The 110,239-nt window shown below is 63.1% G+C and carries 112 protein-coding genes, 1 tRNA gene and 1 pseudogene (1 of these 114 running past the window's edge); 71 read left to right on the top strand and 43 right to left on the bottom strand.

What is annotated here, in order from left to right:
* The first annotated feature begins 259 nt into the window (after positions 1 to 259).
* From ACSQ3S_RS31820 to ACSQ3S_RS31800, 5 genes are read left to right on the top strand one after another with little or no spacing between them, the layout of a single operon-like run.
* Complete coding sequence (locus tag ACSQ3S_RS31820; protein WP_176655715.1) at positions 260 to 901, top strand: outer membrane protein assembly factor BamE; 642 nt, start codon at positions 260 to 262, stop codon at positions 899 to 901.
* 30 nt (positions 902 to 931) lie between these two features.
* Complete coding sequence (gene dapB, locus ACSQ3S_RS31815; protein WP_436144891.1) at positions 932 to 1,738, top strand: 4-hydroxy-tetrahydrodipicolinate reductase; 807 nt, start codon at positions 932 to 934, stop codon at positions 1,736 to 1,738.
* Positions 1,738 to 2,397 carry a MotA/TolQ/ExbB proton channel family protein gene (locus tag ACSQ3S_RS31810; RefSeq protein ID WP_436144890.1) on the top strand — a complete coding sequence of 220 codons (660 nt, stop codon included), beginning with the start codon at positions 1,738 to 1,740 and terminating at the stop codon, positions 2,395 to 2,397. The genes dapB and ACSQ3S_RS31810 overlap by 1 nt, the downstream gene beginning before the upstream one ends.
* Positions 2,398 to 2,424: 27 nt before the next feature.
* Positions 2,425 to 2,850, top strand: a complete 426-nt coding sequence (locus ACSQ3S_RS31805; RefSeq protein WP_353404351.1) for an ExbD/TolR family protein — start codon at positions 2,425 to 2,427, stop codon at positions 2,848 to 2,850.
* Entirely contained in the window at positions 2,850 to 3,176 is a 327-nt protein-coding gene (locus ACSQ3S_RS31800) for a barstar family protein (protein ID WP_436144889.1), read from the top strand. The genes ACSQ3S_RS31805 and ACSQ3S_RS31800 overlap by 1 nt, the downstream gene beginning before the upstream one ends.
* On the opposite strand, the gene map is transcribed toward ACSQ3S_RS31800, so the two are convergent.
* The 3 genes from map to ACSQ3S_RS31785 form a co-directional block, all read right to left on the bottom strand.
* Positions 3,177 to 3,986, bottom strand: coding sequence for a type I methionyl aminopeptidase (gene map, locus ACSQ3S_RS31795; protein WP_353404349.1), 810 nt, complete (start codon positions 3,984 to 3,986; stop codon positions 3,177 to 3,179).
* A 45-nt stretch (positions 3,987 to 4,031) separates the two neighbouring features.
* A complete protein-coding gene (locus ACSQ3S_RS31790) occupies positions 4,032 to 4,397 on the bottom strand; it encodes a VOC family protein (protein ID WP_436144888.1) in 366 nt (121 codons plus the stop codon).
* 75 nt (positions 4,398 to 4,472) lie between these two features.
* Entirely contained in the window at positions 4,473 to 5,240 is a 768-nt protein-coding gene (locus ACSQ3S_RS31785) for a helix-turn-helix domain-containing protein (RefSeq protein WP_176655708.1), read from the bottom strand.
* Between the two features lie 107 nt (positions 5,241 to 5,347).
* On the opposite strand from ACSQ3S_RS31785, the gene leuS reads away from it, so the two are divergent.
* The 12 genes from leuS (at position 5,348) to ACSQ3S_RS31725 (ending at position 22,214) form a co-directional block, all read left to right on the top strand.
* Complete coding sequence (gene leuS / locus ACSQ3S_RS31780; RefSeq protein WP_436144887.1) at positions 5,348 to 7,975, top strand: leucine--tRNA ligase; 2,628 nt, start codon at positions 5,348 to 5,350, stop codon at positions 7,973 to 7,975.
* An 11-nt stretch (positions 7,976 to 7,986) separates the two neighbouring features.
* Positions 7,987 to 8,544: an LPS-assembly lipoprotein LptE gene (locus ACSQ3S_RS31775; RefSeq protein WP_176655706.1), complete on the top strand. Its 558-nt coding sequence runs from the start codon at positions 7,987 to 7,989 to the stop codon at positions 8,542 to 8,544.
* Between the two features lie 9 nt (positions 8,545 to 8,553).
* A complete protein-coding gene (gene holA / locus ACSQ3S_RS31770; RefSeq protein WP_436144886.1) occupies positions 8,554 to 9,570 on the top strand; it encodes a DNA polymerase III subunit delta in 1,017 nt (338 codons plus the stop codon).
* Positions 9,571 to 9,581: 11 nt separating this feature from the next.
* Positions 9,582 to 10,847, top strand: coding sequence for a glutamate-5-semialdehyde dehydrogenase (locus tag ACSQ3S_RS31765; RefSeq protein ID WP_436144885.1), 1,266 nt, complete (start codon positions 9,582 to 9,584; stop codon positions 10,845 to 10,847).
* A gap of 8 nt (positions 10,848 to 10,855) precedes the next feature.
* The gene (locus ACSQ3S_RS31760) at positions 10,856 to 11,272 is read left to right on the top strand and encodes a CopD family protein (protein WP_176655703.1); all 417 of its coding nucleotides are present in this window, start codon (positions 10,856 to 10,858) and stop codon (positions 11,270 to 11,272) included.
* Positions 11,273 to 11,282: 10 nt separating this feature from the next.
* Positions 11,283 to 11,885, top strand: coding sequence for a 2-hydroxychromene-2-carboxylate isomerase (locus tag ACSQ3S_RS31755; RefSeq protein ID WP_353404344.1), 603 nt, complete (start codon positions 11,283 to 11,285; stop codon positions 11,883 to 11,885).
* A gap of 54 nt (positions 11,886 to 11,939) precedes the next feature.
* A complete protein-coding gene (locus ACSQ3S_RS31750) occupies positions 11,940 to 13,142 on the top strand; it encodes a THUMP domain-containing class I SAM-dependent RNA methyltransferase (RefSeq protein WP_436144884.1) in 1,203 nt (400 codons plus the stop codon).
* A 92-nt stretch (positions 13,143 to 13,234) separates the two neighbouring features.
* Positions 13,235 to 14,515 (top strand): multidrug effflux MFS transporter, encoded by a 1,281-nt coding sequence (locus ACSQ3S_RS31745; protein ID WP_176655701.1) that lies wholly within the window; start codon positions 13,235 to 13,237, stop codon positions 14,513 to 14,515.
* 183 nt (positions 14,516 to 14,698) lie between these two features.
* Positions 14,699 to 16,792, top strand: a complete 2,094-nt coding sequence (locus tag ACSQ3S_RS31740) for an HDOD domain-containing protein (protein WP_176655700.1) — start codon at positions 14,699 to 14,701, stop codon at positions 16,790 to 16,792.
* A gap of 4 nt (positions 16,793 to 16,796) precedes the next feature.
* Positions 16,797 to 19,073, top strand: coding sequence for a putative bifunctional diguanylate cyclase/phosphodiesterase (locus tag ACSQ3S_RS31735; protein WP_176655699.1), 2,277 nt, complete (start codon positions 16,797 to 16,799; stop codon positions 19,071 to 19,073).
* 6 nt (positions 19,074 to 19,079) lie between these two features.
* Complete coding sequence (locus ACSQ3S_RS31730) at positions 19,080 to 20,675, top strand: SEL1-like repeat protein (RefSeq protein ID WP_176655698.1); 1,596 nt, start codon at positions 19,080 to 19,082, stop codon at positions 20,673 to 20,675.
* An 81-nt stretch (positions 20,676 to 20,756) separates the two neighbouring features.
* On the top strand, positions 20,757 to 22,214 hold the full coding sequence (locus ACSQ3S_RS31725; protein ID WP_353404343.1) for a flagellin: 1,458 nt from the start codon (positions 20,757 to 20,759) through the stop codon (positions 22,212 to 22,214).
* A 9-nt stretch (positions 22,215 to 22,223) separates the two neighbouring features.
* Here the strand turns inward: ACSQ3S_RS31725 and ACSQ3S_RS31720 are convergent, their stop codons facing one another.
* Together ACSQ3S_RS31720 and ACSQ3S_RS31715 are read right to left on the bottom strand one after the other, a co-directional pair.
* Positions 22,224 to 22,790 carry a DUF4865 family protein gene (locus tag ACSQ3S_RS31720; protein WP_436144883.1) on the bottom strand — a complete coding sequence of 189 codons (567 nt, stop codon included), beginning with the start codon at positions 22,788 to 22,790 and terminating at the stop codon, positions 22,224 to 22,226.
* Positions 22,787 to 23,185, bottom strand: a complete 399-nt coding sequence (locus ACSQ3S_RS31715) for a tautomerase family protein (protein ID WP_436144882.1) — start codon at positions 23,183 to 23,185, stop codon at positions 22,787 to 22,789. Before ACSQ3S_RS31715 ends, ACSQ3S_RS31720 begins: the two co-directional genes overlap by 4 nt.
* A 109-nt stretch (positions 23,186 to 23,294) precedes the next feature.
* Between ACSQ3S_RS31715 and ACSQ3S_RS31710 the strand changes: the two genes are divergently transcribed.
* The 5 genes from ACSQ3S_RS31710 (at position 23,295) to ACSQ3S_RS31690 (ending at position 27,103) form a co-directional block, all read left to right on the top strand.
* Entirely contained in the window at positions 23,295 to 24,197 is a 903-nt protein-coding gene (locus ACSQ3S_RS31710; RefSeq protein WP_436144881.1) for a LysR substrate-binding domain-containing protein, read from the top strand.
* A 51-nt stretch (positions 24,198 to 24,248) separates the two neighbouring features.
* Positions 24,249 to 25,265 (top strand): TraB/GumN family protein, encoded by a 1,017-nt coding sequence (locus ACSQ3S_RS31705; protein ID WP_436144880.1) that lies wholly within the window; start codon positions 24,249 to 24,251, stop codon positions 25,263 to 25,265.
* 116 nt (positions 25,266 to 25,381) lie between these two features.
* Complete coding sequence (locus tag ACSQ3S_RS31700; RefSeq protein WP_436144879.1) at positions 25,382 to 26,062, top strand: CsgG/HfaB family protein; 681 nt, start codon at positions 25,382 to 25,384, stop codon at positions 26,060 to 26,062.
* A gap of 8 nt (positions 26,063 to 26,070) precedes the next feature.
* Complete coding sequence (locus tag ACSQ3S_RS31695; RefSeq protein ID WP_353404338.1) at positions 26,071 to 26,439, top strand: DUF4810 domain-containing protein; 369 nt, start codon at positions 26,071 to 26,073, stop codon at positions 26,437 to 26,439.
* A gap of 1 nt (position 26,440) precedes the next feature.
* On the top strand, positions 26,441 to 27,103 hold the full coding sequence (locus ACSQ3S_RS31690; RefSeq protein WP_413448829.1) for a DUF799 domain-containing protein: 663 nt from the start codon (positions 26,441 to 26,443) through the stop codon (positions 27,101 to 27,103).
* 15 nt (positions 27,104 to 27,118) lie between these two features.
* Here ACSQ3S_RS31690 and ACSQ3S_RS31685 read toward each other — a convergent pair whose 3' ends face one another.
* The 4 genes from ACSQ3S_RS31685 to ACSQ3S_RS31670 all read right to left on the bottom strand — a co-directional run bounded on the left by ACSQ3S_RS31685 (position 27,119) and on the right by ACSQ3S_RS31670 (position 33,711).
* Positions 27,119 to 28,372 (bottom strand): M28 family peptidase, encoded by a 1,254-nt coding sequence (locus ACSQ3S_RS31685; protein ID WP_436144878.1) that lies wholly within the window; start codon positions 28,370 to 28,372, stop codon positions 27,119 to 27,121.
* A 73-nt stretch (positions 28,373 to 28,445) separates the two neighbouring features.
* Positions 28,446 to 30,083: a methyl-accepting chemotaxis protein gene (locus ACSQ3S_RS31680; protein WP_436144877.1), complete on the bottom strand. Its 1,638-nt coding sequence runs from the start codon at positions 30,081 to 30,083 to the stop codon at positions 28,446 to 28,448.
* Between the two features lie 191 nt (positions 30,084 to 30,274).
* Positions 30,275 to 32,038, bottom strand: a complete 1,764-nt coding sequence (locus tag ACSQ3S_RS31675) for a glycoside hydrolase family 9 protein (RefSeq protein ID WP_436144876.1) — start codon at positions 32,036 to 32,038, stop codon at positions 30,275 to 30,277.
* Between the two features lie 98 nt (positions 32,039 to 32,136).
* A complete protein-coding gene (locus tag ACSQ3S_RS31670; protein ID WP_436144875.1) occupies positions 32,137 to 33,711 on the bottom strand; it encodes a methyl-accepting chemotaxis protein in 1,575 nt (524 codons plus the stop codon).
* Positions 33,712 to 33,904: 193 nt separating this feature from the next.
* Between ACSQ3S_RS31670 and ACSQ3S_RS31665 the strand changes: the two genes are divergently transcribed.
* Positions 33,905 to 36,214, top strand: coding sequence for a nitric-oxide reductase large subunit (locus ACSQ3S_RS31665; RefSeq protein WP_436144874.1), 2,310 nt, complete (start codon positions 33,905 to 33,907; stop codon positions 36,212 to 36,214).
* 430 nt (positions 36,215 to 36,644) lie between these two features.
* Here the strand turns inward: ACSQ3S_RS31665 and ACSQ3S_RS31660 are convergent, their stop codons facing one another.
* On the bottom strand, positions 36,645 to 37,400 hold the full coding sequence (locus ACSQ3S_RS31660) for an SDR family NAD(P)-dependent oxidoreductase (RefSeq protein WP_436144873.1): 756 nt from the start codon (positions 37,398 to 37,400) through the stop codon (positions 36,645 to 36,647).
* Between the two features lie 176 nt (positions 37,401 to 37,576).
* Here ACSQ3S_RS31660 and ACSQ3S_RS31655 point away from each other — a divergent pair, with 176 nt between their 5' ends.
* The gene (locus tag ACSQ3S_RS31655) at positions 37,577 to 38,470 is read left to right on the top strand and encodes an AraC family transcriptional regulator (protein ID WP_436144872.1); all 894 of its coding nucleotides are present in this window, start codon (positions 37,577 to 37,579) and stop codon (positions 38,468 to 38,470) included.
* A gap of 167 nt (positions 38,471 to 38,637) precedes the next feature.
* A tRNA-Gly gene (locus ACSQ3S_RS31650) sits at positions 38,638 to 38,711 on the top strand.
* 64 nt (positions 38,712 to 38,775) lie between these two features.
* On the opposite strand, the gene ACSQ3S_RS31645 is transcribed toward ACSQ3S_RS31650, so the two are convergent.
* The 15 genes from ACSQ3S_RS31645 to ACSQ3S_RS31575 form a co-directional block, all read right to left on the bottom strand.
* Positions 38,776 to 39,765 (bottom strand): tyrosine-type recombinase/integrase, encoded by a 990-nt coding sequence (locus tag ACSQ3S_RS31645; protein ID WP_436144871.1) that lies wholly within the window; start codon positions 39,763 to 39,765, stop codon positions 38,776 to 38,778.
* 19 nt (positions 39,766 to 39,784) lie between these two features.
* Complete coding sequence (locus ACSQ3S_RS31640; RefSeq protein ID WP_436144870.1) at positions 39,785 to 40,006, bottom strand: DUF4224 domain-containing protein; 222 nt, start codon at positions 40,004 to 40,006, stop codon at positions 39,785 to 39,787.
* The gene (locus tag ACSQ3S_RS31635; RefSeq protein ID WP_436144869.1) at positions 40,003 to 40,782 is read right to left on the bottom strand and encodes a hypothetical protein; all 780 of its coding nucleotides are present in this window, start codon (positions 40,780 to 40,782) and stop codon (positions 40,003 to 40,005) included. Before ACSQ3S_RS31635 ends, ACSQ3S_RS31640 begins: the two co-directional genes overlap by 4 nt.
* A gap of 32 nt (positions 40,783 to 40,814) precedes the next feature.
* The gene (locus ACSQ3S_RS31630; RefSeq protein ID WP_436144868.1) at positions 40,815 to 41,060 is read right to left on the bottom strand and encodes a hypothetical protein; all 246 of its coding nucleotides are present in this window, start codon (positions 41,058 to 41,060) and stop codon (positions 40,815 to 40,817) included.
* Positions 41,047 to 42,228, bottom strand: coding sequence for an RNA-directed DNA polymerase (locus ACSQ3S_RS31625; RefSeq protein WP_436144867.1), 1,182 nt, complete (start codon positions 42,226 to 42,228; stop codon positions 41,047 to 41,049). The genes ACSQ3S_RS31630 and ACSQ3S_RS31625 overlap by 14 nt, the downstream gene beginning before the upstream one ends.
* Before the next feature lie 221 nt (positions 42,229 to 42,449).
* Positions 42,450 to 42,806, bottom strand: a complete 357-nt coding sequence (locus ACSQ3S_RS31620) for a four helix bundle protein (protein WP_436144866.1) — start codon at positions 42,804 to 42,806, stop codon at positions 42,450 to 42,452.
* Positions 42,807 to 42,819: 13 nt separating this feature from the next.
* A complete protein-coding gene (locus ACSQ3S_RS31615; RefSeq protein ID WP_436144865.1) occupies positions 42,820 to 43,191 on the bottom strand; it encodes a DUF1566 domain-containing protein in 372 nt (123 codons plus the stop codon).
* A 29-nt stretch (positions 43,192 to 43,220) separates the two neighbouring features.
* The gene (locus ACSQ3S_RS31610; protein WP_436144864.1) at positions 43,221 to 43,601 is read right to left on the bottom strand and encodes a DUF1566 domain-containing protein; all 381 of its coding nucleotides are present in this window, start codon (positions 43,599 to 43,601) and stop codon (positions 43,221 to 43,223) included.
* 78 nt (positions 43,602 to 43,679) lie between these two features.
* Positions 43,680 to 44,375 (bottom strand): hypothetical protein, encoded by a 696-nt coding sequence (locus ACSQ3S_RS31605; protein ID WP_436144863.1) that lies wholly within the window; start codon positions 44,373 to 44,375, stop codon positions 43,680 to 43,682.
* On the bottom strand, positions 44,372 to 45,268 hold the full coding sequence (locus ACSQ3S_RS31600) for a recombination-associated protein RdgC (protein WP_436144862.1): 897 nt from the start codon (positions 45,266 to 45,268) through the stop codon (positions 44,372 to 44,374). Before ACSQ3S_RS31600 ends, ACSQ3S_RS31605 begins: the two co-directional genes overlap by 4 nt.
* Positions 45,269 to 45,284: 16 nt before the next feature.
* On the bottom strand, positions 45,285 to 45,476 hold the full coding sequence (locus ACSQ3S_RS31595) for a hypothetical protein (RefSeq protein ID WP_436144861.1): 192 nt from the start codon (positions 45,474 to 45,476) through the stop codon (positions 45,285 to 45,287).
* A complete protein-coding gene (locus ACSQ3S_RS31590) occupies positions 45,473 to 45,604 on the bottom strand; it encodes a hypothetical protein (RefSeq protein WP_436144860.1) in 132 nt (43 codons plus the stop codon). Before ACSQ3S_RS31590 ends, ACSQ3S_RS31595 begins: the two co-directional genes overlap by 4 nt.
* A complete protein-coding gene (locus tag ACSQ3S_RS31585) occupies positions 45,601 to 46,338 on the bottom strand; it encodes a hypothetical protein (protein WP_436144859.1) in 738 nt (245 codons plus the stop codon). The genes ACSQ3S_RS31590 and ACSQ3S_RS31585 overlap by 4 nt, the downstream gene beginning before the upstream one ends.
* A 541-nt stretch (positions 46,339 to 46,879) precedes the next feature.
* The gene (locus tag ACSQ3S_RS31580) at positions 46,880 to 47,107 is read right to left on the bottom strand and encodes a toxin-antitoxin system HicB family antitoxin (protein ID WP_436144858.1); all 228 of its coding nucleotides are present in this window, start codon (positions 47,105 to 47,107) and stop codon (positions 46,880 to 46,882) included.
* Between the two features lie 628 nt (positions 47,108 to 47,735).
* On the bottom strand, positions 47,736 to 48,266 hold the full coding sequence (locus tag ACSQ3S_RS31575; protein WP_436144857.1) for a hypothetical protein: 531 nt from the start codon (positions 48,264 to 48,266) through the stop codon (positions 47,736 to 47,738).
* Between the two features lie 93 nt (positions 48,267 to 48,359).
* On the opposite strand from ACSQ3S_RS31575, the gene ACSQ3S_RS31570 reads away from it, so the two are divergent.
* From ACSQ3S_RS31570 to ACSQ3S_RS31475, 20 genes are all read left to right on the top strand, one after another.
* Positions 48,360 to 48,569, top strand: coding sequence for a Cro/CI family transcriptional regulator (locus ACSQ3S_RS31570; protein ID WP_436144856.1), 210 nt, complete (start codon positions 48,360 to 48,362; stop codon positions 48,567 to 48,569).
* A 76-nt stretch (positions 48,570 to 48,645) separates the two neighbouring features.
* A complete protein-coding gene (locus ACSQ3S_RS31565; RefSeq protein WP_436144855.1) occupies positions 48,646 to 49,089 on the top strand; it encodes a phage regulatory CII family protein in 444 nt (147 codons plus the stop codon).
* A 24-nt stretch (positions 49,090 to 49,113) separates the two neighbouring features.
* Complete coding sequence (locus tag ACSQ3S_RS31560) at positions 49,114 to 49,350, top strand: hypothetical protein (RefSeq protein ID WP_436144854.1); 237 nt, start codon at positions 49,114 to 49,116, stop codon at positions 49,348 to 49,350.
* Positions 49,347 to 49,478, top strand: coding sequence for a hypothetical protein (locus ACSQ3S_RS31555; RefSeq protein WP_436144853.1), 132 nt, complete (start codon positions 49,347 to 49,349; stop codon positions 49,476 to 49,478). Before ACSQ3S_RS31560 ends, ACSQ3S_RS31555 begins: the two co-directional genes overlap by 4 nt.
* 50 nt (positions 49,479 to 49,528) lie before the next feature.
* The gene (locus tag ACSQ3S_RS31550) at positions 49,529 to 49,939 is read left to right on the top strand and encodes a hypothetical protein (protein ID WP_436144852.1); all 411 of its coding nucleotides are present in this window, start codon (positions 49,529 to 49,531) and stop codon (positions 49,937 to 49,939) included.
* A gap of 360 nt (positions 49,940 to 50,299) precedes the next feature.
* Positions 50,300 to 51,547, top strand: a complete 1,248-nt coding sequence (locus ACSQ3S_RS31545) for a DNA-methyltransferase (RefSeq protein WP_436144851.1) — start codon at positions 50,300 to 50,302, stop codon at positions 51,545 to 51,547.
* A complete protein-coding gene (locus ACSQ3S_RS31540) occupies positions 51,547 to 52,449 on the top strand; it encodes a hypothetical protein (protein ID WP_436144850.1) in 903 nt (300 codons plus the stop codon). Before ACSQ3S_RS31545 ends, ACSQ3S_RS31540 begins: the two co-directional genes overlap by 1 nt.
* Complete coding sequence (locus ACSQ3S_RS31535; protein WP_436144849.1) at positions 52,446 to 53,204, top strand: ATP-binding protein; 759 nt, start codon at positions 52,446 to 52,448, stop codon at positions 53,202 to 53,204. The genes ACSQ3S_RS31540 and ACSQ3S_RS31535 overlap by 4 nt, the downstream gene beginning before the upstream one ends.
* Positions 53,201 to 53,989: a hypothetical protein gene (locus ACSQ3S_RS31530; protein ID WP_436144848.1), complete on the top strand. Its 789-nt coding sequence runs from the start codon at positions 53,201 to 53,203 to the stop codon at positions 53,987 to 53,989. The genes ACSQ3S_RS31535 and ACSQ3S_RS31530 overlap by 4 nt, the downstream gene beginning before the upstream one ends.
* Positions 53,986 to 55,053 (top strand): tyrosine-type recombinase/integrase, encoded by a 1,068-nt coding sequence (locus ACSQ3S_RS31525; protein ID WP_436144847.1) that lies wholly within the window; start codon positions 53,986 to 53,988, stop codon positions 55,051 to 55,053. The genes ACSQ3S_RS31530 and ACSQ3S_RS31525 overlap by 4 nt, the downstream gene beginning before the upstream one ends.
* A 98-nt stretch (positions 55,054 to 55,151) precedes the next feature.
* Positions 55,152 to 55,547 carry a hypothetical protein gene (locus ACSQ3S_RS31520; RefSeq protein ID WP_436144846.1) on the top strand — a complete coding sequence of 132 codons (396 nt, stop codon included), beginning with the start codon at positions 55,152 to 55,154 and terminating at the stop codon, positions 55,545 to 55,547.
* Positions 55,548 to 55,794: 247 nt separating this feature from the next.
* Positions 55,795 to 55,986: a hypothetical protein gene (locus tag ACSQ3S_RS31515; RefSeq protein WP_436144845.1), complete on the top strand. Its 192-nt coding sequence runs from the start codon at positions 55,795 to 55,797 to the stop codon at positions 55,984 to 55,986.
* Complete coding sequence (locus ACSQ3S_RS31510) at positions 55,986 to 56,375, top strand: HNH endonuclease signature motif containing protein (RefSeq protein ID WP_436144844.1); 390 nt, start codon at positions 55,986 to 55,988, stop codon at positions 56,373 to 56,375. The genes ACSQ3S_RS31515 and ACSQ3S_RS31510 overlap by 1 nt, the downstream gene beginning before the upstream one ends.
* A gap of 286 nt (positions 56,376 to 56,661) precedes the next feature.
* Positions 56,662 to 57,123, top strand: coding sequence for a terminase small subunit (locus ACSQ3S_RS31505; RefSeq protein WP_436144843.1), 462 nt, complete (start codon positions 56,662 to 56,664; stop codon positions 57,121 to 57,123).
* A complete protein-coding gene (locus tag ACSQ3S_RS31500) occupies positions 57,123 to 58,796 on the top strand; it encodes a terminase large subunit (RefSeq protein WP_436144842.1) in 1,674 nt (557 codons plus the stop codon). Before ACSQ3S_RS31505 ends, ACSQ3S_RS31500 begins: the two co-directional genes overlap by 1 nt.
* Entirely contained in the window at positions 58,793 to 60,091 is a 1,299-nt protein-coding gene (locus ACSQ3S_RS31495; RefSeq protein WP_436144841.1) for a phage portal protein, read from the top strand. The genes ACSQ3S_RS31500 and ACSQ3S_RS31495 overlap by 4 nt, the downstream gene beginning before the upstream one ends.
* An 8-nt stretch (positions 60,092 to 60,099) precedes the next feature.
* Positions 60,100 to 60,834: a head maturation protease, ClpP-related gene (locus ACSQ3S_RS31490; protein WP_436144840.1), complete on the top strand. Its 735-nt coding sequence runs from the start codon at positions 60,100 to 60,102 to the stop codon at positions 60,832 to 60,834.
* A gap of 89 nt (positions 60,835 to 60,923) precedes the next feature.
* A complete protein-coding gene (locus ACSQ3S_RS31485) occupies positions 60,924 to 62,183 on the top strand; it encodes a phage major capsid protein (protein WP_436144839.1) in 1,260 nt (419 codons plus the stop codon).
* 55 nt (positions 62,184 to 62,238) lie between these two features.
* Positions 62,239 to 62,457, top strand: a complete 219-nt coding sequence (locus ACSQ3S_RS31480) for a hypothetical protein (RefSeq protein WP_436144838.1) — start codon at positions 62,239 to 62,241, stop codon at positions 62,455 to 62,457.
* Between the two features lie 2 nt (positions 62,458 to 62,459).
* Positions 62,460 to 64,109: a hypothetical protein gene (locus ACSQ3S_RS31475; RefSeq protein WP_436144837.1), complete on the top strand. Its 1,650-nt coding sequence runs from the start codon at positions 62,460 to 62,462 to the stop codon at positions 64,107 to 64,109.
* 49 nt (positions 64,110 to 64,158) lie between these two features.
* Here the strand turns inward: ACSQ3S_RS31475 and ACSQ3S_RS31470 are convergent.
* Positions 64,159 to 64,248 (bottom strand): annotated as a pseudogene (locus ACSQ3S_RS31470) (PEP-CTERM sorting domain-containing protein); the annotation flags it as partial.
* A 639-nt stretch (positions 64,249 to 64,887) separates the two neighbouring features.
* On the opposite strand from ACSQ3S_RS31470, the gene ACSQ3S_RS31465 reads away from it, so the two are divergent.
* The 14 genes from ACSQ3S_RS31465 (at position 64,888) to ACSQ3S_RS31400 (ending at position 78,112) form a co-directional block, all read left to right on the top strand.
* Positions 64,888 to 65,493: a head-tail connector protein gene (locus ACSQ3S_RS31465; protein WP_436144836.1), complete on the top strand. Its 606-nt coding sequence runs from the start codon at positions 64,888 to 64,890 to the stop codon at positions 65,491 to 65,493.
* On the top strand, positions 65,490 to 65,807 hold the full coding sequence (locus ACSQ3S_RS31460; protein WP_436144835.1) for a phage head closure protein: 318 nt from the start codon (positions 65,490 to 65,492) through the stop codon (positions 65,805 to 65,807). Before ACSQ3S_RS31465 ends, ACSQ3S_RS31460 begins: the two co-directional genes overlap by 4 nt.
* Positions 65,804 to 66,265, top strand: coding sequence for an HK97-gp10 family putative phage morphogenesis protein (locus ACSQ3S_RS31455; protein WP_436144834.1), 462 nt, complete (start codon positions 65,804 to 65,806; stop codon positions 66,263 to 66,265). Before ACSQ3S_RS31460 ends, ACSQ3S_RS31455 begins: the two co-directional genes overlap by 4 nt.
* Positions 66,262 to 66,627, top strand: a complete 366-nt coding sequence (gene gp17 / locus ACSQ3S_RS31450) for a tail completion protein gp17 (RefSeq protein ID WP_436144833.1) — start codon at positions 66,262 to 66,264, stop codon at positions 66,625 to 66,627. Before ACSQ3S_RS31455 ends, gp17 begins: the two co-directional genes overlap by 4 nt.
* Before the next feature lie 108 nt (positions 66,628 to 66,735).
* Positions 66,736 to 67,380 carry a phage tail protein gene (locus ACSQ3S_RS31445; RefSeq protein ID WP_436144832.1) on the top strand — a complete coding sequence of 215 codons (645 nt, stop codon included), beginning with the start codon at positions 66,736 to 66,738 and terminating at the stop codon, positions 67,378 to 67,380.
* A 96-nt stretch (positions 67,381 to 67,476) separates the two neighbouring features.
* Entirely contained in the window at positions 67,477 to 67,887 is a 411-nt protein-coding gene (locus ACSQ3S_RS31440; RefSeq protein ID WP_436144831.1) for a phage tail assembly chaperone, read from the top strand.
* A gap of 65 nt (positions 67,888 to 67,952) precedes the next feature.
* Positions 67,953 to 68,201: a DUF1799 domain-containing protein gene (locus ACSQ3S_RS31435; protein ID WP_436144830.1), complete on the top strand. Its 249-nt coding sequence runs from the start codon at positions 67,953 to 67,955 to the stop codon at positions 68,199 to 68,201.
* A gap of 2 nt (positions 68,202 to 68,203) precedes the next feature.
* A complete protein-coding gene (locus ACSQ3S_RS31430; protein WP_436144829.1) occupies positions 68,204 to 73,318 on the top strand; it encodes a phage tail length tape measure family protein in 5,115 nt (1,704 codons plus the stop codon).
* Positions 73,315 to 74,235, top strand: coding sequence for a hypothetical protein (locus ACSQ3S_RS31425; RefSeq protein WP_436144828.1), 921 nt, complete (start codon positions 73,315 to 73,317; stop codon positions 74,233 to 74,235). Before ACSQ3S_RS31430 ends, ACSQ3S_RS31425 begins: the two co-directional genes overlap by 4 nt.
* The gene (locus ACSQ3S_RS31420) at positions 74,235 to 76,148 is read left to right on the top strand and encodes a hypothetical protein (protein ID WP_436144827.1); all 1,914 of its coding nucleotides are present in this window, start codon (positions 74,235 to 74,237) and stop codon (positions 76,146 to 76,148) included. Before ACSQ3S_RS31425 ends, ACSQ3S_RS31420 begins: the two co-directional genes overlap by 1 nt.
* Positions 76,149 to 76,160: 12 nt before the next feature.
* A complete protein-coding gene (locus tag ACSQ3S_RS31415) occupies positions 76,161 to 76,352 on the top strand; it encodes a hypothetical protein (RefSeq protein ID WP_436144826.1) in 192 nt (63 codons plus the stop codon).
* Positions 76,345 to 76,596 carry a hypothetical protein gene (locus ACSQ3S_RS31410; protein ID WP_436144825.1) on the top strand — a complete coding sequence of 84 codons (252 nt, stop codon included), beginning with the start codon at positions 76,345 to 76,347 and terminating at the stop codon, positions 76,594 to 76,596. Before ACSQ3S_RS31415 ends, ACSQ3S_RS31410 begins: the two co-directional genes overlap by 8 nt.
* Entirely contained in the window at positions 76,593 to 77,555 is a 963-nt protein-coding gene (locus tag ACSQ3S_RS31405) for a hypothetical protein (RefSeq protein WP_436144824.1), read from the top strand. The genes ACSQ3S_RS31410 and ACSQ3S_RS31405 overlap by 4 nt, the downstream gene beginning before the upstream one ends.
* A complete protein-coding gene (locus ACSQ3S_RS31400) occupies positions 77,552 to 78,112 on the top strand; it encodes a hypothetical protein (RefSeq protein WP_436144823.1) in 561 nt (186 codons plus the stop codon). Before ACSQ3S_RS31405 ends, ACSQ3S_RS31400 begins: the two co-directional genes overlap by 4 nt.
* A gap of 16 nt (positions 78,113 to 78,128) precedes the next feature.
* Here the strand turns inward: ACSQ3S_RS31400 and ACSQ3S_RS31395 are convergent, their stop codons facing one another.
* Complete coding sequence (locus ACSQ3S_RS31395) at positions 78,129 to 78,338, bottom strand: hypothetical protein (RefSeq protein WP_436144822.1); 210 nt, start codon at positions 78,336 to 78,338, stop codon at positions 78,129 to 78,131.
* A gap of 11 nt (positions 78,339 to 78,349) precedes the next feature.
* Positions 78,350 to 79,012 carry an SOS response-associated peptidase gene (locus ACSQ3S_RS31390; protein ID WP_436144821.1) on the bottom strand — a complete coding sequence of 221 codons (663 nt, stop codon included), beginning with the start codon at positions 79,010 to 79,012 and terminating at the stop codon, positions 78,350 to 78,352.
* 63 nt (positions 79,013 to 79,075) lie between these two features.
* Between ACSQ3S_RS31390 and ACSQ3S_RS31385 the strand changes: the two genes are divergently transcribed.
* Positions 79,076 to 79,507 (top strand): hypothetical protein, encoded by a 432-nt coding sequence (locus tag ACSQ3S_RS31385; protein ID WP_436144820.1) that lies wholly within the window; start codon positions 79,076 to 79,078, stop codon positions 79,505 to 79,507.
* 247 nt (positions 79,508 to 79,754) lie between these two features.
* On the opposite strand, the gene ACSQ3S_RS31380 is transcribed toward ACSQ3S_RS31385, so the two are convergent.
* The gene (locus ACSQ3S_RS31380) at positions 79,755 to 80,039 is read right to left on the bottom strand and encodes a hypothetical protein (protein ID WP_436144819.1); all 285 of its coding nucleotides are present in this window, start codon (positions 80,037 to 80,039) and stop codon (positions 79,755 to 79,757) included.
* A 278-nt stretch (positions 80,040 to 80,317) separates the two neighbouring features.
* The gene (locus tag ACSQ3S_RS31375; RefSeq protein WP_176655687.1) at positions 80,318 to 80,773 is read right to left on the bottom strand and encodes a MarR family winged helix-turn-helix transcriptional regulator; all 456 of its coding nucleotides are present in this window, start codon (positions 80,771 to 80,773) and stop codon (positions 80,318 to 80,320) included.
* Between the two features lie 148 nt (positions 80,774 to 80,921).
* On the opposite strand from ACSQ3S_RS31375, the gene ACSQ3S_RS31370 reads away from it, so the two are divergent.
* Positions 80,922 to 81,293 (top strand): GFA family protein, encoded by a 372-nt coding sequence (locus ACSQ3S_RS31370; protein WP_176655686.1) that lies wholly within the window; start codon positions 80,922 to 80,924, stop codon positions 81,291 to 81,293.
* Positions 81,290 to 82,294, top strand: a complete 1,005-nt coding sequence (locus ACSQ3S_RS31365; RefSeq protein WP_436144818.1) for an alpha/beta fold hydrolase — start codon at positions 81,290 to 81,292, stop codon at positions 82,292 to 82,294. The genes ACSQ3S_RS31370 and ACSQ3S_RS31365 overlap by 4 nt, the downstream gene beginning before the upstream one ends.
* An 83-nt stretch (positions 82,295 to 82,377) precedes the next feature.
* On the opposite strand, the gene ACSQ3S_RS31360 is transcribed toward ACSQ3S_RS31365, so the two are convergent.
* On the bottom strand, positions 82,378 to 83,274 hold the full coding sequence (locus ACSQ3S_RS31360) for a hypothetical protein (RefSeq protein WP_436144817.1): 897 nt from the start codon (positions 83,272 to 83,274) through the stop codon (positions 82,378 to 82,380).
* 157 nt (positions 83,275 to 83,431) lie between these two features.
* Here ACSQ3S_RS31360 and ACSQ3S_RS31355 point away from each other — a divergent pair, with 157 nt between their 5' ends.
* Positions 83,432 to 84,577 carry an MFS transporter gene (locus ACSQ3S_RS31355; RefSeq protein WP_436144816.1) on the top strand — a complete coding sequence of 382 codons (1,146 nt, stop codon included), beginning with the start codon at positions 83,432 to 83,434 and terminating at the stop codon, positions 84,575 to 84,577.
* A 5-nt stretch (positions 84,578 to 84,582) separates the two neighbouring features.
* Here ACSQ3S_RS31355 and ACSQ3S_RS31350 read toward each other — a convergent pair whose 3' ends face one another.
* Positions 84,583 to 86,166, bottom strand: a complete 1,584-nt coding sequence (locus ACSQ3S_RS31350; protein WP_436144815.1) for a tryptophan halogenase family protein — start codon at positions 86,164 to 86,166, stop codon at positions 84,583 to 84,585.
* A 243-nt stretch (positions 86,167 to 86,409) separates the two neighbouring features.
* On the opposite strand from ACSQ3S_RS31350, the gene ACSQ3S_RS31345 reads away from it, so the two are divergent.
* Entirely contained in the window at positions 86,410 to 88,848 is a 2,439-nt protein-coding gene (locus tag ACSQ3S_RS31345) for a TonB-dependent receptor (protein ID WP_436144814.1), read from the top strand.
* 254 nt (positions 88,849 to 89,102) lie between these two features.
* On the opposite strand, the gene ACSQ3S_RS31340 is transcribed toward ACSQ3S_RS31345, so the two are convergent.
* The gene (locus ACSQ3S_RS31340) at positions 89,103 to 90,479 is read right to left on the bottom strand and encodes an MFS transporter (protein WP_218088041.1); all 1,377 of its coding nucleotides are present in this window, start codon (positions 90,477 to 90,479) and stop codon (positions 89,103 to 89,105) included.
* 103 nt (positions 90,480 to 90,582) lie between these two features.
* On the bottom strand, positions 90,583 to 91,923 hold the full coding sequence (locus ACSQ3S_RS31335) for a GH1 family beta-glucosidase (RefSeq protein WP_436144813.1): 1,341 nt from the start codon (positions 91,921 to 91,923) through the stop codon (positions 90,583 to 90,585).
* A 232-nt stretch (positions 91,924 to 92,155) separates the two neighbouring features.
* Here ACSQ3S_RS31335 and trmB point away from each other — a divergent pair, with 232 nt between their 5' ends.
* Positions 92,156 to 92,836 carry a tRNA (guanosine(46)-N7)-methyltransferase TrmB gene (trmB, locus tag ACSQ3S_RS31330; RefSeq protein WP_176656065.1) on the top strand — a complete coding sequence of 227 codons (681 nt, stop codon included), beginning with the start codon at positions 92,156 to 92,158 and terminating at the stop codon, positions 92,834 to 92,836.
* On the opposite strand, the gene ACSQ3S_RS31325 is transcribed toward trmB, so the two are convergent.
* Genes ACSQ3S_RS31325 through ACSQ3S_RS31310 form a run of 4 tightly spaced genes read right to left on the bottom strand, consistent with a single transcriptional unit; the run spans position 92,837 to position 96,785 of the window.
* Positions 92,837 to 93,556 (bottom strand): transporter substrate-binding domain-containing protein, encoded by a 720-nt coding sequence (locus ACSQ3S_RS31325; protein WP_436144812.1) that lies wholly within the window; start codon positions 93,554 to 93,556, stop codon positions 92,837 to 92,839.
* Complete coding sequence (locus ACSQ3S_RS31320) at positions 93,553 to 94,062, bottom strand: hypothetical protein (RefSeq protein WP_176656062.1); 510 nt, start codon at positions 94,060 to 94,062, stop codon at positions 93,553 to 93,555. Before ACSQ3S_RS31320 ends, ACSQ3S_RS31325 begins: the two co-directional genes overlap by 4 nt.
* Before the next feature lie 30 nt (positions 94,063 to 94,092).
* Entirely contained in the window at positions 94,093 to 95,877 is a 1,785-nt protein-coding gene (locus ACSQ3S_RS31315) for an amidohydrolase (RefSeq protein WP_436144811.1), read from the bottom strand.
* Positions 95,878 to 95,888: 11 nt separating this feature from the next.
* The gene (locus ACSQ3S_RS31310) at positions 95,889 to 96,785 is read right to left on the bottom strand and encodes a DMT family transporter (RefSeq protein ID WP_436144810.1); all 897 of its coding nucleotides are present in this window, start codon (positions 96,783 to 96,785) and stop codon (positions 95,889 to 95,891) included.
* Between the two features lie 103 nt (positions 96,786 to 96,888).
* On the opposite strand from ACSQ3S_RS31310, the gene ACSQ3S_RS31305 reads away from it, so the two are divergent.
* Positions 96,889 to 97,812 (top strand): helix-turn-helix domain-containing protein, encoded by a 924-nt coding sequence (locus tag ACSQ3S_RS31305; RefSeq protein ID WP_436144809.1) that lies wholly within the window; start codon positions 96,889 to 96,891, stop codon positions 97,810 to 97,812.
* Here ACSQ3S_RS31305 and ACSQ3S_RS31300 read toward each other — a convergent pair.
* On the bottom strand, positions 97,802 to 98,314 hold the full coding sequence (locus ACSQ3S_RS31300; RefSeq protein WP_176656058.1) for a DUF1993 domain-containing protein: 513 nt from the start codon (positions 98,312 to 98,314) through the stop codon (positions 97,802 to 97,804). The genes ACSQ3S_RS31305 and ACSQ3S_RS31300 overlap by 11 nt on opposite strands.
* Before the next feature lies 1 nt (position 98,315).
* On the bottom strand, positions 98,316 to 99,005 hold the full coding sequence (locus ACSQ3S_RS31295) for a LuxR C-terminal-related transcriptional regulator (protein WP_436144808.1): 690 nt from the start codon (positions 99,003 to 99,005) through the stop codon (positions 98,316 to 98,318).
* Between the two features lie 150 nt (positions 99,006 to 99,155).
* Here ACSQ3S_RS31295 and ACSQ3S_RS31290 point away from each other — a divergent pair, with 150 nt between their 5' ends.
* From ACSQ3S_RS31290 to ACSQ3S_RS31270, 5 genes are all read left to right on the top strand, one after another.
* A complete protein-coding gene (locus tag ACSQ3S_RS31290; protein ID WP_436144807.1) occupies positions 99,156 to 103,934 on the top strand; it encodes an RHS repeat-associated core domain-containing protein in 4,779 nt (1,592 codons plus the stop codon).
* The gene (locus ACSQ3S_RS31285; protein WP_176652164.1) at positions 103,931 to 104,437 is read left to right on the top strand and encodes a hypothetical protein; all 507 of its coding nucleotides are present in this window, start codon (positions 103,931 to 103,933) and stop codon (positions 104,435 to 104,437) included. The genes ACSQ3S_RS31290 and ACSQ3S_RS31285 overlap by 4 nt, the downstream gene beginning before the upstream one ends.
* Positions 104,438 to 104,541: 104 nt before the next feature.
* Positions 104,542 to 104,766: a hypothetical protein gene (locus tag ACSQ3S_RS31280; protein WP_436144806.1), complete on the top strand. Its 225-nt coding sequence runs from the start codon at positions 104,542 to 104,544 to the stop codon at positions 104,764 to 104,766.
* Positions 104,767 to 104,772: 6 nt separating this feature from the next.
* Positions 104,773 to 105,192, top strand: a complete 420-nt coding sequence (locus ACSQ3S_RS31275; RefSeq protein WP_436144805.1) for a hypothetical protein — start codon at positions 104,773 to 104,775, stop codon at positions 105,190 to 105,192.
* Between the two features lie 67 nt (positions 105,193 to 105,259).
* Entirely contained in the window at positions 105,260 to 105,568 is a 309-nt protein-coding gene (locus ACSQ3S_RS31270) for a hypothetical protein (protein ID WP_436144804.1), read from the top strand.
* Positions 105,569 to 105,595: 27 nt separating this feature from the next.
* Here the strand turns inward: ACSQ3S_RS31270 and recQ are convergent, their stop codons facing one another.
* The 3 genes from recQ to ACSQ3S_RS31255 form a co-directional block, all read right to left on the bottom strand.
* Complete coding sequence (recQ, locus tag ACSQ3S_RS31265; protein WP_176652167.1) at positions 105,596 to 107,419, bottom strand: DNA helicase RecQ; 1,824 nt, start codon at positions 107,417 to 107,419, stop codon at positions 105,596 to 105,598.
* Between the two features lie 29 nt (positions 107,420 to 107,448).
* Positions 107,449 to 108,285 carry an undecaprenyl-diphosphate phosphatase gene (locus ACSQ3S_RS31260; RefSeq protein WP_176652168.1) on the bottom strand — a complete coding sequence of 279 codons (837 nt, stop codon included), beginning with the start codon at positions 108,283 to 108,285 and terminating at the stop codon, positions 107,449 to 107,451.
* Positions 108,286 to 108,478: 193 nt separating this feature from the next.
* Positions 108,479 to 110,239: the 3' portion of a hypothetical protein gene (locus ACSQ3S_RS31255; protein ID WP_436144803.1), read on the bottom strand. Its footprint extends 339 nt past the window's final position; only the last 1,761 of its 2,100 coding nucleotides appear in the window; the start codon falls outside the window, past its right edge — the gene reads right to left on this strand; it ends in the stop codon at positions 108,479 to 108,481.

Below are 110,239 nucleotides of genomic sequence, written 5' to 3'. Positions count from 1 at the left end.
GTTGGCGGTGCGAGGTGACGGCGAGGTGACAGTTTAACGCACTCCGGGTGCCGCCGCAGCTAAATCGCCCCCGCGGCGCGCGCCGGGCTGAAATTTACATTTGCAATGTTTTACAATTATTCTTTATAAAACAAGGACATAACATCCGATTTGCTGGATAATGCGATCTCTTCGAGTGCCCACGCAGCCCCATGTCGCGGCTTGTGCTTTATGATATGGCGTTTTTCGGCACTTCCGCTCGATCAGATTGAGGACAACCATGCGCGTCACCCAGGCTTTATCGCAGTCTTTGTTGCACCGTTTCACTCCCCGGCTCGCAGGCGCTGTGTGCGTCGCGCTGGCGCTGGGCGGCTGCGCTTCCAACACCACGCTGGGCGAGAAATCGACCGCAGTGAAAGAAACCGGTGCCACGCTGGACGCCAACAAGGGCGCGCAAACGACCACCATCACCCAGCTGCAGAAGTTCATGTGGTTCTTCTCGCCGTATCGTCCGGACATCCAGCAGGGCAACTTCGTCTCCGAGGAAATGCTGGCGCAGCTGAAGGTCGGCATGACCCAGGACCAGGTGCGCTTCATCTTCGGCACCGCGCTGCTGACCGACCCCTTCCACGCCAGCCGCTGGGACTACGCGTTCCGCATGGCCAAGGGCAACGGCGAAATCACCACCAGCCGCGTGATCGTGTTCTTCGACAAGGACAACAAGGTCGCGCGCTGGGAAGGCGGCAACCTGCCGACCGAAAAAGAATACATCGCCCGCATCGCCGGCCCGGCGCCCAAGGTCAAGAAAAACCTGGACGTGCCGGACGCCCGGCCGGTCGGCAACACCTCGCCGATCCCGGCCGGCAGCGACAACGCCGCCGCGTCGCCGGTCGGCGTCACGGTGACGAACGACAAGAAATAAGCACCAACGAACAAGCACGAGGACAGCAGCATGACTGACATGAACATCGCCATCGCCGGCGCCGGCGGCCGCATGGGCCGCATCCTGATCGAAGCGGTGCTGGACGCGCCGGACGCGCGCCTGTCCGGCGCGCTGGACCGCGCCGGTTCGGCCAACGTCGGCAGCGACGCCGCCGCCTTCCTCGGCAAGCCGGCCGGCGTGCTGGTGGAATCGGAATTCGCCAAGGGCCTGGCCGGCGCCCAGTTCCTGATCGACTTCACCCGTCCGGAAGGCACGCTGGAGCACCTGGCCTATTGCGCCGAGCACGGCATCAAGATGATCATCGGCACCACCGGCTTCGACGCGGCGGGCAAGGCGGCGATCGTCGAGGCGGCCAAGAAAACCGCCATCGTGTTCTCGCCCAATTTCAGCGTCGGCGTCAACGTCACGCTCAAGCTGCTGCAGCAGGCCGCCAAGGCGCTGTCGGTCGGCTACGACATCGAAGTGATCGAAGCGCACCACCGCCACAAGGTCGACGCGCCGTCCGGCACCGCGCTGAAGATGGGCGAAGTGCTGGCCGACGCGCTGGGCCGCGACCTGAAGGACTGCGCCGTCTACGCCCGCGAAGGCGTGACCGGCGAGCGCGATCCGTCGTCGATCGGCTTTGCCACCATCCGCGGCGGCGACATCGTCGGCGACCACACCGTGCTGTTCGCCGGCACCGGCGAGCGCATCGAGATCAGCCACAAGTCGAGCAGCCGCGTGACCTACGCGCACGGCTCGCTGCGCGCCTGCCGCTTCCTGGCCGACAAGGCCACCGGCCTGTACGACATGAACGACGTGCTGGCGCTGAACTGATGACGCCCAACCACTTCACCCTGGCCAGCTACTGGGAGCAGGGCGACACCATCAGCCACATCGTGGCGCTGGTGCTGCTGGCGATGTCGCTGGTGAGCTGGTTCTTCATCCTGGCCAAGGCCTACGCCGCGTGGCGCATCCGCCGCAGCGCGCCGGCCGTGCAGGGGTTCTGGGACGCGCCGACCATGCAGGACGGTGTCGCCACGCTGGCCCTGGCCGATCCCGAGCAGATTTTCCTGCCGCTGGCGCAGCAGGGCGCGGCGCAGCTGGCCGCCTCCGGCCGTGCTTCGCTGGGCGGCGAGATGAACCATGCGGCGCAGGTCACGCGCGTGCTGCGCGTGGCGATCCAGCGCTCCACCAACCGGCTCGAAGGCGGCCTGACCTTGCTCGCATCGATAGGCGCCACCGCGCCCTTCGTCGGCCTGCTGGGCACCGTGTGGGGCATCTATCACGCGCTGGCCAATGTGTCGGCCAGCGGCACGGTGCAGATCGACAAGGTGGCCGGCCCGGTCGGCGAGGCGCTGATCATGACGGCCATCGGCCTGACGGTGGCGATCCCCGCGGTGCTGGCGTATAACGGTTTCAACCGCGTCAACCGGCTGACCCTGGCCGAGCTGGACGCCTTCGCGCACGACCTGCACGCGTATCTGACAAAATAAGCAGGTAATCCACTGCCGGGAGCAAGCATGAGCTTTGGCGCATTCAACCACCACCGCAATCCGGGGCCGATGGCCGACATCAACGTCACGCCGATGGTCGACGTGATGCTGGTGCTGCTGGTGATCTTCATCCTCAGCGCACCGATGTTCACCAACGCCGTCAAGCTGGACCTGCCGAAGGCGCAGGCACAAGCCAGTCCGCAGCAGGCGGCCACGGTGACGCTGTCTATCGACGGCGCCGGCAAGATCTACTGGAACGACGACGCGGTCGAGCAGGATGGGCTGGAAAAGCGCCTGGTCGAAGCGGCCAAACTGGACCCGCAGCCGGAACTGCAGCTGCGTGCCGACAAGGACACCCGCTACGAAGTGGTGGCGCAGGTGATGGCGGCGGCGCAGTCGAACGGATTGACGAAGTTGGGATTCGTGACGGACCCCAGGAAAGAGAAAAAATAATGGCAACCGCAGAATTGAACGGCGCGGCGATCGTCGATGTCGACAGCTTCCACGCGGCCTGTAAGGCGGCGATGGGCTTCCCCGACGGCTACGGCAACACGATGGACGCCTGGGTCGATTGTCTGAGCTATCTGCGCGATGAAGACGGCATGAGCAAGTTCCGCCTGAAGCCGAACGAGGTGCTGGAGATCGTCATCCAGGACGCCGGGGCGATGAAGGCCGCCGTGCCGGATATCCTGGAAGAGGTGGCGTACTGCGTGGCCGGCATCAACGAGCGTTACGAAGATTACGGCGAGAAGCCGGCCTTGAAGCTGACGCTGAAATAATCAGCCGGCGATAGGGATTTGCGCCTTGGCGCCGGTTTCGCCGGGCGCCAGCGTCAGCACCTCGAACCCGGTCTCGGTCACCAGCACCATGTGTTCCCACTGCGCCGACAAGGATTTGTCGCGCGTCTCGACGGTCCAGCCGTCGCTCAATTCCTTCGTTGCCGCGCGGCCGGCGTTGATCATCGGTTCGATCGTGAACAGCATGCCCGGCTTGAGCACCACGCCCTGGCCCGGACGGCCGTAGTGCGTCACCTGCGGTTCCTCGTGGTACACCATGCCGATGCCGTGGCCGCAGTAGTCCAGCACCACGCTGTAGCCGGCCTTCTCGGCGATGGTCTGGATCGCGAAGCCGACGTCGCCCAAGGTGGCGCGCGGCTTGACGGCGCGGATGCCGGCCCACATCGCCGAATACGTCGTCTCGACCAGCTTGCGCGCCGATTTCGACGGCTCGCCGACGTAGTACATGCGGCTGGTGTCGCCGTGCCAGCCATCCTTGATGACGGCGACGTCGATGTTGATGATGTCGCCATCCTTGAGTACCTCGTCGTCGGCCGGAATGCCGTGGCAGACCACGTGGTTGACCGAGCTGCACACGGTGGCCGGGAAGCCGCCGTAGCCGACGTTGGCCGGTATCGCCTGTTGCACGTTGACGATGTAGTCGTTGCACAGCTTGTCGAGGTGGCCGGTGGTCACGCCGGCCTTGACGTGCGGGCCGATCATCGTCAGCACATCGGCCGCCAGCTGGGCGGCGACACGCGCCAGGACGATTTGCTCGGGCGACTTGATCAGGTTGGCGTTACGGCGGGACATGGCACTACCTCTTTATTTTTCAGAGGCAGTAGTGTGCCACATCCGCTAGCGGACTGCTGCCAAATCGAAGTGGGGGTTGTCGATCAGGCAAAGCAGGTTGCCGAACGGGTCGGCCAGTTCGACCGTCCTGATGCCCTCGCCGACGTCCTGGATCGCGCCCGGCAAGGTCGCGCCCAGCGCCACGATGCGCTCGACTTCGGCCTCGATATCGTCCACGCCCCAGTAGACCATGCTGCCGGTGGTGCCCGGCGTGCCGTCCGGTATCAGCCCCAGTTCGAAGCCGCCGATGCTGAAGCCGGCGTAGAAAGGCTGGTCGAAATACGGCTCGGTGCCGAACACCTTGCCGTACCAGGCCTTGGCGGCGGCCAGGTCCGCCACCGGATATGCCGCAGTACGTAATCCCTTGATCATGATGCCTGTCTCCATGAAGATGTTGAAAACATCATCTTGGCACATAGCCAGCGGCGGCGATTGTAAAAATGGAAGCTAGGCCGCCAGCAGGAAGCGCTCCGGGGCGCTGCCGGAAAATTCCTGGAACTCGTGGATCAGGTGGGACTGGTCGAAATAGCCGCAGTCCAGCGCCAGTTGCGCCCAGTCCGGCGCTGCAGCAGCTTTCAGCGCACTGGTGGCGCGGCGGAAGCGGCAGATGCGGGCATAGAGCTTGGGCGACAGGCCGACCCGCTCGCGGAACTGCGCCGCCATGTGCTGGCGCGACACGCCCATCCGCGCCGCCAGGTCCTCGATGCGCAGGCCGCCGCCGCTGGCGTCCAGCGCGGACAGTGCCCGGCGCACCAGCGCATCGGCGCCCGCGCCGCCGTCCGCGCCGCGTTCGGCCAGGCGTTGCAGGAGTTGTTTTTCAATTAATTTTATGCGCTGATGGTCGGATAGCTCTCCGGTCCACAGCCCGTCTGCCAGCCGGTCGGCCTCGCTACGACCCCACAACTGGTCGATATCGGCGCGCTGGTCGGTCAGCACGTGCAGCGGCAAGGCCAGGAAAACCCCGGCGGCGCCCGGTTTGAAGCGTACCGCCACCGTCCGCACGGGCCCGCTGCTGGCCACCTGGATGGCGCTGGTCATCATGCCCACCGCAAAACCGGCCTGGCCGCCGTCCTGCCAGAGGATGTCGATGCAATTGTCCGGCAACACCCGGTGCGTGTGGGTTTGCCCGGACGCGACGCCCGCCACGCAGGCCGTCCACATGCACTCCACATGGGCGGCAAGGGCGGGATGAGGGGGATATTCGCGGTAAAGCATGGGAACTATCTTACCTCAGGGCGCTGCCGGGGCCGACTCTCGTGCGCTATTGGCGCTTCAGCCAGTATAATGTCCGGTTCATATTCACTTATTGGCGCCACACCACCATGCAAGATAAATATAGTCCCGCCGACGTAGAAAAAGCCGCGCAATCCCACTGGAAAGCCATCGACGCCTACAAAGCCGTCGAGCACGACCCGCGTTTCCCGAAAGGCAAGTATTACGCATGCTCGATGCTGCCTTACCCATCGGGCAAGCTGCACATGGGCCACGTCCGCAACTATACGATCAACGATGTGATGTACCGCTATCTGCGCATGAACGGCTACAACGTGCTGATGCCGATGGGCTGGGACGCGTTCGGCATGCCGGCGGAAAACGCGGCGATGGCCAACAACGTGCCGCCCGCGCAATGGACCTATTCCAACATCGCCCACATGCGCGAGCAGATGGAGTCGATGGGCCTGGCCATCGACTGGTCGCGTGAAATGACCGCGTGCAAGCCGGAATACTACAAGTGGAACCAGTGGATGTTCCTGAAGATGCTGGAAAAAGGCATCATCTACAAAAAGACCGGCACCGTGAACTGGGATCCGATCGACCAGACCGTGCTGGCCAACGAGCAGGTGGTCGACGGCCGAGGCTGGCGTTCGGGCGCGCTGATCGAAAAGCGCGAAATTCCGATGTACTACGCCCGCATCACCGACTACGCCGACGAGCTGCTGGCCTATGTCGACGACAAGCTGCCAGGCTGGCCCGAGCGCGTGCGCACCATGCAGACCAACTGGATCGGCAAGTCGACCGGCGTGCGCTTCGCCTTCCCGCACCAGATCAAGGGCGCCGACGGCTCCCTGATCCAGGACGGCAAGATGTACGTCTTCACCACCCGCCCGGACACCATCATGGGCGTGACCTTCGCCGCCGTGGCGGCCGAGCACCCGCTGGCGATCCACGCCGCGCAGACCAATCCGGAACTGGCCGCGTTCAACGCCGAGTGCAAGCTGGGCTCCGTGATCGAAGCGGACTTGGCGACGATGGAGAAGAAGGGCATGCCGACCGGCCTGTTCGTCACCCATCCGCTGACCGGCGAGCAGGTCGAAGTCTGGGTCGGCAACTACGTGCTGATCACCTACGGCGACGGCGCCGTCATGGGCGTGCCTGCGCACGACGAGCGCGACTTCGCCTTCGCCAAGAAATACAATCTGCCGATCAAGCAGGTCATCAAGGCCGAAGGCAAGGAATTCTCCATCGACGCCTGGCAGGAATGGTACGGCGACAAGGACATCTCCATCGTCACCAACTCCGGCAAATACGACGGCCTGCGCTACGCGGAAGCGGTCGACGCCGTGGCCGCCGACATGGAAGCCAAGGGACTGGGCGAGAAGAAGATCACCTTCCGCCTGCGCGACTGGGGCATCTCGCGCCAGCGCTACTGGGGCACGCCGATCCCGATGATCCATTGCGGCGACTGCGGCGTGGTGCCGGTGCCGGAAAAAGACCTGCCGGTGGTGCTGCCGGAAGACTGCGTACCCGACGGTACCGGCAACCCGCTGAACAAATACGAAGCCTTCCTCAAGTGCGACTGCCCGCAGTGCGGCAAGCCCGCGCGCCGCGAAACCGACACCATGGACACCTTCGTCGATTCGTCGTGGTACTACATGCGCTATACCTCGCCGGGTGCGGACAAGATGGTCGACGAGCGCAATGACTACTGGATGCCGATGGACCAGTACATCGGCGGCATCGAACACGCGGTCATGCACCTGCTGTACGCGCGCTTCTGGACCAAGATCATGCGCGACTTCGGCCTGGTCAAGTTCGACGAGCCGTTCGTCAACCTCCTCACGCAGGGCATGGTGCTGAACGAGACCTACTACCGCGAAGACGCGGCCGGCAAGAAGACCTGGTTCAACCCGGCCGACGTCGACCTGACCTTGGACGACAAGGGCCGCCCGCAAGGCGCCGTGTCCAAGGCCGACGGCCAGCCGGTGCTGATCGGCGGCACCGAGAAGATGTCCAAGTCGAAGAACAACGGCATCGATCCGCAAGCGCAGATCGAACAGTACGGCGCCGACACCGCGCGCCTGTTCACCATGTTCGCCTCGCCGCCGGAACAGACGCTGGAATGGTCGGGCAGCGGCGTCGAAGGCGCCAACCGCTTCCTGCGCCGCGTGTGGGCGTTCGGCTACGCGCAGCGCGAGGCCATCGCCGCCGCCGGCGCGCCGCTGACCGCCGCCGCCACCACCGACGCCGGCAAGACCCTGCGCCGCGAGCTGCACAAGGTGCTGCAGCAGGCTGACTACGACATCAAGCGCATCCAGTACAACACCGTGGTGTCGGCCTGCATGAAGATGCTCAACACGCTGGAATCGGCCAAGGATGCGGACGCCGCGTCGGTGTCCGAAGGCTACGCGATCTTCCTGCGCCTGCTGAACCCTGTGGCGCCGCACATCACCCACGTGCTGTGGGAGGAACTGGGCTACGCCAAGGCGCACGGCGACATCCTCAACGTGCAGTGGCCGCAGGTCGATCCCGCGGCGCTGGAGCAGGCCGAGATCGAGATGATGATCCAGGTGAACGGCAAGCTGCGCGGCAGCGTGGTCGTGTCGAAAACCGCCGACAAGGCGAGCATCGAAGCGGCGGCGCTGGCGGAGGAAAGCGTGCAGAAGTTCATCGAAGGCACGCCGAAGAAGGTCATCGTGGTGCCGGGCAAATTGATCAACATCGTGGTTTAAACGGATACAACATGGCGACTACTTCGAATCTGTTCCGGCGCGGCCGGCTCTGGGCGGCGCTGCTGGCGCTGTCGCTGGTGCTGTCGGCGTGCGGCTTCCATCTGCGCGGCGACGGCGGTCACTACACGCTGCCGTTCCCGACGATGTATGTCGGGCTGCCGGAGTCGTCGCCGCTGGCGATCGATTTGAAGCGCAACATCCGCGCCAACGGCGGCACGACGATCGTCAATTCGCCCAAGGACGCCGACGGCGTGATCGAAGTGATTTCCGATCCGGAGAAGACCCGCACCAAGTCCATCCTGTCGCTGAACAGCAATGGCCGCGTGCGTCAGTATCTGCTGTCGTACAACATCGTGTTCCGCGTGCTGGACAAGCAGGGCAAGGAGCTGTTGGGTAACACCCAGCTGCTGCTGACCCGCCCGATCGACTTCAACGAAACCCAGCTGCTGGCGAAGGAGCAGGAAGAGGCGCTGCTGTACAAGGATATGCAGACCGACCTGGTGCAGCAGATGATGCGCCGTATCGCGGCCATCAAGGTGCCGCAGGTTTCGCTGCCGCCGAAGGCGTAAGGACGCGCGATGCAATTAAGGTTGGAAGCGCTGGACGGCCATCTGAGCAAATCGCTGTCGCAGCTGTACGTCATTACCAGCGACGAGCATTTGCTGGCGCTGGAGGCTGCCGACAAGATCCGCAAGACGGCGCGCGCGCAAGGCTATTCCGAGCGCGACGTGCTGACCGTGGAGCGCAGCTTCAAGTGGGGCGAGCTGCTGGCGGCCAACCAGGCGCTGTCGCTGTTCGGCGACAAGAAGCTGATCGAGCTGCGCATCCCGACCGGCAAGCCGGGCAAGGATGGCGGCGCGGCGCTGCAGAATTATGTGAAGGATCTGAGTCCGGACAACCTGACCCTGATCACGCTGCCCAAGCTGGACTGGCAGACGCAGAAGGCGGCCTGGGTCGCCAGCCTGCAACAAGCCGCAGTGTATATCGACATCGCGCAGGTGGAACGGGCGCAGTTGCCCAATTGGATAGGCCAGCGCCTTGCCGCACAAGGGCAGAGCGCGGACCGGCAGAGCATCGATTTCATCGCCGATCGCGTTGAAGGCAACCTGCTTGCGGCCCATCAAGAGATACAGAAACTGGCCTTGCTGCACGAGCCGGGCAAGCTGACCTACGAGCAGGTGCACGATGCGGTGCTGAACGTGGCGCGTTACGACGTGTTCAAGCTCAGTGAAGCGATGCTGTCGGGCGATCCGGCGCGTCTGGTGCGCATGCTGGAAGGCTTGAAGGGCGAGGGCGAAGCGCTGCCGCTGGTGCTGTGGGCCGTGTCGGAGGAAATCCGCACGCTGCTCAAGCTCAAGTCGGGCATGGCGCAGGGCCGTCCGCTGGGTGCGCTGCTCAAGGAGTATCGTATCTGGGGACCGAAGGAACGCATGATGGAGCCGGCGCTGCGCCGCATCTCGCTGCCTGTACTGGAGGCGGCGATGAAGGACGCGGCGCAGGTCGACAAGATGATCAAGGGCTTGCGCGCCAAAGCGCATGCCGGTGACGCGTGGGATTCGATGCTGCAGTTGGCACTGAAGGTCGCGCGCGGTTAGGAAAGCTGACGATGGATATCAAGCACTACATGGAACAACTGGGCCAGCAGGCGCGCAAGGCATCGCGCGCCATGGCCCGCGCCGACAGCGCCACGCGCGACCGCGCGCTGACGCTGATCGCCGATGCGATCGAGCGCGACGCCGCACAACTGCGCGCCGCCAACCAACTGGACATGGACGCGGCGGCCGCCAACGGCCTGGCGCCGGCCATGCTGGACCGCCTGGCGCTGTCCGACAAGGCCATTGCCACGATGGTGGAAGGCCTGCGCCAGATCGTCGCGCTGCCGGACCCTATCGGTGAAATCTCCGGCTTGAAATTCCGCCCGTCGGGCATCCAGGTGGGCCAGATGCGCGTGCCGCTGGGCGTGATCGGCATCATCTACGAGTCGCGTCCGAACGTCACGGTCGATGCGGCGGGGCTGTGCATCAAGAGCGGCAACGCCACCATCCTGCGCGGCGGCTCGGAAGCGATCCATTGCAACCGCGCGCTGGCCAAGCTGGTCAAGGAAGGTTTGGCCGGCGCGGGCCTGCCGGAGGATGGCGTGCAGGTCGTGGACACCACCGACCGCGCCGCCGTTGGCGCGCTGATCACGATGCCGGAGTACGTGGACGTCATCGTCCCGCGCGGCGGCAAGGGCCTGATCGCGCGCCTGATGGAGGAGGCCACCGTGCCGATGATCAAGCACCTGGACGGCATCTGCCACGTCTACATCGACGCCAGGGCCGACCTGAAGAAGGCGGTCGACATCGGCTTCAACGCCAAGTGCCACCGCTACGGCACCTGCAACACCATGGAAACGCTGCTGGTGGCGCGCGCGATCGCGCCGGCGGTGCTGCCGGAGCTGGCCAGGCTGTACGCGACCAAACAGGTCGAGCTGCGCGCCGACGCGGAAGCGGCGGCGATCCTGGCGGGCTATCCGCATCTGGCGGCGGCCACCGAGGAAGACTGGTCGACCGAGTACCTGGCGGCCATCCTGTCGGTGAAGGTCGTCGACGGCATCGACGAGGCGATGGAGCACATCAACAAGTACTCGTCGAAGCACACGGAAGCCATCATCACGGAAGACCATACGGCCGCGATGCGCTTCCTGCGCGAAGTCGATTCGGCCTCGGTGATGATCAACGCCTCGACCCGCTTCGCCGACGGTTTCGAATACGGCCTGGGCGCCGAAATCGGCATCTCGAACGACAAGCTGCACGCGCGCGGCCCGGTCGGGCTGGAAGGTTTGACTTCGCTGAAGTACGTCGTGTTCGGTCACGGCGAAATCCGTCAATAAAGGAAGCCATGCTCTGGATTAAAGCGCTGCACATATTCTTCGTCATTGCCTGGATGGCCGGCGTGTTCTACCTGCCGCGCATCTTCGTCAACCTGGCGATGGAGACCGACAAGGCCGCCACCGCGCGCCTGCTGCTCATGGCGCGCAAGCTGTATCGCTTCTCGATGTGGCTGTCGGTGTTTGCGGTGGTGTTCGGCGCGATCCTGGTCTATATGCAGTACGGCGCGCAGATGCCGCACTGGCTGCATGCGAAGCTGTTCTTCGTGGTGCTGGTGATCGGCTACCACCACGCGTGCGGCGGCATGCTGAAGAAGTTCGAGAAGGGGGCCAATACCCGCAGCCACAAGTGGTATCGCGTGTTTAATGAAATGCCGGTGTTTTTGATGCTGGCGATCGTGCTGCTGGTAGTCGTCAAACCATTCTGATCGGAGCGTCATGAGCAAAGTTTGCCAGTATTTTTTCGCCACCCATTCGCCGTGGGCCTACATGGGCCATGACCGCCTGGTTGAGATGGCGCGCCGGCATGGCGTGCAGATCGAGGTCAAGCCTTTCGACCTGGGCAAGGTGTTCGGCGTGTCCGGCGGCCTGCCGCTGGCCAAGCGCGCGCCGCAGCGCCAGGCTTACCGGCTGCTGGAGCTGACGCGCTGGTCGGATTTTCTCGGCATTCCGCTGAATGTGCAGCCGAAGTTCTTCCCGGTGTCGCCGGAGTTGTCGAACAAGATGGTAGTGGCGGCGCGCCTGACGCACGGCGTCGACGTGGCGCTGGCGCTGTCGTTCGCCGTCATGCGCGCGCTGTGGGCGGAGGACAAGAATATCGGCGACGAAGACACGCTGGCGCAGATCGCCGGCAGCTGCGGCCTCGATGGCCGCGCGCTGATCAAATCGGCGGAAACGGCCAGCGTGCAGGCCGAGTACGACCGCAACACGGAAGATGCGACGGCGGCCAGCGTATTCGGCTCGCCGTGGTATGTGCTCGATGGAGAAAGCTTCTGGGGCCAGGACCGCCTGGACTTTCTGGAGCGGGCAATGCAGAAGTAAACGCGCCGCGCCACTCGGGCGGCGCGCATTTTTTAACGGACAAAAGGTACACCTATGGCATCCTATTTTTGCCCATGCCCGCGCGGCATGGAAGCGGCGTTGGCCGAAGAGCTGGGCGAGATCGCCCAACTCAGCACCACCATGAAGGTGCACAACCAGGTTCCGGGCGGCGTGCACTGCTCGGGCGACCTGCTTGATTCCTACCGCATCAACCTGCACTCGCGCATCGCCTCGCGCGTGCTGATGCGCATGGCCGTCACCGGCTACCAGAACGAGAACGACATCTACGACCTGGTGCTGGCGCAGCCGTGGGAAGACTGGTTCACCTACGACCATACCATCCGCGTCGACGTCACCGCCGTGAAGTCGCCGCTGAAAAGCCTGGAGTTCACCACGCTGAAGATCAAGGACGCCATCTGCGACCGCTTCCGCGACCAGTTCGACAAGCGTCCCTCGGTCAACACCAAGGAGCCGGACATGCGCATCGTCGGCTTCCTCGACGCGCGCCAGTTCATCATCTACCTCGATACCTCGGGCGAGGCGCTGTTCAAGCGCGGCTGGCGCGAGGAAACCGGCGACGCGCCGCTGCGCGAGAACCTGGCCGCCGGCCTGCTGCGCGTGTCGGGCTGGAAGCCGGGCATCCCGCTGTTCGACCCGATGTGCGGCTCCGGCACCATCCTGTGCGAAGCGGCGCAGATGGTGCAGGGCATACCGCCGGGCGCGCGCCGCCGCTTTGCCTTCGAAGCCTTCAACGACTTCGATCCGGCGCCGTGGAACGACATGAAGAATTCGATCAAGGCCAATCCGCTGCCGGAGTCGCCGATCATCTTCGGCTCCGACATCTCGGGCGACATGGTGGCGATGACGCGCCATAACCTGAAGTGCGCCGGCATCATGTTCGACGTGCCGCTCAAGCAGATCGAGGCGCAGGAAGTGAAGGCGCCGACCGAGCAGCCGGGCATCCTGCTGACCAACCCGCCGTACGGCGAGCGTATCGGCGTGCGCGGCGACAGCACGCTGCCGGAAGACGAGCTGGCGAGCAGCTTCTATTCGGCGCTGTCGACCACGCTCAAGCAGCGCTTCGCCGGCTGGACGGTGTTCCTGTTCACGGCGGACCTGGGCCTGCCCAAGCTGCTGCGCCTGAAGGAATCGCGCAAGACGCCGTTCTTCAACGGAGCGCTGGAATGCCGCTTGTTCCGCTTCGATATGGTGGCGGGCTTCAACCGCCGCGAAGCCGCCAAACCCAAAGAAGTCTAACCGCCTAACCCCGCGGGGCCGCGCGGGGTCCGACCCCGGCTGCGGCATCGCGGTTGGGGGTGACAGCATGCGCTCTCGAAGGAAAACGTTTTATGTTCCCTACGCCTCCCGCCAATATTCCTCCCGACCCCGCCGCGGACATTCCGCCGCCGCCGCCTTCGCACATGAGGGTGCTCTCCGCCGGCGCGCTGGCCGCCACGCTGGCCGCGTTGTCGATGCTGGGGCCTTTCTCGATCGACGCCTACCTGCCGGCCTTCCCCAACATCCAGGCCACGCTGCATGCCAGCGCTATCGAGGTCCAGCAAAGCCTGACCTTCTACATGCTGTCCTTTGCCTGCATGGTGCTGTGGCACGGTGCGCTGTCGGACGCCTTCGGCCGCCGCAACGTGATCCTGGTGTCGCTGGTGACGTTCACCATCGGCACGCTGGGCTGCGCCGCCGCGCACACGGTCCAGTACCTGTGGGTGTTCCGCATCCTGCAGGGCGTGTCGGCGGGGGCCGGGGTGGTGGTCGGCCGCGCCATCATCCGCGACCTGTATGAGGATGCCGCCGCCGCGCGCCTGCTGTCGATGGTGACGATGATCTTCTCGATCGCGCCGGCCATCGCGCCGATACTGGGCGGCTGGGTGGTCACGCTGTTCGACTGGCGCGCCATCTTCCTGGCGCTGCTGGCCTACAGCGTGCTGCTGTTCATCTACTGCTACCGCCGCCTGCCGGAAACGCTGCCGAAGGAAAAGCGCCATCCCTTCAATCCGCGCTTCCTGCTGCGCAATTACGGCGAAATCCTGCGCTCGCCGCTGTTCCACATGAAGTCCGGCGTGGTGGCGCTGAACTTCGCCGGATTGTTCCTGTATATCTCGTCGGCGCCGGTGTTCCTGCCCCAACACCTGGGCCTGGGGCCGGGCCAGTTCGGCTGGCTGTTCATTCCATCGGTGGCGGGGATCTTCCTCGGCGCGCTGGCGGCGAACCGGATTGCCGGAAAGATGACATTTTCGCGACAGATCGGCATCGGCTTTTGTTTCCTGCTGGCGGCGTCGATATTTAACCTTTCATACCATGCGCTGATGCCCGCTTCGCTGCCGTGGTCGGTGGCGCCGATGTTCGTGTATGCCTTCGGCATGTCGCTCGTTGCCCCCGGGGCAACCTTGCTGGCGCTGGACCTGTTTCCGCATATCCGGGGGACGGTGGCATCCTGCCAATCTTTCGCCGTGACCCTGCTGGGAGCGATGGTGGCGGGGGTGATTGCACCCTTTCTATCACATTCGGTGCTGTGGTTAGCCGCGGGACAGATGGCATTTAGTACCTCTGCTCTCGTTTTGTGGTTGACGTCGCGCTATTACCGGCGCATGCTTCTACGCCATCCGGTCCGATAATCATTAACGGCAGGAAATTCACTTAGTTTAGAAAGAAATCTTACTTGCTATTAAGTTACTACGAGACTTTATGTTAGTATAATTTTTTAATACAACGTTTCCTGGCCCCCAAGACCGCTTGATACGATGCATCAACCTGACCATGATATTCGCAATCGCCTGCTGATTGCCCGTCTGCCGGCAATGCCGCAGATACTCATTAAGTTGATTGAGCACTTGCAAGCCGACGACGCTGGCATGCCGGAGCTGGCCGCCCTCATCGCCAAGGATGCGGCGATGACCAGCAAGATACTCACCGTCGCCAACAGCTCGGCCTACCACCGCAACCAGCGCACGGTCGGCCTGGAGCAATCGCTGGTGTCGCTGGGCACCGACATGATCAAGACGCTGGTCATCAGCGAATCCGTGTTCCAGACCTTCAACAGCTTCCCCCATTCGGGCAGCACCGATCTGCGCGGCTTCTGGAAAGGTTCCCTCACCACCGCCGTCATCGCCCGCGACGTGGCCAAGAAGATGGAATACCCGCACGTCGAGGAAGCCTACCTGGCCGGCCTGCTGCACAACGTCGGCCGGCTGGCGCTGCTGGCGACCGCGCCCAAGGAATACTCGTTCAACTTCACGGCGCGCGACGACGAGGATCTGTGCGCCGTCGAGCAGCGCACGCTGCAAATCACGCACTCGGAAGCGGGCGCCTGGCTGATCGAACGCTGGCACCTCGATTCCTTCCTGGCCGACAGCGTGCTGTATCACCACGAGCCGATTGCGCGCCTGGAGTCGGCGCATCCGCTGATCCGCATCGTGCGCCTGGCGCACCTGCTGTGCTTCCACGAGGGCGAGGAGGAGCAGGCCATCGAAGACGCCAGCCAGCTGTGCGGCCTCGACGCCGGGACGCTGGAACAGATCATCCGCAACGCCGCGCGCCAGGTGGAGAAGTCCGCCGCCTACCTGGGCATCGACCTGGCCGGCGCCGACGACATCCCGACGCCGGCCGCCTATGCGCCGCCGGCGGTCGATCCGGTGCAGCAGCGGCTGTCCGAGGAAGTGCGCAACATGGTGCTGGTGTCCGAGATGGGCCAGACCTTCGCGCGCCAGCAGGGCGAATCCGGCCTGCTGGAATCGATGACGCGCTCGGCGCGCATCCTGTTCGATTTCGAAAACGCCGTGGTGCTGATGGAGAATCCGACCGGCCATGCGCTGCACGGCATGGCCACCGGCGAGCACCTGCAGAAGCTGGCCGAATTCGTCATCCCGCTCAACAAGGGCGGCGTGGTGGCGGAATCGGCGCTGGAGCGCAAGCTGACCTACATCAGCCGCGAGTCGCCGACCTTGAACGTGGCGGAGGAACAGCTGTTCCGCATCCTCGGCAGCGAGGGCATGGTGTGCCTGCCGCTGGTGGCCAACCAGCGCTGCCTCGGCATCCTGATCGGCGGCGCGCCGGCCTGGCAGATGCCGTCGTTCCAGAAACGCGAGCGCTTCCTGCAGTCGTTCGGCACGCAGGCCGCGGCCGCGCTGGAAACGGCGATCAGCGAACGCGGTCACGCCCGGCGCCAGATCGCCCATGTGGCCGAAGAATACCGCGAAGCCTCGCGCCGCGTGGTGCACGAGGTGAACAACCCGCTGTCGATCATCAAGAACTACCTGTCCGTCCTCGACAGCAAGCTGGCCAAGCGCGAGCCGGTGGTGGGCGAGATGTCGATCCTGAACGAGGAAATCGACCGCGTCGGCCAGCTGATCAACGGCCTGGCCGACCTGCAGCCGACCGACGCCTCGCGCGTGACCGACGTCGCCCGCGTGGTCGACGACGTGCTGCGCCTGTTCCGCGCCACCGAGTTCGTGCCGGCTTCGGTGCAGATCGTGGTGCGCATGCAGGAGGAGCCGGCCGAGATCGACGGCGACGCCGACCTGCTCAAGCAGATCCTGGTCAACCTGATCAAGAACGCGGTCGAAGCGCTGACCGGCGGCGGCAAGATCGAAATATCGCATCGCGGTCACGTCAACCGCGAACGCAAACTGTATCTGGAGCTGGTGATCAGCGACACCGGACCGGGACTGTCGGCCGAAGTACTGGCCAACCTGTTCTCGGCGGTACGCAGCACCAAGGAAGGTGCGCACCATGGCCTGGGCCTGTCCATCGTCCATAGCCTGGTGAAGAAAATGCAGGGCCTGATTACCTGCCGATCCGGCAAAACGGGTACTACCTTTGAAATTCTGCTGCCCGCCCGTGGCAGCGCCAGTCAAATCACCGGCGTGCAAACGCGGGTGATGGATTCAGTTTAAGGCCATGATGAATCTTGTGAACCCTGACGACCACGCCCCCGTCGCCATTGCTACCGATAACTGCCCGCGCATCCTGCTCGTTGACGACGAGCCGCGCCTGCTGTCATCCCTGTACGAACTGCTGCGCGACCGTGACTACCATCTGGTGACCGCGACCTGCGGCAGTGAAGCGCTGGCCCAGCTGACCAGGCTCCAGTTCGACCTGATCCTGCTCGACCTGCGCCTGCCCGACATGAGCGGCCACGAGATCATGGACTTCATCAACGCCAAGGGCATCGACGGCGACGTCATCGTCATGAGCGGCGACGTCGGCATCGAGGCGGCCATCGGCGCGCTGAAACGCGGCGCCTACGACTACCTGCGCAAGCCCTACAGCCGCGAGGAGCTGCTCAAGACGGTGGAGAACGCGCTGCAGAAGCGCCGCCTGGCCATCGACAACGAGCGCATCGCCTCCAAGCTGGAAAACTCCGAGAAGATGTACCGTTACCTGGTGGACAGCTCGCCGGACATCATCTACACGCTGAACCACGAGGGCAAGTTCACCTTCGTCAACGACCGCGTGCAGCAGCTGCTGGGCTTCACCCGCGAAGAGCTGATCGGCAAGCACTACTCGATCCTGGTGCACGACGAGGACCAGGAGCGCGCGCGCTACGCCTTCAACGAGCGCCGCGTCGACGAACGCGCCTCGCGCAACGTCGAGCTGCGCCTGAAGTGCAATACCGGCGGCGGCATCGAGCGCACCTTCAACAACACGCTGATGACGATCTCGCTCAACGCGATCGGCATGCACATCCCGGACCACGAGGTAAAGAAGCACGAATTCTTCGGCACCTACGGCGTCGCGCGCGACATCACCGACCGCAAGCGCGCCGAGGAAGTGATCTCCTACCAGGCCTACCACGACATCCTGACCGACCTGCCCAACCGCATGCTGTTCAAGGACCGCCTGGGCCTGGCCGTGATCCAGGCCAAGCGCAAGCTGACCGAGCTGGCCGTGATGTTCGTCGACCTGGACCGCTTCAAGCTGGTCAACGACACGCTGGGCCACGTCAAGGGCGACGAGCTGCTGCAGCAGGTGGCGCAGCGGCTCAAGGATTGCCTGCGCCGCGGCGACACGCTGGCGCGCCAGGGCGGCGACGAATTCACCATCGTGCTGCCCGAGCTGCGCGACCGCCAGGACGCCAAGTCCATCGCCGACAAGTTCCTCGAGAGCCTGCACAAGCCGTTCGACCTGGACGGCCACGAGGTGCACATCTCGGCCTCGATCGGCATCGCGATTTATCCGGGCGACGGCGAGACCATCGACGAGCTGCTGCGCCACGCGGACATCGCCATGTACCAGGTCAAGGCGCTGGGCAAGAACGGCCACAGCTTCTATCACAACTCGATGCTGGACGTGTCGCACCAGAAGATCGCGCTGGAGCAGAGCCTGCGCAAGGCGCTGGAACTGAACGAGCTGGAAATGTACTACCAGCCGCAGGTCGACGTGGCCAGCGGCCGCATCATCGGCGCCGAAGGCCTGATGCGCTGGAACCATCCGCAGCGCGGGCTGCTGTCGGCCGGCGAGTTCCTGCCGTTCGCCGAAGAGAACGGCCTGATGCTGCCGATCTCCGACTGGATGCTGGGCGCGCTGTGCCGCGACCTGCTGCAGTGGAACGCCGCCGGCGGCGAGGCGATCCGCCTGTCGCTGAACCTGTCGCCGCAATACCTCGACCGCGGCGACTTCTTCGAGAAGATGCGCGGCGCGCTGACGCGCTACGGCATTTCGCCGGCGCAGATCGAGGTCGAGATCACCGAGAACATCTGCATCCGCAATCCGCAGTATGCGATCGAGCAGCTCAACAAGCTTTGCCAGCTGGGCGTGTCGGTGGCGATCGACGATTTCGGCACCGGCTATTCGTCGCTGTCGTATCTGCACCGCTTCCCCATCCACACGATCAAGATCGACCAGTCCTTCGTCAAGGAGATCCACGACGAGAACGGCCACTACCCGGTGATCCTGGCGATCATTTCGATCGCGCGCGGCCTCGGCCTGCACCTGGTGGCCGAGGGCGTGGAAACCGACGTGCAGGCGCGCTACCTGCAGGCCAACGGCTGCACCACGATGCAGGGCTATCTGTATCACCGCCCGATCTCGCTGACCAGCTTCATCGATGTGCTGCAGGCGCAGAACCTCGCATCGGTGCCGTCCATGGCGCATGGCCACGGCCACGCCGTGCTGCACGCGGTGCCCAGCGTCGACCCTCAACCTCAACCGACGATGATCGCGATACAAGCCTAAGCCAGCATGACGAAATACGGTCCCAACGAAGCCGACGCGAACAACGGCAGCACCTACACAGCCGAATTCCTGCGCGTCAAAGGACTGGCCGAGCGCGGCGTCGCCAATGCCCAGCACAGCCTGGGTTTCATGTACTTCAACGGCCAGGGCGTGGCGCAGAGCTATGAGCTGGCCGTGGTCTGGTATCGCCAGGCCGCCAGCGCCGGCCTGGAACACGCGCAGTACAACCTGGGCGTGATGTACCAGAAGGGCCAGGGCGTCGAGCAGAACTACCAGGAGGCGGCGGCGTGGTACCAGCTGGCCGCCGAGCAGGGTTACGCGGCCGCCCAGTACAACCTGGGCTGGCTGTACGCCAAGGGCCAGGGAGTGGACGCGGACACGCAGAAAGCCATGCACTGGTTCAGCAAGGCGGCCGACCAGGGCGACGCCGGCGCGCAAAACAATCTCGGCATGATGTACGACACCGGCAAGGGCGTGCCGCAGGATTTCAAGCAGGCGATCTCCTGGTACCGCAAGGCGGCGGAGCAGGGCTATCCGCGCGCGCAGTTCAATCTGGGCCTGCGCTACGACAACGGCCAGGGCGTGCCGCAGGACGTGGGCCAGGCGATGTCGTGGTACCGCAAGGCGGCCGACCAGGGCTACGCGCCGGCGCAGTTCAACCTGGCGCTGCGCTTCGACAAGGGCGACGGCATCGCGCAGGACAGCCAGAAAGCCATCCTGTGGTATCGCCGCGCGGCAGAGCAGGATCACGCCAGCTCCCAGTTCAACCTGGGCCTGATCTACGACAACGGCCAGGGCGTGCCGCGCGATGAGCAGAAGGCGCTGGACTGGTACCGCAAGGCGGCAGAACAGGGCCATGCGGCGGCGCAGAACAACCTGGGCCTGCGCTACGACCACGGCCAGGGCGTGCCGCAGGATTACGAGCAGGCGCAGTTCTGGTACCGCAAGGCGGCCGAGCAGGGCTTCCCCGGCGCGCAATACCATCTGGGCATGCTGTACGACGCCGGCCACGGCGTGGTGCAGGATCCGCAGGAGGCGATCTTCTGGTACCGCAAGGCGGCCGACCAGGGCCACCTGCGCGCGCAGTTCGATCTGGGCCTGCGCTACGAAACGGGACGCGGTGTGCCGCGCGACGAACGCAAGGCGATGGGCTGGTACCGCCGCGCCGCCGAGCAGGATTACGCGGCGGCCCAGTACAGCCTCGGCCTGCTGTTCGACAAGGACGACGGACCGCAGCCCGACTGCGCGCAGGCCAACGCCTGGTACGCGAAGGCGGCGGAGCAGGGCCACGCGCTGGCGCAATTCACGCTGGGCCTGCGCTACGACAACGGCCAGGGCCTGGCGCAGGATTACGCGCAGGCGCACCACTGGTACCTGAAGGCCGCCGGCCAGGGCCACGCGCGGGCGCAGTTCAACCTCGGGTTGATGCTGATGTTCGGCCAGGGCGTGCGCGCCGATATCGGCCAGGCATGGATATGGCTGGCGATGGCCGACCGCGCCGGCTTTACCGCGGCCGCCCGCTATCTGAAAACTGCCGCCGCCCGCATGGACGGCGAGCAGCTGGCGCAGGCGCGCGAGCGGCTGGAGCTGTTGCCCGGCTGAGCCGGCGTCTCAAGTCTTCGGCGTTTCCGCCGTTAGTTAACCGACAACCGCGATTCCGCAGTTGCGACGCTAACGGCCGGCATGCAGATCAACACCAACCTCTCCTCCCTGAACGCCCAGCGCAGCTATGCGCGCTCGGGCGAGGACGTTGCTGCGCGCCTGCAAAAGCTCTCCAGCGGCCTGCGCATCAACTCCGCGCGCGACGATGCCGCCGGGCTGGCCGTCAGCGAGCGCATGACGGCCGGCGTCAACGGCCTGCACCGCGCCAGGCAAAATATCAACGATGGCATTTCGCTACTGCAGGTGGCCGACGGCGCGGCCGCGCAGCTGCTGGACAACTTCCAGCGCATGCGCGAGCTGGCGGTGCAGGCGGCCAACGACACCAACAGCCAGGGCGACCGCGCGGCGATCCAGATCGAGGCCAACGCGCTGGCCGCCTCCAACCAGGACATCGCCGCCGGCGCGCGCTACAACAACATCGGCCTGCTGGACGGCAGCTACTCGCAGCAGCTGCAGGTGGGCGCGGAAGCCAGCCAGACCATGATGCTGACGATACCGCGCGCGATCATCCAGCCGGGCTTTGAGAAGACGATGGCCGACGTGGCGCCGCAGCAGGCGACGGCGGCCGGCACCACGGTGCTGGGAGCGATACAGTACGGCGACGTGGTGATCAACAACAAGGTGGTGGGCGCCTCGGTGGCCGGCGCTCTGCCGGGACAAAGCGCCGGCAGCGCCTATGCGGTGGCGGCGGCGGTCAACACGGCCAATATCCGCAACGTCTCGGCGTCGGCGTCGACCACGCTCGATGGCGCGGTCGGCGCCGCCGGCGCGCTGGCGGCCGCCAGCTTTTCCATCAACGGCGTCGATATCGGCGCCATCGGCGGCGTTACGGCCGCCGCGCGCGCGGCCAGTGCCGCCGCCGCCATCAGCAACGAGGCCGGCACCAGCGGCGTCACCGCCAGCGCCGTGGGCGGCACGCTGACGCTGAGCGCCGCCGATGGCCGCGATATCGTCATCGCCGAAGCGAACGCCGGCAGCGCCGGTTCGCTTGGGCTGGCGCTGGGCAACCACAAAGGCACGGTGACGGTGACCGAGGCACCCCGTCCCGGAGGACATGCGATGAGCATCGCCGGCGCCAACCCGGCGGCGGCGGGGCTCAGCGCGGGGGCGCAGGCATCGGTCGTGATCGGCCCGCCCGATCTGGAGGAAGTGAGCGCGTACACGTCCGGCGAGCCGCCGCTGGACCTGTCCACTTTCAGCGGCGCCACCGATGCGCTGACCTATATCGACGGCAAGATCGACGACATAGGCAGCATCCGCGCGCTGCTGGGCGCCGCCAGCAACCGGCTGTCGGCGGCCGCCGGCAATGCCGACAACGGCGCCGTCAACCTGGAAGCGGCGCGTTCGCGCATCCGCGACACCGACTACGCCAGCGAAACCGCGCAACTGACGCGCGCCAGCATCCTGCGCCAGGCCGGCGCCTCGATGGTGGCCCAGGCCAACGCGCAGCCGCGCAGCGCCTTGCTGCTGCTGCGCTGACCTTTAGCGTCAGGCCAGCCCCGGCGCCGACAGGTGGCCGATCCGGTAGCGCTGTTCATGCGGCAACGGCGGAAGTGCCGGTTCGCCGCGCCACAGCACCATCCGCACGATGCTCCAGCCGGCCGGCTCGAAGCCGATCACCACCGCCAGCGCGCCGCATTCGAGCGCATGCCTCGCATGGCCTTCCTCGCGCAGGCGCAGCGCCGCCAGGTCGCTGTAGGGCGCGATGGCCTCGACGCTGCGGGTGGCATGGCGCGCCTGCCGCAGCGCGCCGCCGACGCTGGCGTGCCACGGCGTCCAGGTCTGCACCGAAGGCCAGCCGAACGCCTGCGCCACGCCGGCGAAGCCGGGGCCGTTGAGGAAGCCGTGCATGGATTCCTCGTCCCGCCACAGGTAAAACGGCGCGTAGCGGTTCTCCGCTGCGTCGACATGCCCGGCGCGGTCTGAATATAAGTAGGCCTTGAACACCAGGCCCGGCAAGTTGTCCAGCAACGGCCCCTTGGTGGCGATGCGTTCGCGCACGATGCCCATGTCGTAGTCGGCCGGCAGCGTGAAGCCATATTGCATGGCGATCATCGCTGCGCTCCCAGCAGCGATGCGGCCGGCACGCCGCCGCTGAACGACCAGTCCTCGCCGCTGGTGCTGCTGATGACCACCATCACGTCCACCGGCCGCAGCCCGGGCGCGTCGGCCAGCAGTTCGACCAGCCGCCGGTAGAACCCCTGCTTGAGCTCCACCGTGCGCGGCTTGCCGATGGTGATCGCGATCAGCACGAAATCATCGGAGCGCGGCCCGCCTTCGCTTTCGTAGTCGCGGTCGAAAACCAGTTCGTGCGGTTCGTGCTGGTGGATGACGTGGAAGCGGTCCTTGGCGGGCACGTTGAAGGCCTCGACCATCGCCCGGTGCAGGCTGGCCGACAGCGCGGCCAGGTATTCGGGGGATTTCCCCTTCAGCAGTGAAATGCGGCTCATCGGCATGATGCGCTCCTGTTTGTGTGATTGACAGGCTCACGATACAGGTCTATTTTGATCCTGAAAATCAGGAATATTTTGACAGATGGTTCGGTAAAACGGGATGATCATGCGACGGATTACTTTCGACCTGGACGTGCTGCGCACTTTTGTCACCGGCGTCGACCTGGGCAGTTTCGCCAGGGCGGCCGACCGGCTGGGGCGTTCCACCTCGGCCGTCAGCGCGCAGCTGAAAAAGCTGGAGGAACAGGTGGGCATGCCGGTGTTGCGCAAGGAGGGACGCGGCATGGTGGTGACGCCGGCCGGCGAGTCGCTGCTGGGTTATGCGCGCCGGCTGCTGGAGCTGAACGACGAGGCGGCGACGGCCGTGCGCGGCGCCGAACTGGCGGGCAGCGTGCGGCTGGGCATGCAGGAGGACTTCGGTGAGCATCTGCTGACCGAGGTGCTGGGCCGCTTCGCCCGCGTGCATCCCAAGCTGCGCATCGAAGCCAGCGTGGCGCGCAACGCCGACCTGCTGGCGCTGCTGGCCGGCGGCCGGCTGGACCTGGCGCTGGCCTGGGACCACGCCGGCACGTCGCTGTCGCAACTGCAGCCGCGCCAGACGCGGGAGGTGGCGCGCGTGCCGCTGCGCTGGATCGTGGCCAGGGACGGCGTGGCGCCGTCGCTGGCCGGCGGCGAGCCGCTGCCGCTGGTGGTGTTCGATTCCCCGTGCCTGATGCGCTCGGCCGCGATGGAGGCGCTGGACCGGGCCGGCATCGCGTGGCGGATCGCCTTCACCAGCCCCAGCCTGGGCGGCGTGTGGGCGGCGGTGGCGGCGGGGCTGGGCGTCACCGTGCGCACCGGCGTCGCCCTGCCGCCGTCGCTGCGCATGCTGGAGCAGGGCGGGTTGCCGCCGCTGCCGGTGATCGGCCTGCACCTGCACCGGGGCGAGGCGGAACTCAACGTGCCGGCGCAGCGCCTGCATGACATCGTGCTGCAAGCCCTGGCGACGCACACGGCGGGAGATATATAATTTGCAACGTGGGCGCAGCATCCGACTCCGCCACATACAGGGACTACCGCCATGTTGAAACGCTTGATGTTCTCGTTGTATCTCGGCGCGCTGGCCGCGCCTGCATGGTCGCAAACCGCTGAAACTGCGCCGGCCGCGCCGGTGACGGAGGCCGCCGAGGCCGTGCCGGAACAAATCCTCGTCACCGGCCAGCGCCCCGGCCCGGGCCTGTGGAAAATATCGAAGGACGACCATGTGCTGTGGGTGTTCGGCAGCTATTCGCCGCTGCCGAAAAACATGGAATGGCGCTCGCGCCAGGTGGAATCCATCCTGGCAGGTTCGCAGGAATACCTGAAACAGCCGATGGCCGGCGCGCACGTGGGATTCTTCCGTTCGCTGACGCTGCTGCCCTTCGTCATCGGCTTGAAGGACAATCCGGACGGCGCGAAACTGAAGGACGTGCTGCCGGCCGACGTCTATGCGCGCTGGCAGCGGCTCAAGGACAAGTACATCGGCAAGGACAACAGCATCGAGAGCGAGCGTCCGATTTTCGTGGCCGACGAGTTGTACAGCAAAGGACTGGCGCATGCCGGACTGTCGTCGGGCGGCGAGGTGTACGCGGCGATCGACAAGATCGTCAAGAAGAACAACATCAAATCGACGTCGCCAGGCGTGGAGCTGGAAATCGACAGCCCGGTCAAGGCGCTGCGCGACTTCAAGAAATCGGCCATGGACGACGTGGCATGTTTCTCGACCACGCTGGAGCGGCTGGAGACCGATCTTGACGCCATGCGCGTGCGCGCCAACGCCTGGGCGGTGGGCGATATCGAAGCGATACAAAAGCTCAGTTACGCCGACCGCGAGAGCGCATGCAAGGCCGCGCTGACCAACAGCGACTTCCTCAAGAGCCAGCCGGGTTTCAAGGACATGGATGCGCGCCTGCGTGAAGTATGGGTCACGGCGGCGGAGAAATCGCTGGCCGCCAACGCATCGACGTTCGCGGTGCTGCGCCTGAAAGACATCCTCGACCCGCAAGGCTATATCGCAGCCTTGCAGGCCAAGGGGTACAAGGTGGAGGCGCCGCAGTAAGGGGCGACCGCCTGTCTTTTGTCCAGTGACTATTGGATAGATTGTTTGCCCTGCAATCAAGTACACTTGCCTCGAAGAAAAATTGCTTCATATAAAATTTTAACTCCGGGGTAAAAATGAAAAGAAATACACTGAGCGCGCTGGCGATTGGCGCGGCAATGATCTCGGCGCTGGCAGGCTGCGCAACTGAAAGCTCGCAGGCGCTGGCTGTGCCGACCGTGGCAAGCGCCGCCCGTCCCTACGCCGGCGCCCGCACCTTGGTCGCCGTCGGCAAGTTCGATAACCGCTCCAGCTTCATGCGCGGCATTTTCTCCGACGGCGTCGACCGTCTGGGCAGCCAAGCCAAGACCATCCTGATCTCGCACATGCAGCAGACCAACCGCTTCAATGTGCTGGACCGCGACAACCTGTCTGAGACCAAGCAGGAAGCCGACTTCAAAAAGCAAAGCCAGAGCATCAAGGGTGCCGATTTCATCATCACCGGCGACGTGACCGAGTTCGGCCGCAAGGAAGTGGGTGACCACCAACTGTTCGGCATCATGGGGCGCGGTAAGACCCAGGTCGCTTACGCGAAGGTCACGCTGAACGTGGTCAACATCGCCACTTCGGAAGTGGTGTATTCCAGCCAGGGCGCGGGCGAGTACAGCCTGTCCAACCGCGAAGTGCTGGGCTTTGGCGGCACCGCCAGCTATGACGCCACGCTGAACGGCAAGGTGCTGGACCTGGCCGTGCGCGAAGCGGTCGACCACCTGGTGGCCGGCGTCGAAGCCGGCGCGATGAATACCCGCACTCAATAAGGCGACCCATGAAACAGACAATGATCAAGCGCGCCGGCATGGTGCTGGCGCTGGCCGCCGGCGTGGCGTTGACTGGGTGCGCGAGCGCGCCCAAGACTATGTATGGCTGGGAAGGCTATCAGCCGCAGGTATACCAGCATCTGAAAGGCGAAAGCCCGGACCAGCAGATCGCCGCGATGGAGCTGGCGCTGCAGAACATCAGCGCCAAGGGACAGACCGCGCCACCGGGCTTCCATGCGCACCTCGGCATGCTGTACTCGATCGCCGGCAAGCCGGACCAGGTCGTCGCTCAGTTCGAGGACGAGAAAAAATTATTCCCGGAGTCGGCGGTCTATATGGATTTCCTGCTGGCGAAAACCAAGAAGAGTGTGAACTGATATGCTGAACCGAATCCTGAAACTGGTCGCCGTGATGGCGCCCGCCGCCCTGATCGTCGGTTGCGCGACGCCGAAGGCGCCATATGACTATACCGCCTTCAAGGCGGCCAGGCCGCGTTCGATTTTGGTGCTGCCGCCGCTGAACAATTCGCCGGACGTCAACGCTGCCAACAGCGTCTATGCGCAAGTCACCTATCCGCTGGCCGAAGCCGGTTACTATGTGTTGCCGGTGGCGTTGGTCGGCGAGACCTTCAAGCAGAACGGTTTGACCAGCGCGAGCGACATGCATGCGGTCGATACGGCGAAGCTGAAAGAGATCTTTGGCGCCGACGCCGCGATGTACGTCACCATCACCAACTACGGCGCCAGCTACACGGTGCTCAACAGCGTGGTGGTGGTGTCGGCCAATGCCAAGCTGGTGGATCTGAAGACCGGCGCGGTGCTGTGGACCGGCACCGCCAGCGCCTCCAACAACGAGGGCGGCAACAACGGCGGCGGTGGCTTGATCGGCGCGCTGGTGGCAGCTGCCGTCAAACAGATCATCAACAGCACCACCGATGCTTCACATCCGGTGGCCGGCGTGACCAGCGCCCGCCTGCTGTCGGGCGGCCTTGCCAACGGCATGTTGTACGGCCCCCGTTCGGAAAAGTACCAGCAACAGTAATGACTTCCCGGCGCACTACTTCCTGATACGCGCCCCGGCCAGCTGCGCCACGCCGGCCAGCGTGGTCTGGGCGGCGTTCAGGCCGAGCAGGAAATCCTTGTCCGAGTAGGTCGCGTACACGTCCGACGGCTGGTGCCAGTTGGGATCCCAGCCGGCGCCGATCTGCTGGCCGCGCTCATTCTCGCGCAGCGAAATCGACGGCACCAGGTCCATGAACGGCGTCGAATCGGTGTTCGTCATGTGGAAGCCGACGGCGGCCGGATAGTTGGTCGCGTACTTGTCGTTGGCGGCGCGGAAGGCCCACGCCAGTTTGGCCGAAGCCTCCGCCTGTTTCGACACCGACTGGTATTCGATGTTGACGTCGGCCTCGCGGCGCTGCTCGGGCGGCGACACGTACACCGCCTGGCCTTTCGCGTCGAGCACCGGCTTGCCGGCGGCGTCCAGTTTCGGGATCGGCATGCCGTGGTCCCACATCATCATGTCGTGCTGGATCATGCCCAGCCACTTCGGCTCCGGATACTTGCCCGAGCCCTTGGGCGACTCGATGCCCTGCAAGTCCTTGCGCTGCATGGCGTAGGCGGTGGCGCCGTTCAGGCCCGTTTCCTCGTTGTTCCACAAGGCGAAGCGGATCGAGCGGTCCGTCTCGACGCCGGGCGCGCTGAAGATGCGCGCCAGCTCCATCACCAGCGCGGTGCCGGAGCCGTCGTCGTTGGCTGCCTCGCCGAAACCGATGCCGTCCATGTGGGCGCTGACGATGTACATCTCTTCCGGATGCGTGGCGCCGACCTTGGTGCAGTAGACGTTCTCGCGCTGCGAGGTGCCGACCGGAGTCTGCTCGGCGTTCAGCGCGCGCAGCTTTTCATCCGGCTGCAGCATCGGATCGGTGTTCACGCCGGTGGGGATGCGGTTGCCGAACAGCGTGCTGCCGCCTTGGCCCGGCGGGCCGCCGGCGCCGCCGCTCGGTATGCCGGGTGCGCGCTTGGCCGGCGGCGCGTCCGGCGCCGGCTGCGTGTATTGGTACTGCAGCCGTTCGGTGTTGGTGCAGCCGTAGGACTTGAGCTGCGCCTCGATCCAGTCCAGTGCCTGGCGATTGCGTTCGGTGCCTTGTCGGCGGTCGCCGAAACGGGTCAGGCTTTTGATGGTGGCCTTGTATTTTTCCAGGTCCAGCTGGCCGACCAGCGTGGAGATCGGATCGGCCGCGGGATCGGCGGCGGCTGGCGCCAGAGGGATGGCCAGCGCTAGCGCCGCCATCAGGGCTGCTGATTTCATGTAACGTCCTTTCGACATGTCAGGCAAACCAAGAATATAAATGATTTGCCGCCTGCCGGGACGAAACAATACGTCAGGCCATCGCCAGACGCGCTACCTTGGACGCGCGCTTGGCCGGCCGGCCGGTTGCCTGGCTGGCCGCGCGCGGCGCTTGCTGCGTATCGCCGGCGAGCTTGAACACGCTGACCAGTTGTGCCAGCGAGCCCGCCTGGTCCTGCAGCGATTCGGCGGCGGCCGCCGCTTCTTCCACCAGGGCCGCGTTTTGCTGGGTCACGGTGTCCATTTCGCTGATGGCCTGATTGATCTGCTCGATGCCGGAGTCTTGCTCCTGCGTGGCGGAGGCGATCTCGGCCATGATGTCGGTCACGCGCTTGACGCTGGCGACGATCTCGTCCATCGTGCTGCCGGCCTGGTTCACCAACTGGCTGCCCAGCTCCACCTTCTCGACCGAGGCGCCGATCAGCGTCTTGATTTCCTTGGCTGCCGTGGCCGAGCGCTGCGCCAGGTTGCGCACTTCAGATGCCACCACGGCAAAGCCGCGGCCCTGCTCGCCAGCCCGCGCCGCTTCGACGGCGGCGTTCAGGGCCAGGATGTTGGTCTGGAAGGCGATGCCGTCGATCACGCCGATGATGTCGACGATCTTCCTGGCCGATTCGTTGATCGAGCCCATGGTGTCGATCACCTGGGCTACGACCGCGCCGCCCTTGACCGCCACGTCCGACGCGGAGACGGCCAGCTTGTTGGCATGGCGTGCGTTGTTGCCGTTTTCGCGGACGGTGGCGGTGATTTCCTCCATCGACGAGGCGGTTTCCTCCAGCGAACTGGCTTGCTGTTCGGTGCGCGCCGACAGGTCGTGGTTGCCGGTGGCGATCTGGGTCGACGCGGTGGCGATGGTCTCGGTGCCGGAGCGTACCTGGCCGACGATGTTTTTCAGGCTCTCGTTCATTTCCTTCAAGGCAGTAAGCAACTGGCCGGTTTCGTCCGTGGCGCAGGCGTCGAAGTGGGTGCTCAGGTCGCCGGCGGCGACGGTTTGCGCTACCTGCACCGCGCGGCGCAAGGGGAGGACGATGGAACGCGTCAGCAGGTAGCCGATGGCGGCGGCCAGCAGCGCCGCCACCACGGCCAGCACGATCATCAGCATGTTGGCGTTGTCGGCCATATCGCTGGCCTCTGCCGCGAACTGTTCCATGCCCTTGACCTGGGTGTCGGCGAACGCTTCGATCGCAGTCAGGTAGACCGTCTGCGGTGGAAGGACTTCCTTGATCAGATAGTCGCGGCCGGCGTCAGCCTGTTTCCCCTTGATCAAGCCGATCAGATGGTGTTCGCGTTCCGTGAACGTGGCGCGCGCCGCCATCAGCGCCTGCAGCGCCGCCTTGCCCTTTTCCGTATGGATGATGACCTGGAGCTTGTCGAGCGCCCCCGCGATGATCGGTGCCGAGTCGCTGATCTTGACCAGTTCGCGGGCGGAGACCTGGTCGTCGTTGGCGATCAGCGCGGTACGCAGCGCGCGGGCCTGGCGATTGACTTCGTTTTCGATAGTATGCGCGAGCGCGACCTTGGCATAGCGGTCATGGACGATGATGTCGGTGTTCGTGTCGATTGCCCGGATGCGGCTGATGCCGATCGCGGCCAACGCGGTCATCAGCGCGATGATGACGGCAAAGCCGACGCTCAACCGGATGCCGATCTTGAGGTTTTTTATTGCGTTCATTTTTTTTACCCGTGATATAGATTGCCAATGAAATTGCCAATATTTGCTACATCATTGCTGGAATCATTGGGGTCCAGCGGGGATCGGGCCGGAAGAGACGGTCAGTGCCCCCGGGGAGCGGGGGCCACTGAGACGATGAGACAAGTGTAGGACGGTAATTGCCCAACAGCAAGGGGAATTCTAACGAATAATCACGGTTGTTGTTTCTTGTATGCGCCGGCGGCTGGTGTCGTCAGCTGCTGGATCGCGGCCGACACGTAGACCAGCGGCGCGTTCCAGTTGATGGCGATTTCATTGCTGGCGTAGGAGCACACATTGTCCAGCCAGGCCTTGGCCGGCATCGCCGAAGGATAGGGCTGCCGGCAGTCCTTCTTGTCTTGCTGGCCGGGCTGGGGGCCGCCGACTATCATGCCGGGCACCGGCGCCGCAATGCCGTCCGCTTCGGAGGGACGATGGTGCGGATGCAGTGGCGACTTGATGCCGTAACCGGTGACGAAGGAAGTGTCGATGGGATTGCGCCCCAACACATAGTCCAGGCTGGACTGGGCCGCCTGCAGGTACTCGCGCCTGCCGTTCAGCTGGTAGCCCTGCAACAGCATCATCGCCTGGTTCAGCGCCACGGCGTTGCTGCCCCAGACGAAGTCGCCGGTTTGCATGGCGACGCCGTAGGCCGATCCCTTCCACGCCGCCAGCAGCTTGCCGGCGAGCGCATCGATCCGGCCGGCGATCAGGGCCTGGTCGGCCGCCGCGCTCAGTTGCTTGCGGTGCCGCGCCAGCGACATCCAGGCCAGGCCGTGTACGTCGCCCCACGACGGCACGGTCGCTTCCAGCTTCGTCGCCTGCATCGCCTTGTAGTAGTCGTCGTTGCGGGTGGCGATATACAACTCGGCCGCGGCCCAGGCGAATTCGTCGCTCACATCCTGGTCGGGATATTCGCCGGTGGCGATATCCTTGGGCTGTTGGTACAGCGCCTTGGGATGGGCCTGCGCCCACTGCCATGCCGCCTGCGAGGCCGCCAGCATCCGCGCCGGCATGCCGTGCAGCTGCTTGTCGTACGGAGCGAGCACCCGGCTGGCGGTGGCCATGACGGCGGCGAAATCAAGCGTGGCGGCGGTGGTCTTTTGCACCACGTAGCGCGCCTGCGTGGCCTGGTCCGGCATGACCGCGATGCCGTCGAAGGCCTTGTTGGTCAGCTTGTGATACACGCCGCCGTCGTTGGGATCCTGCATCGACAGCATCCATTCCAGGTTCCACAGCACCTCATTGAGCAGGTCGGGAATGCCGTTGCCGCTTTCCGGGATGTTCAGCTGCTGTGCCTTGAAGAACTCGGGAAAGTCTTCATAGGCGGCCAGCAGCGTGTAGGTGGTGATGCCGGAGTTGACGATGTATTTGTTGTAGTCGCCAGCGTCGTACCAGCCCTTGGGACTGGAAATGACCGTGCCCGCGGGACGGGCGGCCGACGCGGCGGAATCGTGAACGAGAACCTGGGTATCGGGATGCCCGGCGGCCCGGGCAAAGACGCCGGCGTGCCGTTCAGGCAGGGCGGTGCCGGCGCGGTTGAGATAGTAGTATTTGATCGCCGCGGCGTTGAGCGCCTGGTAGGCATCCGCCGCCACCGTGAACGGCGCCGAATCCGGCAGGCCGGCGACCCGCAACTGATAGCGCCCCGGCTGAACCAGGCCGGAGAAGTCGGCCTGCCTGACGGTCTCGCCGGATGGCGCCCACAGCGCGGCCGGTCCCAGCTCCCCGGCCATCACTTCGGCACCGCTGCCCGCCTCGACGATGGCGAACTTTTGAGCCGCCACGTTCGGCACGACGGCCAGCTTGTACGAAGCGGGCAGGAAACCGAGCTGGTTCAGTTTGATTTGTACGTCGGCAGGCGCAGCGCATGCCAGCGGCGCAGCCAGTGCGGCGATGGACAAGCCCAGCGCGCGTTGAAAGAGGGGAAGTCTCACTATATTCCTTCGCATGTCGAGAAAAGGGTGTTTGAAAACGTTTTCTCGACACCTTCGGCCAGGCCATGCGAAAAGTCAAATACTTTCCGCTGACAGCCTCAGGCTCGGCGGGTTTGCGGCGGCAGCTTGAACACTTCCAGCGCCTTGGCCACCGCCTGCGCCTGCACGTCGAGCACGCCGGTGGCGGCCGATGCCTCATCGACCATCTGCGCGTTCTGGCGGGTCACCTCGTCCAGCTGCATGATGGCGTCCTGGACCTGGTTGACGCCGCTGCTCTGCTCGCGCGTCGAGCCGCTGATGTCGCCCATGATGGAGGCGACCCGGCCGATGGCCGCGATCACCGCATCCATGTCCTGGCCGGCGGTGCCGGCGACGCCGGCGCCGATCTCGATCTTGCCGGCCGAGACGTCGATCAAGGCCTTGATCTCCTTGGCCGCCGCCGCGCTGCGCTGAGCCAGGTTGCGCACTTCGGTGGCCACCACGGCGAAGCCGCGCCCCTGTTCGCCGGCGCGCGCCGCTTCGACGGCCGCGTTGAGCGCCAGGATATTGGTCTGGAAGGCGATGCCGTCGATCAGGCTGATGATGTCGACGATCCGGCGCGAGGAGCTGCTGATGTCGTTCATGGCCGCCACCACCTGCGCCACCGCGACGCCGGTGCGTTCGGCCAGCGCGGTTGCCCCGCTTGCCACGCCGCTGGCGGTGTTGACGTTGTCGGCGGTCTGGCTGACCATGCCGGTGATCTGGCCCATGTGCGCCGAGGTCTGCTCCAGGTTGGACGCCTGCGCCTCGGTGCGCGCCGACAGGTCGACGTTGGCCGCGCGCACCAGCGTGGTGGTGCTGCGGGTCAGCGTGAAATTGCTGCGGATGTCGACCAGGATGGACGCCAGGTTCAGGTTCAGCTGGCGCACGAACGCTTGCAGCTGGCCCAGCTCGTCGTGGCGGTCGACCGCCATGCGCGTGGTCAGGTCGCCGCCGGCCAGGATGCGGGCGGCGTTGATGCTGGCCTGGATCGGAGCGACCACGGCAAGGTGCAGGTTGCGCCAGCTGTACAGGGCCAGCGCCACCATCAGCACCGCCTGCGCATGCATGGCCGTGTCGGAATAGGGCAGCAGCGCGTGCGCGGCCATGGACAGCGCCAGCAGCGCCATGCCGCCGAAGCATGCGGCCAGGCGCTGCGCCAGCGTGATGTCGCGCAGCGCGTTGGCCAGCCTGCGCCAGCCGCGCGCTGCGGCGGCGCCGCGCACGATGCGGATGCCGTCCGGATTGCCGCCCTTGACGCTGCGGTAAAGCTGCTCGGCTTCCTGGATCTGTTCGCGCTTGGGCTTGGTGCACACCGACATGATGCCGGTGGTCTTGCCCTTTTCAATCACCGGCGTGGCGTTCGCGATGCACCAGAAGTAGCCGCCGTCCTTGCGGGCGTACTTGACCAGGCCGCGCCACGGCTCGCCCGACAGCACGGTGCGCCACATGTCGGCGTCCACCTCGGGCGGCATGTCGGAGTGGTACAGCGATTTTTGCAACTGCCCGCGCAGCTCCTCGTCGGCGTAGCCGCCGGCGTCGATGAAGGTGGAGTTGGCGTAGGTCAGGCGGCCCTGGAGGTCACTGGTGGTGACGATGGGCTTGCCGTCTTCAAGAATGGTTTCCTGGCCGGTCGCGTGAGATGTGCTGCGCATGGACGATCCTGTGCATGGGGTTGACTAAGGTGGTCAGCATACTAACAGACTTAAGTGGCAACTAATTTCTGGTTAGTATTATTTTTGCATGGATGCAACGCGGGTAAGTGTGCTTCCGCACAGATATATCCGGCCCAAGCGGGGAACCTCATGCTCATTTGAAGCGCAACGCAAGAAATGACAGGGCGTAAATATGAGCGACGCGGCACAACCGGTGAGCGAAGATGACGGCCCGCTTTCGCCCTGGTGGATACGCACGATACTGATCGTCATGGTGCTGGGCTTTGCCGGGCTGATCACGGTCACGACGCTGTCTTACCAGAATGCCCCGCCTGTCCCGACGCAGGTGGTGGACGCGCGCGGCGTCGCCGTGTTCAGCGGTGACGATATCAGCAGCGGACAGGCGGTATTTCTCAAGTATGGCTTGATGGCCAATGGCAGCATCTGGGGCCATGGCGCCTATCTCGGGCCGGATTATTCGGCCGCGGCGCTGCATCGCATGGGCGAGCAAACTGTGGAGGCCATCGCGCAACAACGCTATCGGCAATTTTTCGCCGCGTTGCCGCGTTCGCAGCAAGCCGCGGTGCAGGGCGAAGCCACCGTGTCGCTCAAAACCAATCGCTATGACGCGGCCACCGCGACGCTGCATTTTACCGATCCGCAGGCTGCAACCTATCGTGAACAGGTGGACTTCTGGACCGCGTATTTCCGCGAGCCGTCGCGCAACGGCGGACTCAAGGCCAATCTCATCACCGATCCTGCCGAGCTGCGCCAATTCACAGCCTTCGTCATGTGGACGGCCTGGGCCTCGGTGGCCGAGCGTCCCGGCAAAGACTATTCCTATACCAACAATTTTCCCTATGATCCCGGTGTCGGCAATTTGCCCACGTCCAGTGCGTTGTTGTGGAGCGCCTTAAGCCTGATGGTTTTCCTCGCGGGGATCGCGACCGTGTTGCTGGCGTTCGGGAAGTTCGACTACCTCGGCTGGATCACGCGCGGCCATCATGTGCATCCGCAACTGGTGGCGGGCCAATCGAGCCGGGGTCAAAACGCGCTGGTGAAATTCTTTGTTGTCGTCGCGCTGTTGTTCCTGGCGCAGTCGCTGGTGGGAGGCGCCGTGGCGCATTACCGCGCGGATCCCGGCAGCTTCTACGGTTTTCAGCTGGAGCGCATATTTCCGAGCAACCTGGTGCGCACCTGGCATTTGCAGATGGCGATCTTCTGGATTGCCACCGCCTATGTGGCGGCAGCCTTGTTCCTCGGCCGGTCGCTGCGCGCCGATGAGCCGCGCTGGTTGGCCGGCTGCATACACGCGCTGTTCGCCGCCTTTGCATTGGTGATCGGCGGCAGCCTGCTCGGCGAGTGGCTGGGCATTTCACAACTGCTCGGCCGCTGGTGGTTTTGGTTTGGCAACCAGGGCTGGGAATACCTGGAGCTCGGCCGCTTTTGGCAGTACCTGCTGGTCGCCGGCTTGTTCGGCTGGTTTGGCTTGCTGTGGACACTGGTGCGGCCGCGCGCGCTGGCCCGGCCGGCGGTCGGACCCATCGTCCGGATGTTCCTGATCGCCGCGCTGGCCATTCCGGTCTTTTATGTTCCGGCGTTGTTTTTCGGCGCCAAGACCAACTTTACCGTGGTCGATACCTGGCGTTTCTGGATCATCCATTTGTGGGTGGAGGGCTTTTTTGAGTTCTTCGCCACGACGGTCGTGGCGCTGACCTTCTATCAACTCGGCCTGACACGCCGCAATGTCGCGCTGCGGGTCATCTATCTCGACGCGATCCTGTATTTCCTCGGCGGACTGATGGGCACCGGCCACCATTGGTATTTCAGCGGACAAACCAACGTCAATATGGCGCTGTCGGCGCTGTTCTCGGTGCTCGAGGTGGTGCCCCTGACCCTGCTGACCCTCGATGCCTGGGACTTCGTGCGCACGACGCGCGGCGACTGCGACGTGTGCGGCAAGGCGATCGCCATACCGCACAAGTGGACATTCTATTTCCTGATGGCGGTGGGTTTCTGGAATTTCCTGGGCGCCGGTATTTTCGGTTTTCTGATCAACCTGCCGATCGTCAGCTATTACGAGGTCGGCACCCAGTTGACGCCGAACCACGGTCACGCCGCGATGATGGGCGTCTTCGGCATGCTGGCGATCGCGCTGATGGTGTTCGTGCTGCGCCAGACCAGTGACGACACGCGCTGGGCCGGCATCGAGAAATACGTCAGGATCGCCTTCTGGGGCACTAACGTCGGCCTGGCGCTGATGGTGGTCATGAGCTTGTTCCCCAGCGGCGTGCTGCAGGTCTGGGATGTGCTGCAGCACGGATACTGGCATGCTCGCAGCCATGACTACATCGGCAGCGAGCGGTCGCGCCTGATCGAATGGCTGCGCCTGCCCGGCGATCTGGTGTTCATCCTGTTTGGCGCGTTACCGCTGGTGATCGCGTCGATCAAAGGCTACCTGGGCATGCACGCCGCGGAGAGGGAGCATGCCGTGCGGCGTTGATGGCTGAAATCAGCGCTCGCAGCGTTGTCAATTGCATGCAAAGCCGCCTGGAATGCGTGGCACGCGGGTGTGGCTCAATGGTAGAACAGAAGCTTCCCAAGCCCCGCCGCCTTGTTAAAACCCACTGTTCATGTGGGTTTCAGACGCATGAATATGCGATCACCAAAATCCCACCTTATTCAACAAGTTATCAGCCATCACATTTTCGATCCCATATCTAGACGAAAAAGCTGACAATATGGTGGGATGCTGGCCGAACGGCGCGCAGGCAACTGCTCGTATGCGAGAGCCCAAGGCCGATCAGTGCAGCGGCGATGCGCTGACACGCGACCGAAGCGACGGTGCCTGCGGGGGCTTGGATAATCATTTTCGGATGCGTACATGCGATGCTGCCGCATTTGCGGCAGCAATCGTCGCTATTTCCGAACCGTTAGATGGTTTGGCCGCCCGATACTTCGATGCGCTGGCCGGTGACCCAGCGGTTGTCCGGACCGAGCAAGCTTGCGACCATCGGGCCGATATCGTCGGGCACGCCGACGCGGCCGAGCGCGGTCATACCCGCAAATTGCTTGTTGAGGTCGGGCATATCGCGTACCGCGCCACCGAGGAAGTCGGTCTCGATCGCGCCTGGCGCGACGCTGTTCGCCGTGATGCCGCGACGGGCGAATTCCTTGGCCATGTACAAGGTCAGAATCTCGACGGCGCCCTTCGCCGCAGCGTAAGCAGAAAAGCCCGCGAATGACACACGGGTCAAACCCGATGAGAAATTGACGACGCGTCCGCCATCCGTGAGCAGCGGGACCAACGCCTGGGTCAGGAAGAAAACACCCTTCACGTGTGTGTCGAACAGCGCGTCGAACTGAGCTTCCGTGGTGTCGGCGATACTTGCCATGTCGCCTTGCCCCGCATTGTTGACAAGATGATCGAAATTGCTTCGGCCCCAGACCGACGTCAGTGCCGCGCGAACCTGTTCGGAAAATTGCGCGAACGACGCAATATCGGTCACATCCAGTTGAATAGCGACCGCCTTGCGGCTCAGTGCTTCGATTTCGGCGACGACAGCTGCCGCTTCGCTCGCGCCCGTACGATAAGTGACGATCAGGTCACCGCCCCGGCAGGCGATACTGAGGGCGGTATTGCGGCCGAGGCCGCGGCTGGCACCGGTTACGAGTGAAATAGTGGACATCGGTAGATCCCTTCAGATTGAGTATCAAGAGATGCACATCATGGAGTCGCAGGCCGAAAGCAGGTTGCGTGATTGGCTGCATTTTTTGCCCATTAGTCCGATTTTCGGATTGGAAGGCGTTGGCATATTCGCCCGGCGCTATTGCCAAACCACGCCGCCGCCGCTAAGCTGCAAGAATGGACACGGCACTATTGGAAGTTGCGAGTCGTTATGCGGACACCCACGTGGATGCCAGCGGGGTTGCCCGAACCCCCGTTCCAGGACTGGTCATCCTCCGTGAAACCGCCGTCACGTCGCTGCAATATGCGATATCGAAGCCATTGGTCGCGCTGGTTCTTCAGGGTAGTAAACGCGTCAGCATGGGGACGCGTACCTTTGATTTCGGTGCGGCCGAATCCCTGTTAATCACGGCAGATGTCCCCACGGTCAGTCAAATTACCAGCGCCTCTCTCGACAAACCGTATTACTCCATCGTAGTGGAACTCAACCCCAGGGTGATTAGCACCTTGGTGGACGACATTGGTTCCGCGCCCTTCCTGGCCGCAATGCCGATCCGCGTCGAGCCGACCGAGGTAGAAGTAAGCGACGCGGCGCGTCGATTGTTGTGTTTGCTGGATCGTCCGGCAGCGCTGCCTATCCTGCGCGATCAACACCTACGCGAATTACACTACTGGCTGCTGTGCGGGCAGCATGGAGGAGCGATCCGTGCCCTGGGCGTGAACGATAGCCACGCGGGACGTATCGCGCGTGCAGTGGAGATGATACGTTCCAATTTCAGGACATCGCTGCGCACGGAGCAACTTGCTGATGCAGCCGGCATGAGCATGTCTGCCTTCCATGTACATTTTCGTTCGGTGACATCGCTGTCACCGCTTCAGTTCCAGAAGCAGTTGCGGCTCATTGAAGCGAGACGAACCATGCTGGCGGATGGTGCAACTATCGCGACGGCAGCATTCGCTGTGGGCTATGAAAGCGTTCAGCAATTCACGCGCGAGTATGGCCGCGTATTCGGTCAGCCGCCAGGTCGCGATATCCGCATGGCCAAGACAGCAACCCGTTCGGCAGCTTGACTATCCTCACTGTTCGTTTGCTGGCTGGCATCGAGCGCCGCTCGGCGTAGGCTGGCCCGTTATGACGGCCATCACACCTCGGCGAAGTCGGCCATCACACTTTCGATCACAGCGGCCGTGCCGCGACGTTGTCAATCGCGTACAAACCCGCGTAGAATGCGTGGCACGCGGGTGTAGCTCAATGGTAGAGCAGAAGCTTCCCAAGCTTACGACGAGGGTTCGATTCCCTTCACCCGCTCCATAGTAGAAAAGGCCGTAAATCTAGCCTTTGTTTTCCTCCCCAAATATGGATTTCCTCCCCAAAATCATTTTGTTGAATCGACGATCTTGCCTCGGCGCAGGTAGTGGCGCTGCGTCGTCTTGACGCTGTCGTGGCCCAGAAGATCGCTGGCCGCCTGGTCGCCGCGCAGGTCGCTCGTGTCGTCTGCGGCCTTCGCACGGAGGTCGTAGAAGTGGAAGCCTTCGATCGCATCCTTTATGGCCGGCGCCGCCTTTGCGGCTGCCTTGCGGGCCGCGTCGAAGTGGTTGCGCAGCACCGGCGCCGTCAGCCGCTTCCCGTTCGCGTTCGTCAGCAGCGCGCCGGTTACGATCCTGTGCGTCGCCTTCCGCGCGCGAATGCGTTCGACCAGCTCGGCCAGCTTCCCGGCCAAGATGATGCGTAGAGGCTGCTGGGTCTTCGCCTGAGTCACGATAAGATGCCCGTCGATGATGTCGTGCTCGGTCATGCGCAGCGTGTCGGCGGGCCGCTGGCCGGTAAGGTAGGCCAGATCCATTGCGTCGCGCAGCGGCGCGCTGGCCTGCGCGTACACGGCCGCGTACATCGCGTCGGTGATGTAGACGGTGCGCTTGGCCAGCGCGTGCCCTCTGATGCCCTCGCACGGGTTTGGAAGGTCGGTGTAGCCCCAGCCCCGCGCCTGGTTCCACATGGTTGAGAAAAGGCGTTTACACCTGTTGGCGGTGGTCGGCTTGTCGGCGTGGTCATCGAGGAACATCCTGATGTTCATCGGCTTGATTTGATCCAGCGGCGCATCCTTGAACGACGTCATCAGGTGCTTGATGTCCGACGCATACATGCGCGCCGTGCTGCTGGCCAGCTTGGGCACTGCGTCGGTCACATACTTTTTCTGGACGTCGGAGAAGGTGGCGCCACGATGTGGCGCGTCGATGACATTCAGGTCGGCATATTGGCGAAGCGCCAGTATGAAGTCCTGTCCCAGCGGGATCTCCTTGCGCTTGCCGTCGACGGTGCTGCGAAGGTAGTAGTACGTCCTCCCACCAAACACGCGCTTGCGCATGTGTGGCGGGAGATTCAAATTAACGGTTGGCTTTCGACCCATGACTCACTCTCGGCTGTACCCATGTTTTCTGCGGCGGTGCTTCCTTGCGACCTTCGACGGCCGCGACGGTCACCACCGGCCGGCCGATCGCGTTCACCCAAAAGGCGATGCCCATTGTACGCAGTTGCTCAACCTGCTTAGATTTCACTCGTCGGCCGGTAAGAGTGGCCACCTCGTCGAGCGTTAGAAAGGTGCTCACGTCTCGCCTTTCTCGCGCTGCTGCGCGGCCATGGCGGCATCGATAGCGGCAGCTTGCGGACTCGCGTCGTCGCCAACTGCGGGTTTGGCCGGCAATGGTTGCCAGTGTGTCGGGGTGGTAGCCCAGCAATTCGGAATATCTGGCTCGACGGCAGTCTCGTACCAACCTTCCTCGGCGTCGTCAGGGTCTTCCCAGTCATCAGCTATCGCCGCCGCCGAATACCAGCGACCACGCATCGTTCGCCAGTTGCCTAGCTTGTTGAAATACCCCAGCAGCAGCGTACGGCCATCCTTCGGTGCGCTCTCGATCATTTCCCATGCCACCGGCTGCGCCTCTACGCTGATGGCGCGCTGGGCGAGGGCGGCGCGGGCGTGCTCTTGAAGGCCGTACATGTCCCAGTAGCGCAGCCCATTGATGGTACCTGCTTCTTTCGGCGGCGCCGGCAACTCACCGGTCCAAGGTTGCTTTGCGCCTGCTGCTGCGGCACTACGCTTTGCAAGCGTCAGAGAGCGTCGCAAGTACGTGATGTGCTTCTTGGCTTTCGCCAAGTCCATGATGCTGTCCTGCGGCTCGCACTCGGAGGCCAGCGCGCCGGCGTCGTAGTTGTAGTCGGTCTGTGCCACGACCAGATCGTCGGCGGCGGGTGCGCGCATCCGCGCCGCGAAGTCCTGCTTCAGCGCCTCATAGCCGCTCGGGTTCAAGTCGGGGCCGTTGAAGAGGGCGCCCAGCAACTCGTGCGCCAGCTTGCGCGGCATGGTGAATTGTTCTTTGCTCATATCGTTCTCCAGCACCGCACGCGGCGCGTTGGTTATTTAATTTCTGGGGCCAGCGTGATCTCGCTGGCAGGGACCGGTATCGAGCTACCGGCGAGGAAGACCGTGGTCTCAACGTCCCCGCCTGAAAGCCCCGCCTGCATCTGCTGAATGAAGCAAGGCTTCCCCTCGTACATGACCCTCTGCGCCTTGTAGATCGCTCTCAGCAGCATTTGGTCCCTCGTGAAGGCTTCGGCCGTTGCCCGCTGCGATACGCTCAGGTGTGGTTCATTCGCTCCCATGGCTCCTCCTATAGGTTTTGGTGAATGCCTTGTTGACGCTGTGCCCACGCTGCAGCACGGCGCGCGCCAGTCGCGCTCGGTCGTGATGGCTGCTGTCCGACTGTCGCAGCAGGCCGAAGTAGCTGTTGGCCGAGGTGTGGACGTCGTCCGGGTCGATGCTGGCAATGCGGCTGACCGCCTCATTCACCGTGCGGCGTCGGGTCCGCGTGTTCCACGGCCGAATCACGTGACCGACGAAGTCGACGCCGCGCGCCACGGGCTGCAGGATTGTTTTGGAGGGGTTGAGGCACGCATGTAGTCGCTCCGGCAGGAAGGCGTCGATGCGCGCCAGCGCGGCGCCCAGCCACTGTGGTGATTCGTGCAACAACACGAAGTCATCGACGTAGCGGACGTAGTGTCGTGCGCGCACTTGGTGCTTGGCGAATTGGTCGAGCGCGTCGAGGTAGATGTTCGCGAAGAACTGCGACGACAGATTCCCGATCGGCAATCCACAGTGCGCCGGCTGGTTGGTGAGGCGCTTGTGCGGAGGAACGCGCGCCAGTAGTTCCGGCGCGCCGCGCAGCTCGAAATTCTCGCGTGGGTCGTGATGCAGGATCGTGCCGGCCAGGCGCAGCCACCACGGCTCGGTGACCTTGGCGGCGATCTGGGCGTCCAGCACGCGCTTGTCGATCGCGACGAAGAAGTTGGCGAGGTCGCATTTCAGGTACCACAGCGGCTTCGACCAGTTCTGGCTCGCGCTGCGGATCTTCGCCTCCAGGCGCTGCGCCGCGTACAGCGTCCCGCGCCCAGGGATGCAGGCGCAGGTATCGGCGATGAATCTGCTGTAAAACCGCGCTGAGATGCGGTTGTACAGCAGGTGGTGCACTACACGGTCCTTGAAGTCGGCCGCCCATACCTCACGCGCTTTCGGGCGCGTGACGACGAAGCAGATGGATTTCCCGGGTTGATACGAGCCGTCGGCCAGCTCGTCGTGCAGGTCGATCAGGTTGCGCTCCAGGCGCTCCTCGAACTGCAAGGCGCTCCGGGAATTGCGCTTGTTGCGGCGGCAGTCGAAATACGCGACCACCAGATCCTGCAGGGTGAAATCCGCAGGTATCGCATCGCTTTCATCTGCGGACAGCGCGCGCCCGGCCTTCGTTCGACTTGTGGTTGTAGTTCTGGTTGCCATCGTTGAAGTTCTGGTTCCACGCGTTGGAAGGGTTGGAGGCGTGCTGCGTTTATTCGTGCTATCTACGTCGCCCCGCCGAAGGCCTCTACCGATCAGCGGGGAAACTGCGCCAGGCCTTGCCGGACGCCGCCGGCTGGTTCCTGTGATGCGCATGGCGGTGGCCTTGTGAGCCAGCGGCACGACCAGATTTAAAAATCGCACAGACATGACTGCCTTGACGGTCACGTAGCGGGCGACGATGCGGACTGCTTGCGCCATCCACCAGCCTGCTTGCCGATCTTGCCGGTGATGGCGATCGCCTTCGCGTACTGGCCCATCGAAATCAGGTTCAGGTCGACGGAGAGGCGAAACAGCAGCTCCGCGACCTGCACCCTCTCGATCAGCCGGTCGAGATAGGGAACCTTATCCCTGGCGCAGTTGGCCTTGTAGACCAACAACGACAGGTCAAGGCACTCGGCGTTGATCTTCTGGCCGACCGTCGCCTTGAAGTCGCGCCGCATGTTCTTGATCAGTTCCATCGCGAGCAACATCAATTCGTAGGTCAGTTTGTAGATCGGCAATTCGGTGTGGAGGGCCATATAAATTACTGAATTACTGAAGGATTAATCTGCGGACAGCGCGCGCCCGGCCTTCGTCCGACCTGTGGCCGTAGAACTGGAAGCCATCGTAGAAGTACTGGCCCCACGCGTAGGAAGGGTCGGAGGCGTGCTGCTCATCCGACCAGTACCAGCGCGGCTCGAATTCTTCCTTCAGGTTGGCGAACAAGAGCGCCTGCTCGCGCCGCGTCGGCAGCTCACCGCCTGCTGCCTCGGCGAACTTCTTCGCCGCGTCCCAGCTGACGTCCATCGCCACGCCGGCCAGCAGGATCAGGTGGATGTCCGGCGCGCCGTCCTTGCCCAGCAGTAGGCCGGCGTAGGTCTCACCTTCGCGCAGGTTCTCTGCCAAAAATTGTGCTTTGCTCATGTCATGCTCCAGATCGAATTGATGAATAATTAAATTGGCAATCTGCGGACAGCGCGCGCCCGGCCTCCGTACGACTTGCGGCCGTAGTACTGGCTGCCACCGTAGAAGTACTGGTACCACGCGAGGGAAGGGGTGGAGGCGTGCTGCTCACCAGACCAATACCAGTCTTCCTCGAACTGGTCCTTCAGGTTGGCATAGAGCAGGGCCTGCTCGCTGCGGGTCGGCAGCTCGCCGCCGGCCTCGGCCGCGAAGGCCTTGGCCTGATCCCAGGTGACGTCTTCCGCCGCCGCCGGCAACAGCACGATGTGCGTGTCGGGCAAGCCGTTGACGCCGCGTGCGATGCCTGCATACAGGCCACCTTCAAATGCGGCGCCGATGGCCGCCGGGATGGTGCTGAGTTTCTGATCCATGTCTATCTTTCGTTTTGAGTTGGTTGCCGCCGCGCGTCCACGCGGCGGTGAGGCGGTGCTGCTACTGCGGGTGGTGGGCTACCACCAGTTCCAGATCATTGCGGTCACCAGCGCGCCGTAGATCACGGCAATGTCGATCAGCACGGCGCGGCGGGTGTTGTGGTCCTTTGCTACCGTGGCTTGCAGATCCTCGCTGGCGCTGACCGCTGTCTTCTCCGGCAAGCCCAGGTACTTGCGCCACTGGACCTTCGCGCCGTCGACGTCGAATCCCCAGGTGCCCCGATGGCGGCCGGTGATGAACATCGTCCACACGCCACCGCCGCCGGGCGGCAGTTTCGTGATGCGGTGGTACTGGCCGAAATCAATCTGAGCGGTGTGGCCGGCGAGGCGCAGATGCTCCTTGAATTCGGGTACCGGCAAGCCTGGTGGTAGCGGCTCGCCTGCATACGGCCTGTCCTCGGCATACCAGCCGCGCAGCACGATGGTGCGGGCGTTCCATGGGTGATCATGCAGGTGGCGATCCTGATCCCGCAGCAAGATGTGGTGTATGCGGATCGAGATCGGGAAGGCCCAGCGACTGCGGTCGGCGCCAGACTCGCCGGTGTCCGGATAGGCGTTGAAGAGCCAGAAACGCTCCATGTACAGCTCGCCGTTCTTGATGATCGGGCTGTACGGCGTGCGCATGGCGCGCCGGATCAGCCAGTCGGCCACCACCGGCCGCTCCAGCAGGAGCGCTATTGCGGACCAGAGGAATTTGGAGAGGCGCGCCATCATGCTTTTGCCTCCCCGCCCAGCGCCTCGACCAGGTCGGCCAGCATCTTGGCCAGCTCGCCCGTCATCAGCATGAAGTCGCCGTCGAAGCGCTCGCTTTCGTCCTTCGTGCTGCTTTCCTTCTCCTGCAGCACGTCGAGCGGCTTGATCGACTTGATCGCCAGCGTCTCGTCCAGCACGAAGCTGATCTTGCTGTCCCACGTCATGGCCAGGCGCGTGCACTGCTTGCCAGCGTCGATGTGGCGCCGCACCTCGACCGGGTCCAGGGAGTGCTTGATGTAGCGCACCGCTGCCTTGCTCTCGCCGGTGGCGCGCAGCGTCGCATCCATATCGACGGTGAAGCCCGCCGGCGCCTCGTCGGCGTGCAGCCATTCGGTCATGACGCCAACCGGCGAGCGCTGCACGCGCAGGCTCTCCAGCGGCAGCTTGTCGACGGCCTTCAGCAGCAGCTTGATCACTTCGTCTGCGCGGCTCGGGCTGGCCGCGTCGACCACCAGCCAGCCGTTGACAGGATCGATCCAGACGAACGTGCTGCTGGCGATCGAGAAGGCGCGCGGCAGCATCTCGTCGGCGACGCGCTCCTTCAGCTCTTTCATGGCCTTCTTGCCGGGCGCGAAGCCCTGCGCATCTTCCATTTCGACGGCGCGCGCCTTCGCCACTTGGTTGATCACGGTCGCCGGCAGCAGCTTCTTCTCAGTCGACAGGCACAGCAGTAACTGGCGGTTGACGGTGTGCACCAGCTCTCCGGCCGGGCGCGGCGCATCCCAGCCCTGGCGCAGCAGCTCGCTGGCCGTCGGCGGCACGAAGGCGTGCGGCGACAGCGCGGCGATTAGCTGCTCGGCGGTCATGCCCCACGCGACGGGGAGGCGGTAAATCTGGAGGTTCTTAAACCACATGGCGTTTCCTTCTTCGTTATTTTTGGCGGATGGTTTCGGTCAGGCGGACTTGTGCGTCAGCCTGAGCGCGGAGGGCCTGCAGCAGCTCGTGGCCGAGCAGCGTGTATTCAGCGCGCAGATGCTTTGCGCGCTCGATGCTTTGACGGTGCGCATGGCGCGCACGGATGCAGCGCGCCGTGTAAGCGACCAGGTGGATCCAGCGCTTCACGGTTGCACCACGGCGGTGATGCCCAGCGCGCCGGCGTCGTAGGCGGCGTCGATCAGCAGGCCGAGGTCGCCGATCGCGGAGTAGGTGCGCAGGCCGTCGGCTGTGCGCTCGGTGATGAGGTATTTCATGCGTCCGCCGCGGTGGCCGGCGCTGCTTGTTTGACCCGTGCTGCGGCCACCCACAGCGGCAGGGCATCGTCGACAGCGTCGGCGGCGCGCTGGGGCATCAGCACGGCGATGAAGTCAGGCTCTGCCGCCAGACGCGCCACAGCCGAGGTGTCGGGCTTGCCGTCGACGCTGAAGAAGGTCGCGGAACGCGACGGGCCGGCCTTAGGGCAAGCGATCTTGGCGGCGACGTCGACCAGCGCGATGTAAGCGGTGTTGTAGTGGCCGGCAAGGCCCGGGACGAGGCGCTCCGCCGGTGGGATCACTTTCTGGTAAGCCGGGAAGATGCCTTCGACGACCGGGTTGCCAGGCTGAAGCGCGATCTCGGTCGGACCTTCCATCACAGCGACGCGACCGTGGCGCAGCACCAGCTCGCGGCCGTTGTTGATACGCGCCTTCAAGGCTGCGACCGTTGCCGGCGTGATCGTGAGGATGACGTCGTGCTCGCAGATGGCGCTGCGGTCGTGGACGGCGCCGAGCACATGGCCGTTGGTGGCGCAGATGACGGCGCCGCCTGCCGGGTGAGGGCGGATGCTGATCCCGTTCAGGTAGTAACGGATATCGCTGGTCGCCATGAACGGCGTGACCAGGGCGACCAGCTTGGCGCTGACGCGCAGCTTGTCGTGGCTGATAGCCGGCGCGGCGGGCGCGGCCTTGGATGCGTCGGGTGCTATTTCTGCTGCGCTTGCTATCTTCATCGCGTTCTCCATCGGTTTGTGAGTCGATGGATTAAGTGTAGAACACTAAACCTTTTAAAGTCAAGAGTTCTAAACTAAATAAGTGCGGTTGTGGCGTAAAAAAACCCGCTCTCGGCGGGCTTGTTGTACGGGTTAAGGTTCCCGGCCGTATGACTGCCGGTAATTTCTCCTTAATGTGTCGCACTTCGTTTGCATTATTTCCAGCTCGCTTGATTTCGCTGGCAGACGAGCCAAAATCTCACTGCAACGCGAAATAGCATCCTCAGCGGTGTCCCTGCCCCTCTCGGCATCGGAATAGGTCGCAGTTCGTGTGACCGTATAGGCGATCGTAAAAAGCACGATGCCCGCAATAATCGGAAGAGCCCGCGATTTCTTCGCAAATCTTGCACCGCATTTAGGGCACGAAATCGCTGTATCGCTATGCTCGAATTTGCATTCCTTACAGGCTATGATGGTCACTTTTGTGCTTCGTTGAATTCGGCAAGGGCGTGCCGTTACGCGCCTCTATTATATAAAAATTGCACCATTGAAATCTAACCAATTATTTCTCACTAGAGCCTTTGCTCTCGATCTGCGAGCGAAGTTGAGCTACCTCATCGGTAAGCATGCGAAGCTGAGAAAGGATTGGACCAGCTCGCAGGCGATGATTGATCTCCGCGTTGACGCTCCAGGCCTGCGCCTCTGCAGCACTCGCAATTTCGGCGTGTAGATCTACTGATACTCGAACGGACAACTTTACCTGTTCGACTTTCTTCTTTGGAATTTTCATCGCGCGATCATTGCGCGACTTTTTTAAGAAGTGTTGTTTTTGCCCCCGTTCGGCGTCATATTTTTTTGCGCGAAGACTAGACTGGAATTTAACCTTTTTGGTTGGAGTTCAACCATATCATTGCCACTGATAAACAATGAGCTGAGTTTGCCACTTGTTAATATAAATTACCAATGAGCAATTCGTTACAATTCGCGTATATTGGAAAGTAAGCCAATAACTATAAGGAGGTTGAAACATGGAATGTAGTGATCCGAGGAAATCGGATGAGGAAAGAGCCCGAGCTGCGCTTGAGCAAATGGATGACGAGTCTGTAGCTTCTGCGGCAATCATGATGGAAGAACTGGCTCGCAAACATCCACGCCCGCCGCGGCCCAACCTAAAAATCGTTAAAAAAACCGGCGTCTGAGTAGTAATAAAATCAATATTTCGATCTGCCAAAAACTCGCAGATCAACCTTTCGTTAAAAGTAATTTAAAAAAGTGACATTTCGTTAGTTTATAAGAAGCAAATATGTCGTATTGTTTCTTATCTAATATATGAATTGCCACAAATGAACAATGTCGACCGAGCTATGGCTGCATTTCGTGCGCTGAGCGATGAGTACCAGAAGGATGTAATCCCGATGCTAGTTGCTGTGGCTGTCGCCTTCCCCAGAAAGCCCGAACTTCGCTTGATCACGCTCCACGGCCGTGAGATTCCTCTTGGGCGCACCGCTGGCGGCCGCCTCAATTAGAATTTGCCCTCGCTGCGTTGCCATACGAAACAGATTCAACACACGCGCCTCCTCTTCAGTAATGAAGCCTATTCCTGCTAAAACTCCTGCATTTACCGGACTCTCCGTCTTGGGCAGCATTACTTCTGTCGTCGCCGCTATTGGGGCGATCTGACTTTCTTTCTCGGTTGCGCTTCTATCACTAGTATCCGCAACTTTGCGCGCTCCCGCACCAATCATCAACCATATGTGGTTGTAGCCAAGGTTTCTTTCGATGGCCAGGGCATAACGGATATCCATAGATTTGATCCGCCCAGCCAACCATTGGTTGACAACGCTCTTTGAGGCCTCAGCGGCGTGCGCCAGCGCGACCTGAGCGCCGACGCCACCTCGGCCCTCGATCTCATCAAGAATCGACTGCACTCGTTCGATTAAATTTTCCATGTTAAGAACTCTAAACATTTTCCGGTAAAGTGTGCTTGACCCTAAGAAGTGTAGTGTTCTATACTCGAATCAATAGTTAAGAGAGGCGAGAACATGGAATGCACTGAGAAAATCGACGCAGACGAGCTGATTGCATACCTCGGCGGCCCCACTAAAGCGGGTGCCCTTCTCGGTATCTCTAAAAGCGCAGTTTGCCAATGGCGCGTCAACGGCGTGCCTAAGATGCAAGTCAAATACCTGCGCCTTGCCCACCCTGAAGCCTTCTCGGGGAGCGGCGAAAGCGCCACCTCCAGCCCTTCCTGAAATCTCTGACGCCTCTCAGTTTTCCAGTATCGCATAGACATTTTATAAATCTTACGTTTTTTGAACGGACTAGCGCATGAATGCCATTGACGCCTTTCACTCCACCGTGCACAGCTACCCAGGCGGGTGCGAAGCGCTGGCCGCTCGTATGGGCGTCGGCGCCGCCGTGCTACGCAATAAGGCCAACCCGAACGCCGACTACCACAAGCCGACGCTGGCCGATGCCGACCTGGCCATGGCCCTGAGCGGAAACTATGCGGTTCTGCACGCACTCGCGCAAAACCACGGCCACGTGTGCATTCCCGTCCAAACCGAAGCGGCCGCCTCCGACATCGCCATCCTGGAGTTGGTCACGCAGGTGTGGTCCGCCAGCGGCACGGTCGGTGCCGAGGTGCACGCCACGCTGGCCGACGGAATCGTCGAGCAGCACGAGATCGCGCGGGTAAAGGCGGCGGTCTATCGCGTCAATCGCTCTCTGGCCGACATGGTCGCCCGCCTCGAAGGCATGGCAGAAAAATAGATCAACCACCACACGGAGAACCGAATGTCGAACACCACTCCTCGGCTGGATCAAAACCAGCTGATCGACCACCTGTTGCAAAAAATGCGGCTGAAGAACGACGCCGCTCTGTCGCGCCTGCTGGAAGTGGCGCCGCCAGTTATCAGCAAAATCCGCCACCACCACCTTGCCGTCGGTGCCTCGCTGATCATCCGCATGATGGAAAAGTGCGACGTCACGCTGGCCGAGGTGAAGTCCTTCTTGGCGGTGCCTACAGCATGAGCCAGCAGACCACCAATCCGAATCCTCCTACTCAGCCTGAGCAGGAAAAGAAGCAGTTCGAACCGTGTCACGTCATGACCCGGGAGCACTACGAGCGCCTGGCCCGCGAAGCTGCAGGTCAGAAATAGGAAAGGCCCGCGTGGGGCGGGCCTTAGGTACAACAACTACAGAGGAATCTATGTTATCACACTCCAAGTACGCGCTTTCCAAGGCCGAGGCCAGCGCTGAATTCGCTCTCGAAAAGCAACGCCGTGCCGACGCGCAATGGCGCCGCATCGAACACATGCTCACGCACAGCAAGGCATGCACCAGCAAGGAGATCGCCGACGCGCTCGGCGTCTCAGTGAAGTCGGCAACCAACCGCCTCAACGACCTGCGCGAGCTGGGCGAGGTCTGCTACGGAGCGCCGCGCGACGGCTCGACCATCCGTACCTGGTCGCTCGGGGCCGAGGACTTCGCCGCCCGCGCGGAGCACATGCGGCCGACGATCGTCAAGGCGCAGCAGATGGGCATCCAGAACCGCGATCCGCTGATGGCCTTCCTGTTTGGGGCAGCCGACGGCCGCTTTGCTTCCCGGGTCGGTGGCTGATATGGGCGCCTTCTGTGTATTCGGCATCAGCAAGTCGCAGTGCTTGGCCAAAGCCTCGAAGGAGGTAGTCGAATGGGAGGGCAGCGCGACCGGCGCGGTTTTCCTCTCCCCGATTGAATGGGGGCGTCGCCGCAACCTGCGCGCAGCGGAGTTGTTCGCGAGCCTGGAGAAAGTCGAAAAGATCAGTCCTGAGTTCGACGCGCCGCAGTTTTGCCGGGACTGGATTGACACCAACCCGTCGGAAGTGCGTATGACGAAGATCATGGTGCGGGGGGGGCAAGGTAGACGATCTGGGCGAGCCGGTGCTGCGCAAGGGAACGCCTGTCATTGGCTGGGTCGAGTATGCAGAGGAGTGCGCCCATGAAGCGTGATTTCATTTCAGGCGACAAGGTATCAGGATCGATCTACTTTGGCGATTGTCGCGGCAGCCTGCGGGCAATGGCCGCTGCCGGCGTCAAGGTACAAACCTGCGTCACATCGCCGCCGTATTACGGCTTGCGAGACTATGGGCACGCCGGCCAGCGCGGGCACGAAGCAACGCCGGAAGAATTCATCGCAGCGTTAGTTGAGGATTTCCGCTGCGTGCGCGACGTACTGACCGACGACGGTACGCTGTGGATCAATATCGGCGATAGCTACGCTAGCAAACCGAACGGACCCGCCGGTGCTGCCGGGCATAAAGGTGATGCGCCGCATGTCGCTGTGCGAAAAGCGCACGCGCGCCGCTCCAGTTCCATTCCGCCAGGGCTTAAGCATAAAGACCTAATCGGTATCCCTTGGATGCTCGCCTTCGCCTTGCGCGCCGATGGATGGTATCTGCGCCAGGACATCGTTTGGCACAAGCCAAATCCAATGCCCGAATCGGTGACTGATCGTTGCACGAAAGCGCACGAATACGTGTTCCTGCTGTCGAAATCGCCGCGTTATTTTTACGATGCGGAGGCGGTCAAGGAGCCGGCAGTGTACGCCGGATCCGGGCGCGAAAGCAAAAAGCGCGGCGAGTTTAACGACAAGGGTCAAGCTTCAGGGCGGGAGCCATTTCGCGCGATTACCGAAACCCGGAACCGTCGTAGCGTGTGGACCATCGCTACCAAACCATATAAGGGGGCGCACTTCGCGGTTTTCCCATCTGCGCTAGTCGATCCGTGCATCTTGGCCGGCACCAGTGCCAAGGGCCATTGCCCGTTGTGTTTCGCCCGGTGGGAGCGTCAGGTGGAGCGCACGGCTATGGTGGTTCGAAAAACGGAGCGCAACAAGGATCGCGGCACGCGAACTGGCACCAGCGGCACAATGGTATCGCCTGCTAGCGCCATCACGACCGGGTGGGCGCCCACCTGTGCGTGCGGCGTCGACGCAGCGCCCGACGCTGTGCTGGACCCGTTCATGGGCAGCGGCACCACGGCTGCTGTCGCCATCGAGCACGGCCGCCGGTTCATAGGATGCGAACTCAATTGTTCCTATTTGCCATTACAAGAAAAGCGAATCTCGGAAGCTTATTTACAGCGGCCCACTATGACTAAGCGAAAAATTCTGAAGCCCGCATTTGCTGTTGGCAATCCAAAGCCACAAGCCGAACTATTTGGGCATCTCGGTAAGGAGGCTGCGTAATGGCCCGTATCCGCTCAATCAAACCGGAGTTCCCGCAGTCCGAAAGCATGGGCAATGTTTCGCGTGAAGCGCGCCTGACGTTCATCATGCTTTGGACCCTCGCCGACGATGAAGGGAGGCTTCGCGGAAATTCGCGAATGCTCGCGAGCCTTCTTTTCCCATACGATAACGACGCTGGAGACCTCATTGACGATTGGCTGCTGGAACTTGAACGCGAGGGCTGCATTGTCCGCTACAAAAACGGCAAGGACAGCTACATGCAACTCTGTAACTGGTTGATTCATCAGAAGATTGATAAGCCGAGCAAGTCAAAAATAGCACCATTCGCCGAATCCTCGCGAATCCTCGCGAATGCTCGTGGTGGGATCAAGGATCAAGGAGAGGATCAAGGAAGGGATCAAGGAGAGGAGGCTCGCGACAAAACCGTCGTCGTCGATCCATCCGAAGATGCTCCCGAGATCGCTGCTGGTGCCTTGGCTGACCTGCAAGTCCCGAACTCTGCTCCGCTCCCGGTACGCAATTCGCCGCCGGTCTCCGATGATCCCGCCGTCGTGCTTACCGTCGAACTCCGGCGCTTGGGTGTGAACGTGATGTCGACCAACCCGTACCTGATCGCATGGGTTCGCGATGCCGTGCCGTTGTCGATGCTGGCTGAGGCCGTGGCACTGGCTCGGGAGCACAAGGGCGATGCGCCGATACCTCCGGCCTACCTCGTGCCGATCGTGCAGAAACTGCGCAACCCGCCGGCGGCTCGGCAATCCAGCGCCCGCGCCCAGTCGGCGCCAAACGAAAAGTTCAACTTCGGCCACCTGGACCGCTCCGGCGATGTCAAGGCGATGGAGGCGAGCATGAAACGCCACGGTGTCGTGGTCCCAGTCGGCGATGAGGAGATTGAAATATGAATGATGTATCCATGGAAACTATTTCGACTTTTCTCGGCGCTGTCGGCATGCGTATGGTGAAGATCGACGGCGAATGCCTCACGCACGGCCCTGCAAGCGTCCTGGTGCGCTCCGGGAGCAATTGGCACTGTCCGGCATGCCTGGAGATCGAAATGGCCGCTGAGGCCCGCTCAATGTGGTTAGCGGACCGGAATGCTACGCTGATGCAAGCGGCGCACATCCCGCTCAAGTACATCGGCCAGCGCTTCATCGCCACCGCGCCGGCGCAAAAGGAGGTCCGGGCCCAGGTTCGCATCTTCCGCGACTTCATCCTGCAGGAGCGAACGTGGGCGGCGCTGATCATGATAGGAACTACCGGCACCGGCAAGACGCTCTTGGCGTGCGAATTTGGTCAATCGCTGATCGCCAACGCATCGCGCTCCGTCCGCTACATCACCGCCGCCGGCATGATCAGCGAAATCCAAGCCAGCTACGGACGAGAGGGTAAGACGGAGGAAGGGGAGATCCTTCGCTTCGTGCAATACGACGTCCTCATCCTCGACGAAATCGACGCCATCCGATCGACTGAAAACGCGAACCTGCTGCTGACCGAGATCATCAACCGCCGCTACAACGAGGCAAAACCGGTCGTGGTGATCAGCAACCAGCCATTCGACTCGCTGGCGAAGTACGTCGGCGAGCGTGTCTACAGCCGGCTGCACGAGAACGCATTCACTTGCGCGTTCACCTGGGCCGACGCGAGGAAGACGGCATGAGCATCGACATCGACCGCATTTACGCGCTGGTGGCGCAGCGCCCTGGCATCCGGACGGTGGAGATCGCCGACGAAATCGATTGCGACGCCGACCAGGTCAAGCCTCGCCTTTCGGGCGACATCGCAGCCGGGAACATCGCGGTACGACCGATCTCCGCACCGAACGGCCGAACGGTGGATGCTTTCGAGTTCACCGCCGAGTTCATGGCCTCGCCCTTCTACGGACTGATCGCCGCGCGCGCAGGCCTCGACTCGGCGCTGCGCGACCTTTCGCAAGCCGTTTCGCCAGCATCGCCAGAGGCGGTACCGCCAGCGCCGAAGCGCCGCGGCAAGCGGGAGAAGCTGAGCCAGGGCCTGCAATATCCGCAGCCGCGCGCCCCGATCGTCGCCCCTCCGCCCAGCTACCCGGAGCGGGCGATCGCCTTCCTGCGCGCTGCTGGCGGCCGGGCCGGAAACGAAGCGCTGCGCGAGGCTTTGTCGCTTGGCCGTGGCACTTCGCCCAGCTCGTACTTGCGCGCCGCCATTGCCGACGGCAGGCTGGTCCGCGACGGCCGCGACTGGATGATTGGCCCCAATGTCGACGTCATGCCGCGCTACGCGCCCGGCAAGACGGCTGCCCGGGCGATTCCGGCGCCGCCCAGCGCCGCCGCGCCGGCGCCGAGGGCGTTCCGGTGCGCGCGCTGGTCCGACGGCGTGCTTGAGCTGCAGCGGGATGGCGTCACCATCGCGATGCTGGAGCAGGCCGAGCAGACGGCGCTGATAGCGATGCTGGCGGTGACGGTTTGAGCGCGAAGCTGTTTAAGGACGGCGCCTACTGGCACTACCGGTTCCAGGTGAAGCCGTTCGCCCGCGTGCAGCGCAGCACGCGGCTGACCAACGAGGCGAAGGCCCGCGCCGTGGCCGACAAGGCCTACGCCGACGCGGTCGCCCGAGCCAACGGCGGCGAGCCGATCCCGACCCTGAGCGAGCTGCTGGCCGACTGGATGGTGGTGCGCGGTCCGCACTCCAGCGCCGACCACGTGCGCAGCGTCGAGATCTTCGGCCGCCTGCACATGTACGGCATGGGCGCGCTGCCGGTCAGCAAGATCGACACCGACGTCGTCGAGCGCGCGCGCAGCGCCCACCTGATGACGCACGGCCGCGCCACCGCGAACCACTGGATGCGCATCCTCAAGCTGCTGGTCAACTGGGCGGTGCGCCGCCGCATCCTGCCGCGCCTGCCGTGGGACGTCACCATGCTGCCGGTGCAGAAGCGCCCGCGCGCGATCCTGCCGTTGTCCGCCGCGCTGACCTGGTTCGCCGCCGTCGACAGCGCCTCGCCGCGGTCGCCGTCGATCGGCGTGGCTGTCAGGATGATGCTGTGGCTGGGCCTGCGCGAATCCGAGGCGATCACCGCGCGCTGGGAATGGATCGACTGGGAGCGCGGCACCTACACCCCCGGCAAGACCAAGGGCAAGGAGGCCGACGCGCTGCCGATGATGCCGTGGCTGGTCGACTACCTCAAGCCGCGGCGTCGGGCCGATGGGCTGATCGTGTGCAAGCCGGACGGCAGCGAGTATGCGCGCAGCTTCGCCCGGGCCGCCATCCGCGTCGCCAACGGGATCTGCGCCACCAAGGGCATCACGCCACACCGCCTGCGCGGCACCATCGCCACGCTGATGAGCGAGTCGGGCGCGCCGGTCCAGAGCATCCAGGCCTACCTGCGCCACAAGGACGTGCGCACCACCATGGCCTACCTCGAAAAGAACACCGACCTGATCACCACCGCACAAGCAAAAATCGCTGAAAAAGCCGGTTTAACATGGCGGGAAAGTGGCGGGGTGCTTGAAAGCGAGCCTTATAGAACCTGAATGTGCAAATTATTGAGGATCATCAGAAACAACCCAGCCCTGCGCCACCAAAAAGCCGGGCGGAACAACCGCAAGACCGTCAAAACTAGGGGAACACCATGCTGCTGCGAGTGAAAAAACAAGACGTCCAGGTCGATTCGTGGGTGCGCCCCGAGCCGCTCGACTACTGCCTGGCCGTCTGGAAGGATTGGATGGCCAGCACCGGCCAGCGTAACCTCGGCGCCCGCATCATGGGCGGCCTGGTCGGCGAAACGGACGGCCACGGCCAAGACCTGCACGAGGCGCAGCACAGCCACGACATGCAGGTCGCTGCCGCCACCGATGCGATGATCGATAGCCTTGATCGCATTCACGTCTGGGCGATCTACGCCAGCTGCCGCATCGCCACCGCCTGGCGCTTCCCGAATGCCGACTTGGTGACGACGGCCGCCGACGCGCGCGACCAGCTGGTGATCAAGTTGAAAAAAAATGAGTGCACGCGGAATCTTTTCTGATATAGTGCACGCACACGGGGATTCGTTCGCCCGGAGAAAAGCAAGCCCACCACCGCAAGGTCGTGGGCTTTTTGCATTGGCGCACTGATTGCGAGGCTGCCATGACCGACATGACGCACCCGTCCAAGGAAACCGTCCGCGAGTACATGGAGCGTCGAACTCATGCGCCGCTGGACCCGCCACCAACGCCCGACGAGATCCGGCGGCAGCTTGGTTGGCACCTGATCCCCGAGAGCCGCAGGCCACTATGCAGACCATCCACCGACGCGACCTGATCATCAGGGCCGTGCGAAGTGGTGATCGCACGCGCATCGATCAGTTGGTTGAGCGGTTAGCCGATGCGGAACGCGCACTGCAGATCCTGCATGCGAAAGGCTACGGCGCGACAGGCATGACGGCCAGCGCCACGGCGGCGCAGGTCCCAGAGGCGGCACGCTGATGGCTCGCCTGCAGACACTCAAGACGCGCATCGGCTCTGCACCGGCCAGGCTGGCGACGATTCAGCCCGGCAGCTGGCGAACAGACAAGACCAGCAGCACCGCGCGCGGCTACGGCTACAAGTGGCAGCAGGCCCGCGCCGGCTACCTGGTGCTGCATCCGTTCTGCGCGTACTGCCTGCGCGAGGTGGGCATCAGCTACGACCAGGATGCGGTGACCATCGGGCTGCAGTGCACGCGCGCCGGCATCGGCCTGCCGTACGCCCAAGTGGTCGACCACGTGGAGCCGCACCGAGGCGACATGAAGCTGTTCTGGGACTCGACCAACTGGCAGTCGCTGTGCTCGACGCACCACAGTCGCGACAAGCAGCGCGAGGAGGCGGAGGGCTAGGGTAGTAGGCGCGCCGCTGGCACGCATCGTCACAGGCCCTCAGATCAGTCCGCACGAGTAGAAAAGTTATGGAGGCTAACCCTCCGTCCTGCTCGATTTTTCGACCGATCGAATCCGAAAGTGATATCGAAATGCAACATTGCACATATGCATCAATATGTAATATTGAAATGAAACGTTGCAATGATGCAAGGGTAGGGGGTGGTCGAAAGTCTGGCCGCCCCCTCCGTCTAGACCGCATGGTCTCTCATGTACAGATTATTTCCCCCGGTAGGAGGCGTGTTAAATGGAGTTAACCGGCAAGCGGAGGGCCTTCGCGGACGCCGTCCTTGCTGGTAAATCCAACAAAGACGCCGCCATAGCGGCAGGCTATAGCCCGAAAACGGCCGGTCCTGCCGGCTCGCGACTGGCGAAGGACCCGGCAATCGCCGCCTTCATCGCGAAGTACAAGAAGCCCGAGGCTGGGCCGCCGCCAGCGCCGCCGCTAGCGAAGCCAGCGCCGACTTTCGATGTCAACACAGCGATCATGTTCTCGGACCCGAAGCAGTTCCTGCTGGCGGCCATGAACGACCCGGCGGCGTCCGGCCCGCTGCGCGTCGATGCCGCCAAGGCGCTGATGCCCTTCATGCACAAGAAGATCGGCGAGGTCGGCAAGAAGGAGGAGGCCGCCAGCGCGGCCAAGAAGGCCGCGAACAAGTTCGCCGTGGGCGCGCCGCCTAAGCTGGTGGTCAACAACGGGAAGAAATAATGGAATGGTCGACCGCCTGCCCGGACTGGGAAGTCCGGCTGGTAGCGCGCGCCTCGATCATTCCAGCGCCGATCTATCCGGAGGAGGCCGCCCGCGCGCTGGCGATTTTCAAACAGCTGCGCATCGTCGACGCGCCGGGCAGCCCGACCTTTGGCGAGGCGTGTGACGCTTGGGTCTTCGATTTCGTGGCGGCGATCTTCGGATCGTACGACGCGGAAAACGGGCGGCGGCTGATCAAGGAAGCATTCCTCCTGATCCCGAAGAAGAACAGCAAGAGCACGATCGCCGCCGGGATCATGGTCACGGCGCTGATCCTGAACTGGCGGGAACTGGCCGAGCTGATCATCCTGGCGCCGACCATCGAGATCGCGAACAACGCCTTCGCGCCGGCGCGCGGCATGATCCGCGCCGACGAGGACCTGCAGGAGCTGCTCCAGGTGCAGGAGCACATCCGGACGATCACGCACCGCACCACCGGGGCCACGCTGAAGGTGGTGGCGGCCGACAACGACACCGTGGGCGGCAAGAAAGCCGCCTGGGTGCTGATCGATGAGGAGTGGATTTTCGGCAAGCGTGCCAACGCGGAGAACATGTTCCGCGAGGCGATCGGCGGCCTTGCGTCCCGGCCAGAGGGCATCGTCATCAAGCTGTCCACGCAGTCGGACGAGCCGCCGGCCGGCATCTTCAAGCAGGATCTGCAATACGCCCGCGACGTCCGGGACGGCAAGATCGTCGACAAGAATTTCTTGCCGGTGATCTACGAGTACCCGAAGGCCATGGTGCAAAGCAAGGCGTATCTGGACCAGCGCAATTTTCAGGTGGTCAACCCGAACCTGAACTACTCGGTCGACGTCGAGTTCCTGATGCGTGAGCTGTCGAAAGCGCGCCTGGCCGGCGAAGAGTCGCTCCGCGGCTTCTTGGCCAAGCACTTCAACATCGAGATCGGCCTGAACCTGCGGTCCGACCGCTGGGCCGGCGCGGATTTCTGGGAGGCGCAGGGTCGTGCTCTCACGCTCGAATCACTGCTCGATCGGTGTGAGGTCGCGGTGGTCGGGATCGATGGCGGCGGCCTGGACGACTTGTTGGGCCTGGCGGTAATCGGGCGTGAACGTGGTACGCGCCGCTGGCTGCTGTGGGCGCATGCCTGGGCGCACAAGATCGTGCTTACCCGCCGCACCGAGATTGCCTCAATGCTGCTCGGGTTCCAGTCTGATGGCGACCTGACGATCGTCGAGCGGCCTGGCGACGACGTGATCGAAGTTGCGGACTTGATCTGTAAGGTCAGGGATTCCGGCCTTCTGCCAGAGGAAAAGTCGATCGGCGTGGATGCAGCCGGCATCGGCGACATCGTCGATGAGCTGACGGCGCCTGAGCGCGGCTTCACCATGGAGCAGATCATCGGCGTTTCGCAAGGATGGCGCCTTGGTGGCGCGATCAAGACGACGGAGCGGAAAGTGGCCGGCGGCGAGATTGAGCACGGCGGGCGGCCGATGATGGCCTGGTGCGTGGGAAATGCAAAAGTCGAGCCGAAGGGCAATGCAATTCTGATCACCAAGCAAGCATCCGGATCGGCCAAGATTGACCCGCTCATGGCGTCATTCAATGCGGTGTCGCTGATGTCGTTGAATCCCGAGGCGCAAGCTTCCTCTGAACCTGGAATTATGATCCTATGAAACAAGCGAGCTGGTATAACGCGGAGCGGGTCAGCCAGCCGGGCAGCGTAATCCTGAACGAATGGCGCGCGGGCCGGATTCAGGCATCGAGCCAGACCACGCAGAACCTTACCATTCAGGAGCTGGCCAACCTGATCGGCGGCAATGTGCCCGGCGGCGGCCCGGCGATCAATGAGACAACCGCGATGCGCGTGAGCGCCGTGTATGCCTGCGTGGCACTGATTTGTGGCGCGATATCGACGCTGCCCATGCCGATCTATGCCCGTTCGGCGCTGGGCCGCGAGCTGGTGGACCATCCGTATTTCTGGTTGCTGAACGAATCGCCAAACGACGATATTTCCGCCGCGGTGTTCTGGGAATACCTGGTCAGTTCGCGCCTGTTCTACGGCGACTGCTTCGCAGAAATTATTCGCCCGTCGTTCCGTAGCTCAGGCGTGTCCGGTTTCCTTCCGCACCACCCCAACCGGGTGATGCCGTTCCGCGACATGGAGGGCCGGCTGTTCTACCGCGTGACGCCGCTGATCGGCGCCATGTACACGCTCAACCCCGCCGACATGATCCATGTTCCCAGCCTGGGTTTCGATGGCCTGCGCAGTCCGTCACCGATCACCTATGCGGCGCGCCAGGCGGTGGGCACTGCCTTGTCGGCCGACGAATACAACTCGCGCTTCTTCACCAACGGCGCCCGCCCCGACTTTGCGATCACCTCGGAGAAGAAGTTGGACCCCGAGCAGGCCGAGATGATCCGCGCCACCTGGGGCGAAGCGCACGGCGGCGTCATGCGCTCGCACAAGCCTGCCGTGCTGATGGGGGGGCTCGACATCAAGCAACTGAGCCTGTCAGCGGCCGACTCACAAATTCTGGCCACCAGCATGTTCCAGGTGGAGCAGATCTGCCGCGTGCTGGGCGTTCCGCCGCACATGGTCGGGCACACCGACAAGAACACCTCCTGGGGTGCCGGCGTGGAGAACATGGGCCGCGGCTTCGTGAAATTCACGCTCAAGCGCGACCTGGTCAAGTTCGAACAGGAATTTAATCGCAAGCTGTGGCCGTCCCGCGTGCGGCTGTTCGTGAAATTTGACCTGACCGACATCGAACGCGGTGACCTGAAGAGCGAAAACGAAGCCTTCCGGATCGCGCTGGGCCGGGCCGGTGAACCGGGCTGGACGACGCAGAACGAAGTACGCAAGGCCAAGCTGCTACCGCCAATCGATGGCGGCGACAAGCTCAACGACGGCGCCCGCGTCAGCGGCGTGCTGCCGCCCGCCGATGTTGCCGCAAACGAACCTGCATAAAGGACGATATGACCCAACTTATCAAGCTGCTGACCAGCAACCGGGGCCGATCCAAGGCGCCGCAGGCAATGGTGACCAACGGCGACGAGACCACCATCTACCTGTACGACGCCATCGTCAGTGACGACGCCACAGCCGAATGGTGGGGTGGCGTGTCGGCGCAGTCACTGGTGCCCCAGATTCGCGGCATCAAAGGCGGCACCATCAGCCTGCGCATCAACAGCCCTGGCGGTGATGTGTTCGCAGCGCAGGCCATTTGCCAGGCCATCCGCGATACCTCGGCCAAGGTTACGGCCTACATCGACGGCTTCGCGGCCAGCGCCGCCACCGTCGTGGCCACTGCCGCCGACGATATTCAGATCTCCGAAGGCGGCATGTACATGGTGCACTGCGGCTGGACCTTCGCAATGGGCAATTCCATCGAAATGCGCACCATTGCCGATCTGCTGGACAAGGTCGACGGCACCATTTGTGCGCAATACGCCCGCAAGACCGGGATGAGCGCGGAGCAGGTGCTGAAGATCATGCAGGCCGAGACCTGGTACACGGCGCAGGAAGCCGTGGATGCGGGTTTCATCAACAGCATCTCGGCCTCGCCCAAGGTCAAGGCCGGCTGGGACCTATCAGCCTACAAGAATGCACCGGCTCCGTCGGAGCCGGAAATCGACAACCGCGCGACCGATGACCATCGCGCTCGCCAGCAGCAGCGCTTATCCATGCTGTCGCGCATCCAGATTAGCTGACGCTCTCGCGCCACTAAGCAGCCGCCTCCGGGCGGTTTTTTTTCGCCCCAACCAGGCCGCGAGAGCGGACCACCACCGAAAGGCACCACATGAGCAAGCTTGCCCAACTGCGCGAACAGCGCAACATCGCCGCCAAAAAGGCCAACGAGATCAACAACAGCTTCCCAGCCGACCAGCGCATGCCGGCCGCCGACATCGAGCGCCTGGACGCGGTCTTGGCGCAGATCGAGGCCATCGACAACGAGATCGCCCGCGAAGATCGCATCGCCAAGCTGGCCACCGACAATCCGGCCGCGCAGCATGAGGCGCTGATGAATGCCGCCACCCGTGACCCATCCCGCCAGGGAGAGGAGGCACCGGCACTACGCGCCTTCCTGAGCGGCGGTCTGATGAATATGGCGGAGGCCGACCGCATGCGCATGCAGGCGCGTCAGAACCCCGACATCCGCAATGCCATGTCGACCACCACCACTACGGAAGGCGGCTACACCACGGCCACCGAATACCAGAAATCGCTGGAAGTGGCGATGAAGGCCTATGGCGGCATGCGTGCAGTCGCGTCCCAGATCCGCACCGCGACCGGCATCGACATGAATTTCCCGACCGCCGACGCGACCGCCGAGATCGGCGAGATCGTCGGCCAGAACTCGGCCGTCACCGGACTCGATACCGTCTTCGGTAACACCGCATTGAGCGTGTACAAGTACAGCTCAAAGAAGATCGCGTTGCCGTTCGAGCTGGTACAGGACTCGTTCATCGATATCGAGGCCTACATCCAGGGCGTGCTGGCCATGCGCCTGGGCCGCATCACCAACACCCACTACAGCAACGGCGATGGCTCCGGCAAGCCGTTCGGCATCGTGGCGCGCGCCGCCTCTGGCAAGGTGGGAACGACTGGCCAGACCGTCAGTGTTATCTACGACGACCTGGTCGATCTGGAGCACTCGGTCGATCCCGCCTATCGCGGCCAGCCTGGCGTCGGTTACATGATGCACGACTCGTCCGTCAAGGTGATCCGCAAGATCAAGGATACCCAAGGCCGCCCTCTGTTTGTTCCCGGTTACGAGGGTGATGCTCTGATCAACGGCGGCGCGCCAGACCGCCTGATGGGCCGGCCAATCTACATCAATCAAGACGTGCCGGTCATGGCAGCCAATGCCAAGTCGATTCTGTTCGGCCAAATGAGCAAGTACGTGATCCGCGACGTGATGGATCTGACCTTGTTCCGCATGACCGATTCGGCCTTCACCCTGTTGGGCCAGATCGGTTTCGTCGCGTTTATGCGCTCGGGCGGCAATCTGATCGATGCCGGTGGCGCCGTCAAGTACTACGCCAACAGCGCGACCTAAACCAGTTCGGGGCGGCTTGCCGCAGCCGGCCGCCCCAATACTACGAGGAAAACCCATGTCAAAGAAATCTTCCACCGCGCCCGGCGCGGAAGGCACCAATCCGGATGAGCAGGAGCAGGCCGTTACGGTACGCGCGCGCGTTCTGGTTTCGTGCGCATATGGAAATTGCAACGATGTCATTGATATCGACCAGGCGCTTGCTGAGACATTGGCCGGCCAACTCGATACCAATCCGGCAGCCGTCGAATACGCCGAATCCCTTGTGAAAGAATAACTATGACCATCCGCTTGCTTTGTGCATACGAGCGCTATCCGGCCAATGCCATCGTCACATTGGATGCGGGCACCGAGGCCGGACTGATCGCGGCCAAGCAGGCGCTTGCCGACACTACGGGCGGCACGCCGTTCGTTCCAGTACCTGGGCCACTCCAGTCGCGCACCGGATCCTTCCCTGTGGAATCCGGACGAGCGCGAACAATCCTGCTGCCTGAAGGCCAAGCGCTGAGCGTCACCGGCGCTACGGGTACGGTCGGCGCAATTTCCCACCTCGATGCGGCTGGATCCATCATTGGTACGCCGTGGACTGTCGGTGTCGGCGCGCTGCCGCAGATCGGTCCTTACGCTGGAACGCAGAAGATTCAGATCACCTGCACTGCAGGCAGTATTGATGCGACGGTGGGGGATGCGGTGCTGGGTGTGCCGCGCGCAGTCAGTTCGCTGTACAAGCGGCCAAGCACTAAGTTCACGCGTCAGATGGCATCCCGGCAGAAGGTCGTGGCCAATGGAACCGTGGGGTATAACTACCATAACAACATCGTGACGGAGTCGGAGATTACCTCCATCCGCCTAATCTTCAACAACATCTTTACATCGGCGCTGACCGGCGTTACTCATTCAGTAGCACCGACTGCGGATTTCTCCAATCCGATTGTTCCGACAGGTGCATGGATTGACGGAACGTTCAGCACCCTGGCCAGCGCGAGCGGCACGATTGCCGCCCGCCTCGGTGGTGCAGTCGAGCAGCCGTCGATGACCTATGGTGACCACATCGATATCGTATCGATCCCACCAACCGACGGGGGGCTGTTCAAGTACTGCCTTCGCCATTTTGTTCCGGCTTCGAACACGTTCACCAGCGAGGGTTTCTACCCGCTGAAGAACTTCTTCCACACGCCGAGTGCCGCAAATGCTGGTCGAATCTTCCAGACTTTCCGCCAGGACGTCGACGGGATCACCAACAAGGCGGCATTCACCAGCACCACGCCATTCGACAATCCTGGGCTTGTCATGGGCTGGGAGTGCCAGTTGGCGAACGGCAAGACGATCATCACTTGGGCCGTAAGCGCCGACTCGATCGGCGAAGGTGCGGTCAACGGCAACGGCGGCAACTTCGGCAATGGCTGGGCATGGCAGACCCTGAAGCTGTTCCGCGAGCGCCACCCCGACGTCCTGATAGAGCTTGCCAACTTCGGAATGTCAAGCCAGTCGACCAGCACTTATAACCCCGTAATAGTTGAGCGGCTTCCCCGCATTGAGCCAGACCTGTTGACCTATTCGCCATTCAGCGGAAATGATGGCACGCCATCTGCAGCAATCCTCAGTACGCAAGCGGGATTGGTGGTCACCCTGCAAACTGCTGCAAAACTTGCGAATACTGCGGTTATGTACGTGGGCGGCTGCCCAAATACCGCCAATGGATGGTCTGCTGCTGCAGATAAGTTCCGCCGCTATGCCAACCGCTTCTTCCGAGGCAACCATCGGATGGGCCTTGGCTACATCGACATGGAGCCAGACCTGTTCGATGGGGTAAGTGCATTCAAATCAGGGGTAAGTGATGATGGTGCGCACCCAACTGAACTTGCTGCCGGAGCTGTTGCTGTCAATCAGGCGTACCCGGCGCTTCGAAAAATGATATTTGGCTACTGACCATGACCCTCATCATCGAAACCGGCGCCACCAAGGCGCCGGCGCCACTTTAGGTAGTTGCCCGTTTCCTGCGCGCGATGAAGCCGACCAGGCCGAGGCCGGCGAGCAGCATGGCGTAGGTTTCTGGCTCGGGGACGGCATATTGCAAGTGCCATCGGGCCTGAAGGCTGCCATCCGTCGCACCGTCTTGTGTAAATATTTGGTCATCGTATTCAACGTCATCCGCGATGAACCTGCCACCTAAGGGTATAAAGGCGAAATATCTTCTAATCGTAGAGTTTTGTCCGGCAGCCGAAAAAATGAAATTATTTGCGTACCCGTCGAAGGACGCAACTGCGGAATCTGATGACCAAGTGTAATCCGCATTAAATTTGTATGCCTGGAGCGGTCCTGTCATTTCTACTCCATTTACAAAAACAGATATTCTCGAAAGATTCGAGACTATATTGCCATGCGCGCTTCCGTCAAACGAGCCAGTTATATTGGTTCCATCTTGAAATAAATAGGAAAAATCGAAGGCGACGGCGTGTGCTGCGGCGCTAGCTAGAAAAACGAAAGTTGCCACAAAGGAGCGGATGATGGTTTTCATTGGGGTCCTTGGCGATTGAAAGAAATTGAATTGTATACCTCATAGTAAAAAAATAATAATTCGAATTCAGACTCATTAATCCAGCCGATCGGATTTTTCTATACCCGAGGAAACTATGATCACCATCGAAACCGGCGCCGGCCTGGCGAATGCCGAGAGCTACATGTCGGTGGCCGAAAGGACTTCCGTATGACCAAAATCCGCACCGCGGCGCCGACTGTACTCGCGGTGACGCTCGATTCCGCCAAGCTGGCGCTGCGTATTGACGGCGATGATATGGATGCGCTGGTGACCATGTGGGTCAAGGGCATCGTCGCCGACCTGGAGCAGAGCGTCGGGCAGTGCATGATGGAGCAGACGTGGGAGGTCCATCTTCCTGGCTTCCCCGGCGTGCCGTGCTGGTCGATCGGTCAGCCGGTGCCGCGCCATCTGTCCAATGAGGTCCGTCTGCCGCATCCGGTGCTGAGCGTCACGTCGGTCAGCTACATCGACCAGGCCGGAACCACGCAGACTCTCGCGCCCGAAGCGTACCGGATCAACCGGACACGCTACGCCAGTACGCTGTCGCCTGCTCGCGGCACAAGCTGGCCAGCGACGGCCGAGGATGACGCGGCCGTCGTGGTGGTGATGCAGTGTGGCTACGGCAGCGACCCGGCGACCACCCCGGAAGAGGTGCAGCTCTACATCCTCGCCAAGCTGGCCGAACAGTTCGACCCGGCGGCGCGCATGGAGCGCGATACTGTCCAGTCCGCGTTCGTCAACGGTTTGCTGGACCGCTGCAGGAGCTACGGATGAGCCTCTCCCAGCGCCTGAACAAGCGCATCACACTGCAAACCATGTCGGACGGCCAGGACGCGGCTGGCCAGCCTGTGCTGATAGCCGTCGATGTCGCCACCGTCTGGGCCGAGGTCAAGGATGTGAGCGGCAAGCTGCTCATTGACGCTGACCAGAAAGAGCGCAGTACGCAGACCGAAATAGTGATCCGAGCACGCGTCGACCTGCCCGAGAACCTGCTGGTGAGCTACAAGGGGCACTCCTATCGCGTCGAGGCGGTGCTGGGCCAAGATAACCGCACGCAGAAGCTCGTTTGCATCAAGGTGGAATCGTGAGCTTCACGGTCGATCTGTCTGGCCTGGCCGCACTGGGCCAGAACATCCGCGACTTCGGTGAGGACGTCAAGGATCAGGTGGCCATGGCTGGCGCCGCGGCGGCCGCCAAGGTGGTGTACGACGAGGCGCGCATCCTTGCGCCGGAATCGGAAAAGGCGCACATCTTCTACGGCCGCAACTCGAAGCGCACCGGCGTGACCTACCTCTTCCAGCCCGGGAACCTGCGTGCTGCGATATACCGCGTTTACTCGCCGGAGAAGTCCGGGCCGAGCCGCAAGGAATACCGCATCAGTTGGAACCACATCAAAGCACCGTACGGCCATATGGTGGAGTTTGGCACATCCGATGCGCCGGCCCACCCGTTCCTCGGCCCGGCGCTGGCGGTAACGCCGCAGGCGTTCACTGCCGCCAAGGTCGAGATGGGCGCGAAGCTGATCACCCTGCAGAGGCGTCCATGAGCCTGGAGACGTTGTTGTTCGACAGCTTGAAGGGCCTGGTGGCCAACCGCGTCTATCCGGCTGTGGCGCCGGAGGGCGCTGGCGCCGCGCCGTACATCACTTGGCAGGCCGTCGGCGGCCAACCTGTGAACTTCATGGACGGTGGCCAGCCCAGCAAGAAGAACGCCCGCATTCAGATCAGTGTATGGGCGCCGACGATCATCTTGGCAATGCAGATCGCCCAGCAGGCGGAAACAGCGCTGCGCGCCGCCGCGGCGTTGAGCGTGACCGTTCAGAGCGGCCAGCTTTCCCGCTACGAAGACGCCACCAAGCGCCACGGAACATACCAGTTCTTCAGCTGCTGGGCGGATATCTCAGCATAAAACACCGGGGCCCGCGCAAGCGGGCCTTTTGCTTTCTGGCCCTTCACGGGTGCCATCAACCAGCCGCCTCGAGCGGCTATTTTTTCGCCCATCGAAAGGATCTATCTCATGGCTGTCTCACTCCCTAATGGCATCATCCTGGCGCTCGCTACAGCGTATGCCTCCGCGATCACCGTCACCGCCGCCAGCAACGCGGCCGAATGCGTGCTGACCGCCACCAACGCCCTCGCGCTCGGCGACATCGTCGAATACACCTCGGGCTGGTCGAACGCCAACCTGCGCCTGTTCCGCGTCAAGTCGCCCACCGGCACCAACCTGGTGCTGGAAGGCTTCGACACCACCAGCACCACGCTGTTCCCGGCCGGCAGCGGCGCCGGCTCGATCCGCAAGATCAACACCTGGACCCAAATCCAGCAGGTGATGGACCTGACCAGCTCCGGCGGCGATCCGCAGTACCAGACCTATTCTTTCCTCGAGGATAACTACGATCGCCAGATCCCCACCACCACCTCGGCGCAGTCGCTGGCGATCAACATCGCCGACGATCCGACGCTGCCAGGCTACGCCGCGATGAAGGCGGCCGCGCTGAGCCGCGTCGTCACCGGCCTGCGCGCAGCGCTGCCGCAGGGCGGCTTCCTGTTCTACAACGGCATCGTTGCCTTCGACGAGACGCCGACGATGTCCAAGGGCAACGTCATGCAGTGCAAGGGCGGTTTCGCCCTGCAGGGCAAACCGGTCCGCTACGCGACCTAAGCCCACCCCAGTGTCATGCCCGGGACGATCCGGGTTTCAACAGCCGGGATCGCTTCCCGGCTGTCTTTTTTCACCCACTTATATCGAGAAAACATCATGGCTATCAAATTGGGCAGCAACCCCAAGCACTTCACCAAGGAAGTCCCCATCATCAAGCTGGATGGTGCAACGGATATTCTCACCATCACCTACATCTACCGCACCCGCCGCGACTTCGCCAAGTTGCTGGACGAGCGTATGGCGGCGCAGACCATGGTCGATGCCGCGGCAGAAGTCACCGCCGCTGCTGACGCGGTGCCGAAAGGGCCAGTCAGCGTCGAGGTCGCATATCTGGAGAGCACCAAGCAAAGCGCTGAGAACGTACTGCAGATCGCCAGCGGCTGGGACTTGGTGGACGCATTCACGGCCGACAAGTTGCAGCAGCTGGAGGATGAATTCCCCGGCGCGCTCAACGACATCCAGATGGCCTATCAGAAGGCAGTTGCCGAGGTCCGCACAAAAAACTAGAAGCCGTCGCGACGGATTACTACACGCCCCCAGCATCAGCGGAATCGCTAGCGTCCTGGGGGCTTTTGCCATCCGATGTCGCGGCGGTGGAAGTCTTCGAAGAAAACTGGCCGGTGTGGGGCCTGTTTCGCTACATGGCCAGCCAGTGGCGCGTGGCGTTCGGTGGCGCCACCGGCTACGACTACAACGTCGCCCACCACAAGCTGGACCGGGAAAAGCTGGCCCCGGATGAATACGAGCGCCGCATGGACGACCTGATGGTCATGGAAGCTGCGGCACTCGCGGCGATGCGTAAGCAGCAACAGGAGAACTAAACATGTCTGATCAAATCGGTACCGCGTCAATCGGGCTGGCAGTAGATTCGAGCGGCGTCGATGCTGGTTTGAACCAGATGGAGGCGACCGTACAGCGCGCCGGCCGCAGTCTCAGCACCTTGGGCCGCACCGGCGCCGCCGCCATCGACGATATCGGCGCCGGCGCCGGCGCCGCGGCTGGCCGCGTTGACACGTCCACGCGCTCGATCCAAAACAGCATTCAGCGGGTTACAGCCGCTGCCGAAGCGGGCGAGCGCAACACGCGATCCTACTTCGAGGCACTGGCCAACCAGCGCGGCGCCAACGTCAACGCCCTGCGTCCCTACCTCGACCAGCTAGACCAGGTGCGCGCGCGGCAGGATGCCGCCGCACAGGCCGCGCTGCGCGGTGGGAGCGCTTTCCAGAGCAACGCGCAGTCCGCTGCTGCGCTGGCCGCTTCGTTGCGTCAGGTGCCGGCCCAGCTCACCGACATCGTCACGTCGATCCAGGGCGGGCAGCAGCCCCTGACCGTCCTCTTGCAGCAGGGCGGCCAGCTGCGCGACATGTTCGGCTCGGCCGGCGGCGCGGCCCGCGCGCTGGGTGGCTACCTGGTCAGCTTGGTCAGCCCGCTGACGGTTGCTGCGGCTGCTGTGGTGGTTCTGGGCGTGGCTTACAACCAGGGCAGCAAGGAGGCCGATGCCTATCGCAAGTCCATCATCCTGACCGGCAACGCCGCCGGGGTCACCACCAGCCAGCTTTCTAGCATGGCCAAGCAGGCGTCGGAGGTTGCCGGCACGCAGGGCGCCAATGCCGAAGCGCTGGCGCAGCTGGTGGGCACCGGCAAGGTCGGCGTCGAGCAGCTGCAGCGCGCCTCCATCACCGCCATCCAGTCGCAGAAGCTGCTCGGGATCGCCGTCGAGGACACGGTGAAGAACTTCGCCGACCTAGGCAAGGACCCGCTGCAGGCCACACTCAAGCTCAACGACCAGTACAACTACCTGACGCTGGCAACCTATAAGCAGATCAAAGCGCTGGAGCAGCAAGGCAATACGGCGACGGCCGCCAAGGTGGCGCAGGTCGCATATGCCGATGCGATGGATTCGAAGAACAAGCAGGTCGCCGATTCACTTGGGGGCTTGGAGAAAGCCTGGAACGCCACAGGCAGCGCCGCGAAGAGCGCATGGGACTTTATGCTCAACGTCGGCCGCGAGGACACGATCGACGAAAAGATCAAGAAAGCCCAAGATGCGCTGGCGAAGGCGCAGCTCGCCCGGTATTCGTTTGCCGGCGGAACGGCGGACGAAAAGGATTCCGATGTGGCGGAGCGCCAGCGGCAGGTTGACCGCTTGGAAAACATCAAGAAGGTCGGCGCCATGCAGGCGCAGTACGCTGCTGAAGACACGAAGAGCCGTGACGCCGCCATCCAGTTCGACCAGCAGAGCGAGAAGTACCTCACCCGTAAGCAGCAGCTGGAGCGGGACATCGCCGCTGCGCGGAACCTTGGGCAGCAGGCCGCACAGCGTGGAGAGGATCCGGCTGTAACCGAGCAGCGAATCCAGGACCGCATCAAGGCTATCCGGTCCACCTATGCCGATTACTTCAACCAGTCGATCGAAGGCCAGATCGCGGCCGTGCTGCGCCTTGGCGCTGTGCAGGAGGAGCAGGCGAAGCGCGAGCTCATCCCGATCCAGGCGAACAATGATGCTGGATTGAACAGGTCCCTGGACCAAAAGGCCGCCTACATCCAGGATGTGGCCGCCGCCGATGAAAAGCTCTTGGCAATTCAAAAGGCTACGTTGCAGCAAACATTAGCAGATACGGCAAAAGAGACGGTGAGCATTGATGGGCAGTTCGCCCAGCAGCAGAAACTTGCGGATCTGAAAGGTCAGATCGCGCTGAAGGATCAGCAGATAGCCACCCGCCGGAAGCAGACAGAGGCCGACCTGTTCGTATTGGATGTCAAGAATTACCGCGACATCGCGGAGTCCTACGCCGCGCTCTACGACACGCGGCTTGCTGACGTTGCGGCTATCGAGCAGCAAATTCAGGCGCAAAGTGACCAGAATGCTGCGATCGGCCTGACCGCCAAGCAGCTGGAGGTCCTCAATACCCGGCTGACCGAAGAAAAGGCTGTACGCCTCGAAAACAAGGCTGAAATCCTCGACACCATTGTCGGCCGCGAAGATGAGGCGGAGTCCCTGCGGAAAGCCGCCCAGCGCATGCGTGAGCTCAACCAGGCCCAGATCGAGGGGGGGCGCAAGGCCGCCGATGTCGAGGCCTACAATAAGTTCTGGGATTCGATCGACAGCGCCGCCCAGTCCGCCTTCGAGAATATCGACAAGGGTGGCAAGGCCGTCCGCGAGCGCATCACCGACAGCCTGAAGTCCGGGTTCGCCGATGCGCTGTACCAGCTGACGATCAAGCAGTTCATCATCAACGTCAAGGCGCAGGTCACCGCTGATTACCTCAGCAACGCTGCCGGCGCCGCCGCTGCCGTGGCGGGCAATGGCACTGCCGCTACCGCCGGCACCCCGGGCGTCATCGGCAACGTCGCCAACGCCCTGAACATCTACAAGCTGACCAGCGGCGCCGGCGCGTCCATTACCGCTGCCGGCAATCTATTTGGCTCGTCCGCTGTCTCAGCATTCGGCGCCGGCCTGTCGGGTGGTACGGCCACGGCGGAGGCGGCTGCGGCATACGCCGCGGCTGGCGAGACCGCAGTCGCGGGAGGGTTGACGGCAGGCGCGTCGGTGACCGCCGCGTTGGCAGCCATACCCGTTTGGGGCTGGGCCGCGCTTGGCGCCGCGGCTATCGCCAGCTACCTGGGTGTCTTCGATGGCAGCGGCCCTGAATCGAATACCAGCTTGACTTTCGGCTCGAACAACACAGCCGGCAACATCTCGATCAATCAGCGCGGCAACGAAGGTAAGAGCGATGCGTACATCGCTGGATCTGGCATGTCGGCCCTGGGCACCTTCGGAGTCACGCAGACCTTCTGGTCGAAGGCGGAATCCGACCAGGTACAGAGCTTCATCAAGACCGTCTCGCAGACCGACGACGCGCTGGCCAGTTTCCTGACCACCACCGAGAAGGCCGACGTCACCGGCGCGCTGACGTCCGTGAAGACGACTGTGCAGACCGGCGCCGAGGGCAGCGACCAAAATGCCAACGGTGCTCTGGACAAGGTGTTCAAAGACCGTATCGAGGCGATCCTTGGCGCGGTCGACCCCGGCCTCGACAAGCTGGTGGAAAGTTTCAATGGCACCAGCCAGGCGCTGGCCACCGAGGCCGAATCGATTTTGCAGTACCGCCAGGCGCTGGACCAGTCCGGCGAGTCGCTGTTCGGCGTCAAGGTCACGCTGCAGGACATCGCGGCGCTGCGCCAGCCCACCGAGCTGGCTTCGGCCGCGCTCAAGCGCGTCGCCGACGAGTTCACTGCTACCAACGCCGTAGCGTCGGTACTGGGAAAGACCGGCCTGCAAGCCTTCGGCGCCGTCGGGCTGGCCTCCGAGGAGACGCGCAAGAACCTGGTAACGCTGGTTGGCGGCTTGGATCAGCTGTCGAGCCAGACGGCGTCGTTCGCACAGAACTACCTCACCGATGCCGAGCGCCTGGCGCCGGTGAGCAAGGCGCTCGATGCCGCGCTGGCGTCGATGGGACTGAGCACGATCCCGCAGACGCGTGACCAGTTTAAGGCGCTGGTGCAGTCGCTGGACCTGACGACCGAGAACGGTCAAAAGACCTTCGCCGCGCTGCTCGACGTGCAGGATGCGTTCGCGCAGGTGCATCCGCAGATCGACGCCACCGCGCAGGCCGTTAGCAATCTCGCGGACCAGCAGAAGGAGCAGCGCTCGCTCGATATCCAGCGGATGGAGGCGCTTGGTAATGCAGAGGGCGCCCTAGCCGCGCAGCGTGCCGACGCGCTGGCCGCATTATTGTCCGATCAGGCACGTATAACGCAAGCACAGATCTACGCGACGCAGGACGCCAAGAAGGCCTACGACGCACTGGTATCGGTGGCCGACGATGCGCTAAGCGGCTTGACCAAGTCGATCGCCGCCGAGAAGGATCGGATCAATGCGGCCTACACCAGCCAGTCAGATGCGATCCGAAAGGCGACCCAGGCGTCGGTAGACAGCGCCCAGAAAAGCCTGCAGGCGGCGCAAACCCAGGTGCAGGCGCTGCAAACGGTATTCGGCGCGCTCGACTCCGCACTTGGCTCGACCAAGATCGAATCGGACGCCGCCACCCTTGGTCGCCGCCTGGCTGCGCAGACGGTGCTCGGCACCGCCGCCGCAAACCCGGGGAACCTAGCCGATAACAAGGCCCTCACGGAGGCGCTATCGACCATCACCAGTCAGTCCGATAGCCGCCTGTTCGGCACTTTCGAGGACTATGCGCGCGACCAGGCCAGGACGAACAATATCATCGCCTCACTAAAGGACACGGCCGGCGACCAGGTGGACTTCGCGGAGCTGAGCGCGAAGCGGCTGAGCGATGCGATCGACGCCATCCAGAAGAGCGGCGAAGACCAGCTGCAGCAGCTGCAGCAAGGTACGCAAGATCAACTCAATGTGCTGGACCAGACGCTGGCCGTGCAGACCACTCAGCTCGACGCCCTGAAGGGAATCGATAACTCGGTGAAGAGCGTGAGCGCCGCATTGGCATCATTCGGCGCCGCCGTTGGAAATCTCAAGGGTAATCCGACAGCCCAGGATAACGTCGAGACCCAGATCGAGAGCCTGTACACCACGTTGCTGGGCCGCCACAGCGACGCCGACGGTTTGAAGTTCTGGGAGAACGCGCTGTCCTCCGGCGTCAGCCTGGAGAGCATTCGCGCCGACTTCCTGAAGAGCAGCGAATACCAGGGATTGCACCCATTGGTCAGTGCACCGCCGCAAGCGCAAAGCAGCATGCCGATCCAGGCCGCTGGCGTTGATCAGGTCAGCGCGCTGATGGGGCGTATCTCCGACCCGGCGCAGAACAGCACAACGTTACTGCAGGAGATCCAGCGCCTGAACGGAATGATCGAAGCGCAGCAGGCCACGTTGAACAGCATCGCGTCCAGCTCCGACACCGCCGCCGCAGTGCTCGATGCGGCCCAGAAGGGTCAGCCCCTGAAGACGGTGGCCGTATGAGCAATAAGCTGAGCTTGCTCGTTCCGAGCGAAATCACGGATTCGGTGCTAACCAGCAGCACGATTGTAGAGAACGATTACACGGCGTATAGCGCTGCCACCACATATGCGCTGGCTGCGCGCTGCATCAAGAGCCACCGTATCTATGAAAGCCAGATCGCCGGGAATATCAACCACGATCCGGACGACCCGATTAACCAGTTCGGCACCATCGTCTACTGGCTCGATGTCGGCCCGACCAACCGGTGGGCGATGTTCGATAACGAGGTCAGCACGCAGAGTGCCGCGACCACCAGCATGACCGTCGTCATCAAACCAGGGAATTTCAACACGATATACCTCGGCGGCCTGGACGCGCTGCACTTGAGTATTTCGGTAAAAAATGCGCCAGGCGGCACCGTCATCTTCACCTATTCCGGCTCGCTGGAGTCCTCGAAGCCATCGGACTACTACCAGTGGGCATTCGACCCGTTCTCATTCCTGCGCAGCAAAATCGTATCGGAAATTCCCGCCTACAACTTGATGGAGCTAACCGTCACGATCAGCGGCGCGACCGGCTCGACCGTGAAGTGCGGCGTGCTGGCCGTGGGCCTCATCCAGCGCCTTGGCCGGACGCAGCAGGGCGCCGAAGCGAAGCCCAAGACCTATTCCTATGTGGCCACCGACAAGTATGGCAAGACCACCATCAAGAAGGGTAAGGCCGCCACGGACATGACCGCCAGCGCTGTGATCGATTCACGCGAGGCTCGGCAAGTACAAGAGGCACTGCAGGGGGCGATCGACACGCCCTGCATGGTGTCTTGCAGCGACAACCCGGATTACTCCGGCCTCAACATCTTCGGCCTTGTCAGCGGCAAGGTCACCTATAAAACCTCCGAAACCAGCGAAGTCTCGGTATCCGTGGAAGGACTCATTTAATGGCCATCATCACTCCTCCGACAATCGATCCGGCACCGTTGCCGGCTGCTCAGCGAGGCGACCCCGATACCTTCTCGGACCGGGTCGACAGTCTCGTCACCTGGTGGGAAACGTCGCCGGCGCAGATCGGCGCCGTGGCCGACAACGTCGCGCACAATGCAACGGAGGCCCTCAACAGTGCGACGGCTGCCGATGGTAGCGCCGCGGCCGCTGGCGCCGCAGCCGCCTCTGCAACCAACAGCAAGAACGCGGCCGCAACCAGCGAGGCCAACGCGCACGCCAGCGAACTGGCGTCGGCCGCGAGCGCCACCGCCGCCCAAGCTATTCAGCTGGTCGGAACGAGCAGTTCCTCGGTGCTCATCGGCACAGGCGCGAAGACGTACGTCACACAGGCTGGGAAGCAGTGGGTGGCAAATACGCCGATTCAGGCGACTGATAGCACCAATGCCGCCAATTTTGTCAATGGCACCGTGTCGAGCTACGGCGGAACCTCGCTGGTCATCAATTCCACGCTGACCGGCGGCTCTGGCACGCCGACCAGCTGGAACATTTCGGTAGTCGGCGCGCAGGGCGCACAGGGACCCGGCAATGCCGCCGGCAATGCCGCCGGCGCGATTAATGAGCTGAAGGGAACGGCGCCGGCGTCAAGCGCCACGCCGGACATCTGGGGCGCCGGTGGGAATTACGTGTCGATCACGTCGACGACGACCGTGACTGGCTTCCCCAACGCGCCACAGGCTGGCGCGCGCCGCACGCTCATTGCGCAAGCCGACTTCAGCATCACCAACAGCTCCAACCTGGTGGTACGTGGCGGCACGCGGGTTGTGCTGAGCGGCGACGAGGTCGAGATCGTGGCTGATACGATCTCGACCTTTCACGCCACCATCAAGCGCGGCAGCGGCCGTGCCGTATCGTCGCTGCTATTTACGCGCGCCGAATTGCTGCTGACATCCGGTACGTTCACCGCGAAAATAACTGGTCCTCATCGCGCCTACCTGCAGGGCCCGGGCGGCTCCGGTGGCATCGTCAGTGCCGCATCCGGCTCCGGGGTGACGGTGAGCGCCACCGGTGGCGCTGCAGGCGGCACGGCCATCAAGGATTTTGACGCAGTCGCCGGTGCGGCCTATACGTTCCTGGCTGGCGCCCCTGGTGCCGCGCCAACCGGCAATACTTCCAATGGGAATGCCGGCTCGACCTCGACATTTACGGGGGCTGGCGTGAGCCTTAGCTGCAACGGCGGCAATGGAGGTACGTATTCGCAGAGCACGACGTCGGTGCTGCTCGGCGCCACCGGCGGTACCGCAAGCGGGGGTGATTTCAATTACCAAGGCGGTGGATCCGGGAGTTGCGGAATCAACTCGCAAACTGGCACCGGCCCATCGAATACAAACGTCCAGGCGACGGGCGGCGGCAGCGTTTCATGGCAAAGCGTGATGTACAACAGCGGCAACGTCAGCATGACCGGCACGTTGACCAACCCGTCGCAGGCCGCTTCAGGCGGCGCTGGGGTTGGTGGAAATAGCGGCAACGTCACCCTGACCGCTGGCACCAGCGCGGTATCCGGTGGTGGCGGCTCCAGGACCGCGAGCCCATCGGTCACCGCTTCGACGACGACGACGGGCGCAAACGGCGCCGGCAGTCCTGGGTTGAATATCACCCCCATCAATCTTATCGGTGACGGCGCTGGTGCCTCCTCTGGAGCCGGTGGCGGTAGTGCTGGCTCAACCTCAAATGGCAACAACGCGGCCGGTAATCTGGCTGGAACCGGCGGGATTGCCTGCGCGTCTTCCGGAGCATCACTTGTCCCGGGGCTTCCGGGTTGGGGCGCCGGTTCCGGCGGCGCTGCGGCGTTTGGTGCCGCCACTGTGCCAGGGATGGCCGGCGGCATCTCCTTCGTGATCATTCTTTACTAAGGGATCAATTCCATGGACTACCCCGACCTCGACCCCGACGAACCGCGCCGCATAGAGCTGCTCGATGCAGGCGGAACTGTCTTCCGCACCATCTTGGCCTCGATCAATTTTTGCATCGACGTGCTGCCTACTTTGCCATCTGAAATCTACCCCGAGGGCAGCACTTGGCGCGTGGAAGCGCCGCCTGATGAGGCGGATGAATAGCCCGCAAGAACAACCACAGACCCGCGATGACGGGTTTTCTACATCACAACGAAAGGGCGCCATGCCAGAAGAACGCAATCTCACCGACAGTGATGTCCAGGCCATCGTGGACCAGATGGAAAAGCGCATGACCGAACGATTCTACGGTGACCTCGGTCGCGGCATCTGGGGTGTCGCCTGGAAGGCAATCATCATCGCATTGATCAGCATTGCGGCCTACGGGTCGCTGAAAGGTTTCAAATGAAAATCCCGAAATTCCTGCTCGGCGCGCCACGGCATCGCTCGCTGTTCCTGCTGGGCGGCGCCGTGTTGGCCACCGCGATTTCGCTGGCCTGCGATCCGGACGGTGGACTGTCCACGCTGCTGGGCGGCGTGGCGCTGATCCAGGCTGTATGGGCGGTGGCCGCATCGCACTGGGCCCGCAAGGCGCTGATGGACTACCCGGAGGCCGACATGCGCCGCCTGTTCCGGCGTGCTGGTGAGGATTCTACCGGCGCCGGGCTGGCGCTGATTGCCATCGCCATCGTCTTGGTCGGACTGCTGATGGTGTTCGCGCCGCGGGCACATGCAGGAGAGCTGCCGGCCGGGGCCGTCAAGTACCTGCCGGTGCTGAAGGCCGAGCAACAGCGGCTGTGGCCGGATCATCCGGATCCTGTTCTGCTGGCCAGCCTGGTCGAGCAGGAATCGTGCGCCAGCCTCAAGTCGCGCAGCTGTTGGAACCCGGCTGCCCGGTTGAAGTCGGCGCGGGAAGAGGGGGCCGGCATGGGGCAGATCACCCGGGCCTGGCGCGCCGACGGCTCGCTGCGGTTCGACTCGCTGGCCGGCCTACGCGCGCAGTACGGCGCCGAGCTGGCCGGCTGGACCTGGGATACCGCGTATAGCCGGCCGGACCTTCAGCTGCGCGCCATCGTCTTGATGAGTCGCGATGCCTACCGGCCATTCCGCACGGCGCCGGCGGCGCTAGCCTTCGGCGATGCAGCATACAACGGCGGCGCTGGCTGCGTGCAGCAGGAGCGCCGCGCATGTTCTCTCACGGCGGGCTGCGATGCGGGACAGTGGTTTGGCCATGTCGACCAGCACTGCCTCAAGTCGCGTCAGGCGCTGTACGGCGGCCGTTCAGCGTGCGACATCAACCGCGATCATGCCCGGAACGTCATCCAGGTTCGGCCGGCAAAGTACATGCGCGCGTGGGCGGCGCTGTGAGCCTCATACCCTGGTGGTGGAAGGCGCTGGCCGCTGCGGCTCTGCTGTGCGCGCTGGTGGTGGCGAAGGGCTCGTACGACGCCCACCTGATCGCGAAAGGCGACGCCGCCGGCGCCGCGCGCGTGAAAGCAGAGTGGGTGGCAGCAGAAGCCGGAATCAAGGCGGCGGCCGATCGTGAGGCTGGCGCCGAGACCAAGAAGGCGCATGCGGAGACCGCCGCGCTGCAGCTGAAATTTGACCAGTTGGCCGACCGCCAGCAGAAAGAACGGACTGATCATGAATTTGCGAAACGTATTGCTGTTGCTGCTGCTCTTGCCGGCGATGAGCGCCTGTCAATCGACACCACCGGCGGATCCGGCCGTGCGCTTCCTGAAGGCGGAGCGGCCGAAGGTGCCGCCGCTGGAGCCGACACTGCGCCAGCGGCGCGAGCCTACCTCCTGCCGCAAGCTGCTGCAGCTGTTCTCGACTTCGCAGGCGACTATGGACAGCTTGTGCGGGACTACAACTCCGTCCTCGACCGGTTCGACGCCGCCCGCGCCAGCTGCAATGCCGAGTAAGTAAGGCCGGAGCAAGCTAGCTCTGCCAAACCACGACCAGGTCTTTCGCATTGAAGACCTCGAATCGATCCTCGCCGTTCTCCGTCCAGGTGCAGTAGACGCCGTTCCGGACGCCCTCCCAGTCATGATGCTCGCCCAGCGCCTCGCCGGCAACCAGCATCGCCGGTCCTTCAGGCCGGCCGCGCTGCTGCACGATATCGCCGTTCTTCGGCAAATTCACTCCCATCCTCACCTCCATTAAAATCCCAAGTCCAATGTCCCGGCCGGCGCCGGCGCGGCCGTCTTCTTCGCGCGCGGCGGTACCGGATATTCCCACGACGTCATCAGCTCCACCGGGTAGGGCCGCAGGAAGCTGCGTGCCCGCTCCGGATCCGTGCATTCAAGCCAGTCGTCCCATTCCGCCTGAGGCACGATCACCAGCGCGCGCTTCTCGTCGCCCGGCTTGTGGAAGCGGCGCATCAGCGGGTGCTCGTCGGCGTTCATCGTCAACTGCGTGAACGACGCCTCTTTCCCCGCATCGCTTTCCCACTCCCGCCACAGGCCGGCCACCGCGAACATCGACTGGTCCGCCATCCCAATTCCCCACCGTACCGACTTGCCACTCTCGTAGCACGGCTCATAGAAGGCCGTCATCGGGACCAGGCACAGCTGCGTCCGCTTCCAGGCTCCGGAGAACGAGCGCAGCTGGCCGACGGTCTCGGCGCGCGCGTTCATGGTGTCGAACGGCCGCACCCCGGGAGGGATGTGCTTGCGCGGCACCATCCCGTAGCTGGCCAGCACTCCCTCGCGGCCGTCGGCGCCACGGCGAACGATCGGCGCGCTGTAGTCCTTCCAGGTCTCGGTCTTCCAGAAGCCGGTATCGTGCAGGTCGATGATGACGCCCATGACGGATTCGAGCATGTCCGGGTCTGGCGGGCGGAAGTTGACGCACATGGTAATCGTCCGAAGTAGTATGAATATACAATGATAGCGCTTTTCCAGTTCGGCGATTATACTGTATGCATGTACAGTAAAATAGTTCAATTTCGCCATCGCGGCGTACGCCGGCCGGACCGAGATATCACCAATGACACGGGGGTTTTTGGCTCCGTGACCCTGTTCCGCGTCGGCGGACACCTTCGCCTCGCGATCGAGGAGTGGGGCATTCACCGAGCAGGCGCCGAGCTTCTGCCTCATCTTTGGGACGCGGCATGCATGGGCTGGAACTCTGGCGGGATGGTTTGGCACGGCTATCAGCACGCGCGCCTGGGGGACAAGAAGGGGCAGCCTGTGTATTTTCAGGAGTGGACTATAGAGATCATCGATATGTATCCGCCGCAAGATCAGATCAAGTCGATCTTCCATGCGCGGAACTGCGAGCCGGCCGCCGCCGACCAGGTTCCGCCAGCACCCTGACGTCACATTGCCAATCCCTCCAATCTGGCGCTCCGGCTAATCCGGAGACGTCATTGCATTACAACGGTGAGATGCATTAAAGTAAACAAGAATATTTTATTGGCAATTTCTCATGCGTGTTATTGGCTTCCCATGAACTTTTATAAATCAAACACTTACGGATCGCTTATTCCATATTGAATAACCCATTCTGCTTAGTGTAACACCTTGAATACTAAGGTATTTTCTTACTAAGAACATCTGACTTCTAAGCAGGCGCTCGATCTGCCGCTTCCCGCTCTGCTATTAGAGCTTCGTACCGATCAACCTGTGCCCGCACTTTCTCATGCGCTCGCATCGTCCTCATCAGAATAATGCTGGTAATAACCACGCAAAGGTTGGCGACGCCGAAGCCGGCCGAGAACAGCGAGTAGGTCGTCTCGAGTATCCCTGGCGAGCCAGCATAGGCACCCCCACTGAAGCCGAAATAAACTCCGTACGCGGCACCGAAAAGCGTGGGGAGCTCGCTTTTCCAAGAGGCTTTCTTTCTCATAAGAACTCCTTCTAAGATATGTCTGTTTGACACTGGCCGATTGTACTTCAGGCGTTCTCAGGCACCACAAATTTCGAATTCGCCCCGACTTTTCGCCCTCCCCAAAGGCCGTAATCGGATCGATTCTCCGGGCGGAGATCGTACTCTTTTTGAATTGTTTGGGGATGGGAAATCTCTGCGCAACCCGCTTGGTTGCTTGATTCTTTATACTGCTTCCCAAGCTTACGACGAGGGTTCGATTCCCTTCACCCGCTCCATCAGCCCTCGGATGGTCTTGCTCAACCCTTGTCCGCCGTCGACTTGATCAAGTTGTCGCGCAGCGTCTTGACGGCGTTGCGCATTTGCGGGAACTCTTCCGGCGTCAGGCCGCAGGCCTGGACCAGGTCGATGTTCAGGCCGTTTTCGCGCAGCTCGCGGCCGGCCGCCGTCAGGCTGACCAGCACCTGGCGCTCGTCGCCCGGGTCGCGCTCGCGGCGCAGATAGCCCATCGCTTCGAGCTTCTTCAGGATAGGTGTCAGCGTGTTCGATTCCAGGAACAGCTTTTCGCCCAGCGCGCCCACCGTCTGGTGATCCTCTTCCCACAACGCCACGATGGCGATGTACTGCGTGTAGGTCAGGCCCAGCTTGTCGAGGATGGGGCGGTAGGCGCGGCCGAACGCCAGGTTGGTCGAGTAAATGGCGAAACACAGGAAATCGGCCAGCTTGCGCGGCTCGGCTTTGGCGGGAGTGGTCATGATGGTCCTCGTGATGAAATTATGAGCATATTATACATCGGATCCGATTTGATCGGAATTGCTTGACTTTGTTTTTGGTTGCTATATTATTCGACTTATCCGATTTCATCGGATGCGATTAAAAACATCAAAACCCGAGGAGGCCGCCATGAGCGCCGAGCTGCTGAAAGGTTCCTGCCATTGCGGGGCCGTGAAATTCGAAGTCCGTACCGCCGTCGCGCCGGCCGCGCGCTGCAACTGCAGCCTGTGCCGCCGCAAGGGCGCGTTGATGTCGCCGCCGTTCGCGGCCGCCGAACTGAAGATCGTGCAGGGCGAGGATGCGCTGACGCTGTACCAGTTCAACACGCGCGTGGCCAAGCACTATTTCTGCAAGCACTGCGGGATCTACCCGTTCCATCAAACGCGCAAGGATCCGCTGCTGTGGCGCGTCAACGTCGGCTGCCTCGAAGGCGTCGATCCTTATTCCCTGGACGCCGGCGTCAATGACGGCGCAAGTTTATCTGTCGTGGAGGATGCATGAATACCTATCGTCGCAATCTGCTGACCGGCGCTTTGGCCGCAGTCGGCCTGGCCGCCACCGAACTGCCTTTCGTTTCGCTGGCGCGCGCCGCCGGTGTGCCGCAAGCGCTGGCGCCGATCCGGCAAATCCGCGCCGGTGAGCTGGATGTGGGCTACTACGAAGCCGGTCCCGCCAACGGCAAGCCGGTGCTGCTGCTGCATGGCTGGCCTTACGACATCCACAGCTTCGCCGACGTCGCGCCCATCCTGGCGGCGCAGGGCTATCGCGTGATCGTGCCGCACCTGCGCGGCCATGGCACCACGCGCTTCCTGTCGGATGCCACTTTCCGCAATGGCCAGCAGGCGGCGGTGGCGCTGGACATCATCGCCCTGATGGACGCGCTGAAGATCGACAAGGCCATCCTGGCTGGCTACGACTGGGGCGCGCGTACAGCCAACATCATCGCGGCGTTGTGGCCGGAACGCTGCAAGGCGATGGTGTCGGTGAACGGCTATCTGATCAACAACCGCGAACGCAACAAGCTGCCGCTGTCGCCGAAGGTGGAACATGGCTGGTGGTACCAGTTCTACTTCGCCACGGATCGCGGCCAAGCCGGCTACCAGGCCAACCGCCGCGAGTTCGGCAACCTGATCTGGAAAGCCAACTCGCCGCTATGGAACTTCGACCAGGCCACCTTCGACCGCAGCGCGGCCTCGTGGGACAACCCGGACTACATCGCCATCGTGATCCACAACTACCGCTGGCGCCTGAGCATCGCGGAAGGCGATCCGAATCTGGATGCGCTGGAGCGCAAGCTGGCCGCCGGTCCGGTGATCGCGGCGCCGACAATCACGCTGGACGGCGACAGCGACGGCGTCGCGCCGGCCACGGACGGCAAGGCTTATGCCTCGCGCTTTTCCGGCAAGCGCGAACACCGCGTCATCAAGGGCGTGGGCCACAACCTGCCGCAGGAAGCGCCGCAGGCGTTTGCCCAGGCCGTGATCGATGTCGACCGTCTTTAACGGACGAACAGCGCGATCAGGATGACGATAGGGAGTGGAATACCAAGTAACAGAAGCAGGATTGAGCGCATTTTTATTCTCCCTTAGTTGGTGGTGGTGCGTACGATGACGCGCGCATGGTCGCGGTTGCGGCCGCCGATGGTGGCCAGCAGCGCGGCGATGAAGGCGCCCAGCAGCAGGGCGACGAACATCCACAGCGCCGAATGGGCGGCTGCCTTGCGTGCCTCTTCGGCGGCGGCCATCGCTTTGGCCTTGGCATCGTTGGCGGCTTGGGCGGCCTGGGCGTAGATCGCGTCGACACGTTGTTCGGCTTCCGCCGGCGCCATGCCGGTGCGCTTGGCGATCAGCTGCGCCAGGTAGCTGCGGTCATCCGCGCTGATCTTGCCGGCCGCGAGGTCGGTGATCAGGATGCGGTTGATTTCGCTGCGCTGCGCGTCGGTGGCGACGTCGCCGTTCGGCGAACGTAGCAGCATGTCGGCGAAGTAGGTGTTGGAACGGCCGTTCGGCGTGGCGGCCGCGCCGACGACCGAGGCTGCGACCGGTGCCGCTGCGGAGCCGGTGTCGATCGCGCCGCTCAGCACCGCGCGGGCGCCGCCGGCCAGTACGGCCACGGTGATCAGCGTCGCCACCGCCCAGGCCAGCAGGCCGTGCGCGGTGTCGCGGAAGTGCACTTCGTCGCCGTGGATGCTGGCCCATTTGACGCGCAGGCGGCCGGCCATATAGCCGCCGATGCCCGATGCGGCCAGCTGTACGAAGGCTATCCAGGCGATGGTCGCGGTGCCCATCGGCGCGGCGTGGTACTGATAGGGCGATACCGACGACAGGCCGAGGCCCATGCCCAGTATCAGCAGGATGAACGACAGTGCGGCCGCAGCTGCCGCGCCGGCGAACACGGCGCCCCACGAGACGCCGGATGCGTAGCCGTCGCCCGTTTCCCCGCCGGCGACTGCGACGCCGGCATGCAATGGTTGAGTAATCATTTTTTCTCCTCTGTTGTGGTGTAGATGCGAAGCCGATCATCTCCCGACCCGGAAGGGCGGTATGTTAGTGCGCGTACATTCGGCGCGCTTTGCCCGGAATATTTGTCTATACTGTGGCCGCGCATCCCATCCCGCTCATCCACAGAAAGTCCTACGCATGAATACCGTCGGCCCCAAACAGCGCCTGTCTACCCGTCTCGCTTTTCTCGCCGCCGGCCTGGCCATGTCGGCCTGGGCGCCGCTGGTGCCGTTCGCCAAGGCGCGGCTGGCGCTGGGCGAGGCGCAACTGGGCCTGCTGCTGCTGTGCCTCGGCGCCGGCTCGCTGCTGGCGATGCCGGCGACCGGCCTGCTGGCGGCGCGCTTCGGCTGCCGCATCGTGGTGCTGGTGTCCGGCGCGCTGGTCTGCCTGGTGCTGCCGGGACTGGCCTTCGCGCCGACGCCGCTGCTGCTGGGCTGCACGCTGTTCGCCTTCGGCGCCGCCATCGGCACGCTGGACGTGGCGATGAACGTGCAGGCCGTGATCGTCGAGCGCGAGAGCGGCGGGTCGATGATGTCCGGCTTTCACGGCTTGTTCAGCGTCGGCGGTTTTATCGGCGCGGGATTGATGGCGGCGATGCTGTATGCGGGACTGGGTCCGGTGCCGGCAAGCGTGGTGGTCGCGGTGCTGGTGGCCTTGTCGCTGGCGGTGTGCGCGCCGCATCTGCTGCACGAACCGGATGCCTCCGAGCGCGATGCGCCGCTGTTCGTGGTGCCGCACGGCGCGGTGATCTTCATCGGCGTGCTGTGCTTCCTGTGCTTCCTGGCCGAAGGCGCGATCCTCGACTGGAGCGCCTTGCTGTTGACGGCTGCGCAGGGGCTCGATGCCAGCCGCGCCGGCCTGGGCTACGCGGCCTTTGCGATTGCTATGACCGCCGGCCGCCTGACCGGCGACCGCGTGGTGCGCAAGCTGGGTGGCAAGCGCGTGCTGCTGCTGGGCGGGCTATGCAGCGCCGCCGGCTTCTTCGGCGCGGTGCTGGCGCCGACGGTGCCGCTGGCGCTGGTGGGCTTTGTGTTGATCGGGCTGGGGGCGTCGAACATCGTGCCGATCCTGTTCACCGCCGCCGGCAACCAGAGCGCGATGCCGGCCAGCCTGGCGATCGGCGCCATCACCACGCTCGGTTACGCCGGCATCCTCGCCGGCCCGGCGGCGATAGGCTTCGTGGCGCATGCCCTCAGCCTGAACGTGGCCTTTGCCGGCTTGGGCGGCGCCATGCTGCTGATCGCAGCCAGCGCCCGGCTGGGCGCCGCCAGCAAGCCGGCGTAGCTGACTCAGGCTGTCTTGCGCTGACCGCGTTCGCCGCGCTGCACCATGTGCTCGACCAGCGCGCGGTGCGTCGGCAGGTCGGCGACGGCGCGGTGCGACATCAGCTCGATCATCTGGAATTCCTTGCGCGCCTCGTCGAAGCGCGGCAGCGTCAAGGCGTTGGCGTATTGCTCGGTCGGGAACTCCATGCCGTACAGGACATACTGCCAGCTTGACGGCGGATACATCTCCAGGTCCACCACGAAGTCCATGCGGTGCGGCGGACGGCGGCGCCACATGGACAGCTTGTCGCGCAGCGATTCCGGAATGCTGGCCGGGTCGGCGTTATCGATCCAGAACTGGTTGTCCCTGCGCTGCGTCAGGCAGTAGTGCAGCTTGACGAAATCGACGATGCGCTCGTAGCGCGCCTTCATCATTTCGTTGAACGTCTTGGCCACCGGCGCCATGTCGCCGTTGTGCGGGAACAGGTAGCTGACCAGGTATGCCGCCGTTTCGATCAAGCCGATGCCGGACGATTCCAGCGGCTCCAGGAAACCTCCCGACAGCCCGACCGCCACGCAGTTCTTGACCCAGTGCTGCTCGCGGTAGCCGACGTTCAGCTTGAGCTGGCGCGGATTCAGTCCCTCGCTGGCCTTGCCGATGTAGTCGCGCAGCACCTGCTCGGCGCTGGCGTCGTCGGTGTGGCGGCTCGAATACACGTAGCCGACCCCGCGCCGCTGCTGCAGGCCGATGTCCCAGGTCCATCCCGCCTCGTGCGCGGTGGCGATGGTGTACGACGGGATCGGCGCGTCGGCCGTCTCATACGGCACCTGCATCGCCAGCGCGCGGTCGACGAACAGCGTGTCGTTGATGTTGCGGAAGGACGTGCCCAGCGCTTCGCCGATCAGCGCGGCGCGGAAGCCGGTGCAGTCGATGTACAGGTCGGCCGTCAGCGCGCCGGCTTCCTTCGTGTGTACGGCGCCGATGGCGCCTTGCTCGTCCAGCTCCACCCGATCCACCGTCGCCTGCAGATGCCGCACGCCCAGCGATTGGGCGTGGGTGCTGAGCAGGGTGGCGAATTTGCCGGCGTCGAAATGGTAGGCGTAGTTCAAAGGGCCCATGAAGTCGGCGTCGTTGAAGCGCTTCGGCCCGTGCGCGGCGTCGGCCACGCGCTTTTGCATGGTGGCTGCGGCGGCAAAGCCGGCGCCCGGCGCGGCCGCGCCCTGCAGCCAGTAGGGCAGCAGCTCGGGCCCGCCGGGCCGCTGGCTCGGCAGGCTGAATGGATGGAAGTAGTGGTCGTTGCCGGGCGTGCCGGGTTCGCGCACCCAGTCGGTGAACTTGATGCCCTGCTTGAAGGTGGCGTTGCATTCGCGGACGAAGCGTGCTTCCTCGATGCCGATGGCGGCCAGCGTGCCGCGGATCGAGGGGAAGGTGCCTTCGCCGACGCCGATGATGCCGATCTCCTTCGACTCCACCAGCGTGACGCGCACGCTGTCGGCGTCCGCGCCGGTGCCCAGGGTGCGGGCCAGAAAAGCGGCCGTCAGCCAGCCGGCGGTGCCGCCGCCAACGATCAGTACGTTTTTGACGCCAACATTTGGTAACGTTTTCATGGTCGCTTCCGCCTCCGTAAATAGCATTTATTGCCCCTGGGCATTGATGGAAATGCCAATGAAACAACAACGCTACAATTTTTAAATTGACATCCGTGTTTTTAATTATGTACCATGAAAACGATTTCACAAATAATGAAAACGATTTCAGATAAAATGATAACGTTTTCAAACAACATGAAATCGTTTTCCACGATAAATGTGGCATCGCCAACACGCCGCGATCGCCAGCTTAGGAGACTTATGAATACCCACGTACCCCAGTCCGGGAAGCGCCTGCGCTCCCCTATTCAGATGGCCATCCTCGCGCTGATGGCAGGCACCAATGTCTACGCCGCCGATGCCCCGGCCGCCCAGGCAGCCGAACAATCGGCCGCCGCCACCGCTGCCGCCGACAAGAACTCCACCTCCATCACCGAGGTCTACGTCACCGCGACCAAGCGCACCACCTCGCTGCAAAAGACCCCGGTCGCCGTCACCGCGCTCAATGCCGCCGCGCTGGATGACAACCACGTGCAGACCATCCAGGACGTGGTCAACCTGGTTCCAGGCTTCGCCGCCACCTCGCAGGGCGACCACGGCGTCATCACGATGACCTTGCGCGGCATCGGCAACGACAGCGCCAAGACCGAATACGCCGACCCGGAAGTGGCCAGCTTCGTCGACGGCATCTACTCGCCGCGTCCTGAAGGCGCGACCGCGCTGCTGTTCGACCTGGAAGCGATCGAAGTGCTGCGCGGACCGCAAGGCACGCTGTGGGGCCGCAACTCGTCGGTCGGCGCAGTCAACATGCAGACCGTGAAGCCGGAAATCGGCAGCAGTTCCGGCAGCTTCGAAGGCGGCTACGGCAGCTACGCGCGCTTCGGCGCCCGCGGCGCCGTCAACATCCCGATCAACGACACGATGGCGATGCGCTTTGCCGTGGTCCATGAGCAGCACGACGGCTACGTCGACTACCAGGCGCCCCCGAACATCTCGCTGGCGGACCAGCATGCGGCGGCCGATCCGGTCATCGCCGCCTGGAACACGGCCCATCCGGGCAATCCGATGGCCTTCCAGCCGCTGAACCAGAACCTGTTCGTGCGCAACGGCCAGAAATACGGCGCGCAAGACCAGACCGCGGCCCGCCTGAGCTTCCTGTGGCAACCGTCGGCTGCGCTGAAATGGAACGTCGCGTACGAGCACTACGTCGACCGCGGCACGCCGAACATGAACCTGATGCAGACGCCGCGCGCGGGCCAGGAGTTCTGGTCGGCGCTGATCGACACCGCGCCTAACGTCAACCGCGATTCGAACTCGCTGCGCAGCCGTGTCGACTATGCGATCTCGCCGGACATCAGCCTGGCCTACATCGCCGGCTACTCGCGCTTCAACGGTTCGTCGACCTACGACCAGGACGGCGGCGCCGTGGTGCCGACCAGCTTCACCAGCGGCGGCAACCACCAGGAAGACAACACCGTCTGGTCCAAGTACAAGAACTACAGCCACGAACTGGAAATCCAATCGACCGGCAAGCGCGATGTCGACTGGCTGCTCGGCCTGTACTACGCCAACGAAGACAACGGCATCCGCTTCGACATCCCGATCATGAACGGTACCCAGCAGGGCAGCGTGGGTTGGCAGGGTTCCTTCATCCAGCCTAAGGAAACCGTGGATTCGAAAGCGGTGTTCGGCCAGGCGACGTGGAACGCGACCGACAGCCTGCACCTGACCGGCGGCCTGCGCTACACCTCGGACGAGCGCAAGAACATCGGCGGCACCAACAACAGCTGCTGCGCCGCGACCGCGCCGCAAGTGCCGGTGAGCCCGAGCACCAACCCGCTGGATCCATCGTCGGGCTTCTCGACCTACCAGAAGAACGACGGCGTGTTCAACGATCACAAGCTGACCGGCCTGATTCGCGTCAACTACGACATCGACAAGAGCAACATGGTCTATGCCAGCGTATCGACCGGCTACAAGTCGGGCGGCCTGCAGGACGGCGGCGTGCCTTACGGTTCCGAGACGCTGACCAACTACGAAGTCGGCTCGAAGAGCACCTTCCTGGGCGGCGCGGTACGCATGAACAACGCGGCGTACTACGAGAAGTTCAAGGGCTTCCAGTTCAGCGCACCGATCACCAATCCTGACGGCTCGCGCGGCCTGGCGACCACCAATGCGGAAGGCGCGAAGATCTGGGGCCTGGAAACCGAGATCGCCGCCAAGATCACCAAGGAAGACCGCGTGCAGTTCACCGCCGCCTACACCCACGCGGAGCTGGGCCACCTGATCGGCGGCAGCAACGACTACGTGCTGCCGGCGTGCTCGGTGCCAGGCATCAGCACCTGCCTGGACGTCACCGGCAACACCATGCCGCACTCGCCGAAGTTCAGCGCGCAAGTGATGTACCAGCACAGCTTCCAGCTGGCCGGCGGCACGCTGGTACCGCGCATCAGCGCTCACTACGAAACCGCCAGCTGGCTGAGCGTGTTCAACCTGGGGGCGCCGGACCAGCAGAAGTCGTACACCCGCACCGATCTGGGTCTGCGTTTCGATGCGGATTCGAAATGGTATGTCGACGCCTTCGTACGCAATGCGGAAGACGCGAAGATCAAGACCAGCGCCCTGAGCGCGAACGGCGCCTGGCAGGCACAGTATCTGCCTCCACGCACCTTCGGCGTCAACGTCGGCAAGACGTTCTAAGTTAAGCAGTAAGCACGGAGTTTCATGTAAGTCCTGTGTTGTTTGTGGTCTTCAAACCCTCGTCCTCTCCCGGGCCGAGGGTTTTTTTTGCACCTAAAATCCGGGGTCAGATCCGACATTTGGACACGAGCTCTGCCGTAACAGCCGTTACGGCAGAGCTCGTGTCCAAATGTCGGATCTGACCCCGGATTTTAGGATGTAAAAAGGGCCGGCGTTTTTGGCGCCGGCCCTTTGTGATGCCTGGTTGTTTGGTTTTAGTCTTTGTGATGGAACGGTGCGAACCAGGTGACCAGGAACGATGGAATCGTCGCCGCCATCACCAGCCAGAAGTAGTGCACATAACCCAGCGCCTGCTGCAGGTGGCCGCTGACGACGCCGGTCACCATCATGCATAAGCCCATCAGGCCGGTGCCGAAGGCGTAGTGCGTGGTCGTGTATTTGCCCGGCGCCAGCTGCTGCATCAGGTAGATCATGAAACCGACCGAACCGAAACCGAAGAAGAACTTTTCAACCGCCACGCCGGCGCTGATGATCAGCAGGTCATGCGGCTGGTAGATGCTCATCAGCAGGAAGGTCACGTTCGGGATATTCACCGCGCAGCACAGGATGAACAAGGTGGCCGGCAGGCCGCGGCGGGCGACGAATATCCCGCCCAGCAAGGATCCCACCAGCACTGCGATCAAGCCGTAGGTGCCGTAGATCAGGCCCAGCATCTCGTTCGACAGTCCCAGGCCGCCTTTGGCCACCGGGTCCACCATGAAGAAGGGACCTATCTTTTCCAGCAGGCCGATACTGAGGCGGAACACGAACGCAAACGCCACCATCAGCCACACGTCGCGCTTCTGGAAGAAGGTGACGAAGGAATCCTTGAGGATGAAGGCCGCTTCGGCCACCGACGACGGCGCGTTCTCGGCCTTGGCGCCGTCCGGCATCACGCGCATGTGCCACAGCGCGGTGACGATGGTGATGGCGGCAACGATGAAGAAGATGATGCGCCACGAATCGATCCACTCCGGCCCGAACACGCCGGCCTGGTGATGGAAGTAGTGCGTATGCAGCCAGCCGCTCAGGTACACCATGCCGCCGGAGGCGACGATGGGACCGACATTCCAGCTCAGGCTCTGGATGCCGCAGAACAGCGACTGCGTCTTGCTGTCGAGCGAGGTGACGTAGACGCCGTCGGAGGCGATGTCCTGCGTCGCGCCGACCAGCGACAGTATCCCGAACAGGAACACCATGATGACCATGTAGTCGGGCAGCGACATCGCCAGCGCCACGCCGGCAAAGCCGACGCCGACGATCATCTGCGCGCACAGCACGAAGAACTTCTTGGTGCGGTACATTTCGACGAAGGGCGCGAACAGCGGCTTGATGGTATAGGCCAGGATCAGGTAGCTGGCGTACTGCGCGGCCTGTCCGTTGTCCATGCCCAGGTTCTTGAACATGATGGAGGTGACGCTGGTGAGCATCATGTAGGTCAGCGCCATGGCGAAGTAGCCGCTGGGGACCCACAGCATCGGCGTGCCGCGCGCGAACATGGCGCGCAACAGCGACGGCGGTTGGCCTGGTGGTTGCGTCGATGCGGAGCCGGCTTGCTGCTCCTGCGGCACGGCGGATGGTGCGGTTTGCATGGTGTCGTCCTCGTTGTTCTCGTCAGAGTTTATAGCACCAGGCTCTGCGGCCTGTAGAAAGGAAAACGCCGGCGTGGACGCCGGCGGTGATGATGCGCCTAACTTAAGCCGCGTGCGCGCTGCGCTGCGGACGCCGCGCGATCAGGTAGTCGCGGTACCAGTGCGCGCTGTGCTTCAGCGTGCGCTTCTGCGTCGCGTAGTCCACGTGGACGATGCCGAAGCGCTTGGCGTAGCCCGAGTTCCATTCGAAGTTGTCGAGCAAACTCCACAGGAAGTAGCCCTGGATGTCGACGCCCTGCAGGCGCGCGTCGTTCAGCGCCTTCAGGTGGCGCTGGACGAAATCGATGCGCGCCTCGTCCGGGATCTCGCCGTCGACGATGACGTCCGGATTGGCCATGCCGTTTTCGGTGATGTAGATCGGCGGCAGGTCGTACTCTGCATTCAGCTTGAGCAGCAGCTCGGTCAGGCCGTCCGGGTAGATTTCCCAGCCCATGTCGGTCTTGCCCAGTTTGCACTCCGGCTGGCGCGGCGGCGTCTCGGTGCTGCACCAGGCGCGGAAGTAGTAGTTCACGCCGAGGAAGTCGATCTTGTGCTGGATGTCCTTGAAGTCGTTCTCGTGGATCTCCGGCGCGTTGTCGCCGTGGACCTTGAGCGCCAGCTCGGGATATTTGCCCTTGAAGATGGGATCCATGAACCACTGCACCGAGCGCGCATATTCGAACTCCGCGGCGGCGATGTCGGCCGCGCTGTCGGTGGCCGGGTCGGCGGTCCACTGGTTGAGCACGATGCCCAGCTGCGCCGAGCTGCCGACGGCGCGCATCGCCTGCATCGCCAGTCCATGCGACAGCAGCAGGTGGTGCGACACCTGGATCGACTGCTTCAGGTCGGCCACGCCGGGCGCGAACTGCGCGTTGCCGTAGCCCAGGTTGGCGGTGCACCACGGCTCGTTGTGCGTTGCAATCGTTTTCAGGCGATTGCCGAAACGGCGCGCCACTTCGCCTGCATATTCGGCGAAGCGGTACGCGGTTTCGCGGTTCAGCCAGCCGCCGTCTTCCTGCAGGCCCTGCGGCAGATCCCAGTGGTACAAGGTGACGTGGGCGTCGATGCCCTTGCTTTCCAGTTCGGTCAGCAGCTTGTCGTAGAAGGCGAAACCGGCTTCGTTCCAGGCGCCTTTGCCCTGCGGCTGCACGCGCGCCCAGGCCATCGAGAAGCGGTAGGCGTCCACGCCCAGACCGGACATGATGGCCACGTCTTCCGGATAGCGGTGGTAATGGTCGCAGGCGACGTCGCCGTTGCTGCCGTCGATGACCTTGCCCGGTGTGTGGCTGAAGGTGTCCCAGATTGATGGGCCCTTGCCGTCGGCGGTGGCGCCGCCTTCAATTTGGAAGGCGCTGGTGGCAACGCCCCAGGTGAACGAGGGTGGGAATTGCGTGAAATCGGTCATTTTCTTATCGTTTTAACAGGATTGACGGGGCGGGAAGGCATTGCGACGTTTGAAAACGATTTCACACCTCCATTCTCGATTAGACATCAACTAAAACGGGGTGTCAATCTTTTGCTGAAGCGGGAGCCGGCGTGGGGCGACTGCGCAGTCCCGCTGTATAATGCTGCCTCAATATTCAGCCATCCCTCATCCCATGTCTTCCGATACTCCTAAAGACGGCCCAGCGCGGCCGATGCTCTACGACCCGACCGAACACCGCATCCGCAGCTTCGTCACCCGCGCCGGCCGCCTGTCGACCGCGCAAGCGCGCGCGCTGGAAGAGTTGAGCCCGAAGTTCATGATCGAGTACGCCAAGGCGCCGCTGGACTATGAAAAGACCTTCGGCCGCAAGGCGCCGGTGGTGCTGGAGATCGGCTTCGGCATGGGCGGCACGACGGCGCACATCGCCGGCGTGATGCCGGAGAAGGACTTCATCGGCGTCGAGGTGCACACGCCCGGCGTGGGCAGCCTGCTCAAGCTGATCGAAGAACAGGGCCTGACCAACCTGAAGGCGATCCAGCACGACGCGGTGGAAGTGCTGAACCAGATGATTCCGGACGGTTCGCTGCACGGCGTGCATATCTACTTCCCGGACCCGTGGCACAAGGCTCGCCACAACAAGCGCCGCCTGATCCAGGCGCCGTTCGTCAAACTGCTGGTGCAGAAGCTGGCCGTGGGCGGCTACCTGCATTGCGCCACCGACTGGGAAGACTATGCGGTGCAGATGCTCGAAGTGCTGGGCGCCGAAGAGGGCCTGCAGAACACCGCAGACGGTTATGCGCCGCAGCCGGCCTATCGTCCGCTGACCAAGTTTGAAAACCGCGGCATCAAGCTGGGCCACGGCGTATGGGACCTGGTCTTCACCAAAAAGTAATCAGCGTCGCTGTTTCAGGATGGCGGCGTTGAGCCGCCTGAACACATCGTCCGGAACCGACAGGCTGCACCACAAGCGGCGCTCGTGGCCTTTGTACAGGTCCGAGAAGTAGATGCGCTGGTAGTTCGACGCCGGATAGCCGGAGGCCTTGATCGCCTCCGCCGCCTCCTCGTCCGTGATGAAGAAGTAATCGATGCTGTGCTTGCGCAGCATATCCAGCATTTGCACGGCGTCCGCCGTGGTGCTGGCCGGCTGGGTCTTGTAGCGGATCAGCGCGCGGTCTATCGTCGGGCCGTAGGAGACGCCTTGCTTCACCATCGCGCGCAGGCGCTTGTCACCCAGCGTGTCTTTCAGCGGCTCCTCATCCTTCATGGCCGGATTGCCGGCCCAGGTCAGCGCGAACGGCCGCTTGTCCTCGTACACCACTTCCGTGAATTTTCCGATGCGCTCGCGCTCCGGTGTTTGCAGCCAGCTCACCATGCAGGCCGGCGCCTCGTTCGCCTGCAGCAGCACGATCTGCTGCTTGGCCGGCGTCTGGCGGACTTCGTAGGGAATGCCGGCGGCGGCCAGCGCCGCGATGGCGGGCTTGGCGACAAAGCCGGTCAACTGGCCGCGCGAGTCGGCATACTGCAGCGGCGGGCTCTGGATATAGTGCAGCATCAGCGGCTGCCCTGTCCCCGCCGCTGCCACCGCCGCCAGTATCAGCGTCGCGGGCATCATCGCTCCAGCGGTTCCATGTCCAGCACGACCACATAGGCCAGGCGGCTGTTCTGCCACACTCCGCCGCCGCGCACCTGCGCGTCGCAGGTGGTGACCTGGCCTTCGATCTCCTTGCGTTTCAGGTGTTCGCGGAAGGCCACCGACGCTTTCGGCGACAGGTAGCCCGTCATGCGTCCGCCAAGGAACACCGCGACGGCGGCGCCTTCGTAGGGATTGGCGTCGTCAGGCACCAGCGTGGCGACGTACGGCACGGCCGCCGCCTGGTCGCCATGTTCGCCGGCCAGGGCCTTCAGCGCGGGCTGGTAACGCGATTCATTGACCACTTCAACCAGGAAGCGGCCGTCGTCGGACCAGTGCAGCGCGGCCGGGCCTTCAGGCAGCTTCGGCTCATACGGCGTGGCGGGGCGCGCCGGCAGCGGCATAGGCTTGGCCGGATTGGTCTTGATGATCGCGTAGACCACCAGGCCGGTGACGGCAATGATCAGCAGGGAGATGACGAGTTCCATGGCGTGGTGTTTTATCTAAAGGCCGACATCTTACCGCATGCCCTTGGCCTGATAGACGATTTTGCCGCCCACGACAGTCTGCAGCACCTTGATGTTGGCGATGTCCTCGGCCGGGATGGTGAAGAAGTTACGATCCAGGACGATCATGTCCGCCAGCTTGCCCACCTCCAGCGATCCGGTCAGCGCTTCCTGGCGCAGCGTGTAGGCCGCGTTCAGCGTGATCGCGCGCAGCACCTCGGCGCGCGGCATGCCGGGCTGCGACGTCAGCGTGCCGGCATATTCCTTGCCGGCGTCCGGCGCGGCGGTGCGGGTCACGCCGACCTTCAGCGCGAACCACTCGTCCAGCGGATCGACCGGCCAGTCGCTGCCGTAGGCGATGCGCGCGCCGGCCTTGCGCAGCAGCTCCTGCGGCTCGACGATGGCGTAGCGCGCGGGGCCCATGTAGTCCTTCAGTGCGCCGACCGTGTCGGGCGCCGGCTTCCCCCATTGGAAGGACAGCACTGGCGTCACATCCAGTTTGGCGAAACGCGCGTAGTCGGACGGAGCGACGATTTCGTCGTGCGCCAGCACCGGACGTACGTTCTTGCCGGCGGGCGTGGTGCGCAGGTATTCGATGGCGTCCAGCGATTCGCGCACGGCGCGGTCGCCGTCGACGTGGATATGCGGATCGATATGGGCGTTGGCCAATTCGGTCAGCGTGGTTTTCAGCGCCTCTTGCGAGAAGTAGCTGGCGGGGCCGGTGCTGGCGCCGGGTCGCCAGTCCGGCTTCTCCGGCGTGCCCTTGTTCACGAGGTAGGGCTGCAGCATGGCGCCGGTGAAGGCGGGAGCGGAGATCACGCCATCCATGAACAGCTTGGCGTGACGCACCTGCATCGACGGCGCCACCACGGTCTGGCCCTGGTCGAACTGCTTTTGCTGCTTCAGCAGCTCGGCGACGGCGCTTTGCGGCGTGGCGCCTTTATCCAGGTCGATCAGCATGGCGAAGTGCGCGCGCGCCGTCAGCTTGCCCTGCTTGTGCAGGTCGGCGAAGGCGGTCATCGTCTCGGGATCGGTGTAGGCGTCGAGGAAGGTGGTGATGCCTTGCTTGCGCATCGCCGCCAGCGCGGCGCTGGAGGCTTGCAGGTTCTCGGCCACCGTCAGCGGCGGCAGCAGGTTCATCGCCATGTCCTGGGCGGCGTCTTCCAGCAGGCCGGTGGCGTCGCCCTTGGCGTCACGGGTGATCTTGCCGCCGGCGGGATCGGCCGTGTCGCGCGCGATGCCCGCCACCTTGATGCCCCTGGAGTTCAGCAGTGAGGAGTGGCCGAACGACGAGCGCACGATCACCGGGCGTTCGGTCTTGAGCGCATCGAGCGTGGCGGCGGTAGTTTCCACGCCATCGGGCAGCATGCCTTGCTGGAACCAGTTGACGACCACCATCCAGCTGTCGGCGCCGGCTTTCTTTTCCTTGTCCAGGCAGGCCTGGATGCGCGACTGGAATTGCGGCACCGTCAGGTTCTCGTAATTGAGACTGCATTTGAGCAGGCGGCTACCGCCCGATTGCGGATGCATGTGGCCGTCGACCAGGCCGGGCATCAGCATGCGTCCGCGCAGGTCGATCACCTTGGTGGACTTGCCGGTGAGCGCTTTGGCGCCGGCGTCGTCGCCGACGTAGACGATGCGGCCGGCGCGCACGGCCAGCGCCTGCTGCACGCTGTCCTTCGCATCGATGGTGTAGACGTAGCCGTTGCGGTAGACGGTATCGGCCGGAAGCTCCGCGGCAAAGGCCATGGTTGAAAGCGTCAGCGCGAGTGCCGAGAAATAGCCGTACCTGTTCATGCAATCTCCTGTTATGCGGCCTCCATCACTTTGGCGCGCGGCGCCATGGGCAGGAAGGCCAGCAGGTTACCCGCCAGTACCAGCGCCAGTCCTGTCAGCGCCGTCGGCGTCCAGCGGTAGCCCTCGTATATCGTTGAAATGGTCAATGCCACGATGGGGAATAATACCGTGGAATAGGCCGCGCGGTCCGGGCCGATGCGGCCCACCAGCAGCAGGTAGGCGGTGAAGCCGATCACCGAGCCGGGTATCGCCAGGTACAGCAGGGCGCCGACGTAGCGCGCGCTCGGCTCCAGCGCGAACGGCATGCCCAGCGCGAAGGCGCCGATGCCCAGCGTGGTCGAGCCGATCAGCATGGCCCAGGTGTTGGTCAGCCACGGCGTCAGGCCCAGCGACTGCATGCGGCTCGACAGCAGGTTTCCGCAGGAGAAGCACAACGTGCCGCCCAGGGTCAGCGCGAGGCCCATCATCACCTTGCTGTCGTTCCAGTGGCCGGCCATCTGCGGCGCGAACAGCAGCACGATGCCGGTCAGGCCGAGCAGGGCGCCCATCATCACCTGGCGGCGTATCGGTCGGCCGAGGAAGATGCGGCCGTTGATCGCGTTCCACAGCGGCGCGGTCGAGAACACCACCGCTTCCAGGCCGCTGGTGATCCACTGGCTGGCGTAATAAAAGCACAGGAAGTTCAGGCAGAACAGCGCGATGCCCTGGGCGAACAGGTAGCGCCAGGCCTGGCACGGCGGCCACCACGGCTTGCGGGTGATGAGCAGGAATCCCATCAGCACGGCGGCAGCCAGCCAGAAACGGTAGGCGATCGACACCGGCGCGGGCACCACGCCGAGCTGGAAGGTGATGGCGATCCAGGTGGTACCCCAGATCAGGACGGTGAGCAGGTAGAGGAAGATATTCATGTTGCCAGCATGCCGCGTGTGCGGCGCGGCCACTTGTCTGGAATTGCGCATTTCCGCGGGGCGCCAGCGGAGGAGGGCGGCTCCATGTTAGACTTTATGCATCATGCCACCCCGTCCCGATTCCAGCCCTGCCACCCTGTCCCGCGCGCCGGAAGGGCTGATTTCGCACGCCGTGTTCCGCACCATGTCGGAAACCGATGCGCAGCTGGAGCGCTTTGCCTGGCTGGGCGACGACCTGGCGCTGGCCATCTGGCGCCGCGACACCGAGGTGGCCGAGACCAGCTACAGCAAGCCCGGTCACCACACGCTGTCCTACTACATGGGCGGCGGCTATCGCACCGAGCGCGACGAGCTGCCCGGTTTGTACGGCGCGCCGAAGCGGCTTTGCACCCTGCCGGACTGGCACGAATCCAGCTGGACGGTGCGCGGGCCGCTGCGCTTCCTGCACGTCTACTTTCTGCCCGAGCATTTCACGCGCCGCGCCGTGGTGGAGCTGGACCGCGAACCGCGCGAGGTGACGCTGGCGGACCGCACCTACTTTGAACACGATCGTATCGGCCCGCTGTGCGCCGCGTTGGCGGCCATGCCGTGGGACGGCCCGGATGCGCAGCTGCGCGCCAACGAGGTGACCCACGAGACGCTGAGCCATCTGCTGCTGTCGCAGTCGATGCCGCAGCACCAGCAGCGCGTGCGCGGCGGATTGGCGCCGGTGGTGCGCCGGCGCCTGGCTGATTACATCGAGACACACCTGGCGCAGAACATCTCGCTGGGCATGCTGGCGCAGCTGGCGTGCATGTCGGAATACCATCTGGCGCGGATGTTCAGGATTTCGTTCGGCATGCCGCCATCGGCATGGATCGCGGCGCGGCGCGTGGAGCATGCGCGCGTGCTGTTGAAGACCACCGACCAGCCCTTGCAGCAGATCGCCGATGCCTGCGGCTACGCGGACCTGAGCCACTTCAGCCACCGCTTCCGCGACAGCGTCGGCGCGCCGCCCAGCCGCTATCGCAGCATCGTCATGGCGTAGGGCGCTCGAACGAGAAGCCCGGCGCGTACAGGTGATAGCCGTCGAAGTCCTGCTTGCCGATGGCCGCACCCTGGCTGCGGGCGATGGCGTAGACCATGCTGAAGTGGAAGTAGAAGTTCGGCAGGATGTACAGGTTCAGGTATTCGTCGCCAGGCAGCGCGATGTCGGCAAAGCCGGCGCGGTCGCGGCACAGGCGTTCGGCCGAGCCGTCAAAGCGCTCCGGGGGAATCGCGGCGATATGGTCCATCGTATCGTCGACCTGCCGGGCCAGCCCGGCAAAGGATGGTTCTCCGCCGTCGAAGCTCACCGTGTCGAGTCCCGCCAGCGGGCAGCAGCCGCGCAGCGCGAAGTTGGCGGTGGCGCGCACGTGCGAGGCAAACGGCAGCATGTCCTCGTGCAGGCGGGCGGCCAGTACGTCGCTGCCGCCGGCCTCGATCTTTTGCAGCATGCCGCGCAATTGCAGGAGCGAGTGATTGAAAATGACGGTCGGGCTTATCGGCATATTATTGCGATCTAAAATTGAAACCCGATTTTAATCCCAACGCTGCGGTCAAGCGCAGCAACCCCGCCTGATCGTTGACGCCGAGCCGCTGTTTGATGTCGGCCCGGTGCGCCGCGACAGTTTTTTCGCTCAACGCCAGCATGTTGGCGATATCCTTCGTCCCCCAGTTGTCCGCCATGAGTATCAGTATCTCGACCTGCCGCTCCGTCAGCGTGGCCAGGATGCCGGGCAGCGGTGGCGCAGGATTGGATTGGGGCTGCGGCGCTTGCGGTTGCCGAGCCGCCCGGCGGCGTTCGCTGTGTAAGGCCAGTTCCCTTTTCACGCTGTGCGCCAGCCGGCCCAGGCGATCCTTTTGCAAGAAATCGTTCGCACCCTGCTCGACCAGCGTCAGGACTTTCTGTTCGTCCGCATTGGTAATCAGTACCACCGGAGTATCGATACCCCGCTCACGCAGGATCGCCAGCGCTTGTTCGGCATTGAAATGATCCAGGTAATAGTCGCACAGGATCAGGTCGTATGAATAGGTCAACGCCGCCAGGAATTCCAGCCGGTTTTGCGCGCGGGTCAGGTCGAACCGCAGCCCCGACATCTCCAGATCGTTCTTGATGAAGGCGGCGTCGATATAGGAATCTTCGAGTAGCAGTATGCGGGCGGGGGGCGTATCGGATGCGAGGTGATTGTCGATTTTCATGGTACGTCCCGCCTTACGCCAGTTAAATATTTGAGAATTTTGATTTTCTACCACTATTTCCGAAACAATGATATAGGAAAATTTCCTAGATCATTTTTCAGTTGCCTTTGCTAGGATCGGCCGTCGAAATGACTTATCGAAAGCCGGTCCATGAAAAAACCTTTCAAGCATTTGTCCTCCTTGCTGACCGCTTGCGCGCTGGCGCTGGTCAGCACCGCGCTGTGCGCCCAGGAGATCTCGATCTACCAGGAGCAGGGCAAGCTGATCCGGGCGCCCAAGGCCATCGGCACGCTGGGTTCGGACCTGTTCGGCGACAAGGTCAACTTCTACAGCGGCACGCTGGAGTTCCTGCAGACCGACGTCAGCCTGCCCGGCAACAACAGCCTGGCCGTCTCGGTCGGCCGCCGGCTCACGACCAACGGCAGCTTCGACGGACGCAAGCAATTCGGCAGCTGGGAGATGGAGATCCCCCACATGCACGGCGTGTTCGCCAAGAGCATAGGGTGGCAGGCCGGCGGGCCGTCGAATCAGCGCTGCACCAACTTCACCGCGCCGCCGGTGACCGCCGGCAGCTCGGGCAGCAACTCGACGTGGGCGGGCAGCGAATACTGGCACGGCAATTTCCTGTACGTGCCGGGAGCCGGCGACCAGGAAGTGCTCACCCGCGGCAGCAACACCCTGAGCACGGAAAAACTCATCACGCACGACTTGTGGACCCTGCGCTGCGGCGTCAATATCCAGAGCCCGAGCATTTTCGGCCGCGAGCTGGGCGAAGGCTTCATTGCCACCTCGCCCGACGGCACCCAGTACCGCTTCGACTGGCTGGTCTCGCGCGACATGGACAGCCTGACCAAGCCCGATGCAGGCCCGCAGGCGCTCACCGCCACCAAAGGCACGGTTGGCGGCACGACGCCCACGCCGCAAGCCGTCGGCGGCAACGTGCTGGCGCGCCAGGAAGTATGGATATTGCCGACGCTGGTGACCGACCGCTTCGGCAACACCGTCACCTACACCTACGACACCACCGACAAATGGAAGGTCTTGACGATCGCCTCGTCCGACGGCCGCACGCTGACCTTCACCTATGTCAGCGGCACGCATCTGGTGCAGACCGTCAGCGACGGCACCCGTACCTGGACCTACAGTTACCAGAGTAGCGCGCTGACCGGCGTGGCCCTGCCGGACGGCTCCTCCTGGCAGTTGGCCAACCTGTTCCCGTTAATCAACAACGTTAATGTGATTGCCGGCGGCACCTGCGAGGCGCCGGACAACATCAGCACCACACCGTTGAGCGGCTCACTGACCCATCCTTCCGGCGCGGTCGGCACCTTCACCCTGGTGGGAACGCTGATGGGGCGCTCCCACGTCTACCAGTACTGTGCCGGCGACACGTTGACCAATACCTGGAGCTATGCGCTGTATCCGCGCTATTTCGAGAACAACGCGCTGGTCAAGAAGAGCATCAGCGGGCCCGGCATGACCACCACCGAATGGAATTACCACTACGGCGCCGACAACGCCAGCTGGGACAGCTGCGGTTCCTGCACCGACCGCAAGGTGGTCTGGGCTGATGAGCCGGACGGCTACGTCACCCGCTACACCTTCGGCAACCGCTTCCAGGTCAACGAGGGCCAGCTGCTGATGACGGAAAGCGGGCTGCCCGGTGGCACGGGAGAAACCGGCGGCACGCCGCTGCGCACCACGACGATGGGCTATCACCCCGGTACGCACGGGCCGTACCCGAACCCGATCGGCGACAGCGCGCAAACACGCGGCGACAGCACGCTCGGTTCGCAGTTCACGCCCTTGGCATGGCGCACGATCAACCAGCAGGGGGTGACCTTCTCGCTGACCGTCGAGCCAGATTACTACGGCAGCCCCTACATTTCCACGCGCAGCAGCAGCATGGGCATGTCCCGTACCGATTACACCGCGTACAGCACCCTGCTGCCGCGCCTGCGCCAGGTGGCGACGGTGACGGCGGCCGACGGCACGGTGATGGTGTCGAACACCTACCTGTCGCCGTCCGGCAACCTGGGCACCAGCAGCCGCTTCGGCCACCTGGAGCAGACGCTGACCTACAACACCGACGGCACGCTGGCCACGCGCAAGGACGGCAACAACTACGTAACGACTTACACCAATTACAAGCGCGGCCTGGCGCAGAACGTCGCCTACCCGAACGCGACGGCCGAAAGCGCGGTCGTCAACAACCTCGGCCTGATCGACTCCACCACCGACGGCGCCGGCTTTACCACCAGCTACGCCTATGACGCCATGGGCCGGCTGAAAACGCTCACGCCGCCGGCGGCCGACACGGTGGCCTGGAACGCGACCACGCTGCCCTTCGTCGCCGTCGCCGGCGACGAGTACGGCATCGGCGCCGGCCACTGGCGCCAGACCATCAGCACCGGCAACGGCGTCACCGTCAATTACTACGATGCCCAGTGGCGCCCGCTCGTCACCCGCACCTACGACGCCGGCGACGCCGCCAACACCAGCAAGTTCGTGGTGCGCCGCTATGACTTCCGCGGCAACCTGCAGTTCGAGTCCTACCCGCAGCGCGCGATCTCGACCATCACCGACAACCTCGACGGTCTGACCTACAGCTACGACGCGCTGGGCCGCGTGACCCAGACCGTGGCCGACAGCGAGCAGGGCGACCTGATCACCAACATTTATTACCAGGACGGGTTCACCAAGAAGGTCGCCAACCCGCGCGGCTATGATGCAGTCTTCCACTTCATGGCCTACGACGAGCCGGGCGAGCAGTGGATCCTGAGCAAGGATGAGATCTACGGCCTGCACACGGCCATCGTGCGCGACCAGTTCGGCAAACCGCTGAGCGTGACGCAGAGCGACGCCAGCGTCAGCGCCACGCGCAGCTACGTTTACGACGCCAACGCCCGCCTGTGCAAGACGATCGAACCGGAAATCGGCGCCACGGTGCTGAACTATGACGCTGCCAACAACGTGAACTGGCGCGCCATCGGCGTCAACCTGCCATCGACGACGAGCTGCGACCAGGCCAGCGTGACGGCGGCCAAGAAGATCACCTACGGCTACGACCAGCGCAACTGGCTCAAGACCACCACCTACGGCGACGCCAGCCCGGCCATCAGCCGCACTTATTTCGGCGACGGCATTCCGCAGACAGTCAGCTCGAACGGCACCGTGTGGACCTACACCTACAACAAGCGCCGCCTGCTCGAGGGCGAAAGCCTGGCCTACGCCGGCAAGACCTACAACATCGGCCGCACGTACGACGCCAACGGTTCGCTGGCGACGCTGAGCTACCCGGGCGCCAGCCCGCTGAGCGTGAGCTACACGCCGAACGCGCTGGGCCAGCCGAAGCAGGTGAGCGGCTACGCCAGCGCGATCACGTATTTCCCGAACGACGCGATCGCCGGCTTCACCTACGGCAACGGCATCGTGCACGCGATGGCACAGAACACGCGCGGCCTGCCATGGCGGGTGAACGACATCGGCGTGCTGTTCGACGAATACACGTACGATCCGAACGGCAACGTCACCGGCATCACGGACATCGAGCAGGGCATCACCACGCGCACGATGACCTACGACGCGGTTGACCGTCTGCAGACGGCGACGGCCAACGGCACTGGCATGTGGGGCACGGCGACCTACAGCGTGGACGGGCTGGGCAACATGCGCGAGGTGACGGTGACGACGGGCGCGAACGCGCGCCACACGGTGCTCAACTACGACGCCACGACCAACCGGGTCACCAGCCTCAGCGGCAGCAGCGCGCTGAACTTCGGCTACGACAGCCAGGGCAACCTGAGCACGCGCGGCAGCGTCGGCTACGTGTTCGACCAAGGCAATCGCCTGAGCAGCGCGACGGGCAAGGCGAGCTATGTGTACGATGGCTGGGGCCACCGGGTGAAGGAGGCCAAGGTCGACGGCACCAATGTGATCCAGGTGTACAGCCGTGACGGGCAGCTGCTGTACGGCAGCTCGGCGGTGGGCGCGGCGACGCCGGTCGAGAGCCGCTATGTGTACCTGAAAGGGCATCTGCTGGCCGAGGCGGGCGGCAACTTCTCGCATACGGACGGCTTGGGCAGTCCTGTGGCGCGCACCAACGCGGCCAAGTCGGTGGTGAGCCGCACCCGCTACGAGCCGTACGGCCTGACGGCGACCGGCACGGTGCCGACCACCATCGGCTTCACCGGCCACGTGAACGATGCGGACACGGGGCTGGTGTACATGCAGCAGCGCTACTATGATCCGGTTGCGGCAAGGTTTATGAGTACGGATCCGGTGTTGACGGATGCCAATACTGGCGGGAGCTTCAACCGCTACACCTATGCGAACAATAGCCCTTACAAGTACGTCGATCCGGATGGAAGAGATGGTGAATTGTCCTGGAGTTCCACGACTCGAGTGACTTACACCGTTAAGTATGCCTTAACTGGAGTTGCGCCGGCTTTTAGCTCAGCGCAGTTAAATGCTCAAATTGCTCAAGATTTTTCTGGTACCGTGCGCATAGGTGCACTTAATGTAACTATGACTGCGCAAGCAATCCAAGTGGCAAGTCCGGGGCCTGGGGTGAACACAATTAATGTCGTCACTGATACTGCCGGCGTTACTGGAAGTGGCAGGTCTGAAACGAATAGGATAGGTGGCAATGCAATCACTCTCGGTGCTTCTGGGACCAGTGTAGCAACAGCCACTACCGCCTCGCATGAACTGGGCGGGCACGCAGGGGGAGCGGGAGATCAGTACGCAGGTGGCGTAAGTGCTGGTGGGACCAGGTTGAGCGCTGACGTGGCCGGGGCTGCAAATGTCATGAAAGACTTGACGGGGCAGCCAGCGAATGAACAGACCCGTCGTGAAATTCTCATGGCGCCTAGCAATAAGAATAGCTGCGGCGTTGGTGTAGCTGCAGCGAACGGAGGATGTTTATGAAATCAAGTCTGGTATTTTTAATTATTTCTACATTTTTTGGTAACAGAGCGATTGCAACGCCGGTAAGTGACGCTAAACCGGCTGCTCCAGTTCGGCATTGTGAGTTGCAGTTGTCGACTTGGTGCATTTCAGAGGGGGCTTATGAAATAAACCGAAAACTAGCTAGCGACTCAATTCACGATCGTATATGGACAGTACGCGGCAGGTTTAATCCAGACTCTCAGTTGATTATTATGGAGCCTAATGGTTGCAAGCAAGGGTTTTCTGATAATGCGGAGCTTGTTGATGTCAGGAAAGATGTTCCCATAGAGGGCAAGTTGTGGAATCAGATGACATTTAAACTAAAAAAGAGTGGGGCCTGCAATTTGGAGGTGTTATCCCCGGTAAAAAATGAAGATCCCATGGAGTGGGCGAACTCAACCGGATTAGCTCTAATTCAGACCTGCGAGGACAAATATTGCTCAGGTAAAACGTTATTGGATCTACGATCAAATCGAAAATGAGCAATATATGCATTCAGCGCGCAACAGCCACACGGGCATCGGCCAGGAGTGACGACTCCAGATGGCAATCCTCATCTCCCGATTAATCAATAAGGATTTGATCGATGAAAGCAAAATTTGACTACGATGATGTCGTAAGGATAGTTCCTGATGCGCCTGATGATCTCCGTTCGAACGAGAAAGCATGGATCGTTGGTGTATTTGAGACACGACCTGGACCGTTCTTTGATAAATTTCCAGACGGAGTTGTGTACACAATTGAGTTTGAAGATGGATCTTCGAAGGAGATTCATGAAATGTATTTGTGCCGCGATACAGAGTCAACTTAAAGGTTATTGGCAGTCAATGAAGAAAAAATGTTTCATTTAAGTATTCTTGTTACGCTTAGCGGGCGAGATTTTCGGCCTTCTCCAGAATTTCTTAAAAGCAGTTATTTAGAAAAATCATGGAAGCCAGGCGATTTTTCCTTGCCGGGAGGGCGTGGAAGAGAGTTCGATGACACGGGCGTAATTTTTCGTGTCTTAGACCGTTGTGATCAATACGATTGGGAAATTTTGGCTATAAGCACCTTTCGCGAAGTCTGCGAGATAATATTGCGAGAGGAGATAGCCACGGTTCCCGTGACGCCGCTCGTTTCGATTCGAGTTGCAACTGATGGCGCAGACTATCCACCGCTTTATCTCGGAAGAGAATTAATGGGGGAGATTGAACGCCTTAAAGCTGAAATCGATATTGATATTATCGCTTCATTATAGGCGTACGGGATTTCCCTTTTTTGACTCCATAATAAGTTCTCTTAGCTCGATAGCTCAGGAAGCTAAAATGTTTTTTAGAAAAGGAAAGAAATATCGCGTGCTTCTGGAAGGGCGGAATTTGCTGATGGAGATGCAGGGTCTGGAACGGCTTGGTTATTTCACGACCAGGTACGTTGAAGCGGCAGACAGCGAGGAGGCGGCCGAGCATGCGATGGACCTTGTCCGCAAGGAGCTCATTTCGACGGGCGCTTTACTCAACGCTCTCGATGATCCACCCATCGTAGAGGTTTCAGAGATAAGCCGGATCGAATCGTTCAACGGCATTCGTGTGCCCGGCAAAGGATTCACATTCTTCCCTGAGGATGCGCCGGATTGAGTCCGTCCGCCGCCGTCGAAAGCCTGATTACTCCATCTCGCTGATCATGGCAACGATCTCGTCACCATAGGACGCCAGCTTCTTCTCGCCGACGCCGGAAATGCCGCGCAGGTCGGACAGCGTGGTCGGCCGCGCCTTGGCGATCTCGCGCAGCGTGGCGTCGTTGAAGATGATGTAGGCCGCCACGTCGTGCGCGCGCGCCGTCTCCACCCGCCACCAGCGCAGCTTGTCGAAGATGGCCTGCTCGCGCGGCGACAGATCGCTCTCCACATAGCCCTTCGCCGCCCGGCTCGGGCTCTTTTGCTTGACCGGCTTCTGGTACTGTCGCAGCTGCACCTTCTGCCCACCCTTCAACACCGGGCGCGCGGCGTCGGTCAGCTTGAGCGAGCTGTATTGTTCATGGTCGACCGTCACCAGCCCGAGCGCGATCACCTGGCGCAGGATCGCGCGCCATTCGGCTTCGGTGCGGTCGGCGCCGATGCCGAATACCGACAGCGAATCGTGATGCCAGGTCTTGATGCGGTCCGTCTCGACGCCGCGCAGCACCTCGATCACATGGCCGGCCGCGAAGCGCTGGTCGACGCGGTACACCGCCGACAGCAGCTTCTGCACCGGCACCGTACCGTCGAAGGACACCGGCGGGATCAGACAGGTGTCGCAATTGCCGCAGGGGCCGGAGCTCTCGCCGAAGTAGTCCAGCAGGCGCACGCGCCGGCAGCTCAGCGTTTCGCACAGGCCCAGCATCGCGTCGAGCTTGTTGCCCAGCACGCGCTTGAAGGTTTCGTCGGCCTCCGATTCGTCGATCATCCTCCGCTGCAGCACCACGTCCTGCAGGCCGTAGGCCATCCACGCGCTGGACGGATCGCCGTCGCGGCCCGCGCGGCCGGTCTCCTGGTAGTAGCCCTCGATGCTCTTGGGCAGGTCCAGGTGGCAGACGAAGCGCACGTTGGGTTTGTCGATGCCCATGCCGAAGGCGATGGTGGCGCACATGACGATGTTCTCTTCGCGCAGGAATTTGGCCTGGTTGGCGGCGCGCTTGGCGTGGTCCATGCCGGCGTGGTAGGCCATCGCGCGCACGCCGTTCTCGTTCAAGAACTCGGCGGTCTCCTCGACCTTCTTGCGCGACAGGCAGTAGACGATGCCGCAGTCGCCGCCATGCTCGGTGGTGATGAAGTCGAGCAGCTGCTTGCGGCCGTTGGCCTTCTCGACGATCTGGTAGCGGATGTTGGGCCGGTCGAACGAGGACACGAACTGCATCGCGTCGCCCAGCTGCAGGCGGTGGACGATCTCGGCGCGGGTCTGCGGGTCGGCGGTGGCGGTCAGCGCGATGCGCGGCACGTTGGGGAACTGCTCGTGCAGCACCGACAGCTTGATGTATTCGGGCCGGAAGTCGTGCCCCCATTGCGATACGCAGTGGGCCTCGTCGATGGCGAACAGCGCGATCTTCGACGCCTGGAACAGGTTCAGGCAGCGTTCCGTCATCAGGCGCTCGGGCGCCACGTAGACCAGGTCGATCTCGCCGGTGCGCACCAGCCGCTCGATGCGGCTCGCTTCCTCGTAGGTCTGGGTCGAGTTCAGGAAGGCCGCGCGCACGCCCACCTCGGCCAGCGCGTCGACCTGGTCCTGCATCAGCGCGATCAGCGGCGAGATGACGACGCCGACGCCGTCGCGCACCAGCGCCGGGATCTGGTAGCACAGCGACTTGCCGCCGCCGGTGGGCATCAGGACCAGCGCGTCGCCGCCACCGCTGACGTGGCCGACGATCTCCGCCTGGTGGCCGCGGAAGGCTGGGTAGCCGAACACGGTCTGCAGCAGGTGAAGGGCGCGCTCGTTATTTTCCTGATGACTCATTTCTACTACTCGCTTCTACTGCAAAGGTGTTAGTCGGCCCAGACGATGACGCCGGTGTAGCCGGTGACCAGTACCATCAGGCCGAAGGCGATGCGGTACCAGGCAAACGCGGTGAAGGTGTGCGAGCTGATATAGCGCAGCAGCCAGCGCACGCACAGGAAGGCCGAGATGAACGCGGCCACGGTGCCGATTGAGAACAGCGGCAGGTCGGAGGCCGACAGCAGCGCGCGTTCCTTGTACAGCGAATACACGGTGGCGCCCAGCAGCGTCGGAATCGCCAGGAAGAACGAGAACTCGGTGGCCACCTTGCGCGACAGGCCGAAGATCATGCTGCCCATGATGGTGGCGCCGGAGCGGCTGGTGCCCGGGATCAGCGCGAACGCCTGGGCGATGCCGATCTTGATGGCGTCCATCGGCGTGATGTCGTCGACCGAATTGATGCGGGCCATGGCCGGATTGGCCTTTTCGCGCTTTTCCACCCACAGGATGACGAAGCCGCCGACGATGAAGGCCAGCGCCACCGGCACCGGCGCGAACAGCACGGCCTTGATGGCCTTGTTGAACAGCACGCCCAGCACGGCGGCCGGCAGGAAGGCGATCAGCACGTTGAGCGCGAAGCGCTGCTGTTTCGGGTCGCCCAGGCCGGTCAGCACGGCGGCGATGCGGGCGCGGTATTCCCAGCAGACGGCGAAAATGGCGCCGGCCTGGATGACGATCTCGAACACTTTCATCTTTTCTTCCATGCCGTGGAAGCCCAGCAGGTGCTCCGCCAGGATCAGGTGGCCGGTGGAGGAAATCGGCAGAAATTCCGTGAAGCCTTCTACCAGGCCCATGATCAGGGCTTTGAGTGCGAGAACGATATCCATGAATTAAGTATTTACGCGTGGAAGTTGACGGGAGTGATGCTGCCGCAGGGGCGCCGGGGTCGAAGCTTACCATGTTCGCGGCGTCCGATTCTGAATCTGACTCAAGCGTAATGCGGTTTTATGCGCCGAGGCAAAAAAAACGCCCCGGGAAGGGGCGTTGTGAGGAGCTATTTGTTGCAGGGGATGCCGGCGCTTACCAGTTGGCCAGCAGCGTGTACTTGCCGTTGGTGGCGCCGGTGCCGCCGCTGTAGTAGATCACCTTGGCGTACAGCGTGCCTGCCGTGCCGTAGCTGACGCTGTCGGCCTGGCCCGCGCCCTTGACGCTCGACGCCACCTTGGTGCCGCTGCTGTTGTACAGCTCCAGGTCGTAGTCCGAGCTGGCGTTCGGAGTCATGGTCACGGTCAGCGTTTTACCGGCCGGCAGCACGACCTTGTAGTAGTCCACATCGGTCGAGGCGCTGACGGTGCCGTTGACCGTGGTGCCGGCCGTGGTCAGCGCTTGCGCGGTGGCGGTGGTGTTATTGCTTTCCACTTCGGCGATGGTCGGGCCGCCGGGTACCGACGACAGGATGTTCTGCGCTTCAAACTTGGCCTGGAAGGTGTTGGCGTAAGTCAGGTCCGAAGGGAACAGCGTCTTGGCCGCGTTGACGATGGCGGTGGCCATGGCCGGCATCTTGACGTTGCTGCCCAGGCCGAAGTGCGCTTCCAGGATGATCTGGTCGATGTTCGAGCGCGGCTTGCCGGCGGCGATCAGCGCCACCATGGCCTGGTACAGCGGCGCCGACCACAATTCGTCCGACTGGAACGTCACGCCGCCTTCGGTCACCGACTGGTGCGCGGCGTAGGTCTTGCTGGCGTTGTACTTGGCGTCGGTGCGGTTCAGCATGCGGCCGGCCCAGCAGGCACCGTGGCCGTCCCAGCTGAAGGCCCACTCCGGATGGTAGATCTTGCCGTTCGGGGTGCTGTAGGAGTACGACGCGGCCCAGTAGTCGCCGAAGCCTTCACCCATGGCGCCGGTGTCGCCGCCGGTCCAGCTGGAGTCGATGTTGGCCTGGATGCCATGGCCGTATTCGTGCAGGATCACGTCGGCGTCTTCGCTGTCGTTCACGCAGCCGTGGCCGAAGGCGAGGTAGTCCGAGCCGGCCGCGCCGCCGCTGTAGTGCGAGTTGTCGTCGCCGTTGACGCCGTCGGTGTCGACGTCCAGCGGACGGTTGATGATGGACTTGGTGCCGGTGAAGCCGAGCGACTGGATGTAGCGCTGGCTCTGGTCCAGGTGGAAGTAGACGTTGGTGTCGTCGAACGCGTTGTTGCCGCGCTTGGCCGTCCACACGCCGTTGGTGGTGGTGCTCGGCGCGGTGGCCGGCGCTTCGATGTTCTTGATGTTGACGAACGGGCCGCTCAGCTTGTAGACGCCGGAGGTCACCGTCAGGTCGCGCAGCGTCTTGGTCGAGTAGGCGGCGTCGAAAGCGGAAGCGGCCGAAGTGTCGGTCAGCGCGTCGGTGTTCAGCACCGTGCGCGGATCCGGATCGAAGGCGTAGCCGGAACCGTTGATGCCGGAGGCCACGGTTTGCGCGGCCGCCGCGGTGTGCCCGCCCTGGCGGCTCACGGAGCGGGTGGCGGCGCTGCGGTCGAGCACAGGGCCGCCGACGTTGGCGCGCGCGGCCAGCGAGCGCTCGCCCTTGCGCGGCAGCGAGGTGGTGTAGGAGTCGATGACGGTGCCGTCATGCGCGTTCAGGTACTGGACGAAGCCGCCGGTCGGCATCTGCGCCTCGATGGTCACCTTGCGCGCCAGTTGCACGCCGTCCTTGGTCGGCACCCACACCAGCTCGGTGCCCGGCGCGGCCACCAGCGGATGCTGCACCTTCATGTTGTTCCAGCCCAGGTCCAGCGCCTGCTCTTCGCTGATCTGCGACTTGTTGTACAGCTGGTTGACGGCGTTGGCGTCGACCTTGTC

The organism is Duganella sp. LjRoot269, assembly GCF_964254095.1.
Taxonomy (GTDB): domain Bacteria; phylum Pseudomonadota; class Gammaproteobacteria; order Burkholderiales; family Burkholderiaceae_D; genus Rugamonas; species Rugamonas hordei.
The sequence above is the reverse complement of the archived record's forward strand: the minus strand, read 5'-3'. Positions and strand labels throughout refer to the sequence as shown.

What these genes read in the sequence shown, in the direction of transcription:
- ACSQ3S_RS31820 (WP_176655715.1), top strand. Translation starts at nt 260, where the DNA reads ATGCGCGTCACCCAGGCTTTATCGCAGTCTTTGTTGCACCGTTTCACT.
- dapB (WP_436144891.1), top strand. Translation starts at nt 932, where the DNA reads ATGACTGACATGAACATCGCCATCGCCGGCGCCGGCGGCCGCATGGGC.
- ACSQ3S_RS31810 (WP_436144890.1), top strand. Translation starts at nt 1,738, where the DNA reads ATGACGCCCAACCACTTCACCCTGGCCAGCTACTGGGAGCAGGGCGAC.
- ACSQ3S_RS31805 (WP_353404351.1), top strand. Translation starts at nt 2,425, where the DNA reads ATGAGCTTTGGCGCATTCAACCACCACCGCAATCCGGGGCCGATGGCC.
- ACSQ3S_RS31800 (WP_436144889.1), top strand. Translation starts at nt 2,850, where the DNA reads ATGGCAACCGCAGAATTGAACGGCGCGGCGATCGTCGATGTCGACAGC.
- map (WP_353404349.1), bottom strand. Translation starts at nt 3,986, where the DNA reads ATGTCCCGCCGTAACGCCAACCTGATCAAGTCGCCCGAGCAAATCGTC.
- ACSQ3S_RS31790 (WP_436144888.1), bottom strand. Translation starts at nt 4,397, where the DNA reads ATGATCAAGGGATTACGTACTGCGGCATATCCGGTGGCGGACCTGGCC.
- ACSQ3S_RS31785 (WP_176655708.1), bottom strand. Translation starts at nt 5,240, where the DNA reads ATGCTTTACCGCGAATATCCCCCTCATCCCGCCCTTGCCGCCCATGTG.
- leuS (WP_436144887.1), top strand. Translation starts at nt 5,348, where the DNA reads ATGCAAGATAAATATAGTCCCGCCGACGTAGAAAAAGCCGCGCAATCC.
- ACSQ3S_RS31775 (WP_176655706.1), top strand. Translation starts at nt 7,987, where the DNA reads ATGGCGACTACTTCGAATCTGTTCCGGCGCGGCCGGCTCTGGGCGGCG.
- holA (WP_436144886.1), top strand. Translation starts at nt 8,554, where the DNA reads ATGCAATTAAGGTTGGAAGCGCTGGACGGCCATCTGAGCAAATCGCTG.
- ACSQ3S_RS31765 (WP_436144885.1), top strand. Translation starts at nt 9,582, where the DNA reads ATGGATATCAAGCACTACATGGAACAACTGGGCCAGCAGGCGCGCAAG.
- ACSQ3S_RS31760 (WP_176655703.1), top strand. Translation starts at nt 10,856, where the DNA reads ATGCTCTGGATTAAAGCGCTGCACATATTCTTCGTCATTGCCTGGATG.
- ACSQ3S_RS31755 (WP_353404344.1), top strand. Translation starts at nt 11,283, where the DNA reads ATGAGCAAAGTTTGCCAGTATTTTTTCGCCACCCATTCGCCGTGGGCC.
- ACSQ3S_RS31750 (WP_436144884.1), top strand. Translation starts at nt 11,940, where the DNA reads ATGGCATCCTATTTTTGCCCATGCCCGCGCGGCATGGAAGCGGCGTTG.
- ACSQ3S_RS31745 (WP_176655701.1), top strand. Translation starts at nt 13,235, where the DNA reads ATGTTCCCTACGCCTCCCGCCAATATTCCTCCCGACCCCGCCGCGGAC.
- ACSQ3S_RS31740 (WP_176655700.1), top strand. Translation starts at nt 14,699, where the DNA reads ATGCCGCAGATACTCATTAAGTTGATTGAGCACTTGCAAGCCGACGAC.
- ACSQ3S_RS31735 (WP_176655699.1), top strand. Translation starts at nt 16,797, where the DNA reads ATGATGAATCTTGTGAACCCTGACGACCACGCCCCCGTCGCCATTGCT.
- ACSQ3S_RS31730 (WP_176655698.1), top strand. Translation starts at nt 19,080, where the DNA reads ATGACGAAATACGGTCCCAACGAAGCCGACGCGAACAACGGCAGCACC.
- ACSQ3S_RS31725 (WP_353404343.1), top strand. Translation starts at nt 20,757, where the DNA reads ATGCAGATCAACACCAACCTCTCCTCCCTGAACGCCCAGCGCAGCTAT.
- ACSQ3S_RS31720 (WP_436144883.1), bottom strand. Translation starts at nt 22,790, where the DNA reads ATGATCGCCATGCAATATGGCTTCACGCTGCCGGCCGACTACGACATG.
- ACSQ3S_RS31715 (WP_436144882.1), bottom strand. Translation starts at nt 23,185, where the DNA reads ATGAGCCGCATTTCACTGCTGAAGGGGAAATCCCCCGAATACCTGGCC.
- ACSQ3S_RS31710 (WP_436144881.1), top strand. Translation starts at nt 23,295, where the DNA reads ATGCGACGGATTACTTTCGACCTGGACGTGCTGCGCACTTTTGTCACC.
- ACSQ3S_RS31705 (WP_436144880.1), top strand. Translation starts at nt 24,249, where the DNA reads ATGTTGAAACGCTTGATGTTCTCGTTGTATCTCGGCGCGCTGGCCGCG.
- ACSQ3S_RS31700 (WP_436144879.1), top strand. Translation starts at nt 25,382, where the DNA reads ATGAAAAGAAATACACTGAGCGCGCTGGCGATTGGCGCGGCAATGATC.
- ACSQ3S_RS31695 (WP_353404338.1), top strand. Translation starts at nt 26,071, where the DNA reads ATGAAACAGACAATGATCAAGCGCGCCGGCATGGTGCTGGCGCTGGCC.
- ACSQ3S_RS31690 (WP_413448829.1), top strand. Translation starts at nt 26,441, where the DNA reads ATGCTGAACCGAATCCTGAAACTGGTCGCCGTGATGGCGCCCGCCGCC.
- ACSQ3S_RS31685 (WP_436144878.1), bottom strand. Translation starts at nt 28,372, where the DNA reads ATGAAATCAGCAGCCCTGATGGCGGCGCTAGCGCTGGCCATCCCTCTG.
- ACSQ3S_RS31680 (WP_436144877.1), bottom strand. Translation starts at nt 30,083, where the DNA reads ATGAACGCAATAAAAAACCTCAAGATCGGCATCCGGTTGAGCGTCGGC.
- ACSQ3S_RS31670 (WP_436144875.1), bottom strand. Translation starts at nt 33,711, where the DNA reads ATGCGCAGCACATCTCACGCGACCGGCCAGGAAACCATTCTTGAAGAC.
- ACSQ3S_RS31665 (WP_436144874.1), top strand. Translation starts at nt 33,905, where the DNA reads ATGAGCGACGCGGCACAACCGGTGAGCGAAGATGACGGCCCGCTTTCG.
- ACSQ3S_RS31660 (WP_436144873.1), bottom strand. Translation starts at nt 37,400, where the DNA reads ATGTCCACTATTTCACTCGTAACCGGTGCCAGCCGCGGCCTCGGCCGC.
- ACSQ3S_RS31655 (WP_436144872.1), top strand. Translation starts at nt 37,577, where the DNA reads ATGGACACGGCACTATTGGAAGTTGCGAGTCGTTATGCGGACACCCAC.
- ACSQ3S_RS31645 (WP_436144871.1), bottom strand. Translation starts at nt 39,765, where the DNA reads ATGCGCAAGCGCGTGTTTGGTGGGAGGACGTACTACTACCTTCGCAGC.
- ACSQ3S_RS31635 (WP_436144869.1), bottom strand. Translation starts at nt 40,782, where the DNA reads ATGAGCAAAGAACAATTCACCATGCCGCGCAAGCTGGCGCACGAGTTG.
- ACSQ3S_RS31630 (WP_436144868.1), bottom strand. Translation starts at nt 41,060, where the DNA reads ATGGGAGCGAATGAACCACACCTGAGCGTATCGCAGCGGGCAACGGCC.
- ACSQ3S_RS31625 (WP_436144867.1), bottom strand. Translation starts at nt 42,228, where the DNA reads ATGGCAACCAGAACTACAACCACAAGTCGAACGAAGGCCGGGCGCGCG.
- ACSQ3S_RS31620 (WP_436144866.1), bottom strand. Translation starts at nt 42,806, where the DNA reads ATGGCCCTCCACACCGAATTGCCGATCTACAAACTGACCTACGAATTG.
- ACSQ3S_RS31615 (WP_436144865.1), bottom strand. Translation starts at nt 43,191, where the DNA reads ATGAGCAAAGCACAATTTTTGGCAGAGAACCTGCGCGAAGGTGAGACC.
- ACSQ3S_RS31610 (WP_436144864.1), bottom strand. Translation starts at nt 43,601, where the DNA reads ATGGATCAGAAACTCAGCACCATCCCGGCGGCCATCGGCGCCGCATTT.
- ACSQ3S_RS31605 (WP_436144863.1), bottom strand. Translation starts at nt 44,375, where the DNA reads ATGATGGCGCGCCTCTCCAAATTCCTCTGGTCCGCAATAGCGCTCCTG.
- ACSQ3S_RS31600 (WP_436144862.1), bottom strand. Translation starts at nt 45,268, where the DNA reads ATGTGGTTTAAGAACCTCCAGATTTACCGCCTCCCCGTCGCGTGGGGC.
- ACSQ3S_RS31590 (WP_436144860.1), bottom strand. Translation starts at nt 45,604, where the DNA reads ATGAAATACCTCATCACCGAGCGCACAGCCGACGGCCTGCGCACCTAC.
- ACSQ3S_RS31585 (WP_436144859.1), bottom strand. Translation starts at nt 46,338, where the DNA reads ATGAAGATAGCAAGCGCAGCAGAAATAGCACCCGACGCATCCAAGGCC.
- ACSQ3S_RS31580 (WP_436144858.1), bottom strand. Translation starts at nt 47,107, where the DNA reads ATGAAAATTCCAAAGAAGAAAGTCGAACAGGTAAAGTTGTCCGTTCGA.
- ACSQ3S_RS31575 (WP_436144857.1), bottom strand. Translation starts at nt 48,266, where the DNA reads ATGGAAAATTTAATCGAACGAGTGCAGTCGATTCTTGATGAGATCGAG.
- ACSQ3S_RS31570 (WP_436144856.1), top strand. Translation starts at nt 48,360, where the DNA reads ATGGAATGCACTGAGAAAATCGACGCAGACGAGCTGATTGCATACCTC.
- ACSQ3S_RS31565 (WP_436144855.1), top strand. Translation starts at nt 48,646, where the DNA reads ATGAATGCCATTGACGCCTTTCACTCCACCGTGCACAGCTACCCAGGC.
- ACSQ3S_RS31560 (WP_436144854.1), top strand. Translation starts at nt 49,114, where the DNA reads ATGTCGAACACCACTCCTCGGCTGGATCAAAACCAGCTGATCGACCAC.
- ACSQ3S_RS31555 (WP_436144853.1), top strand. Translation starts at nt 49,347, where the DNA reads ATGAGCCAGCAGACCACCAATCCGAATCCTCCTACTCAGCCTGAGCAG.
- ACSQ3S_RS31550 (WP_436144852.1), top strand. Translation starts at nt 49,529, where the DNA reads ATGTTATCACACTCCAAGTACGCGCTTTCCAAGGCCGAGGCCAGCGCT.
- ACSQ3S_RS31545 (WP_436144851.1), top strand. Translation starts at nt 50,300, where the DNA reads ATGAAGCGTGATTTCATTTCAGGCGACAAGGTATCAGGATCGATCTAC.
- ACSQ3S_RS31540 (WP_436144850.1), top strand. Translation starts at nt 51,547, where the DNA reads ATGGCCCGTATCCGCTCAATCAAACCGGAGTTCCCGCAGTCCGAAAGC.
- ACSQ3S_RS31535 (WP_436144849.1), top strand. Translation starts at nt 52,446, where the DNA reads ATGAATGATGTATCCATGGAAACTATTTCGACTTTTCTCGGCGCTGTC.
- ACSQ3S_RS31530 (WP_436144848.1), top strand. Translation starts at nt 53,201, where the DNA reads ATGAGCATCGACATCGACCGCATTTACGCGCTGGTGGCGCAGCGCCCT.
- ACSQ3S_RS31520 (WP_436144846.1), top strand. Translation starts at nt 55,152, where the DNA reads ATGCTGCTGCGAGTGAAAAAACAAGACGTCCAGGTCGATTCGTGGGTG.
- ACSQ3S_RS31515 (WP_436144845.1), top strand. Translation starts at nt 55,795, where the DNA reads ATGCAGACCATCCACCGACGCGACCTGATCATCAGGGCCGTGCGAAGT.
- ACSQ3S_RS31510 (WP_436144844.1), top strand. Translation starts at nt 55,986, where the DNA reads ATGGCTCGCCTGCAGACACTCAAGACGCGCATCGGCTCTGCACCGGCC.
- ACSQ3S_RS31505 (WP_436144843.1), top strand. Translation starts at nt 56,662, where the DNA reads ATGGAGTTAACCGGCAAGCGGAGGGCCTTCGCGGACGCCGTCCTTGCT.
- ACSQ3S_RS31500 (WP_436144842.1), top strand. Translation starts at nt 57,123, where the DNA reads ATGGAATGGTCGACCGCCTGCCCGGACTGGGAAGTCCGGCTGGTAGCG.
- ACSQ3S_RS31495 (WP_436144841.1), top strand. Translation starts at nt 58,793, where the DNA reads ATGAAACAAGCGAGCTGGTATAACGCGGAGCGGGTCAGCCAGCCGGGC.
- ACSQ3S_RS31490 (WP_436144840.1), top strand. Translation starts at nt 60,100, where the DNA reads ATGACCCAACTTATCAAGCTGCTGACCAGCAACCGGGGCCGATCCAAG.
- ACSQ3S_RS31485 (WP_436144839.1), top strand. Translation starts at nt 60,924, where the DNA reads ATGAGCAAGCTTGCCCAACTGCGCGAACAGCGCAACATCGCCGCCAAA.
- ACSQ3S_RS31480 (WP_436144838.1), top strand. Translation starts at nt 62,239, where the DNA reads ATGTCAAAGAAATCTTCCACCGCGCCCGGCGCGGAAGGCACCAATCCG.
- ACSQ3S_RS31475 (WP_436144837.1), top strand. Translation starts at nt 62,460, where the DNA reads ATGACCATCCGCTTGCTTTGTGCATACGAGCGCTATCCGGCCAATGCC.
- ACSQ3S_RS31465 (WP_436144836.1), top strand. Translation starts at nt 64,888, where the DNA reads ATGACCAAAATCCGCACCGCGGCGCCGACTGTACTCGCGGTGACGCTC.
- ACSQ3S_RS31460 (WP_436144835.1), top strand. Translation starts at nt 65,490, where the DNA reads ATGAGCCTCTCCCAGCGCCTGAACAAGCGCATCACACTGCAAACCATG.
- gp17 (WP_436144833.1), top strand. Translation starts at nt 66,262, where the DNA reads ATGAGCCTGGAGACGTTGTTGTTCGACAGCTTGAAGGGCCTGGTGGCC.
- ACSQ3S_RS31445 (WP_436144832.1), top strand. Translation starts at nt 66,736, where the DNA reads ATGGCTGTCTCACTCCCTAATGGCATCATCCTGGCGCTCGCTACAGCG.
- ACSQ3S_RS31440 (WP_436144831.1), top strand. Translation starts at nt 67,477, where the DNA reads ATGGCTATCAAATTGGGCAGCAACCCCAAGCACTTCACCAAGGAAGTC.
- ACSQ3S_RS31430 (WP_436144829.1), top strand. Translation starts at nt 68,204, where the DNA reads ATGTCTGATCAAATCGGTACCGCGTCAATCGGGCTGGCAGTAGATTCG.
- ACSQ3S_RS31425 (WP_436144828.1), top strand. Translation starts at nt 73,315, where the DNA reads ATGAGCAATAAGCTGAGCTTGCTCGTTCCGAGCGAAATCACGGATTCG.
- ACSQ3S_RS31420 (WP_436144827.1), top strand. Translation starts at nt 74,235, where the DNA reads ATGGCCATCATCACTCCTCCGACAATCGATCCGGCACCGTTGCCGGCT.
- ACSQ3S_RS31415 (WP_436144826.1), top strand. Translation starts at nt 76,161, where the DNA reads ATGGACTACCCCGACCTCGACCCCGACGAACCGCGCCGCATAGAGCTG.
- ACSQ3S_RS31410 (WP_436144825.1), top strand. Translation starts at nt 76,345, where the DNA reads ATGAATAGCCCGCAAGAACAACCACAGACCCGCGATGACGGGTTTTCT.
- ACSQ3S_RS31405 (WP_436144824.1), top strand. Translation starts at nt 76,593, where the DNA reads ATGAAAATCCCGAAATTCCTGCTCGGCGCGCCACGGCATCGCTCGCTG.
- ACSQ3S_RS31395 (WP_436144822.1), bottom strand. Translation starts at nt 78,338, where the DNA reads ATGGGAGTGAATTTGCCGAAGAACGGCGATATCGTGCAGCAGCGCGGC.
- ACSQ3S_RS31390 (WP_436144821.1), bottom strand. Translation starts at nt 79,012, where the DNA reads ATGCTCGAATCCGTCATGGGCGTCATCATCGACCTGCACGATACCGGC.
- ACSQ3S_RS31385 (WP_436144820.1), top strand. Translation starts at nt 79,076, where the DNA reads ATGATAGCGCTTTTCCAGTTCGGCGATTATACTGTATGCATGTACAGT.
- ACSQ3S_RS31380 (WP_436144819.1), bottom strand. Translation starts at nt 80,039, where the DNA reads ATGAGAAAGAAAGCCTCTTGGAAAAGCGAGCTCCCCACGCTTTTCGGT.
- ACSQ3S_RS31375 (WP_176655687.1), bottom strand. Translation starts at nt 80,773, where the DNA reads ATGACCACTCCCGCCAAAGCCGAGCCGCGCAAGCTGGCCGATTTCCTG.
- ACSQ3S_RS31370 (WP_176655686.1), top strand. Translation starts at nt 80,922, where the DNA reads ATGAGCGCCGAGCTGCTGAAAGGTTCCTGCCATTGCGGGGCCGTGAAA.
- ACSQ3S_RS31365 (WP_436144818.1), top strand. Translation starts at nt 81,290, where the DNA reads ATGAATACCTATCGTCGCAATCTGCTGACCGGCGCTTTGGCCGCAGTC.
- ACSQ3S_RS31360 (WP_436144817.1), bottom strand. Translation starts at nt 83,274, where the DNA reads ATGATTACTCAACCATTGCATGCCGGCGTCGCAGTCGCCGGCGGGGAA.
- ACSQ3S_RS31355 (WP_436144816.1), top strand. Translation starts at nt 83,432, where the DNA reads ATGAATACCGTCGGCCCCAAACAGCGCCTGTCTACCCGTCTCGCTTTT.
- ACSQ3S_RS31350 (WP_436144815.1), bottom strand. Translation starts at nt 86,166, where the DNA reads ATGAAAACGTTACCAAATGTTGGCGTCAAAAACGTACTGATCGTTGGC.
- ACSQ3S_RS31345 (WP_436144814.1), top strand. Translation starts at nt 86,410, where the DNA reads ATGAATACCCACGTACCCCAGTCCGGGAAGCGCCTGCGCTCCCCTATT.
- ACSQ3S_RS31340 (WP_218088041.1), bottom strand. Translation starts at nt 90,479, where the DNA reads ATGCAAACCGCACCATCCGCCGTGCCGCAGGAGCAGCAAGCCGGCTCC.
- ACSQ3S_RS31335 (WP_436144813.1), bottom strand. Translation starts at nt 91,923, where the DNA reads ATGACCGATTTCACGCAATTCCCACCCTCGTTCACCTGGGGCGTTGCC.
- trmB (WP_176656065.1), top strand. Translation starts at nt 92,156, where the DNA reads ATGCTCTACGACCCGACCGAACACCGCATCCGCAGCTTCGTCACCCGC.
- ACSQ3S_RS31325 (WP_436144812.1), bottom strand. Translation starts at nt 93,556, where the DNA reads ATGATGCCCGCGACGCTGATACTGGCGGCGGTGGCAGCGGCGGGGACA.
- ACSQ3S_RS31320 (WP_176656062.1), bottom strand. Translation starts at nt 94,062, where the DNA reads ATGGAACTCGTCATCTCCCTGCTGATCATTGCCGTCACCGGCCTGGTG.
- ACSQ3S_RS31315 (WP_436144811.1), bottom strand. Translation starts at nt 95,877, where the DNA reads ATGAACAGGTACGGCTATTTCTCGGCACTCGCGCTGACGCTTTCAACC.
- ACSQ3S_RS31310 (WP_436144810.1), bottom strand. Translation starts at nt 96,785, where the DNA reads ATGAATATCTTCCTCTACCTGCTCACCGTCCTGATCTGGGGTACCACC.
- ACSQ3S_RS31305 (WP_436144809.1), top strand. Translation starts at nt 96,889, where the DNA reads ATGCCACCCCGTCCCGATTCCAGCCCTGCCACCCTGTCCCGCGCGCCG.
- ACSQ3S_RS31300 (WP_176656058.1), bottom strand. Translation starts at nt 98,314, where the DNA reads ATGCCGATAAGCCCGACCGTCATTTTCAATCACTCGCTCCTGCAATTG.
- ACSQ3S_RS31295 (WP_436144808.1), bottom strand. Translation starts at nt 99,005, where the DNA reads ATGAAAATCGACAATCACCTCGCATCCGATACGCCCCCCGCCCGCATA.
- ACSQ3S_RS31290 (WP_436144807.1), top strand. Translation starts at nt 99,156, where the DNA reads ATGAAAAAACCTTTCAAGCATTTGTCCTCCTTGCTGACCGCTTGCGCG.
- ACSQ3S_RS31285 (WP_176652164.1), top strand. Translation starts at nt 103,931, where the DNA reads ATGAAATCAAGTCTGGTATTTTTAATTATTTCTACATTTTTTGGTAAC.
- ACSQ3S_RS31280 (WP_436144806.1), top strand. Translation starts at nt 104,542, where the DNA reads ATGAAAGCAAAATTTGACTACGATGATGTCGTAAGGATAGTTCCTGAT.
- ACSQ3S_RS31270 (WP_436144804.1), top strand. Translation starts at nt 105,260, where the DNA reads ATGTTTTTTAGAAAAGGAAAGAAATATCGCGTGCTTCTGGAAGGGCGG.
- recQ (WP_176652167.1), bottom strand. Translation starts at nt 107,419, where the DNA reads ATGAGTCATCAGGAAAATAACGAGCGCGCCCTTCACCTGCTGCAGACC.
- ACSQ3S_RS31260 (WP_176652168.1), bottom strand. Translation starts at nt 108,285, where the DNA reads ATGGATATCGTTCTCGCACTCAAAGCCCTGATCATGGGCCTGGTAGAA.